Raw genomic sequence first — 115,343 nt, 5'->3', positions numbered from 1 at the left:
CTGGCCCGCCGCCGCCACGACCTCGACCTGGACGCCCTGCGCACCGCGCTGGGCGCCCGCTCGGCCACGCAGGCCGAGGTGACCCGGCTGCGCACCGAGCTGAACCGCACCGCCAAGGCCCGCCGCTCCGGCCCGCCCACCGAGGCGGAGAAAGAGGCCGCCCGGGCGCTGCGCGCCGAGGTGCAGCGGGCGGAGGGCGCCGCCCGCACGGCCGCCGGTGCGCTGACGGAGCTGCTGCTCGGCATCCCCAACCTCCCGCTGGACACGGTCCCGGACGGCGACTCGGAGAAGGAGGCGGTGGAGATGCGGCGGGGTGGTCCGGCCCCGCGCCCCTCGGCCGGCGCCCGGCACCACGCGGAGATCGGCGAGGCCCTCGGCATCCTCGACTCCCCCGCGGCGGCCCGGCTGTCCGGCGCCCGGTTCAGCGTCTCGCACGGCGCCGGGGCCCGGCTGGAACGGGCCCTCGGTGACTTTCTCCTCGATCTGCACACCCGCGAGCACGGCTACACCGAGCAGTCGGTGCCGTTCCTGGTCGGCCGGGACACGATGACGGGAACCGGGCAACTGCCCAAGTTCGAGGAGGATCTGTTCCGCACCCAGGTCGGTGACCGGGAGCTGTTCCTGATCCCGACCGCCGAGGTGCCGCTGACCAACCTGGTGGCCGGACAGCTCCTGGACGCGCGGAGCCTGCCGTACGCGTTCACCGCCCGCACCCCCTGCTTCCGGGCGGAGGCGGGGGCGTACGGCCGGGACACCCGGGGTGTGCTGCGGCTGCACCAGTTCGAGAAGGTGGAGCTGGTGCGGATCTGCGCGCCGGAGGAGGCCCAGGCGCAGCTGGAGCTGATGGTCGCGCACGCCGAGGAGTGCCTGCGCCGACTCGAACTGTCCTTCCGTACCGTGCTGTTGCCCGCCGGGGACATGGGCTTCTCGGCCCGGATGACGTACGACATCGAAGTCTGGCTCCCCGGCGGCGGCTCCTACCGCGAAATCTCCTCGGTCTCCGACTGCGGCACCTTCCAGGCCCGCCGCGCCGACATCCGGGTCAGGGGGGCCGACGGCCGCAAGACGCCGGCGGCCACCCTGAACGGCTCGGCGCTCCCGATCGGCCGCACGGTGGCCGCGCTGCTGGAGCAGGGCGTCCAGGAGGACGGATCGGTGGCCCTGCCCGAGGCGCTGGTGCCGTACACCGGCTTCCGGCGGATCCTCCCGGGCGGGGCGACCGAGTAACTCACGGACTCGGGACGTGAGTTCAGGTTGTCGGACCGCGGCGCGTCACAGCGCCGCGGTCGTCCCCTCCCCGGACGCGCTGCCCGCGAGCCACTCGTCCCAGCCCAGGTTGAAGGCGGCGTAGCCGTTGTCGGCCGGGGCCTTGGCGCGGGACGAGCCGGTGATGGTGACGGGGTCGCCCTGCTTGACCTGGCCGTAGAACCACTTGGCGTCCGACATGGACAGGTGGACACAGCCGTGCGAGCCGCGGGCGCTGCCGCTGCCCGGATTGGGGTCGCCGGTCGAGTAGTGCACGTACGTGCCGGACTGGGTCAGGTGGACGTCCCAGGGCAGGGTCAGGTCGTAGTAGTTGGGGCTGCCCTTGTCGCAGCTGATGCCGACGCTGCAGGAGGTCATGTGGACCTTCTCCTGCTTGTCGATGACGGCCATCGTGCCGTTCCAGGTCGGGTACTGGGGGCTGCCCGCGTTGATCGACAGGGTGCGCACCAACTGGCTGTTCCGGGTCACCTTCATGGTGTGGCCGGTCACCGAGACGTCCGCGCGCACGTCGTCGCCGATCTTGAAGGTGTGCGTGTAGCTGTGCACGCCGTAGCGTCCGTTGCCGTTGCTGACGCCCGTCATGTCGGCGTCGATCTTCACCGTCGTGCCGGAGGGCCAGTACGTCTTCGGCCGCCAGTCGGCGCGCCTGTCGCCGAACCAGTGCCAGGCGCCGACCACCGGCTGGGAGGCGCTCACCTTCATGTGCTTCTCGACCGTGGCCCGGGCCTTCGCCGCGACCGGGTTCGTGAAGACCACCGAGATCGGCATGGCCACGCCGACCGTGGACCCCGTCTGCGGGGTGATCGTGTCCAGCAGCATCGGCGGGCCCGCGGGCTTCTTCTTCGTCGGTGACGGAGAGGCGCTCGCACCCGGCTTGCCCGGCGCCTTCGCGTCGTCCCCGCCCGCCTTGTCGCTGCCGCCCCCGCCGCAGGCACTCACGCTCACCAGCATCGCACCCGTGACGAGTACGACCCCTATGCCGCCCTTGCGCCGTCCCACGCCCCGCCCCGTTCTCTCGCTCCTCGGCCCTGACGGGCCCGACTCCCTGTCAGACAGTGAAGATGTGGGTCGCGGTTGCATGCATCGTGTAAAGCGTGCTCCAAAACACGGTGCACATCCCCGGTACCGGCCGACTGATCACGGGGACGGCGCGTCGGGCCAGCGCCTTCGGACTTCGGAGCGGACGGCGTCGAGGAACTCGGCAGGCGGTCCGTAAAGGTGATCGACGATGTAGTGGATGATCAGGTTCGGGGCGACGTAGAGCACTCCGTCGTCCGAAACAGCCCTGATCTCGGCATGGCCGCCCGGCCCGTACCCGGGCACGCTCAAGAACCCGCAGTCCGGCCGCTGTCTCGCCGACCTCAAGAGCGACCGCGACCCGCGCACCCGGGTCGTCATCTGGGACTGCATGAACATCGCCGACCAGAAGTGGGCCGCGACCAGCGGCAATGTGCTGCCCGCTCCCCAGCCGGTGCTCCCGGTCGGCGTCGGTGAGCAGGACTACCCGACCGCCGCCTCCCCGGGCGACGTGCAGGGCACCGGATTCCCCGCGCTGTACGCGGCCTCCCGGTCGGGCCGGATGATCGAGTACCCGGGCGCCGCGGCCGACGGCGGGCTGGCGCAGTTCACCGCCCCGGTGAACATCGGCCATGTCCACCGGCCTGCCGACTGGTGGAAGCTGGACGGCACCGCGGACAGCGTCCGCCCGGACAACGGCCTCACCCTGAACGGCGGCGCCACCGTGACGGCCGACGCCTCACGGGGCGGTGCGCTGGCTCTCAACGGCAGCACCGGCTACGCGGCCACCTCGGGTCCCGTGCTCGACACCAGCCGCAGCTACACCGTCTCGGCCTGGGCCGACCTGAGCAGCCTGACCGCGAATTCCAGCTTCGTCTCGCAGTCCGGCAGCAACGCCAACGGCCTCCAGCTGTACTACTCCAGCGGTAAGCACGCCTTCGCCTTCGGCCACGCGCACGCGGACGACACCGAGGGCGCCTTCACCAGCGCTTACGGGCCCACCACCGGGGCGCAGAGCCCGAAGACCAACACGTGGTTCCACCTGGTGGGTGTCTTCGACGCCGACACGCAGCAGTTGCGTCTCTACGTCAACGACGACCTGGCCGCCACCGCCTCCTACGAGGGCACGGTCTGGAAGGCGACCGGGCCGCTGCAGATCGGACGCCGGATCGCCGAGGGCCGCTACGGGGAGTACACCGCAGGCAAGATCGCCGACGTGCAGCTCTTCACCGAGGCCCTCACCCCGGGCGGGGTCGTCTCGCTCGGCAGGAACCGCCCCGTTCCCACCCAGCTCTCCTGAGTCCTGGGGTTGACCGCACGGCGGCCCGCCGTCCCCGGCGAGGGGGCGGCGGGCCGTCCGCGCTCATGCTCGACTCCCGCCCACTGCGGTCGGTCGCTCACGCGCCCATCATGTGCACCCCGCCGTCCACGTGCACGATCTCGCCCGTGGTGCGCGGGAAGAAGTCCGACAGCAGGGCGACGACCCCGCGGGCGGCCGGATCCGGGTCGGTGAGGTCCCAGCCGGCCGGGGCCCGGTCGGTCGTCCAGACGTCGGCGAGCCGCGCGAAACCGGGGATGGACTTGGCGGCCATGGAGCGCAGCGGTCCGGCCGCGACGAGGTTGCAGCGGATGCCGCGGCCGCCGAGGTCGCGGGCGAGGTAGCGGCTGGTGGACTCCAGGGCGGACTTGGCGACGCCCATCCAGTCGTAGTGCGGCCAGGCGACCGTCGCGTCGAAGGTGAGGCCGACGACCGAGCCGCCGCGCCGCTCCAGCAGGGGCAGGCAGGCCGTGGTGAGGGACTTCAGGGAGTACGCCGAGACGTGCACGGCCGTCGAGACGTCGTCCCAGGTGCCGTCCAGGAAGGAGAAGGCGCCCTGGGGGCCGTAGGCGATGGAGTGCACGACGCCGTCGAGGGAGTCGACGTGCGCGCCGATGCGCTCGGCGAGGGTGTCCAGGTGGCCCTGGTCGGTCACGTCCAGCTCGATGACGGGGGCGGGCTTGGGCAGGCGGGCCGCGACCCGCTCGATGAGGGTGAGCCGGCCGAAGCCGGTCAGCAGGACCTCGGCGCCCTCCTCCTGGGCGGTGCGGGCCACGTGGAAGGCGATGGAGGCGTCGGTGACCACCCCGGTCACCAGGATCCGCTTGCCGGCGAGGATGCCGCTCATGCCGCGGGCACCCCCTTGGGCAGTCCGCTGACCAGCGGCGAGTCGTGGTCCTGGGGGCCGAGGGCGCTGCCGCCGCCGGGCGCGCCGAGGGCGGCGAAGAAGTCGGCGTTGGAGGCCGCGTGGTCGTCGCCCCACTCCTCGGGCAGGTCGTCCTGGAAGTAGACGGCGTCGACCGGGCACACCGGTTCGCAGGCCCCGCAGTCCACGCATTCGTCCGGATGGATGTACAGGGCGCGGCGGCCCTCGTAGATGCAGTCCACGGGGCACTCGTCGACGCAGGAGCGGTCCTTGACGTCGACGCAGGGCAGTCCGATGACGTAGGCCATGCTCAACTCCTCGTGTTCACGGGTACGGTCACTCGACCGGGGTGCCGGTGGTGCGCTCGCCGAGGGTCAGCACGGTGCCGGCGAGGACGGCCATGGCGGCGGCGATGACGCCGAACAGGGCGCCCGGGCCGCGCGCCTCCAGGACGGGCAGCAGCACGAACGGCAGGGCGGCGGCGCTGAGTTTGGACAGCGAGTAGGCGGCGCCGGAGGCGGTGGCCCGGATCGGGGTGGGGTACTGCTCGGACAGGTAGACGTGCGAGACGCTGGAGAAGACGTTGCTGCAGAGGGTGTAGGCGAAGCCGCAGGCGACGATCAGTGCGGCCGAGCCGGCGTAGGCGAAGCCGAGTCCGGCCACGACCATCGCGCCGGCCGAGAGGGCGACCAGGGTGCGGCGCTCGACGCGGTCGACGACGGGCAGGGCGAGGGCGGAGCCGACCGGGTAGCCGAGGAAGGACAGGGCGGTGAAGCCGAGGCCGGCGACGATGCCGTAGCCCTTGGCGGCGACGATCTGCGGGGCGAGGGTGCCGAAGCCGTAGTAGCCGACGACCGACAGGACGCAGAACAGCCAGAGCACGAGGGTGCGGCGGAGCATGCCGGGCCGCAGGACGTCCCGCAGCCGCGCGTTCTCGGCGGCCGGGCGGGGTCCGGCGGGTGCGGGGCCGGCGGGTGCGGGGCCGGCGGGTGCGGGCGGTTCCAGGGGCAGTCCGCGGCCGGCCGCCTCCGTCTCCATCCGGGACACCAGGTCCTCGGCCTCCGCCGTCCGGCCGGTGGCCGCGAGCCAGCGCGGGGACTCGATCAGCTGCCGGCGCAGCACCCAGACGACGGCCGAGCCGAGCGCGCCGAGCACGAACAGCCAGCGCCAGCCGGCCACGCCCAGCGGGGTCAGCGGCACCAGCCACAGGGCGGCGAAGCCCACCGCGGGCACGCCGCAGAAGGCGAGGGTGTACGCCCAGGCGATGAACCGGCCGCGCTTCTTGGCGGGCAGCACGTCGGCCAGGTAGCAGTCGGACAGGGCCTGTTCGGCGCCGATGCCGATCCCGGCGAGGAACCGGGTGGCGATCAGCCAGGTGGCGTTCGGGGAGAAGGCGCCGAGCAGGGAGAAGACGGAGTAGATGGCGAGGTTGACCAGGAAGGCCCGGCGCCGGCCGAACCGGTCGGCGATCCGGCCGAGCGTCAGGGATCCGATGAACTGGCCGACGAACACGGAGGCCAGGACGAGCTTGAGCGAGGTCGTGCCGAAGCCGAAGTCGCTCTGGAGCACCTTGCCGATGGTGCCCGACAGGTTGTTCTCGAAGGTGTCGAAGAACAGGCCGACGCCGATGACCGCGGTGAGTCTGCGGTGCAGGGGAGTGATCGGCATGCGGTCCAGGCGGACACCGATCGGGGCGGGAGCGGTGACACCGCCCGCCGCCGCGGTGGTCTGGGACATGGGGCTGGCTCCTTGGGGCGGGCGGACGTCGGTGTGACTCAGGCGGCCCGGGCGGCCCGGCGCCGGATCTGCTCCTCCACGTCACCGCGCCGCACGGGCGCGCTGACCTCGTGCAGATAGGAGGCGACCTCGCGGTACGAGGCCCAGAACCCGACCTCGTGGTAGGGCACCCCGCGTTCGGCGCAGTACTCCATGGTCAGCTGCCGGGCGCGGGGCAGGCTCTTCTGCGGCATGGCCGGGAACAGATGGTGCTCGACCTGGTAGTTGAGGCCGCCGTAGAGGAAGTCGACGAGCCGGCTGGGCCGGATGTTGCGGGAGGTGAGGACCTGGCGCTCCAGCCAGTCCAGGGTCTCCTCCTCGCCGTCGCGGACCTGCATGCCCTTGTGGTTGGGGGCGAAGATCATCCCGAAGTAGACGCCGAGGGACGCCTCCTGGACCAGGATGAAGGCGACCGCGAGCACCGGGTTCAGGACGGTGAAGACGAGGCCGGCGTAGACGGCGGTGCGCAGCAGGATCAGGAAGGTCTCCAGCACGGGCCGCTTGGTCTTGCCCTGGGCGATCGACAGGAGGGCGGTCTTCAGCATCTTGAAGCCCTCGAGGACCAGCAGCGCGAAGAACAGCACGCTCTGGTAGCGCACCACGAACTTCTGGGTGCCCTTGCGGCTCGGGTACTGCTTGATGTCGAAGATGGCGGTGCGCCGGCCGATGTCCGGGTCCATGTCCAGGTGGTTGGGGTTGCTGTGGTGCCGGTTGTGGTGGTTGACCCACCAGCCGTAGCTGACCCCGTTGACCAGGTTGGCGTGGATGTAGCCCACCGCGGAGGCGGCCTTCTTGCTGCGGAACATCGCCTTGTGGCCGGCGTCGTGCCACATGAACGCCGACTGGCCGCCGCACAGCCCCATCCACAGGGCGGTGAGCAGCTGCCACCAGGAGTCGCCCAGCTCGAAGAAGGCGGCGAACCCGATCAGCAGCAGAGTGGTGTTGAGGGCCAGCTTGCCCACGTAGTACCGGGGGTCGAGGTCGAGGAGACCTTCGGCCTTGACGCGTTTGAGCAGTTCGGCGAAGGTCGCCGAGGCGCCGGTGCGCTGCCCCGCGCCGGCCCCTCCACCGGTGACGAGTGCCCCGGCTTCTTGTATGTGCGGACGCTGCATGCGTTGCTCTCCTTGGGAGAAGTGCCCGGATCGGGCGGCGGCGCCGCTGCCCCGCGGAGCTGCGGGCGCCGCGAGTCGACAAGGCTCCCGCGTGCGGTCACCGTCGCGGGCGGGGAGGGCTCACCCGGCGGGCCCGGGCGGCGGAAGCACAGTGCGGTACTCCCGGGCCCGGACCGCCGGGCGAACGTGCGTCCAGCGTTCCGTGGAGCGCTGATGTGGCACTGATGTCCCTCTGATCGGACGTGCCGTGCCGGACTCAGCCGGCCGCCCCGGTGCTCAGCCGCTCGTCGAGGGCGCGGACGACCGCGTCGGCGGCCTCGGCGACCGCCTCGTCGTCCGGCGCGCCGATGACGGCCATCAGCTGCTCGACCATGGCGTGCTGGAGTTCCTCGGTGGACTGGCTCATGTCGGTCTCCCGTGTTCTCGATGTGATGTCAGAAGGCGTTGCAGGCGCGGAAGATGTGCGCGAAGCCGGGCAGCGAGGCCTGGGGGCCGTCGAAGGCGACGTACTCGGGGATCAGCACGTCGGGGGCCCACTTCTGCTTGTACGACAGCTGCGTCTGCGCCGGGTACAGGGCGGCGCCCTCCGCCCACAGCGCGTGCATCAGCCACTGGAACGCGGGGCTGTGGCCGTCGAGTTCGTGGCTCGCGTCCAGGCCGGTGAACGGCGTGAACCCGAAGTGCAGCCACTCGACGCCCTCGGCCCGGAACACCTCGACGGCGTGCGCGTTGATGGCCTCCATCAGGCCCGGGGAGCCCTCGGGGATGCGCCGGCTGAGGTCGTGCATCCAGCCGGCCCGGCTGCCGTAGACCGGGGAGTACGAGATGTACGCGACCGGGGCGCCGTCGATGGTGCCGACGAACAGCCGGCGGTGGGCCTGGGCCGGGCCGCCGATCTGGCCGACGAGGAACTCCAGTTGCTGGGCGCCGCCCTTGGAGCCGAGCCAGGCCTGGTCGATGGTGATGATGGCGTCCCGCACGTCGGCCGCGTCGGCCTCCTGGATGACGAGGCCGTTGCGGTGGGCGCGGGAGATCTTGTTGCGCAGCTGCATGAACCTGGTGCCGCGCAGGGTGAACTCGGCGAGGCCGACGGCCCAGGAGGCGCCGACCTGGTTGACGGTGAAGCCGAGTTCGGCGTAGCGCTCGGCGTCGGCGCGCTGGAGCTGGACGCCGACCAGGCGCAGACCCTCGTCGCGGACGTACCGGCGGAAGGCGTCGAGGAGGGTGCCGTAGTCCCGCTCGGCGGCGAAGGGGCCGCCGAACTGGACGGCGTGCCGGCCGGTGCGGCGATAGACGACGACACCGTCCGCGCCCGGGACGGTGAACGTACTGTTTCCGCTGTTGAGCGCCAGGAACGAACTCGGGTTCTCGCTCGCGGTGTGCGTGCGTATCGCGTCGAGAACCAGGCCCTCTGTGGCGGTTTCGGTGGTGGTCGCGGTCATTCCCGTACCCCTTTCGGGAGCGTTTTCCGACGAAGGGAGTACAGCACCGCTAAGGCGCCCCGGAAAAGGGCGGATAGGAATTCATTGCCTGTGTCAGAACGGTGTCAGCATTCCGTCAGCGGGCACTGCCAGTGTGGTTCCCGTGAACGGCGCGGGAAACCGGAGCCGGGAGCGAGGAGAGGTGCCCGGAGTGGCTGATCGGGGACCGCGAGCACGCCTCTTGGTCGGGCCGGGAACGGCCCACGCAGGTTCAAATCCTGCCCTCTCCGCCACACCCGGGGCCACCGTCGGACCGGAATTCCGTACGCGGGTGATCTCGAATTCACCGCTCCGGCGCCCGGAACGCATTTTCCCCTCTCCGGTGCCGTGCCGATGACGATTCGGCACCGGACGCCCCAGGAACCGCCGGCCGCCCCCCGTCCCGGCGGAGCAACCGCCCCGGCGGGCCGTTTCATGAGCCCAGGCCCGCCGGGGCGTGGCGCGTTGCCGGCCACCCGGTGTGCCGGCACAGAACGACCCCGGAAAGAAAAGGCGTCACCAAGGAATTTCCAGCAGGGATTGTCATACAGGGGGAAGACATGCTGAGGTTCTCCGTTCTCGGTGCACTGCAGATACGGACCGCCGCCGGGCCGGCGGAGATCTCCGGCGATCTGCAGCGCACCCTGGTCCAGACGCTGCTGGTCAGCGAGGGACAGCCGGTCTCCGGGGAGAGCCTGGCCGAGGCGATGTGGGGCGAGGCCGCCCCCGACAACCAGGCCAACGCCCTGCAGGCGCACATCAGCAGGCTGCGCCGCAGGCTCCGCGACCTGGAGCCGGACCGGCCGGCCTCCCGGGTCACCATCCACCCCTCGGGCTACCGACTCGGCGTCGGGGAGGGCGAGTTGGACGCGGCCGAGTTCATCAGGACGGTGCGGCAGGCCGAGTCGGCGGCGCCGGGGGACGCGGCACGCACCGCGCGGCTGCTGGGGGACGCGCTGGCGATGTGGCGCGGGCCGGTGTTCGGCGGGTTCGCGGGCGGGACGCTGTGCCAGCTGGCCGGGGCCCGGTACGAGGAGTACCGGATGCGGGCGATGGAGCTGCGCTTCGACGCCGAGCTGCGGCTCGGCCGGCACGCGGCCGTGCTCGCGGAACTCACCGAGGCGCACACCAACCACCCCTTGCGGGAACGCTTCTGCGAGCTGCTGATGATCGCCCTGTACGGCGCGGGACGGCAGGCCGACGCCCTCGACGTGTTCCGCCGGATGCGCCGCCACCTCGACGAGGAACTCGGCATCCAGCCCTCCCCCGCCCTGCGTCAGGTGGAGCACGCGATCCTCTCCCACGACCCCGCGCTGACCGGCGACACCCGCATGCCCGTCCGGCTCCAGCCTGCCTGACTCACCGGGAAATCGATGTGCGTAAGCCGCCCGTCAGCACCCGGTCAGCCCGCCTTGCCACGCTCGGCAACCGACGTTCCGTCAGCTCACGGAAGCAGGGGGAGACATGAGGTCCCACGTCGTGGAACTGGCCGCACTGCGCGAACGCGTGCTCGCGGGCCCCGGGGAGAAGGCGACCGCCGCCCAGAAGGCCAAGGGCAAGCTCACCGTGCGGGAACGGATCGACCTGCTCCTCGACGAGGGCTCGTTCCACGAGGTCGAGCCGCTGCGCCGGCACCGGGCCACCGGCTTCGGGCTGGAGGCGAAGAAGCCGCACACCGACGGCGTCGTCACCGGCTGGGGCACGGTGGAGGGGCGTACCGTCTTCGTCTACGCCCATGACTTCCGGATCTTCGGCGGGGCGCTGGGCGAGGCCCACGCCGCCAAGATCCACAAGATCATGGACATGGCTCTCGCGGCCGGCGCGCCGCTGGTCTCCCTGAACGACGGCGCGGGCGCCCGGATCCAGGAGGGCGTCACCGCCCTCGCCGGCTACGGCGGCATCTTCCGGCGCAACACGGCCGCGTCGGGGGTCATCCCGCAGATCAGCGTGATGCTCGGCCCGTGCGCCGGCGGTGCCGCCTACTCCCCCGCCCTGACCGACTTCGTGTTCATGGTCCGCGAGACGTCCCAGATGTTCATCACCGGCCCGGACGTCGTCAAGGCGGTCACCGGCGAGGAGATCACCCAGAACGGGCTCGGCGGCGCCGACGTCCACGCCGAGACCAGCGGGGTCTGCCACTTCGCCTACGACGACGAGGAGACCTGCCTGGAGGAGGTCCGGTACCTGCTCTCCCTGCTGCCCGGCAACAACCGCGAGACCCCGCCCGCCGTGCCCTGCGACGACCCGGCCGACCGCCGCTGCGAGACGCTCGCCGACCTGGTGCCGGTCGACGGCAACCGGCCGTACGACATGGCGAAGGTGATCGAGGAGATCGTCGACGACGGCGAGTACCTGGAGGTGCACCAGCGCTGGGCCCGCAACATCATCTGCGCGCTGGCCCGGCTGGACGGGCAGGTCGTCGGGATCGTCGCCAACCAGCCGCAGTCGCTGGCCGGGGTGCTGGACATCGAGGCGTCCGAGAAGGCGGCCCGCTTCGTGCAGATGTGCGACGCGTTCAGCATCCCGCTGGTCACCCTGCTCGACGTGCCCGGCTTCCTCCCTGGCGTCGGCCAGGAGCACGGCGGCATCATCCGCCACGGCGCCAAGCTGCTGTACGCCTACTGCGACGCGAGCGTCCCGCGCATCTCCCTCATCCTGCGCAAGGCCTACGGCGGCGCCTACATCGTCATGGACTCCCAGTCCATCGGCGCCGACCTGACCTACGCCTGGCCCACCAACGAGATCGCCGTGATGGGCGCGGAGGGCGCCGCGAACGTCATCTTCCGCCGTCAGATCGCCGAGGCCGACGACCCCGAGGCCAGGCGGGCCGAGCTGGTGAAGGAGTACAAGGCCGAGTTGATGCACCCGTACTACGCGGCCGAGCGCGGCCTGGTGGACGACGTGATCGACCCGGCCGACACCCGCCGCGTCCTCGTCGGCGCGCTGGCGATGCTGCGCTCCAAGCACGCCGAACGCCCCGCCCGCAAACACGGCAACCCCCCTCAGTGACGGAGGTCCCCATGACCGCATCCCCGACTCCCCCCATCCGCGTCGAGAAGGGCGAGGCCACCGAGGAGGAGCTGGCCGCCCTCGCGGTGCTGCTGCTCAGCCGCACCGCCCTGGCGGGCGCCGGCACCGAACCGGCCTCCCCCGGCACCACGTCCTGGCGCCCGCACGCCTTCCACGCACCCCACAGCTGGCAGCGGTCCTGACCGGCGCCGGACACGCCGAGCGGCCCGGCACGCCTCACGGTGCCGGGCCGCTCGGCGCGGGTGTCGGCCGTCGGGGTCGGCCTTGGGGTTGGCTTTCAGGGTCGGCCTTCGGGGTCAGCCTGGGAGTCAGCCGAGGACCAGGGCGATGTCCTGCTCCTGGACCGCGTGGAAGGCCGGCAGCGGGAGGATGCCCACGGGGCGCAGCTCCATGACGGTGGCCTCGACGTGGGCCGCGCCGGCCTTGAGGGGCTCGGCCGTGACCTGGCCCGAGTTCTGCCAGCGGTGCTCGGCGCCGTCGCACACGGCGAGCGTGCCTCCGATGCCGTGCTGGACGCGGGCGTCGCTCTGGCTGACCGAGGAGCTGACGAACACGGGTCCGGTGCCGCCGGTGCAGCGGTAGGTGCCGGAGAGGGTGACGGTGCCGTCCGCCGCGATCCGGCCGGTCGGGTCGACGGTGACGCTCTCGGCGGGTCCTGCGACGCGGGCGGGAGCGGCGGCAGCGGTGGGTGCGGCGACGGCGCACAGCAGCGCGGCCGCGCCGAGCGCGGTGGCGACGGCGGAGCGTACGGACATGGGAGGACCTCCCGGTTCTCGGTGGTGTGGGGGCCTCCACTGGTACCGGGCGGCCGTGCCGTCGGCCGTGATCGTCACTCCATCGGTGGCGCGTCATGGAACCGTCCGTGAGTTGTCCGCGTGTTGTCACGCTTCACGGCCGGACGTTCCGATGAGTTCACGCCCGGGGCATGGTCTGCACAGGGCCGGACGGTGACCGATCCGCCGGCCCCCATCGCATCGATGTGGAGGTGCGCCATGTGCTCCCACCAGTTCTCCTGCCCCACAGCGGACACCGGCATCCCGCACCCCGTCGCCGCCCACCCCGAGCAGGGCTGGACCCTGCTGTGCGACGGGTCGATCGTCTTCGACGACACCGGTGAGCTGCACCCCGACGGCAGCGTGGTCCCGCCGCACCGGGCCCCGGCGGAACGCCTCGCCACGGCCGCGTAACTCCCGGCCCCGGCGCGGGGGCCTCCGTCACGGCAGTACGGCGAACCCGTCCAGCTCCACCAGCGCCCGCTCGTCCCACAGCCGTACGACCTCCACGACCGCCATCGCCGGGTAGTCCCGGCCGGCCAGCTCCTGCCAGATCCGGCCGAGCCGGCGGGCATGGTCGCGGTAGGCGGCGACGTCGGTGGCGTAGACGGTGACGCGGGCGAGGTCGGCGGGGGTGCCGCCGGCCGCGCGGAGGGCGTTGAGCAGGTTGCCGAGGGCCTGCTCGAACTGCTCCGGGAGCGTGTCGCCGGTGATCTTGCCGTCCGTGTCGAGGGCGGTCTGCCCGGCGAGGAACACCACGCGGGAGCCGGTGGCGACGACGGCGTGGGAGAAGCCGGTGGGCGGGGACAGCTCGGGCGGATTGACGCGCTCGGTGCTCACCGGGCCTCCCGGTCGGGTGTCATGGCGTACAACTCCTTGGCGATGATGCCCCGTTGGACCTCGCTCGCCCCCTCGTAGATGCGTGGGGCGCGCACCTCGCGGTAGAGGTGTTCGAGGAGGTGGCCGCGGCGCAGGGCGCGGGCGCCGTGCAGTTGGACGGCGGTGTCGACGACGTACTGCGCGGTCTCGGTGGCGAGCAGCTTGGCCATCGCGGAGCGCCGGGGCACGTCGGCGGCGCCCCGGTCGTACGCCGTCGCCGCGGCGTAGACCATCAGGCGTGCCGCCTCCGTGCGCAGCGCCATCTCGGCGACCTGGTGGGAGACCGCCTGAAGGTCGCGGAGTTTGCCGCCGAAGGCGTCGCGGGCGCGGGTGTGGTCGAGGGTGGCGTCGAGGGCGGCCTGGGCCATGCCGACGGCGAAGGCGCCGACGCTGGGCCGGAAGAGGTTGAGGGTGCCCATGGCGACGGCGAAGCCCCGGTCCACCTCGCCGAGCACGTCGTCCCCGGTGACGGGCACGGCGTCGAAGTCGAGGGCGCCGATGGGGTGCGGGGAGATCATCTCCAGCGCGGTGCCGGTGAGTCCGGGCCGGTCGGCGGGGACCAGGAAGGCGGTCACGCCCCGGGCCCCGGCGCCGGGCGTGGTGCGGGCGAAGACGGTGTAGAAGTCGGCCTCGGGGGCGTTGGAGATCCAGCACTTGGCGCCGGTGAGCCGCCAGCCCTCGCCGCCGTCGGGCTCGGCGGCGAGGGCGAGGGCGGCGGCGTCCGATCCGGCGCCCGGCTCGCTCAGCGCGAACGCGGCCACCGCGCCGCCGTCGGCGACGCCGGGCAGCCAGCGCTCCCGCTGGGCCGGGGTGCCGTGGGCGTGCACCGGGTGGGCGCCCAGGCCCTGGAGCGCGAGGGCGGTCTCGGCCTCGGTGCAGGCCTGGGCGAGGGACTCCCGCATCAGACACAGGTCGAGGGCGCCCGAGGTGAACAGGCGGGCGAGCAGCCCGAGCCGGCCGAGTTCGGCGAGGAGCGGGCGGTTGACCAGGCCCGGCTCGCCCTTGTCGGCCAGCGGGCGCAGCCGTTCGGCGGCCAGCGAGCGCAACTCGGCACACCAGGCGGTCTGCTCCGGTTCGAGTGAGAATGCGAGCACTGCCGGTCCTCCCTCCGAGGCGGGCGCGTGCGCCGCCCTCCCGGCCATGACCGTGAGGACGCCCCTGCACCCCTCCGACGTTATCGCGCACAGTTGACTGCCGTCACCAACACGATACGCTCAGGTTCAGCCCAGCACGGCTCGTTGCGAGCCAGGACGCCCGTGCCCACCAGGACGCCCGTCTCCACGCTTGTCTACGGCAAGGGGGCGAACCGCCATGCACGACTCGGCCCACCTCGACACCTTCGCGCGCGACCACCTGCCCCCGCCGGACGAGTGGCCCGAGCTGCGGTTCGATCTGCCGGAGCTGCGTTACCCCGCACGGCTGAACTGCGCCGCCGAACTCCTCGCCCACGCCGATCCGGACCGCCCCGTCTTCCGTACCCCGGACGGCCCCGTGTGGACGTACGGCGAGCTGCGCGCCCGGGTCGACCGCATCGCCCATGTCCTCACGGGCGAGCTGGGCGTGGTGCCCGGCAACCGGGTGCTGCTGCGCGGCCCCACCACGCCCTGGCTGGCCGCCTGCTGGCTGGCGGTGCTGAAGGCGGGCGCGGTCGCGGTCACCGTGCTGGCCCAGCAGCGCCCGCACGAGCTGGCGACCATGTGCGAGATCGCCCGGGTCGGACACGCGCTGTGCGACATCCGCGCCGTGGACGACCTGGCGAAGGCCGACGTGCCGGGCCTGCGCATCACGACGTACGGCGGTGACGGCCCCGACGACCTGCTGCGCCGCCCCGCGCCGGACACGCCGTTCCCGGCCGTCGACACCGCCGCCGACGACGTCGCCCTGATCGCGTTCACCTCCGGCACCACGGGCCGCCCGAAAGGGTGCATGCACGTCCACCGGGACGTGCTGGCCGTCGCCGACACCTTCTCCCGCCATGTGCTGCGCCCCCACGGGGACGACGTGTTCACCGGCAGTCCGCCGCTGGGCTTCACCTTCGGCCTGGGCGGACTGGTGATCTTCCCGATGCGGGCGGGCGCCAGCACCCTGCTGCTGGAACAGGCCGGCCCCCGGCAGCTGCTGCCCGCGATCGCCGAGCACCGGGTCTCGGTCCTGTTCACCGCGCCGACCGCCTACCGCGCGATGCTCGACGAACTGGACGGGCACGACGTCTCGTCCCTGCGGCGCTGTGTGTCGGCCGGCGAGAACCTTCCCGCGGCCACCTGGCAGGCCTGGCACGAGCGCACCGGCCTGCGCATCATCAACGGCATCGGCGCCACCGAGCTGCTGCACATCTTCATCTCGGCGGCCGACGAGGCGATCAGACCGGGCACGACGGGCGTCCCCGTGCCGGGCTGGCAGGCGCGCGTGCAGGACGCGCACGGCATCCCCGTGCCCGACGGCGAGCCGGGGCTGCTGGCGGTGCGCGGCCCGGTCGGCTGCCGCTACCTCGCCGACCCCCGGCAGCGGGAGTACGTGCGCGGCGGCTGGAACGTCACCGGGGACACCTACATCCGCGACGGCGACGGCTACTTCCGCTATGTGGCCCGCGCCGACGACATGATCATCTCGGCCGGGTACAACATCGCCGGACCCGAGGTGGAGGACGCGCTGCTGCGTCACCCGGACGTGGTCGAGACGGCCGTCGTCGGCCGGCCCGACGAGGCCCGGGGCCAGGTCGTGGTGGCGTACACCGTGCTGCGCGCCGGGGCGCGGCGCGACCCCGATGCGCTGCGCACGTTCCTCACGTCCGAGCTGGCCCCCTACAAGTGCCCGCGCGAATTCATCTTCCTCGACGCCCTCCCGCGCACCGCCACCGGGAAGTTGCAGCGGTTCCGGCTGCGCACCGAGGGCGACCGGCAGTGATGCCGACGACCTAAAATGATCAACGTGTCCGAGCAGCACGCCCCCAGGTCCCTCATCGTCACGCTCTACGGCGCGTACGGCCGCTTCGTGCCGGGCCCGGTGCCCGTCGCCGAGCTGATCCGGCTGTTGGCCGCGGTCGGGGTGGACGCGCCCTCGGTGCGCTCCTCGGTGTCCCGACTCAAACGCCGCGGGCTGCTGCTGCCCGCCCGCACGGCCCAGGGCGCCGCCGGGTACGAACTCTCCCCCGAGGCACGGCAGTTGCTGGACGACGGCGACCGCCGCATCTACGCGACCACCCCGCCCGAGGACGAGGGCTGGGTGCTCGCGGTGTTCTCGGTGCCCGAGTCGGAGCGGCAGAAGCGGCACGTGCTGCGCTCCCGGCTGGCGGGCCTGGGCTTCGGCACGGCGGCCCCCGGGGTGTGGATCGCCCCGGCGCGGCTGTACGACGAGACCCGGCACACCCTGTCCCGGCTGGGCCTCGACCCGTACGTGGACTTCTTCCGGGGTGACCACCTCGGCTTCACCCCGACCGCCGAGGCCGTCACCCGTTGGTGGGATCTCGCGGCGATCGCCAAGGAGCACGAGCGCTTCCTGGACGTCCACGCCCCGGTCCTGCACACCTGGGAGCACCGCACGGGCACCCCGCCCGAGGACGCCTACCGCGACTACCTCCTCGCCCTGGACTCCTGGCGCCACCTGCCCTACACCGACCCGGGCCTGCCCGCCCACCTGCTGCCCGCGAACTGGCCGGGCGTGCGCTCGCGGGAGGTGTTCCGCGGGCTGCACGCACGGCTGCGGGACGCGGGAGCGGAGTTCGTCGGGGTGGACTGAGCGGGGGTGTTGGGCGTGCCTCAGAAGCGGCGCAGCCGCAGGGCGATGCCGTGTCCGACCGCGAGGTAGATCACCGCGGGCAGACCGTAGTTGAGCAGGACCCGGAGGTTCTCCGTGTCCATCGTGAAGATGTCCTGCGACCACCAGGCGAGCGCGTCGGCCATGTCTCCCACGAACCGCACGAAGACGTTCCCCTGGTTGGCCTCCAGCATGTACAGCAGGATCCACAGGCCCAGGAACGCCGCCGCGACGTCCGCGACGGTGTGGATGACCAGCGCGGCACGCCGGGTGCCCGAACCGTCGGGGCGGCGCTGCCGGACGGGCGCGGCGGGCTGCGCCGGGGGCCCGGGGTAGTGGGGGCCCGGGTCCGGAGTGTGGCCGTAGCCGTATCCGGGGTGGTCGGGCAGCGGCCTGGTGTCACTCATATCGGTCTCGATCCCTGTCGGTCTTCCGGGTCTTCCGGGTCTTCCACGTGGCTCGAAAGAACCTAGACAGGCGCGGATAACAGGCCGGTTCAGGAACCGTGCGAATCGCGTGGAAGGGGTGTGACCGAACCGAGGGACAGCCGCGGCTTGGGGGCGTCCGTGCGCCCGGTCTGCGGGCGCCGGCTGCCCGCCCGGTAGGGCGCGGGCCAGACGACCCCGGGTCCCTCGTAGCCCTGCTCGGCGGCCGCGTGCAGGGTCCAGTGCGGGTCGTACAGGTGCGGCCGGGCCAGCGCGCACAGGTCCGTACGCCCGGCCAGGATCAGGGAGTTGACGTCGTCCCACGAGGAGATCGCGCCGACCGCGATCACCGGGACGCGGACCGAGTTCCGGATGCGGTCGGCGAACGGCGTCTGGTACGACCGCCCGAACTCCGGCCGCTCCTCGGCCACCACCTGCCCGGTGGAGACGTCGATCGCGTCGGCGCCGTGCGCGGCGAAGGCGCGGGCGATCTCCACGGCGTCCTCGGCGGTGGTGCCGCCCTCGGCCCAGTCCGTGGCCGAGATGCGTACGGTCATCGGCCGCTCGCCCGGCCACACCGCGCGTACGGCGTCGAAGACCTCCAGCGGGAACCTCAGCCGCTTCTCCAGCGAGCCGCCGTAGGCGTCGGTGCGCTGGTTGGTGAGCGGGGAGAGGAAGCCGGACAGCAGGTAGCCGTGGGCGCAGTGCAGTTCGAGCAGGTCGAAGCCGGCCCGGGCGGCCCGCCAGGCGGCGGCCGTGAACTGCTCGCGGATGTCGGTCAGTTGAGCCCGCGAGAGCTGGCGCGGGGTCTGACTGTCCGGCTTGTACGGCAGCGGGGAGGCGGCCACGAGCGGCCAGTTGCCGTCGGGCAGCGGCTCGTCCATGCCCTCCCACATCAGCCTGGTGGAGCCCTTGCGGCCGGAGTGCCCGAGCTGCACTCCGATCGCGGTGCCGGGGGTCTGGGTGTGCACGAAGTCGGTGATCCGCTTCCACGCCTCACCTTGCCGGCCGGTGTAGAGGCCCGCGCAGCCGGGGGTGATCCGGCCCTCCTCGCTCACGCACACCATCTCGGTCATCACCAGACCGGCCCCGCCGAGGGCGCGGGCGCCGAGGTGGACGAGGTGGAAGTCGCCGGGGACGCCGTCGGTGGCCGAGTACATGTCCATGGGCGAGACGACGACCCGGTTGCGTAGGGTCAGTCCGCGCAGCCGGAACGGCGTGAACATCGGGGGCGTCCCGGGCGGGCAGCCGAACTCGCGCTCCACGGCCTCGGTGAAGTGGGCGTCACGCAGCCGCAGGTTGTCGTGGGTGACGCGACGGCTGCGGGTGAGCAGGTTGAACGCGAACTGGCGGGGCGGCTGGTCGAGATACAGCCGCAGGTTCTCGAACCACTCCAGGCTGGCCCGGGCGGCGCGCTGCGTGGAGGCGACGACGGCCTTGCGTTCCTCCTCGTACGCCGCGAGCGCCTGGGGCACGTCGGGATGTTCCTCCAGGCAGGCCGCCAGCGCCAGCGCGTCCTCCACGGCGAGCTTGGTGCCGGAGCCGATGGAGAAGTGGGCGGTGTGGGCGGCGTCGCCGAGGAGGACGACGTTGCCGTGCGACCAGTGCTCGTTGACCACCGTGCGGAAGGTGGTCCAGGTGGAGTTGTTGGAGCGCAGGGGGCGGCCGCGGAGCGCTTCCGCGAAGATCTTGGCGCAGCGGTCGATGGACTCCTGCGGGTCGGCCTCGTCGAAGCCCGCCGCCCGCCAGACCTCCTCGCGCATCTCGACGATCACGGTGGAGGCGTCGGCCGCGTAGGGGTAGCCGTGCAGCTGCATCACGCCGTGCTCGGTCTCGGCGATCTCGAAACGGAAGGCGTCGAAGGCGAAGTCGGCGGCCAGCCAGATGTAGCGGCAGTGGTGGGTGGCCACATGGGGCCGGAACACATGGGCGTAGGTCTCGCGGGTGGTGCTCTTGACTCCGTCGGCGGCGATGACGAGGTCGTGGGTCGCCGAAAGGTGGTTGGGGTCGGGTGCCGCGGTGCGGAAGCGGAGGTCCACGCCGAGGGTGCGGCAGCGGTCGTGCAGGATCTCCAGGAGACGGCGCCTGCCCAGTGCGGCGAAGCCGTGTCCTCCGGAGGTGTGCCGGGTGCCTCGGTGGGCGATGTCGATGTCGTCCCAGCGGGTGAAGTCTTGTTGGAGGGCTGCGTAGACGACGGGGTCGGCGTGTTCGATGCCGCCCAGGGTTTCGTCGGAGAGGACGACTCCGAAGCCGAAGGTCTCGTCGGGGGCGTTGCGTTCCCAGACGGTGATGTCGCGGGTCGGGTCGAGGCGCTTCAGGAGCGCGGCGGCGTAGAGTCCGCCGGGGCCGCCGCCGAGGATGGCGATGCGCTGCATCGACTACCTCCCCCTCCACTTCGGGGGGCGCTTCTCGGTGAACGCCGCGTGGAACTCCGCGTAGTCCTCGCCGTTCATCAGGAGGGCCTGGGTGGAGGCGTCCAGTTCCACCGATGCCGCCAGGGGCATGTCCAGTTCGGCGGTCAGGAGGGCCTTCGTCTGGGCGTATGCCAGTGCCGGGCCGTCGGCCAGGCGGCGGGCGAGGGTGAGGGCCGCCTCGTCGGCTCGGCCCTCTTCGGTCAGCTCGCTGATCAGGCCGATGCGTTCCGCCTCGGGGGCGCGGACCGGGTCGCCGAGCATGAGGAGGCGGGTGGCGTGGCCGAGGCCGACGACGCGGGGCAGGAGGTAGGCCGCGCCCATGTCGCCGCCGGACAGGCCGACGCGGGTGAAGAGGAAGGCGAAGCGGGCCGAGGGGTCCGCGACGCGGAAGTCGGCCGCGAGGGCGAGGACGGCACCGGCGCCGGCCGCCACGCCGTGGACGGCGGCGATCACCGGGAAGGGGCACTCCCGGATCGCCCGTACCACCTGGCCGGTCATGCGGTTGAAGTCGAGCAGCTGGGCGGTGTCCATGGACAGTGTGGCGCCGATGATCTCGTCCACGTCGCCGCCGGAGCAGAAGCCGCGCCCCTCGCCGGTCAGCACCAGGGCCCGCACGGAGCGTTCCCGGGACAGCTCGGCGAGCAGGTCGCGCAGGTCGGCGTAGGCGCCGAAGGTGAGCGCGTTGAGCTTGTCGGGGCGGGCGAGGGTGACGGTGGCGATGCCGTCGGCGCGCTGGACCCGCAGGTGCTCCCAGTCGGGGGTGCGGGCGGCGGAGCCGGTGAAGGGACTCATGACGTGCGGCCTCCTAGGGGGCGTGCCTCACGTTGCGCTACCCCTCGAAGTTATCACCTCTTTGTGACTGTCGTCATGAGCGCGCAACACGGCGCCTGGGTGCGTGTCACCCGACCGGCCGGGTCACCTCGCCCAGGTCACCGGTCGGCGACAGCGCCGTAACAGTGGGCGCGGCCGTGCGAGGCGGGGCGTTCGGCCGGGTAGAGCGCCCGGTACCGGGGCGAAAGTCCCGGGCGGTGCCCGCCGAAGATCGCTATGGCCGGACCCGTACCATTCCTACAGTCGAAAGCAGGACAGCCTGCTCCATGAACGGACTCGCCTTGCACGAACGCCCCACCGAATCGGCCTCCTGGCGTATCGCGCTGCCGCACACCGCCGCGGCGGTGCCGGCCGCGCGCGCTCTGGTGCGCGAGGCCCTCGCCGAGGTGGAGCACACGACCGACTGCGACACGGCGGAGCTGCTCACGGCGGAACTGGTGGCCAACGCGGTGGAGCACACCGCCGGGCGCGGCCCGATCGAGCTGGTGGTGGAGCTGCTGCCGACCGGCTGCCAGGTCGAGGTGCACGACCCGGACCCGGCGCCGCCCGGCCATCTCACCCGGCCGGTGATCGAGGAGCCCGACCCCTGGCAGGAAGGAGGGCGCGGTCTCCTGTTGATCCGCGCCCTCAGCTCGTCCTGCGGTCACCGCCCCACCTCGTCGGGCAAGGCGGTGTGGTTCAGACTGCCTGTGATTCCCGCTCAGCGGCGTCCGAGGTGACCTCGGCCGGGGCCGCCGGCCGGGCCAGCGTGGAGTGCCGGCGCCCGTAGGCGACGTAGACGAGCAGGCCCACCGCGAGGAACACGGCGAACTGGATCCAGGTCTGCCAGCCGGTCTCGTACATCAGGTACAGGCAGAAGCCCACGCCGAGCAGCGGGCCCACCGGGTACAGCGGCACCCGGAAGCTGCGGGTGAGGCCCGGCTCGCGGCGGCGCAGGGCGATCACCACGATGTTGACCACGGCCATGATCGCGAGCGTGCCGATGGTGCACAGGTTCATCACGGCGTCGAGCGAGGCGAAGGCCGCCGGGACCGCGAAGACGACGGCGACGATGAGCGTGCCGGCCACCGGGGTGGAGGTGCGCGGGGAGACCTTCTCGAAGACGCGCGGGATCAGGCCGTCCCGGGACATCGACATCAGGATGCGGGTCTGGCCGTACATCACGGCGAGGACGACGGACGCGATGGCGACGACCGCCCCGAAGGCGACGACACCACCGCCGACGGTGGAGCCGGTGACCTCGTTGACCACGTACGACAGCGCGGCGGGGCGGCCGGCGACCTGGTCGCCGCCGATGGCGCCGATCGCGGCGACCGCGACCGCGCAGTAGAGCAGGGTGACCAGGCCCATGCAGACCATGATCGCGACCGGGATGTCCCGGCGCGGGTTCTTGGCCTCCTCGCCGGCCGTGGTGATCGCGTCGAAGCCGATGTAGGAGAAGAACGCGGCCGTGGTGCCCGCGCCGATGCCGCCGAGGCCGGCCGGGGAGAACGGGGTGAGGTTGCCGTCCTTGAAGGCGCTGTAGCCGATGGCGCAGAAGGCCAGCAGGATGACGAGCTTCACGGCGGCCATGGCGGCCGTCGCCCGGGCGCTCTCGCGCACTCCGCGCACCAGCAGCACGGAGGCCATGGCGATGACGATCACGGCGGGCAGGTTCGCGATGCCGCCGTCGCCGGGGCCGGCGGACAGCGCGGCCGGGAGCTGCCAGCCGGTGAGGCTGTGCAGGAGTTCGTTGACGTACTGGCTCCAGCCGACGGCGACCGCCGAGATGGAGATGCCGTACTCCAGCAGCAGGCACCAGCCGACCAGGAAGGCGGTGGACTCGCCGAGGCCGGCGTAGGCGAAGGAGTACGAGGAGCCGGAGACCGGGATCGCGCCGCCCAGCTCGGCGAAGGAGAAGGCGGTGAAGACGCAGGTGATCGCCGCGAGGACGAAGGAGACGACCACGGCGGGTCCGGCCTGGGCGACGGAGTCGGAGAGGCCGACGAAGATGCCGGTGCCGACGATGGCACCGACGCCGAAGCAGATGAGTTGGAAGAGGCCCATGGTGCGCTTCAGGCCGTGTCCCTCGCGGTCGGCGCCGGATTCGGCGACGAGCAGGTGCGGGGACTTGATGCGGGGAGCGGGCATGCGGGTGGTGCTCGTTTCTGGTGGTGCGTGGTGCGGGCGCGATCATTGGTCGATCGCCGCGGCGGCCGTGGCAGGGGTGGGCCGGGGCCGCCGGTCAGGATAAGGCCTGGTGAGGTGGGTCAGGAAACGCTGTGTGACGCACCCGCCAGGGTGGCCACGAGGATCGCCTTGATGGTGTGCATCCGGTTCTCGGCCTCGTCGAAGACGACGGAGTGCTCGGACTCGAAGACCTCGTCGGTGACTTCCAGCTCGGTGAGTCCGTGGCGTTCGTGGATCTCGCGGCCGACGGCGGTGCCGAGGTCGTGGAAGGCCGGCAGGCAGTGCAGGAACTTCACGTCGGGCTTGCCGGTGGCGCGCAGCACGTCCATGGTCACGGCGTACGGGCCGAGCAGCGCGATGCGCTCGTCCCAGACCTCCTTGGGCTCGCCCATCGACACCCAGACGTCGGTGGCGATGAAGTCGGCGCCGCGCACGCCCTCCTTCACGTCGTCGGTGAGCGTGATCCGGGCGCCGGACGCGGCGGCGAGCTGCTGGGCGACCTCGACGATCGTCGCGTCCGGCCACAGCACCCGGGGCGCGACGATCCGGACGTCCATGCCGAGCAGGGCGCCCGTGACGAGGTAGGAGTTGCCCATGTTGTAGCGGGCGTCGCCGAGGTAGGCGTAGGCGATCTCGTCGAGGGGCAGGTCGCTGTGCTCGGTCATGGTGAGCACGTCGGCGAGCATCTGGGTGGGGTGCCACTCGTCGGTGAGGCCGTTGTAGACGGGCACCCCGGCGTACCGGGCCAGCTCCTCGACCACGCCCTGGCCGTGTCCCCGGTACTCGATGGCGTCGAACATCCGGCCGAGGACGCGGGCCGTGTCCTTCACGGACTCCTTGTGCCCGATCTGCGAGCCGGACGGGTCGAGGTAGGTCGTGTGGGCGCCCTGGTCGGCGGCGGCGACCTCGAACGCGCAGCGGGTGCGCGTCGAGGTCTTCTCGAAGACCAGCGCGATGTTCCTGCCGCGAAGGTACTGCGGCTCGGTCCCGGCCTTCTTCGCCGCCTTCAGCTCCGCGGCCAGCTCGACCAGACCGCGGAACTCGTCCCCGGTGAAGTCCAGCTCCTTGAGGAAGTGGCGGCCGGCGAGGGCGGTCGGGACTGTCGCCATGGGGGCGCTCCAGAGGTACGGGTGCACGAGACCGTGGAATTCTATACGAACTTCAGCATGTCTATTCAGGCGTCTTATCCAGTGGACCCCCCTCACACCCCCTTCGTGCCCCCGCTCACGCCGGGTCACGCGCCCCGGGCTCACACAAGGTCACGCTTTCACGGGATTACGCCGGGTCACGCCTTCACGGGCTCACACGGGGTCACGCTCCACGGGACAGCTCATGCAGCGCGGCCCGCCCCGCCCCCGCCCCAGCTCGCTGCCCGGGATCTCGATCACCTCGATGCCCTGCTTGCGCAGATGCGTGTTGGTGGTGGAGTTCCGCTCGTAGGCGACGACGACCCCGGGTTCGACGGCGAGCACGTTGCAGCCGTCGTCCCACTGCTCGCGCTCGGCCGCGTGCACGTCCTGGGTGGCGGTCAGCACCCGGATCTCGCCGAGACCCAGGGCCGCGGCGATCGCCCGGTGCATGTGCTCCGGCGGATGGTCGGTGACCTTCAGCTCCCGCTCGCCGACCCCGGGCTCGATGGTGTACGAGCGCAGCATGCCGAGTCCGGCGTACTGGGTGAAGGTGTCTCCGTCAACCATGGTCATCACGGTGTCCAAGTGCATGAAGGCGCGCCGCTTGGGCATGTCCAGCGCCACGATGGTCTGCGCGGAGCCGGCCGCGAACAGCTTGTACGCGAGCATCTCCACGGCCTGCGGGGTGGTGCGCTCGCTCATGCCGATGAGGACGGCGCCGTTGCCGATCACCAGGACGTCGCCGCCCTCGATGGTGGAGGGGTAGTCGGCCTGGCCGCGCGACCAGACGTGGAACGTTTCCTCACGGAACAGCGGATGGTGCCGGTAGATCGCCTCGAAGTGCACGGTCTCCCGCTGCCGGGCGGGCCAGCGCATGGCGTTGATGGAGACGCCGTCGTAGATCCACGCCGAGGTGTCGCGGGTGAAGAGGTGGTTGGGCAGCGGGCGGAGCAGGAAGTCGTCCAGTTCCATGGCGTGGAAGCGGACGGAGGTCGGCTCCTCGTGGGCGCCCAGGAACTCCCGCTTGGTCATGCCGCCGACCAGCGCCTCGGCCAGGTCGCCCGGGGGCATCCCGTCGAAGGCGGCGCGCAGATGGTCGGTGGCGAGGGGGCCGTACTCCTTCTCGTCGAAGACCCGGTCCAGGACCAGGGTGCGGGCCTCGGGGATCGCCAGGGTCTCGGTGAGCAGGTCGCCGAACAGGTGGACGGCGACCCCGCGGTCGCGCAGGACGTCCGCGAACCCGTCGTGCTCGGCGCGCGCTCGGCGCACCCACAGCACGTCGTCGAACAGAAGGGCGTCCTTGTTGCTGGGGGTGAGCCTTTTGAGCTCGAGGTCGGGCCGGTGCAGGATCACGCGGCGCAGCCGCCCGGCCTCGGAATCGACGTGGTATGCCATGCCTCCATCCTGGCCATCGCCGCCCGCCTTCACGCGCTTCTCGGCCGTTTCCGCCGCCTCCATTTTTCGTCCTGTTGACGAGAATCGGGTGGGGCGATTATCGTCGTTGTGACGAAAATTGAGGGGTCTCAGCGAGGGGGTTTCATGGCCGACATCACCCGGCGCCTCGGCCTGCGCCATCTGCGCGGCGCGCCCACGGCGCACATCCGGCACCACCGTTCCGGCACGCTGGTGCACGACGGCCCCGGGCTCAGCTTCTGGTTCCGGCCGCTGACCGCCGCGCTGTCCGAGGTGCCGGTGGACGACCGGGAGCTGGCTATGACCTTCCACGCCCGCACCTCCGACTTCCAGGACGTGGCCGTGCAGGCGACGGTCACCTACCGGATCGCCGACCCGGCCGTCGCCGCCGCCCGCCTGGACTTCTCGATCGACCCGGACACCGGCGCCTGGCGCGGCACCCCGCTGGAACAATTGGGCACGCTGCTCACCGAGACCGCCCAGCAGCACGCGCTGGACGTCCTCGCCCGTACGCCGCTGTCGGCGGCCCTGGTCGACGGGGTGGCGGCGGTCCGCGAGCGGGTCGCGGCCGACCTCGGCGCCGAGCCCCGGCTGCCGGCCACCGGCATCGAGGTCGTCGCCGTCCGCGTGATGGCGCTGCGTCCGGAGCCGGAGGTGGAGCGGGCGCTGCGCACGCCGGCCCGGGAGCAGATCCAGCAGGAGGCCGACCGGGCGACCTACGAGCGGCGGGCCGTGGCGGTCGAGCGGGAACGCGCCATCGCGGAGAACGAGCTGGCCAGCCGGATCGAACTCGCCCGGCGCGAGGAGCAGTTGGTCGAGCAGCGGGGCACCAACGCCCGCCGCGAGGCCGAGGAGCAGGCGGCCGCGGACGCGGTGCGCGCCCAGGCGGAGGCGGCCCGGTCGGTGAAGCTGGCGGAGGCGGAGGCCGCACGGTCGGTCAAGCTCGCGGAGGCGGAAGCGGCGCGGTCGGTCCGGCTCGCGGAGGCCGAGGCGGCCCGGACCCTGAAGCTCACCGAGGCGGAGGCGGCGCGCACCATGAAGCTCGCCGAGGCCGAGGCCGCCCGGGCCGAGCGGGTCGCCCGGGCGGAGGCCGAGGGCGCCCGCGAGGTCGGCGAGGCGCGGGCACGGGCCCAGGCGGCCTGGCTGCGGGTGCACGCGGAGGCCGGGATCGACGGGACGACGACCCTGCGGGCGCTCACCGCGACCCGGCTGGCCGAGAACCTGCCGCGCATCGACAGCGTCACCGTCTCCCCGGACGTGCTGACCGGACTGCTCACCAGGCTGTCCCCGGGGAGCGCGGAGTGAGCCTCGCACCGCGGGCCGTCCTGGTCCATCGCACCACGGAGTACGAGGAGCTGGTGGCCCGGCACGGCACGCACGGCCAGGCCGCCTTCTTCCTCGCCTCCCGGGGCCGGGACATCGAGGAGGTCGCCGAGCGCCATCGCGGCGCCCGCCGCGCACTGGCGGAGGTGACCGCCGCCATCCCGCTGACCTGGCGTCAGTCGCTCGTCGAGCGGGCCGACCTGGACCGCTTCCTGTTCGCCTCGGAGGACGTGGTCGTGGTGGTCGGGCAGGACGGGCTGGTGGCGAACGTCGCCAAGTACCTGGCCGGGCAGCCTGTGATCGGCATCGACACCGACCCGGGCCGCAACCCCGGCGTCCTGGTACGGCACCGCCCCCAGGACGCCGCGAAGCTCCTGTCGGCGACGGGCGGCGCGATGGACGAACTCACCATGGTCGAGGCCGTCGCCGACGACACCCAGCGGCTGGTGGCGCTCAACGAGATCTACCTCGGCACACCGGGCCACCAGACCGCCCGCTACCGCCTGGGCCTCGACGACGGGGGTGCCGTCGAGGCCCAGGCCTCCTCCGGGGTGCTGGTCGGGACCGGCACCGGCGCGACCGGCTGGCTGCGCTCGGTGTGGCAGGAGCGGGGCAGCCGGCTCCCGCTGCCCTCGCCCACCGAGGAGCGGCTGGTGTGGTTCGTCCGCGAGGCCTGGCCGTCACCGGCCACCGGTACGAGTCTGGTGGCGGGCGACCTCGACGCCTCGGCCCGGCTGACGGTCACCGTGGAGTCCGACCGGCTGATCGCCTTCGGCGACGGCATCGAGGGCGACGCACTGCAGCTCACCTGGGGGCAGACGGTCCGGGTCGGGGTGTGCGGGCAGCGACTGCGGCTGGTCTGCTGACCCGGCGCACGGTGATCCGGTGCGGCACGGCGGACGGCAACCCGCTCACCCTGCCGCGAAGGGTGCGGCGGCCTACAGGCGCGGGTCCACCGGCTCGGACTCCAGCGCGAGGACGCCGAACACGGCCTCGTGCACCCGCCACAGCGGCTCCCCGTCCGCGAGCCGGTCCAGGGCCTCCAGGCCCAGGGCGTACTCGCGGATCGCCAGCGACCGCTTGTGGTTCAGGAACCGCTGCCGCAGCCGGGCGAGGTTGTCCGGCCGGGTGTACTCGGGACCGTAGATGATCCGCAGGTACTCGCGGCCCCGGCACTTGATGCCGGGCTGCACCAGCCGCCCCTGCTCGGTGCGCACCAGCGCGCCGAGCGGCTTGACGACCATGCCCTCACCGCCCCGGCCGGTCATCTCCAGCCACCAGTCCACGCCGGCCCGCACCGACTCGGGGTCGCCGGTGTCGACGTACAGCCGCCGGGTGGTCCCCAGCAGTCCGGTGCCGTCCTGCTCCACCAGCCGGTCGATCAGGGCCAGTTGCTCGTCGTGCGGCAGCGCGGCGAGGCTGCGTCCGCGCACGGCCAGGAGCTGGAAGGGGGCCAGGCGTACGCCGCCCAGTCCGTCGGTGGTCCAGCAGTAGCGGCGGTAGGCCTCGGTGAACGCGGCCGCGTCGGCGGCGCGTTCCCGCTGCCGGGACAGCAGTCCGTCCACGTCGGAACCGCGGGCCGCGGCGGCCTCCAGGGCGGCGAGCGCGCCCGGGAACACCGCCCCGGAGGCGGCGCCCACGGCCGCGTACTGGCTGCGCAGCAGTCCCGAGGCCTTCAGCGACCACGGCATCAGCTCGGCGTCCAGCAGGAGCCAGTCGGTGTCGAGTTCCTCCCAGAGGCCCGCTGCCCCGACGGCCGAGCGCAGGCGGCCGAGGATCTCCTCGGTCACCTTCTGGTCGTCGAAGAAGGGCCGGCCGGTGCGGGTGTAGAGCGAGCCGGTCGGACCCTCCACGCCGAACCGCTCACGCGCCGCCTCCGCGTCCCGGCATACGAGGGCCACGGCCCGCGAGCCCATGTGCTTCTCCTCGCACACGACCCGCGCGACGCCGTCCGCCGCGTACTGTGCGAAGGCCTCCTCGGGATGCTCCAGGTAGCCGTCGACCTGCGAGGTCGCCGTCGGTGCCATGGTCGGCGGCAGGTACGGCAGCAGGCGCGGGTCGACGGCGAAGCGGCTCATGACCTCCAGGGCGGCGGCCGCGTTCTCCTCGCGGACCGCGACCCGGCCCGCGTGCCGGGTCTCCACGACCCTGCGGCCGTGCACGTCCGCCAGGTCCAGCGGCCTCCCCTCGTGGCCGCCGGGGGCCTCGCTGTGCAGCGGCTTGGCCGGCTCGTACCAGACCTTCTCGGCCGGTACGTCGACCAGCTCGCGCTCCGGCCAGCGCAGCGCGGTCAGCTTGCCGCCGAAGACGGCGCCGGTGTCCAGACAGATCGTGTTGTTGAGCCAGGTGGCATGCGGGACCGGGGTGTGGCCGTAGACGACGGCCGCGCGGCCCCGGTACTCCTCGGCCCACGGGTAGCGCACGGGCAGCCCGAACTCGTCGGTCTCGCCGGTGGTGTCGCCGTACAGGGCGTGCGAGCGCACCCGGCCGGAGGTGCGGCCGTGGTACTTCTCGGGCAGGCCCGCGTGGCAGACGACGAGCTTGCCGCCGTCGAGGACGTAGTGGCTGACCAGCCCGTCCAGGAACCGCCGGACCTCGGCCTTGAACTCCTCGCTCTCGCCCTCCATCTGCGTGATGGTCTCGGCGAGCCCGTGGGTGTGCTGGACGTTGCGGCCCTTGAGGTACCGGCCGTACTTGTTCTCGTGGTTGCCCGGCACGCACAGCGCGTCGCCCGACCCGACCATGGACATCACGCGGCGCAGCACGCCCGGGGTGTCCGGGCCGCGGTCGACCAGGTCACCGACGAACACGGCGGTACGGCCGTCGGGGTGCGTGCCGTCGACGTACCCCAACTTGGTGAGCAGCGCCTCCAGTTCGGCCGAGCAGCCGTGGATGTCGCCGATGATGTCGAAGGGGCCGGTGAGGTGGGTCAGGTCGTTGAAGCGCTTCTCGGTGACGACGGTGGCGTTCTCGACCTCCTCCACGCCGCGCAGCACATGCACCTTGCGGAAGCCCTCGCGCTCCAGGTGCCTGAGGGAGCGGCGGAGTTCGCGGATGTGCCGCTGGATGACCCGGCGGGGCATGTCGGCGCGGTCGGTGCGGGCCGCGTTGCGCTGGGCGCACACCTCCTCGGGCACGTCGAGGACGATGGCGATGGGCAGCACGTCGTACTTCTTGGCAAGCTCGATGAGCTGCCGCCGGCTGTCCTGCTGCACGCTGGTCGCGTCGACGACGGTACGGCGGCCGGCGGCCAGCCGCTTGCCGGCGATGTAGTGCAGCACGTCGAAGGCGTCCCGGGTGGCGCTCTGGTCGTTCTCGTCGTCGGAGACGAGGCCGCGGCAGAAGTCGGAGGAGATCACCTCGGTGGGCTTGAAGTGGCGCCGGGCGAACGTGGACTTGCCGGAGCCGGAGGCGCCGACGAGGACGACGAGGGAGAGGTCGGTGACGGGGAGGACCCGTCCCTTGTCCTGTGTCTCGGTCATGCCGCCTTCGCCTCCTTCTCGGTGTCGTCGCGGTGGAACACGGCCATCTGGGTGGGCGGCCCGACCTCGGGGTCGTCCGGCCCGACGGGTACGAACTCCACGCCGTACCCGTGCCGTCCGGCCACGGCCTCCGCCCACGCACGGAACTCCTCGCGGGTCCACTCGAAGCGGTGGTCGCCGTGCCGGGCGTGTCCGGCGGGCAGGGTCTCCCAGCGGACGTTGTACTCGACGTTCGGGGTGGTCACGAGGACCGTGCGGGGGCGGGCCGAGCCGAACACGGCGTACTCCAGGGCGGGCAGCCGGGGCAGGTCGAGGTGCTCGATGACCTCGCTGAGCACGGCGGCGTCGTAGCCCTTGAGGCGGTGGTCGGTGTAGGCGAGCGAGCCCTGGAAGAGCTTGACCCGGGACGCCTGCCGCTCCCCCATGCGGTCCAGCCGGAGCCGGCGCGCGGCGATGGTGAGGGCCCGCACGGACACGTCGACACCGACGATTTCGGTGAACCGCACGTCCTTGAGCAGCGCCTGCACCAGCTGCCCCTGCCCGCAGCCGAGATCCAGGACCCGGGCGGCACCGGACGCACGCAGGGCGGCGAGGATCGCCTCCCGGCGCTGCACGGCGAGCGGCACGGACCGCTCCCCGGCCGCCGTCTCCTCCCCGGCCTCGGCCCCTGGCCCCTCCCCGGTCTCCGTCCCGTCCCCGGTCTCCGTGTCGGCCTCCGTCCCGGTCTCGTCCTCGACCGCGTTGTCGATGTCCTCGACCTCGCTGTCGTCGGCCTCGGCCAGCCGCACCAGCTCCAGGCGCTCCATCGCCTGCCGGGTCAGCGACCAGCGGCGGGAGAGGTAGCGGCTGGTGATCAGCTTCTGCTCCGGGTGGCCGGGCAGCCAGCCCTCGCCGGTCCGCAGCAGCTTGTCGACCTCGTCGGAGGCGACCCAGTAGTGCTTGGCGTCGTCCAGCACGGGCAGCAGGACGTACAGGTGGCGCAGCGCCTCGGCGAGGGTCAGCGTCTCGGACTCCAGCACGAGACGGACGTACCGCGAGTCGCCCCACTCCGGGAACGCGGTGTCGAGGGCGACGGGCTCGGCGGTCACCGCCCAGCCGAGCGGTTCGAAGAGCCGTCGTACGAGGTCGGGGCCGCCGCGGGCGGGCAGCGCCGGCACCTCGACGCGCAGCGGCAGCGGGGCGGCGGCCCGCTCCGGGCGGGCGTTGCACACGCCCCGCAGGGCGCTGGAGAACACGGCGCTCAGCGCGACCGCGAGCAGCGAGGACGCGGCGTACGGCCGGTCGTTCACGTACTGCGCAAGCGCCGCGTCCGGCGCTCCACCACGGCCCTTGCCCTTGCCCCGCCGCACCAGCGCGACCGCGTCGACCTCCAGCAGCAGCGCCGCCGTGCAGCGCTGGACGTCCGCCTCCGGATAGAAGACGTGCGCGGTGCCGTAGGAGGTCGAGAACTTCTGCGCCTTGTCGGGGTGCTTGTGCAGCAGGAACCCGAGGTCGGTGGCGGGGAGGGCGGCGGTGCCGCTCGTGGATATCGTCAGGAACACATGTCCGAGTCTTCCGGTATCGGGGCCGCGTGACCACCGGTTTTCACGCGGCGTCCTTGACGATCGTCCGGGCGTTCCTCACCGCCCGTGCATCGGCCGACCGCAGAGCGTTGAGCTTCTCCTTGTTCTTGCTGATGAGGGTCTTCTGTTCGCGCGCTTCGAGGGAGTACACGGCCGGGACGTAGTCGGTGTCGAGCTTGCACCGGGCGTCGGCGGCCGCGGTCTCCTTCTCCTTGCCCGACGGCTTCTCGTTCCGGTACCAGTCGAAGTCCGTGGACGCCTTGTCCGGATCGGGGTAGCGGAAACCCTTCTTCTTCATGCACGCCGACCAGGCGCGGTCGGCCTTCTTCCAGGCCGGGTCCTTCCGCGCCTCCTTCTGGGACTCGTACCAGAATTCGAGGGCCAGCGAGTAATAGCCGGACAGCTTCAGGCCGTTGACCTTCGTCGTCTCGGGCGGAGCGCCGTAGATCTTCCGGGTCGCCTGTCCCAGGCAGCCGCCCTCGGGGATGCGGTGCCCGTGCGTGACGTGGCTGTCGCCGGACTCGAAGGTGCCGGTGAGGGCGGTGTACTGGTCGGCGGCCCACTCCAGGGGCTGGGCGGAGGTGTCCGGTTGCTGGTTGTGGTAGCCGTGCTCGGCCGCCAGGTCGGGGTCGACGACACCGTACGGGGTGTCGTCACCGACCCTGCTCCGGTGCGCGAGCCTGCCCTGCCGGACCGGATAGGTCGACTCGAGGCCCTTGGTGTCGAGCGCCGCGAAGCCGGCGAAGCCGAGCCGGACCATGCACTGCTTCCCGAGGATCCACTGCGCCCGGCTGATGGCCTTTCCGCCGTCCGACGCGGGGTCCGGGATGTAGGCGTGCAGCGGGAACGCCGACATGGTGTTGAGGTCGCGGGCCTGGTCGGCGGGGTCGTCGTGACCGGCCGCCTGGCAGGCCGTCAGGGCGAACAGACCGGTGAGGGCGAGAGGGAGGACTTTGCGCACCGGGTCATCCGATCAGTCCTTGATCATGGGCGCCGTGATGGAGCCCACAGTTCCGGAACGCGGTGTAGACGGAGACCGAGCCCGTGGTGGCGGATCACGACAGCTGTGACTGGACCTGGGCCGAGATCAGCTCCAGGTGGTCGAGGTCGTCGAGGTCGAGGAGCTGGAGGTAGATCCGCCGGGAGCCGACCGCGGCGTACCGGCCGATCTTGTCCACCACCTCGGCCGGGGAGCCCGCCAGGCCGTTGGCCTTCAGTTCGTCGACCTCACGGCCGATCGCCGCGGCGCGCCGGGCGACCTCCCGGTCGTCCCAGCCCACGCACACCACGAGCGCGTTGGAGTAGGTCAGCGCGTCCGCGGCGCGGCCCGCCTGCTCGGCGGCGGCGCGCACCCGGCCGAACTGCCGCTCGCTGTCCTCGACCGAGGCGAACGGAATGTTGAACTCGTCGGCGTAGCGGGCCGCGAGGCGGGGCGTGCGGGTCGCGCCGTGGCCGCCGATGATGACCGGAACCTTGCCCTGGGCGGGCTTGGGCAGTGCGGGCGAGTCGGCGAGGTCGTAGTACGTGCCGTGGAAGTCGAAGGTCTTGCCGACCTCGGTCGCCCACAGGCCGGTGACGATCTCCAGCTGCTCCTCCAGGCGCCCGAACCTCTCCTTCGGGAAGGGGATGCCGTACGCCCTGTGCTCCTCCTCGAACCAGCCCGCGCCGAGGCCGAGTTCGACGCGGCCGCCGGACATCTGGTCGACCTGCGCCACCTGGACGGCGAGCACGCCGGGCAGCCGGAAGGTGCCGGCGGTCATCAGGGTGCCGAGGCGGATGCGCCTGGTCTCACGGGCCAGGCCGGCCAGTGTGATCCAGGCGTCGGTGGGGCCGGGCAGACCGCTCACGTTGCCCATGCGCAGATAGTGGTCCGACCGGAAGAAGGCGTCGAAGCCGAGATCCTCGGTGGCCTTCGCCACGGTGAGCAGGGTGTCGTACGTCGCCCCCTGCTGGGGCTCGGTGAAAATTCGAAGGTCCATACATCCATCGTGCACGCATTCGCCCCGCCGACCTCACCGGCACCGCCCGGCACGGCCGTCCACCGGCATCCGTCGGCCATCCAGCGGCCAACGACCGGTCATCCACCGGCGCGGGTGAAAATCGCGCACCGTGCGTGCGGGGGTCGTTCCGCGCAGTGACCAGCTCTTGATGGTGACCGTTGGGCCGTCGGAGCCGGTGCCCTGCCGGGCCACGCCGAGGAGGAAGTCGCCATGTCCGAGGAGTCCGTTCCCCCGAAGGGGCTGCTGGAACAGATGGAGGAGCTGATGGCCGCGCTGAACGCGGATCTGTCGGCGCTGGAGGATCTGCAGGCGGCCGGGGGGCCGGGGCGGACGTCGCCCAAGGAGGGCGAGCCAGGGTGAGCCGGGCCCGGTGACCGCGGCCCGCTGACGTTTCCGCCCCGGTCTCACACCCCCGACGGGCTGTCCTTCGCCCCCTCCGGCAGCATCTCCTCCCGCGCGGCCAGCTTGCGCAGCATCTCCAGGACGCGGTCCCGGGACTCGTCGGCCGCGTCGATGGCCTCCATGCACTGCCAGTACGTCGTCTCGTCGGCCGCGGCGCTGGCCAGGCCGACCAGGGCTATGCCCACCTCGCCGAGCAGGCCGCCGAGGCACAGGAGTGTCTGGCGGGCGTCGGCCAGTTCGGTGAGCTGGGCGGCGCGCAGGTCGCCGGAGTCGAGTTCGGGAGGGTCGAGGACGCCGCAGCCCCGGCCCGCCAGCTCGGTGAGGCCCAGCGCCTCGCCCCGCAGTTCGGGTGGCCCGGACACGGCGAGACGACTGCCGATCGCCTGCGCCAGGGCCTGGGCCTGCCACACCTCCGCCATGACCTCGGGCGCGTCGGCGCCTCCCGTCAGGGCCCGCCTGCTCGTGTCGATGAGCCGTACCGCGTCCATCCGTTGCCCCCGTCCGGTCCGCCGTGCTTCTCCGCACGCGTGCGTGAACTCCCTTGTCCACTACCCAGCGTGAGGGTCTATGGGGCGAAAAGCCAGAGGAAGACGGAAATCTGTGGACAACAATTCGGATTCGGCACGGAGATTGACTCCATAGAGTGATAACGGAGGGGACGAGTCCGGCAGTTCGGGCGGAGGGGGCGCCGGGATGAGCCAAACGACACCCCCTAGGGGGCGTCCTCGGCTCCCGGGGCCGGGAAGCGGTCCTCGTTGCGGTCGATCTTGGCGGAGAGGGCGGCCAGCGGATCGATGCCGAGGACCTCGCACAGCTGGAGGAGGTAGGCGAGGACGTCGGCGACCTCGTCGGTGACGCGGTGCGCGGTGTCGGGGTCGTCCATGACACGGGCCGACTGCTCCGGGGTCAGCCACTGGAAGATCTCGACCAGTTCGGAGGCCTCCACGCTGAGGGCGGCCACGAGGTTCTTCGGGGTGTGGTAGGGCTGCCAGTTGCGCGCGGCCGCGAATTCGGCCAGCCTGCGCTGGAGTCCGGCCAGGTCAGGGTGTTCCGTCACGGGTTCAGGTGTACCACTGTGACGCCCGGCGTCCCCGCGGCCCACGAGGCGTCGCTCACCGCGCCCACACAGCGGATGTGGCCGCGCTCGCCCATCCGGGCCGCCGTCCGCAGCAGTTCGCGGCGCTGGTGCGGGTCCAGAGAGCGGTCGAGGCCGTCGGCGAGGACGGTGAGCGTGCGCAGCGCGTCCGGCACCTCGCCGGGCGTGTCCACGTCCAGCACGCCCGGCCCGGTCAGCAGGACGAGGGCCAGCGCGATGTACCGCAACTCGCCGTCGCCGAGCCGCGCCAGATCCGTGCGGTGGCCGTCGCCCCGGTCGAGCAGCGCCCGTACGGTGCCGTCGGGCAGGACCTCGGCGACCAGGTCGGCCACCGGTCCGGCGCACCCCGCGCGCAGCACCTCGACCAGCAGCGCGTGCCGGCGCCCGCACTCCGACCGGGTGCGGCCGAGCACGTCGGCGAGGTTGTCGCAGCCGGGCAGGAGGTGCCCCGAGCCCGTGGGGACGGGGATGCGCATGTACTCGGGATGCGGATCGCACGCGAAGACGGAGCGCAGGGCGACGACCATCTGCTCGGCGGCGGCCAGCACCTGCCGCTGTCCGTCCGTCTTCCCGGCCACGCGCAACGGCAGCAGGGCGGTGCCGAGCCGGTCGTCGGGGAGCGGCGCGCGGGTCACCGGGGCGGAGCCCGCGGTGTGCCAGGCGGCCTGGACGGTCCGGCGGCCCGGGTCGCGCAGGGCGGTCTCCAGCAGGACGACCCCGCGCGCGGACAGCCGTTCGCCCACGATCCGCAGGTGCGGCTCGGCCTGTACGGCGAGGTCGAGCCGGACCGGCCCCTCGGCGCCGTCGGCCGTACAGCCGATCCGGAATCCGCGCCGCCCCTCGGCATCGGGCCGCGCCCGCTCCGGCACCCAGGCGGCCGGGTCCGGGAACACCTGCGCGAGCGGCAGCCCGCCCCCGAGCCGGGCGAGCGCCTCGAACGCCGCGAACGCGGTCGACTTGCCCGCTCCGCTGGGCCCGGCGAACAGGGTGACGGGCCCCAGGGGGAACGCGGCCCGCCGATGCCCGGCGAAGGCGGAGAGCCGTAACTCGGTGATGCGGGCTCGTACGTCGACTCGTACGTCGAGAGGGGCGACGGGGGCGTCCGGCGCGGGTGGGGCGTCCGGCGGCAGCGCAGCCCCGGACGAGGCTTCCGACGGCACGGGGGACCCGGGCGAAGCGGAAGCCCCGGACGGTACGGCGGGCGCGGCGGACCCGGAAGGCACGGCCATGTGTGGACCGTATGACCCCGCCCGAACGGTGAACCGTTTTACCCTCGGACCTTCCTACGATCGGGGGAAGGGCGGCGCGCACCGCACAACCCTCCGCGCCGCCCGGACCTTCCGATGATCCTATGAGCGCAGGTCGGCAGTGGGCGCCGGACAGCAGCGGCTGCCGGTCAGCCGCCGGAGGCCCCCGCCCCCTGCATCAGCCCGCTGACCTCCGTACCGGGCGGGGTGAGCAGGAAGACGTTCCGGTCGACGCGGTGCATCCCGCTGCCCAGGCCGAAGACGACGCCGGTGCTGAAGTCGAGGACGCGCTTGGCGACCTCGCCCTCCGCGCCGGACAGGTCCAGCAGGACCGGCACCCCGGCCATCAGCGTCTCGGCGACCTCGCGGGCGTCCGCGAAGACGTTGACCCGCAGGACGACGAACCGGCGCCGGGTCTCCGTCTCGTCGTCCGGCAGCGAGCGGTGGCTCACCGCGGACGGCCAGGCGTCCCGGCCCCGCAGCGGCACGACCTGGGCGAGCCCTTCCCACTGTTCATCGGTGACGTCGTAACGGCTCACCGGCTCCCCCTGACCTGACTCGCACTCGATGCCTGCACCAGCCAATTCTTACGCCAAGTCACCCGTTCGGCCCAACAACGACACGCTGCGCGACCGATCCGGCCCCTCTCCCTCCGCCTCGCCACGGGGGCACATGTGCGCATTCGCCCGCTTCTTACCGCCCTCACACCCGACTCTTCACCGCGCTCCGCGTGCCGCTCACCGGCCGCCGTTAGCGTCCGGGGCCGTGCACTTGGCAGAACACCAAGCAGAACAAGCCGCAGGACGACGTGCGGAACGACGTACGGGCGAACAGTGGGTGACACCCGGTCGGCGGACCCGGCCGGCGGTGCCCGCCGGCCCGGGCGTCCAGGCCGTGACCCCCGGCGCGCCCGCGCAGTGGCACCGCGTGCTGACCCTGCTCGCCGACGTGAGCCTGTTCATCGGCACCCGCTCGGTGTGGACGCAGGCCGCCTCGCACCGCCTCGTCCTCGCGGGGGTCATCTCCGTCTGCTACGCCTCGATCCTGGTGAGCGGTGTCCTCGCCCTGACGGTCCGCCGGGCCCGCTCCCTGGCCCGCCTGGACCTCGTGGTGCTGCTGACCGCGCTCACCCTCACCCTGTGCAACTGGGCGCTGAACCACGCGGGCGGCGACGAGGCGGCCCTGACCACCCAGGCCGCGCGGGAGTTCGTGAGCGGGCACGCGGTCTACGGCCGGCCGTGGCCCTGGCTGTTCCACGGCAAGGGCATCGCGCTGACGCCGACGACAAGCGGCGGGTACGACTTCACGTACGGGTATCCCCCGCTCACCCCGCTGCTGACCGCGCCCTTCCTGTGGCTGGGGCACGGCGGCGCCCCGGCGACCGCGGCGGCGACGGCCGCGCTCCTCGCCGGCGCCGTGGTGCTGTGGCGGATGCTGCCGGGGCCGTGGCGGTCGGCGGCGACGATGGTCTGTCTGGGGTTCGGTTTCCTGCCGACGTACGGCCGTCAGGGCTATCCGGCCATCGTCGCCATGGCCCTGCTGGTCCCGGTGGTGGTCCGCTGGCCGCGGATCGGCGCGGGCGGCCGGCTCGGCGCGGCCGGGATCGCGCGGGCCGCGTGCCTGGGCGCGGCGTGCGCGGCCCAGCAACTGCCGTGGTTCGTGACGCCGTTCCTGCTGGCCGGGGTCTACGCCGTGCGCCGGGGCGAACTGGGCGGCCGCGCGGCCGGACTGGTGGTGCTGCGGATCCTCGGCGTCGCCGCGGCGACGTGGCTGCTGGTCAACGCGTACTTCGTCGTGCGCGAACCGGGCTCCTGGCTCGGCGGGATCGCGCTGCCCCTGACCCAGGGCGCCGTGCTGCACGGGCAGGGTCTGGTCGGCATCTCGCTGTACTTCACGCACGGCAGCGACCGGCTCGACTGGTACGGCCACGCGAGCGCGCTGCTCGCCACGGCCCTGCTGGCGCTGTTCGCGCTGTTCGTACGGCGGCTGGGGCCGGCGGCGACCGTGCTGCCCTGGTGCGCCTTCTACCTGGCGACCCGGTCCCAGGACGGCTACTACCTGATGATGACCCCGCTGTGGCTCGCGGCGGCGATCACCGTGCCGCTGTCGGACTTCGCGCGCGCCTGGCAGCCGCGCCCCCGGTGGCTCACGGGGGCGCGCCGCCGCCCGGCACTGGTCGGCGCGGTGGTCCTGCTCGTCCTGCCCGCGCTGGTGAGCGCCGCTCTGGCGGTGACGGGCCGGCCCCCGCTGCGGATGGATGTCGCTGCGGTGCGCCGGGCCTCGGGGGACGCGGTGTCCGCGCTGACCCTGCGGGTGACCAACGCCGGGAGCGATCCGCTCACCCCGCACTACATGCTGACCGTCGGCCAGGGCATGAGCCGGTACTGGTCGCTGGCGCGCGGCCCTGCCACCATCCCGCCGCACGCCACGGCGACCGTCGAACTGTGGGCGCCCTCCGGCCGGTTCGTCCTGCCGGCCAAGAAGAGCGCCCACTTCCGGCTGCGCGCCTTCACGGCGGACCCGCAGACCCTCTCCACGCGCGATGTACAACGGGCCGAGCTGGGCGTACCGCCGGCCGGGCGGGACGTCAGGCCGCGGCGCGGGTGAACTTCAGGGCGGCGGTCACCGTGGTCAGGCCGCGCAGCATGCCCATCTGGTTCCAGCTCATGGCGAACTGGTCGCGGTCCACGCCGAACTCGGCCTCCAGGGTGAGCGCGTCGGCCTCCGCCGGAACGAGGCGCGCGGTGAAGGTCAGGGGCCTGCTCACACCCAGCACGGTCAGCTGACCGGTCACCCGCGCGGTGTCGCCCTCCAGACGCTCGGCGCCCTGCACCGCGAAGGTGATCTCCGGGTGGTTGTCGGTGTCGAAGAAGTCGGCCGAGCGCAGGTGCGTGTCCCGCTTGGCGTTCTTGGTGTCCAGGGAGGCCGCGTCCAGGGTCACCGTCCCGGTGGCCGAGCCGTCGGGGTGCACCTCGCCCGCGCCGGTGACGGCGGCGAACGTGCCCTTGACGGTGACCAGGCCCCAGAAGGTCTTGTGCCGCAGTCCCACGGTGGACGCGGCCGGGTCGAGCTGCCAGAGCCCCGTCTCCACGACGACAGCCATGATCGTTCCCCTTCCGATTTTCAATCGTTCAAATTTGGATGACCTACGGGACGCACACGCTAGCAGCACACCATCCAAATTTGAACAACGGATAGAATCGACCTCATGACCGCAACCGACGAGCCCTGCGCCGACCAGCCCGGATGCCCGTCCACGAGCGGCGGGCTCCTCCCGGGCGAGCTGCGCGCCTGGATGCTGCTGGTGGCCGCGACGGGCGCGATCGAGCAGCGGCTGCGGTCGGTCGTGAAGAAGACCCTCGACGTCTCCCACGACGAGTTCCTGATCCTGTGCCTGCTCGCCGAGCAGCCGCACGGCGGCCTGCGCATGACCCGCGTCGCCGAACTCCTGGGCCGCCCCAAGACCCGGCTCACCTATCAGATCGCCTGCCTCCAGCACGCCGGCCTGGTCACCCGCAGGTCCGTCTGCGGCGACAAGCGGGGCGTGGAGGTCTCCCTCACCGACAAGGCCCGAGAGCTTCTGCGGGAAGCCTCGGAACCGCTCGCCCGGAACGTCAAGGAAGCCCTCGCCGAGTTCGTCGGCCCCGCCCAGCGCGACGCCTTCTGCTCCCTGGCACCGGACCACCCGGAGTCCTGACCGGAGCACCCGGAATCCTGACCGGACCGCCTGCAGTTCTGACCGGACCACCCGGAGTCCTGGCCCGCCCCGAGGACTCCCGACACGCTGACTCCTGACGCCCCGCCACCCCCGGGAGAGCCAGGTCACAGCCGCAAAGAGGGCAAGGTCACAGCCCCCACCCCGTACTCAGTTGAGCGGGCTGGCCTAGCATCCGAGCCATGACGGTCCTGCCTGACGACGGGCTCTCACTGGCCGCCGAGTTCCCTGACGCGACACACGAGCAGTGGCAACGCCTGGTCGAGGGTGTGCTGCGCAAGTCGGGCAAGGAAGTCTCGGGCGCGGCAGCTGAGGACGCTCTGTCCACGACGCTGGAGGACGGGCTGCGCACCCGGCCCCTCTACACCGCGCGCGACGGCGCGCCCGACCCCGGTCTGCCCGGCTTCGCCCCGTTCGTGCGCGGCGGCCGCCCCGAGGGGAACACCGCGGGCGGCTGGGACGTACGGCAGCGGCACGCCGCGCTCGCGGACGGTGCCGTGCTGGCCGACCTGGAGAACGGCGTCACCTCGCTGTGGCTGGTGCTGGGCGAGGGCGGCATCCCGGTCGCTGAGCTGCACCGGGCGCTGGACGGCGTCTACCTCGACCTGGCGCCGGTCGTCCTGGACGCGGGCCGCGACACCGAGGCCGCCGCGGCCGCCCTGCTGCGGCTGTACGAGGAGAAGGGCGTCGACCCCAAGGCCGTACGCGGCAGTCTGGGCGCCGACCCGCTCGGGTACGAGGCACGCACCGGCACCGCGCTGGACTTCGCTCCCGTGGCCGCCCTGGCCGCGCGCTGCGCCGAGGGGTACCCGGGCCTGCGCGCGCTCACCGTGGACGCGCTGCCGTACCACGAGGCGGGCGGCTCGGCCGCGCAGGAGCTGGGCGCCTCCCTGGCCACCGGCGTGGCCTACCTGCGCGAGCTGACCGAGGCGGGGCTGTCCGTCGAGCAGGCGGCCGGGCAGCTGGAGTTCCGGTACGCGGCCACCGCCGACCAGTTCCTGACCGTCGCCAAGCTGCGCGCGGCGCGCCGGCTGTGGGCGCGGGTCGCCGAGGTGTGCGGGGCGCCCGGCGCGGGCGCGCAGGTGCAGCACGCGGTGACCTCGCCGGTGATGATGACCCGCCGCGACCCGTGGGTGAACATGCTGCGCACGACGGTCGCGACGCTGGCCGCCGGGGTGGGCGGCGCCGACTCCGTGACCGTGCTGCCGTTCGACCACGCGCTCGGCCTGCCGGACGCGTTCGCCCGCCGCATCGCGCGCAACACGTCGACCATCCTGGTGGAGGAGTCGCACCTGGCGCGGGTCATCGACCCGGCCGGTGGCTCCTGGTACGTCGAGCGGCTCACCGACGAACTCGCCCGCGCGGGCTGGGAATTCTTCCGGACGATCGAGCGGGACGGCGGCCAGGCGGCCGTCCTGCGCTCGGGCCGCATCCGCACCGACCTGGCGACGACGTGGGCGGAGCGCTCCAAGAAGCTCGCCAAGCGCCGCGAACCGGTCACCGGTGTCAGCGAGTTCCCGCTCCTCTCCGAGAAGCCCGTGGAGCGCGAGCCCGCGCCCGAGCCGCCGTCCGGCGGGCTGCCCCGGGTGCGCCGCGACGAGGCGTACGAGGCGCTGCGCGCCCGCTCCGACGCCCACCTCGCGGCGACCGGCGCCCGCCCCCGGATCTACCTCGCCACGCTCGGCTCGGCCGCCGAGTACACCGCGCGCTCGACCTTCGCCGCCAACCTCTTCCAGGCGGGCGGCATCGAGCCGGTCACCGAGGGCGCCTTCGAGGACAGCGGCGCCACCGAGGCCGTGCTGTGCTCCAGCGACGCCCTGTACGCCGAACAGGCCCAGCAGGCCGCCGAGTCGCTGCGCGCCGCCGGTGCCCGGCATGTGTTCCTCGCGGGCCGCGGGGACCACCCCGGTATCGACTCGTACGTCTTCGCGGGCTGTGACGCAGTGGACATCCTGTCCGCGACCCTCGACCGCATGGGAGTGTCCTGATGGGAATCCCCGACTTCTCCGGCATCGAGCTGGGGACCCCCGTCGCCGAGGGTGGTGACGCGGAATGGCGTACGGCCGTCAAGCACGCCACGGGCAGCGAGGCGCCGGTGTGGGAGACCCCGGAGGGCATCGGGGTCAAGCCGCTGTACACCGGCCGTGACCTGGAGGGCCTGGACTTCCTGGGCACCTACCCGGGCATGGCGCCGTACCTGCGCGGCCCCTACCCGACGATGTACGTCAACCAGCCCTGGACGATCCGGCAGTACGCGGGCTTCTCCACCGCCGAGGAGTCCAACGCGTTCTACCGGCGCAACCTGGCGGCCGGTCAGAAGGGCCTGTCGGTCGCCTTCGACCTGCCCACGCACCGGGGGTACGACAGCGACCACCCGCGTGTGACCGGCGACGTCGGCATGGCGGGCGTGGCGATCGACTCGATCTACGACATGCGGCAGCTGTTCGACGGCATCCCGCTGGACAAGATGACCGTGTCGATGACGATGAACGGCGCCGTGCTGCCGGTGCTGGCGCTGTACATCGTGGCGGCGGAGGAGCAGGGCGTACCGCCCGAGAAGCTGGCCGGAACCATTCAGAACGACATTCTGAAGGAGTTCATGGTCCGCAACACGTACATCTATCCGCCGAAGCCGTCGATGCGGATCATCTCCGACATCTTCGCGTACACCTCGCAGCGGATGCCCCGCTACAACTCCATCTCCATCTCCGGCTACCACATCCAGGAGGCGGGCGCGACGGCCGACCTGGAGCTGGCGTACACCCTCGCCGACGGCGTGGAGTACATCCGGGCGGGGCGGGAAGCGGGCCTGGACGTGGACGCGTTCGCGCCCCGGCTCTCCTTCTTCTGGGCGATCGGCATGAACTTCTTCATGGAGATCGCCAAGCTGCGGGCGGCCCGGCTGCTGTGGGCCAAGCTGGTCTCGCAGTTCGAGCCGAAGAACACCAAGTCGCTGTCCCTGCGCACGCATTCGCAGACCTCGGGCTGGTCGCTGACCGCGCAGGACGTGTTCAACAACGTCACGCGTACGTGCGTGGAGGCGATGGCGGCGACCCAGGGCCACACCCAGTCGCTGCACACCAACGCCCTGGACGAGGCCCTCGCCCTGCCGACCGACTTCTCGGCGCGCATCGCGCGCAACACCCAGCTGCTCATCCAGCAGGAGTCGGGCACGACCCGGGTCATCGACCCGTGGGGCGGCAGCGCGTACGTCGAGAAGCTGACGTACGACCTCGCCCGCAAGGCCTGGGCGCACATCCAGGAGGTCGAGCAGGCGGGCGGCATGGCGCAGGCCATCGACGCGGGCATCCCGAAGCTGCGCGTGGAGGAGGCCGCGGCCCGCACCCAGGCCCGTATCGACTCCGGGCGCCAGCCGGTGATCGGCGTCAACAAGTACCGCGTCGCGAACGACGAGGCGATCGAGGTCCTCAAGGTCGACAACTCCTCCGTGCGCGCCCAGCAGATCGAGAAGCTGCGGCGGCTGCGGGAGGAGCGGGACGAGACCGCGTGCCGGGACGCGCTGGACGCGCTCACCCGGGCGGCAGACGGCGACGGCAACCTGCTGGAGCTGGCCGTGCGCGCGGCCCGCGCCAAGGCGACCGTCGGCGAGATCTCGGACGCCCTGGAGAAGGTGTACGGCCGGCACGCGAGCCAGATCCGTACGATCTCCGGCGTGTACCGCAACGAAACCGGGGAGTCCCCGTCCGTGGACCGCACCCGTGCCCTGGTGGACGCCTTCGAGGAGGCCGAGGGGCGCCGACCGCGCATCCTGGTCGCCAAGATGGGCCAGGACGGCCACGACCGCGGCCAGAAGGTGATCGCCACCGGCTTCGCCGACCTCGGCTTCGACGTCGATGTCGGCCCGCTGTTCCAGACCCCGGAGGAGGTCGCCCGGCAGGCGGTCGAGGCGGACGTCCACGTGGTCGGCGTGTCCTCGCTGGCGGCCGGTCACCTCACCCTCGTACCGGCGCTGCGCGAGAAGCTCGCCGAGGAGGGCCGGGAGGACATCACGATCGTGGTCGGCGGCGTGATCCCGCCGCAGGATGTGCCGACCCTGCTGGAGATGGGCGCGGCGGAGGTGTTCCTGCCCGGGACGGTGATCCCGGACGCGGCGTACAACCTGGTGAAGCGGCTGGCGGCCGACCTCGGCCACGATCTGTAGCGCGCGATGGCACCGATCGATCTCGGTACGTATGTGAAGGGTGTGCTCGACGGGAAGCGGGCGATCGTGGCCCGCGCGATCACTCTCGTCGAGTCCACCCGGCCGCAACACCGGGCGCTGGCACAGGAGTTGCTCACCGAGCTGCTCCCGCACAGCGGCCGGGCGCGGCGGATCGGCATCAGCGGGGTGCCGGGTGTCGGCAAGTCGACGTTCATCGACGCGTTCGGCACGATGCTGACCTCGCTGGGACATCGCGTGGCCGTCCTCGCCGTGGACCCGTCGTCCACGCGCACCGGCGGCTCGATCCTGGGCGACAAGACCAGGATGGAGCGGCTGGCGGTGGACCCGGCGGCCTTCGTCCGCCCCTCCCCCAGCGCGGGCACGCTGGGCGGGGTCGCGAAGGCCACTCGGGAGTCCATGGTCGTGATGGAGGCCGCCGGCTACGACGTGATCCTGGTCGAGACCGTCGGCGTCGGCCAGTCGGAGACGACGGTCGCGGAGATGGTCGACTCCTTCCTCCTGCTGACCCTGGCCCGCACCGGCGACCAGTTGCAGGGCATCAAGAAGGGTGTCCTGGAACTGGCCGACGTGATCGCCGTCAACAAGGCGGACGGCCCGCACGAGCGGGACGCGAGGGCCGCCGCCCGTGAACTGGCGGGCGCGCTGCGGCTGATGCACGGCAAGGAGGCGTTCTGGACTCCGCCGGTGCTGCACTGCAGCGCCCGGGAGTCGACGGGGCTGGACACGGTCTGGGAACGGCTGGAGCAGCACCGCACCCTCCTCGACTCCACCGGCAGGCTCAGCGCCAAGCGGCGCGACCAGCAGGTCGGCTGGACCTGGGCGATGGTCCGCGACGAACTCCTCGGCCGCCTGCACGCCTCCCCCGCGGTCCGCGAAGCCGCCCCACTCCTCGAACAGCAGGTCAGGGCCGGCGAGTTGACGGCGACACTGGCGGCGGAGCGAATCCTGAGGGCCTTCGAGGGCCGACCTGTCCCGGACCCCGCCGAGTAACACAGCGGCCGGGCCGCTGCCGGCAGGGATCGCTGCCCACCGGCGTGGCTGTCGGCCGCAGGCCGCCGCCGACTGGAGGGGCCGCCCAACCCGGACCGCGGTCGGGCGAACGCCGCCGCCAGCTGGAATGGCCGCCGGCGGGCAGGGGCTACCCGACCGGAATCACCGCCGACCGGGCACGCCGCCCGCCGCAGGAGCCGCCCGACCAGGGCGCCCTCGCCCAAGGACGACGAGTCCCGGACCCCGCCGGACACACCCGGCGGGATCACTGCCGGCTGCGGTGACTGCCGGCGGGGGCTGCGGCGCCGGGGGCACGCCCGCCCCGGATCGCGGTCGGGCGAAGGTCGCCGCCTGCTGGGATGGCCGCCGGCGGGCAGGGGTTACCCGACCGGAATCACCGCCGACCGGGCACGCCGCCGTCCACAGGAGCCGCCCGACCAGGGGCGCCTTCGACCAAGGACGACCAGTCCCGGACCCCGCCGAATGACACACCCGGCGGGGTCACTGCCGGCGGGGGCTGCGGCGCCGGGGCACGCCCGACCGGAGGCGCGGTCGGACGAAGGCCGCCGCCAGCTGGAATGGCCGCCGGCGGGCAGGGGGCTACCCGACCGGGCACGCCGCCGTCCGCGGGAGCCGCCCGACCAGGGGGCCCTCGACCGGGGGTCACCGTCCAGCCGGATCGCCGCTGTCCGGGTCCGCCGTCGGCCGGAGGGGGCGGGTGGCTGTGACAGGGCTGTGACTGGAGGAGTGGCTTCCGTCACTGTCTGGGTGGTCGGGTCCTGATCGACTCGCTGGATGCGCAGATCCCAGACCGGCCGGACCGCGGCAGGCACCCTTGCCGCGGCGGCCGTCCTCGCCGTCGCCGGGTGCGGCTCCCCGCAGGCCGACCCGCGCGGCCCCGGCGTCGTGAGCCCCGGGACCCGGTGTCTCTCCGACATGCCGCGATACGGAGGCGAGCCGACCACACCGTCGACCGCCACCGCCGCTCCGCACCCGTCCGGAACACCGAGCCCGGTCCCGGCCACCGAGGGCACCGAGAAGGACGGGGTGAGGATCACCGGCATCTACGGCGGTTCGCCGGGCGCCGCCGGCACCGGCTGTGACCCGTCCGCCGCCCCGGCGGCGGAGTTCGAGGTCACCAACCACGGTGCGGCGACGATGACGTACACGATCACCTTCACGATGCAGGGGTACTCCAACATGGAGCGGGTCGTGGGCCCGGTCGGCGCCGGCCGGACCGTGCGGGGAACGGTCCCGCTGGACCGGACCCCCGGTGGCGTCGACGGCGGCACGCGCGTGAGCATCCTCAAGGTCCGCAGCGTCCCCACGGACGAGGCCCCCTCCCAGGGCGGCCCGTGCCCCGCCTCGGGCGTGCGCCTGTACATCGATCAGGGGGATGCCGCCATGGGGCTGCGCGTCGTGGGCCTGCATCTGGAGAACTGCGGCAAGACCGGTTACACGCTGAACAGCCGCCCCCGCCTGCAGATCCTCGACGCCGACCACCGCCCCGTCGACGAGGTGCGCATCGTCCCGCCGAGCGAGATCACCGTCTCCGACGGCCCGGACGGCACCGACCGCCCGCTCACCCTCGCCCCCGGCGAACGCGCCCAGGCCGGCCTGGTCTGGCGCAACACGGTGCAGGGCCCCGACGGCGGGGTCGACGCCCCCTACGTCCGCGTCTGGGCCGGGCCCGGCGCCCACCCCGTCATGGTGACCCCGGAACTCGACCTCGGCACCACCGGCAAGCTGGGCATCCACGCCTGGCAGAAGGAGCGGTGAGGGACCCCCGGAACGGCCCCGCGGCGGCCCCGCAGCGGCAGAAGCCGTGGCGAACGCCCGTGACAAAATCGGCGGGTGCAGATCGGGATGCTGGGTCCACTGGAGGTTCGCACGGACGACGGCGCCTTGGCCGACGTACCGGGCGCGCGGCTGCGCGGACTGCTGATCGCCCTCGCGCTCAGGCCTGGGCACGTGGTCCCGAAGGCGTCGCTCGTGGACTGGATCTGGGGTGAGCACCCGCCCGTCGACGCGACGAACGCCCTGCACCGCTTGGTCTCCCGGCTGCGGAAGACACTGCCGGACGGGGTGGTCGAGGGGCAGCCGGACGGCTACCGGTTGGCGGTGGAGCCCGACGACGTCGACGCGGTGCGCTTCGAACGCCTCGTCGTCGCGGGCCGGGGCCGCGCCGGGGACGATCCACGCCGGATACGGCTGCTGCGCGAGGCCGTCGGCCTGTGGCGCGGTGCGGCGCTGCAGGACGTCGGTCTGCGGGACAGTGCGACGTTCGACGCGGCGGTCGTCCGGCTGGAGGGGCTGCGCCTGACGGCCATGGAGGACCGGTTCGACGCGGAGACCGGTCTCGGCAACGGTGCGGAGCTGGTCACGGAGCTGTCCGACCTGGTGGCCGCGCACCCGGTGCGGGAGCGGCTCGTCGCCGCGCTGATGCGCGCCCTCGTCGCGGCCGGTCGCGACAGCGAGGGGCTGCTGGTGTACCAGCGGACGAGGGAGGCCCTGGCCGACACGCTGGGCGTCGACCCCTCGCCGGAGCTGTCCGCCGTGCATGTCGCGCTGCTGCGCGGCGAGTTGGGACGGCGCGAGGAGACCGCCCGCAGGACCAACCTGCGGGCCGAGCTGACCAGTTTCGTCGGCAGGGACGGCGATGTCGCCGCGGTCCGGGGGCTCATGACCGAGCACCGGCTCACCACCCTGATCGGGCCGGGCGGTTCGGGCAAGACCAGGCTGGCCACGGAGACCGCGCGCACCCTGCTCGGCGAACTGCCTGACGGGGCCTGGCTGGTGGAGCTCGCCGCCGTCGGCGCGGACGGCGACGTGACCGACGTGGCCCAGTCGACGCTCGCCGGGCTCGGCCTGCGGGACGCGCTGCTCGGCGAGGCCCCGAACGCGGAGCTGACGGACCGGCTCATCGCCGCGATCCGCGAGCGGGAGGCGCTGCTGATCCTGGACAACTGCGAGCACGTGATCGAGGCGGCGGCGGTGTTCGCGCACCGGGTGCTCGGGGAGTGCCGGCGGCTGCGGATCCTGGCCACGAGCCGGGAACCGCTCGGCATCACCGGTGAGGCGCTGTGGCTGGTCGAGCCGCTGGCTCTGCCGGAGGCGGACGCGGGCCCGGACGAGATCGAGTCCTCGCCCGCCGTCCGGCTGCTGCGGGACCGGGCCGGGGCGGTGCGCCGGGATCTCGCGGTCGACGTCCGTACGCCGGCGACGATGCTGCGCGTCTGCCGGGCGCTGGACGGGATGCCGCTGGCGATCGAACTGGCCGCGGCCCGGTTGCGCACGATGTCCGTCGACCAGCTCGCCCGCCGGCTCGACGACCGGTTCCGCCTGCTGAGCATCGGCAGCCGGACCGCGCTGCCCCGGCACAAGACGCTGCGCGCGGTGGTCGACTGGAGCTGGGAGCTGCTCACCGACGCCGAACGGACGGTGCTGCGCAGGCTCTCGGTGTTCTCCGGCGGGGCAAGCCTGGAAGCGGCCGAACGGGTCTGCGTGGGCGACGCGGTCGAGCGGGAGCAGGTGCTCGAACTGCTCACCGCGCTGACCGAGAAGTCGCTGCTGCTCGCCGAGGGCGACGGCACCCCGCGCTACCGCATGCTCGGCACGATCAAGGAGTACGCCGGGCACCGGCTCGCGGAGGCGGGGGAAGCCGAGTGGGCGCGCCACGCGCATCTGGCCCACTTCACCGAGCTCACCGAGACCGCGGAGCCGCACCTGCGCCGCGCCGAGCAACTGCACTGGCTGGCCACGCTCGACGCCGAGCACGACAACATCGGCGCGGCGATCCGCGGCGCGCTCGCGGCGGGTGAGGCACAGGCGGCGATGCGGCTGGCGGCGGCCGCGGGCTGGTACTGGTGGCTCGGCGGCCACCGGACCGAGGGCTTCGAACTGCTCACCGCCGCCGCCCGGACGCCCGGTGACGTGAGCGACGGGGTCCGGGCCACGGTGTACGCCCTCATATCGATGTTCGTGACCTCCGGTCCGGGCGACGAGCACCTGGCCGCGGAGTGGATCCACAAGGCGCACCGGTTCAGCCGGAGCAGTCGGCCCGGCCCGCACCGCCACCCGGCGCTGGGGTTCGTCGCCGCGCTGGAACGCATGCTGGAGGCGCCCGACGCGTTCCTGCCGGCGTTCGAATCACTGCTGGACGACGAGGACCCCTGGGTGCGCGCGCTGGCCCGGCTGCAGCTGGGCAAGATGCGGATCGTGCTCGGCCGGGGCGGGCGGGACGCGGACGCGTACCTGGAGACGGCGCTCGCCGAGTTCCGGGCGCTCGGCGAGCGGTTCGGGATCTCGTTCGCCCTGAGCGAGCTGGCCGAACAGAGCGCCGTGCGCGGCGAGTTCGCCGCCGCGTGCGAGCACTACGAGCAGGCGGTCGCGGTCGTCACCGAGGTCGGCACCACCGAGGACGTCATCCGGATACGGTCGCGGCAGGCGCAGCTGTACTGGCTGCTGGGCGACGAGGACGCCGGCGCGGCCGCCCTCGCCGAGGCGCAGCGGTGCGCAAAGCGGGTCACCTGGCCGGGCGCGCTGGCCGTGCTGGCCTTCTCGAAGGCGGAACTCGCCCGGTGGGGCGGCGACTTCGCGGAGGCGCGCAGGCAACTCGGCGTCGCGACGGCCGTACTGGGCGACGAGGCGGAACGGGCGAACATCCGCGCGGCGACGCACGACGTGCTCGGCTATCTCGCGGACGACCTCGGCGAGGCCCGGGCGCACCGCGCGGCGGCCTGCGAGGCGGCGTCCGAGGCCGGGCACGCGCCGCTGATCGCGCAGGTGCTCGTCGGGGTCGCGGACCTGGCACTGCGCCGTGACGAGCACGAGCAGGCCGTACGGCTGCTCGCGGCGAGCGCGGGCGTGCGCGGGCTGCAGGACCGCTCCCACCCGGACGTGACCCGGATCGAGCAGGCCGCGCGGAGCCGCCTCGGCGACGCGGGGTTCGCCGAGGCGGCTCGGGAGGGGACGCGGACCGACTGGTCCCGGCTGGCCGAGGTCACGCTCGCTTCTTGAACGTGGCGACCGCCCACCCGTACCCGACGACGGCGAGCCCGGCGCACCAGGCGACGGCCGCGATCGCGTCGCCCGTCGGCGGGTCGCCCGCCAGCAGCCCGCGCAGCGTCTCGATGACCGGGGTGAAGGGCTGGTACTCCGCGAACTGCCGCACGCCGGTCCCCATCGTGTCCGCGGGCACGAACGCGCTGCTCAGGAACGGCAGCATGATCAGCGGCACGGTGGCCAGGCCCGCGGACTCCGCGGTCTTCGCGGCGAGCCCCAGGGCGACGGTGAGCCAGCCGGCCGCGAAGCTGAGCAGCACGACCAGACCGAACACGCCGAGCCAGTCGAGGGCGCTCGCGTCCGGGGCGAACCCCATCGCGAAGGCCACGCCGACGATGGCCGCGTCGGCCACCAGACAGCGCACGGTCGTGACGACGACCTGCCCGGTCAGCACGGCACCGCGGGAGATGTCCATGACCTTGAACCGGTTGATGATGCCCTTCGTCATGTCGTCGTTCACGGACGTCGCGGTGGCCCCCAGCCCGTAGCTGACGGCCATCACGAGCATGCCGGGCGTCGCGTAGTCGACGTAGTCGTCGCCGACGCTGAACGCGCCGCCGAACACCTTGACGAACAGAAGCATGATCACGATCGGGAACAGGACCGCGTTGAACAGCACGAGCGGGTTCCGCAGGGTGTGCTTCAGATTGCGGCGCAACATGATCGCCGAGTCGGCCAGCGCCGTGGAGATGCCGCTCACTGTGCCATCGCCTCCTTGTTCGCCCGCCCGGTCAGGGCGAGGAAGACGTCATCCAGGTCGGGGGTGTGCACCGTCAGCGCCTCGGCGTGGATGCCGGAGCCTTCGAGCACGTCGAGCACGGCGCGGAGTGCGGGGATGCTGCCGTCGCTCGGGATCTGCAGGGCGAGCGCCTCGTCGTCACGCGTGACCGTGCTGAGCGCGAGGCGCTGCTCCGCGGCGTTCATCTGCTGGACGTCGTTGAACCGGAGGCGGATGTGGCCGCCGGGGACCCGGCGCTTGAGCTCCTCGGGGGTGCCCTGGGCGACCAGCCGGCCCTGGTCCAGCACCGCGATCCGGTCGGCGAGCTGATCGGCCTCCTCGAGGTACTGGGTGGTCAGGAAGATGGTGGTGCCGTCGGCCACGAGCTCGCGGACGATCTCCCACATCGTGCGCCGGCTGCGCGGGTCGAGGCCCGTCGTCGGCTCGTCCAGGAAGATGATCCGCGGGTCGCCGACCAGCGTCATCGCCAGGTCCAGCTTCCGGCGCATGCCGCCGGAGTAGGCCGACGCCGGCTTGTCCGCCGACTCCACCAGGTCGAACCGCTCCAGCAGCCCCGCGACCACCTGGTCGCCGGAGCGCACGCGCTTCAGGTCCGCCATCAGCCGCAGGTTCTCCCGGCCCGACAACAGCTCGTCCACCGCGGCGAACTGACCGGTCACGCCGATGACCGCGCGCACGTCCTTGGTCGCGGTCGCCACGTCGTGCCCGGCGACGCGCACCGTCCCCGCGTCGGCGTTCATCAACGTCGTCAGGATGTTCACCGTCGTCGTCTTGCCCGCCCCGTTGGGGCCGAGCAGGGAGAAAACCGATCCCTCGGCGACGTCGAAGTCGATGCCGTCGAGCACGACTTTGTCGCCGTATGCCTTGCGCAGCCCTGAAACTGCGATCGCCGAACTTCTCATGCCCTGACCGTCCCGGCCGGGCCTGTCACGCCCCTGTCACGCCCCTGTCATTACCACTGACACGGTCGCTGACGCGGCGCACGGCAGCGCGCGTTCAGGGCGCGGACCGGACGTCCTGGGTGCCCAGGACCATGAGCAGGGCGAGGCGTTCGGCGTCCTCGGTGCCGGGTTCGGCGGTGTAGACCATGATGCGGAGGTCGCTGCCGGCCACGGAGAGGACGTCGCAGTCGAGGGTCAGCGGGCCGACCAGTCGGTGCTCGACGGTCTTGCGGGCCGCGTCGTGCAGGCCCACCGCGCCGGTGTCCCAGAGTTCGGCGAAACGGGCGCTGTTTTCGCGGAGTTCGGCGATCAGGTCGCGCAGGCGGCGGTCGGCCGGGTAGCGCTCGGCGGCGGTACGCAGGTCGGCGACGAGTGCGGTCTCGAAGGCGGCGCGGGCCTCGGGCGTGTAGGTGACGCCGTAACCGGAGCCAAGGAAGTGCCGCCAGACGCCGTTTAGTTCGCGGCCGCGCCAGTGGGTGGAGTCGCCCATCAGGGCCGCGTACGGCGGGTTGGCGACCAGCAGGGTCCAGGTGGCGTCGTAGACCGCGACCGGGGTCCCGGCCAGCCGGTCCAGCAGCCGTTGCACGCTCGGCGGGATGAAGGCGGGCACGGTCTTCGGGCTCGGCGGGGCGAGGCCGGCCAGCCGGTAGAGGTGGTCCCGCTCGGCCGTCGAGAGGCGGAGCGCGCGCGTCAGCGCCTCCACGACCTGTGACGACGGGTTGGTGGCGCGGCCCTGCTCCAGCCGCATCACATAGTCGACCGAGATCCCGGCCAGCTGCGCCAGCTCCTCGCGGCGCAGCCCCGAGGCGCGTCTGCGGCCGCCGGAGGGCAGGCCGACGTCGCCGGGTGCGAGCCGGTCGCGCCAGCGGTGGATCGCCGCCCCGAGTTCCGCAGTCGCCGCCATGACGTCCAGTGTGCCGCGCCGCGCGCGGGCCTTCCTGGTACCGACAGTCCTAGGAAAACGCGTCTTCTGGCTGGTCACCCGGCTCCGGCCGACGCTGGGGGCATGACGAACACACTCATCACCGGAGCCAACAAGGGTCTCGGCCACGAGACCGCCCGCCGGCTGATCGCCGCGGGTCACACCGTCTACGTCGGCGCCCGCGACCCCGAGCGGGGCCGCCGCGCCGCCGAGGAGCTGGGCGCGCGCTTCGTCCGGCTGGACGTCACCGACGACGCCTCCGTCGCCGCCGCGGTCAGGACGATCGAGGCGGAGGGCGGACTGGACGTCCTGGTCAACAACGCCGGCATCGAGCCGCGCCGGCCGGACGGCGGGTTCGTCGACGCCGCCGCGACCACCGCCGACGACGTACGGACCGTGTTCGAGACGAACGTCCTCGGTGCCGTCCGGGTCCTGCACGCCTTCCTGCCGCTGCTCCGGCGCTCCGCCAACCCGGTCGTGGTCAACGTGAGCAGCGGCCTGGGATACACCCCGGCCCTGGCCGACCCGGCCGCGCCCGAGCACTTCTACCCCGGGCTCGCCTACCCGGCCTCCAAGGCCGCGCTGAACATGCTCACCGTGCAGTACGCCAAGGCGTTCGACGGGATCCGGATCAACGCCGCCGACCCCGGCTTCACCGCCACCGACCTGAACCACCACTCCGGCACCCAGACCGTCGAGGAGGGCGCCGAGGTCATCGTCCGCCTGGCCGGCATCGGCCCCGACGGGCCCACCGGCACCTTCCAGAACGCGGCCGGCGTACTGCCCTGGTGACCGCCCTGGTGACCTGGGGCCTGCCTTCCGGATCTTGCCGGGGTCGCGGGCCCTGGTGCCCGTGGGGCGCCCGTGATGCCGGTCGGCGGATGTGGCGCGAGACTGGGCAGGTGACCCGCACGCGCGGCCCACCGGCAACTCTGGAGATTCATCGTGAAGGATCTGCCCCCGCCGCCCGCTCCGACCCTGGAGCGCGCGGCCCAGGAACTCGTCGAGGCCACCGCTCCCCACCCCCGCATCTACGAGGTCCCGCCCGACCAGGGCCGTGACCTCCTCGCCGGCCTCCAGGCCGGGGAGGGCGTGGCCAAGCCGGAGATCGACGAGGAGTGGGTGACCGTCGACGCCGGCGAGTGGGGCACCGTACGGACCCGTGTCATCAGGCCCAAGGGCATCGAGGGCCCGCTGCCGGTGATCTTCTACATCCACGGCGCCGGCTGGGTCTTCGGGGACGAGAACACCCACGACCGCCTGGTGCGGGAACTGGCCGTCGGCGCGGACGCGGCCCTCGCGTTCCCGGTCTACGACCGCGCTCCCGAGGCCCGCTACCCCACCCAGATCGAGCAGAACTACGCCGTCGCCCGCTGGGTCGTGGCCGAGGGCGCCGGGCACGGGCTGGACCCCGCGCGCCTGGCCGCCTGCGGCGACTCGGTCGGCGGCAACATGGCGGCGGTGCTCGCCCAGATGGCCAAGGACCGCGGCGACGTCCGCCTCGCCGCGCAGGTGCTGCTCTACCCGGTCACCGACGCGGGCTTCGACACGCCGTCGTACCTGCAGTTCGCCGACGGCTACTACCTCACCCGGGACGGCATGCTCTGGTTCTGGGACCAGTACACGTCCGACGACTCCCAGCGCAAGGAGCGCTACGCGTCCCCCCTGCGCGCCTCCGTCGACGACCTGCGGGACCTGCCGCCCGCCCTGGTGATCACCGACGAGGCCGATGTGCTGCGCGACGAGGGCGAGGCCTACGCCGCCCGGCTGCGGGACGCCGGCGTCCCGGTCACCGCCGTCCGCGTCCTCGGCATCGTGCACGACTTCATGATGCTCGACAGCCTCCGCGACTGCCACGGCACCAACGTGGCCCGAAGCCTCGCCATCGACGCCCTCAAGGCCGCCCTGCACGGCTGACGGATCGCGTTCGGCACCGGCCGCGACCAGGCCAGGGCGTCGAACTCGGCGGGGCGGGACGCGAGTTCACTCCCGGCCCGCCCCGCCGAGGTTGCCCGGCACACGGCAGAGCGTGCCGTTCTCCGGCCTCACCGATCGGTGCGTCCCGTATCAGAGCTGGAGCGGCAGAGCGCAAATCCCAAGGCTGAGCACAAATTACACACATCCTCTCTTCATACCGGCCACGATGGTCTAGATTGACCTTGCTTCAGCTGTTCGGACATGAGGCGACCTTAATGATCTTTAGGTCCGGCGCTACGGAAAGCCAGGAGTCGCGTGCCCGGCGCCGGACGTGGGGGTGATCAATTCGTGGAGCCCGAAAGGGGCTTCGGGTGCGGGGAGCATCCGAGGTTTCGTCGACGGGTTCTCACGCACCTCGAGCGTCCCGCAGGACGTGCGAGCCGCTGCCGCCGGGGTGAGTTGTTCACGTTGCTCTGAAATCAGCCGGGAGGTCATGCGCGGGGGGCGGGGGCCTCCCGAGGGGAGGAACAGCACGGTGCGGGAGGCGGGGGCCTCCCGACGGGGGATCAGTGTTGGACGAACACGTCGTACCACTGGGGACCTGGGGGGTTCTGTGCGGCAAGGGGGACTTGTCAGCCCGTCCGCGTCTACGCGCGAACGGCTGGCGAACGAGGCGATCAGCCGGCCCGCGATCGAGTGGGAGCAGCGGTATCGCCGTACCGTGATCATCAGCGACACCGTGACCACCGCCTTCGTGGTCGCGGCGATCGGTAATTTCTTCGGGGCCCGGGACGCGGCCAACTGGCACGAGAAGTGGGGAATTCTCGCTTTCGGCACCGAGCTGCTGGTGCTGGGAGCGCTCGCGGTGAGCCGGTCGTGGGCACCGGCCGTTCTCGGCCAAGGAGCAGAGGAATTCCGCCGTCTTGGACGCTCACTGTTCATGGCGACCGTCGTACTCGCACTCGGCGGAATCGCTCTCACCTCGCGCAATATCAAACTCTGGATCTTCGTCGCGATCCCCGCGATCGCGCTGATCACCATGCCCGCGCGCTATCTGCTGCGCCTCTGGCTGCACAGACAGCGGAAGGAAGGGCGGTGCCTGAGACCGGTGCTCGCCGCCGGGAGCGTGGCCACCGTGCGCGACCTGATCACCCGGACCCGCAAGTTCCCGCACCTCGGCTGGCGGGTGGACGCGGTGTGCACGACGGGCGGTCTCGGGCTCGACGGTGACCACCTGGACGGAGTGCCGATCGTCGGCCCGCTGGCGGATGTCGCCCACCACGTCCGCCGCGACGGCTACCGCGTCGTCGCCGTCACACCGGACCCGCACTGGTCACCGGACCGGCTGCAGCGGCTGGCCTGGAACCTCGAAGGCAGCGACGCCGAGATGATCGTGGCGCCGGTGCTGATGGAGGTGGCCGGCCCACGGCTGCACGTCGACGCGGTGCTCGGGATCCCGCTGCTGCGGGTCAGCATGCCGACCTTCACCGGGGGCCGCCGGGCGGTCAAAGGGGTCGTCGACCGGCTGGGCGCAGCGATCCTGCTGCTGCTGTTCGCGCCGCTGATGGTGTTCGTCGCCCTGCTCGTCATGGCGGGGAGCCGGGGTGGGGCGTTCTACCGCCAGCGCCGGGTCGGCAAGGACGGCCGCGAGTTCACGATTCTCAAGTTCCGCACCATGGTCGCCGGGGCCGACCGGGCACGTGCCGCGCTGGCCGACCGCAACGAGGGCGCCGGGCCGCTGTTCAAGCTCCGCCGGGATCCGCGGGTGACCCGGGTGGGAGCGGTGCTGCGCCGGTACTCGATCGACGAACTCCCGCAGCTCTTCAACGTGCTGACCGGATCGATGTCGCTCGTCGGCCCGCGGCCTCCGCTGCCGGAGGAGTGCGCCGCGTACGGCCCGGACATCCGGCGGCGGCTGCTGGTCAAGCCCGGGCTCACCGGCCTGTGGCAGATCAGCGGACGCAGCGACCTGTCGTGGGAGGAGGCGGTCCGGCTGGACCTGCGGTACGTGGAGGACTGGTCGCTCGCCCTGGACACAGTGATCTTGTGGAAGACGCTGCGTGCGGTGCTCTACGGGCAGGGGGCCTACTGATGCGCGGGGGGCTGCAATCCAACGGTGCCGCCGGCACGCGGACCGCAGGCCGGGAGGGCCTGCCTGGGGGGAGGAACGGGTCATGAAGGTCAGCGTTTTCGGGCTCGGCTACGTGGGCTGTGTGTCGGCCGCGTGCCTGGCCGGCATGGGTCACGAGGTCATCGGCGTGGACGTGAACCAGGTGAAGGTCGACCTGGTCAACGACGGCAAGGCCCCGGTGGTCGAGGAGCGGATAGGCGAGCTCATCGCCGAGGTCGTGGGGACCAGGGCGCTGCGCGCCACCGGCGACGTCCGCGAGGCGATCATGGGCAGCGAGGTGTCGCTGGTCTGCGTGGGCACGCCGTCGGAGCCCAACGGCAGCCTGTGCACCACGTACTTGGAGCGGGTCACCGAGCAGATCGGCGCGGCGCTGGCCGAGCGGGGCGGGCGGCACACCGTCGTCTTCCGCAGCACCATGCTCCCGGGCACCTGCCTGAACCTGCTGGTGCCGATCCTGGAGAAGTACGTCGGCGGCACGGCCGGGGTGGACCTCGAGGTCGCGGTCAACCCGGAGTTCCTGCGCGAGGGCACGAGCGTGCGGGACTTCTTCGACCCGCCCAAGACCGTCATCGGCGAACTCGACCCGGCGAGCGGCGACACGGTGGCCGCGCTGTACGACGGCCTGCCCGGCGAGGTGTTCCGGGTGCCGATCCCGACCGCCGAGGCGATCAAGTACGCGGACAACGCGTTCCACGGCCTCAAGATCGGCTTCGCGAACGAGCTGGGCGCGGTGTGCCAGGCGCTCGGGGTGGACTCGCACCAGGTGATGGACGTGTTCCTGGCCGACCGCAAGCTGAACATCAGCCCCGCCTATCTGCGGCCCGGCTTCGCCTTCGGCGGCTCCTGCCTGCCCAAGGACCTGCGCAGCCTGGTCCACGCCGCGCAGCGGGCCGACGTGTCGGTGCCCATCCTCGCCCATGTGCTGCCCTCCAACGCCGACCACCTGCAGCGCGCGGTGGAGCTGGTCGAGCGCACCGGCAGGCGCCGGGTGGGCCTGTTCGGGCTGTCCTTCAAACCCGGCACCGACGACCTCCGCGAGAGCCCGCTGGTCGAGCTGGCGGAGCGGCTCTTCGGCAAGGGGTACGACCTCAAGATCTACGACGCCAACGTCAGCCTCTCCCGGCTGCTCGGCGCGAACCGCGAGTACATCGAGAACCGGCTGCCGCACCTCGCGCAGCTGCTCGCGAACTCCGTCGACGAGGTGCTCGAGCACGCCGAGGTGTGCCTGGTCGGGACCAGGGATCCGGACGTGCTGTCGGCGCTGCCGCACGGCGACAGCCCGGTGATCGTCGACCTCATCCGCCTTCCCGACGCCGAGGCGCGCCGGGCCGAACCGGGATACATGGGCCTTGCTTGGTGACACGACCAGCGGCGACGGGCACGGCCGGCGCGCGCTGATCCTGGTGGAGAACCTGTCGGTGCCGTTCGACCGGCGGGTGTGGCAGGAGTGCACGACGCTGCGCGACGCGGGCTGGACGGTGCACGTCATCTGTCCCCAGGGGAGCAAGCGGGACACGGAGCCGGAGGCGGAGATCGACGGGGTGCGGATCCACCGCTACCCGTTGCGCGCGGCCACCGGAGGGCCGGCCGGCTATCTCAAGGAGTACGGATCGGCGCTGTGGCACACGGCCCGGCTGGCCCGGAAGGTCGGTCCGGTCGACGTGGTCCACGCCTGCAACCCGCCCGACCTGCTGTTCCTGCCGGCTCTGTGGCTGAAGCGGCGCGGCGCGCGGTTCGTCTTCGACCAGCACGACCTGGTACCGGAGTTGTACCTCTCCCGGTTCGGCCGCGGCGAGGACCTGCTCTACCGCGCGGTGTGCGCGCTGGAGCGGCGGACCTACCGGGCCGCGGACGTCGTACTCGCCACGAACGAGAGCTACCGGGACGTCGCGGTGCGCCGAGGCGGCCGGCGGCCCGAGGACGTGTTCGTGGTGCGCAGCGCGCCCGACATCGACCGGTTCCGTCCCGTGCCGCCCGAGCCGGAGCTGAAGCGCGGCAAGCCCCATCTGCTGTGCTATCTCGGCGTCATGGGCCCGCAGGACGGGGTCGACTACGCGCTGCGGGCCCTCGCGAAGCTGCGCGAGGAGTTCGGGCGGACCGACTGGCACGCGGTGTTCGTCGGCGCCGGCGACACCTTCGACCAGATGGTGGAGCTGTCCCGGCGGCTCGGGCTCGCGGAGCAGGTGGAGTTCACCGGGCGCATCCCGGACGCCGACCTGGTGCGCTACCTGTCCACCGCGGACGTGTGCCTCTCCCCCGACCCGCACAATCCGCTCAACGACGTGTCGACCATGAACAAGGTCCTGGAGTACATGGTGATGGGCCGGCCGATCGTCTCGTTCGACCTGAAGGAGGCGCGCGTCTCCGCCGGTGACGCCGCCGTCTACGCGCCCGCCAACGACGAGGCCGAGTTCGCCAAGCTCGTCGCGCTGCTGCTGGACGATCCGGAGAAGCGGGCCCGGATGGGCGAGATCGGCCGGGAGCGGGTCAGCGGGCCGCTCTCCTGGCGGAACTCGCAGGCGTCACTGCTCGCCGCCTACGCCGCCGCCTGCCGTGACCACGCCCCGGTGTCGGCGGACGACCCGGTCCGTACAGGGAAGAGGCAGCGCAGTTGAGCGAGGACACGATACGCCTGGTCACCATCGGGCGGATATTCCGTCGGCGCTGGCGGCTTCTCGCCGTCCTCGCCGTCGTGGGCGCGCTGGTCGGCTTCGGCGCCTCGGTCGTGGTGTTCCCACCGCGTTACACGGCGTCGGCGCCGGTGCTGCTGCCGGGACTGTGGGAGGAGCGTGAGCTGCTCACCCAGGTGGACCTCGCGACCAGTTCGGCGGTGGTCGACCGCGCGGCCGACGCTCTGCACTGGTCCGGCGTCAGCAACACCGAACTGCGGGACCAGGTCAGCGCCAAGGCCGCGGACGGGAACATCATCACCATCGCCGGTACGGCCGACACCCCGAAGCGCGCACAGCAGTTGGCCGACCAGGTGGCCCGGCAATTCGTGCAGTACACCGCGCAGATCGCGGGCAGCGGCACGGACTCCGCAACCACCACGACGAACGACGCGCTGCGCAAGAAGGTCGAGGAGACCAACCGCCGCATCAGCGACCTGGCCAAGGCGGCCGACCCTGGTCAGACCGTGGAGAGCGTGCAGGCCCGCACCGCGCTCGAGAACCTGCGCACCTCGCTGGAGGGGGCCATGAAGAAGGTGGACGAGGCCAACCCGGCGACCAACAAGGCAGGCATGGTCGTCATGGGGCCCGCCGCCCCGCCGACCGGCGAAGCGGCGCCCACGAGGATCCAGCTGATCGTCGGGGGAGCGCTGCTGTTCTTCCTGCTCGCGGTCATCGGCCATCTCGTCGCCGCACGCATGAACCGCCGGCTGCGCACGGAGCCGGAGATCGCCGCGGCGCTGGGTTCGACGCTCCTGGGCACCGTCGACGTGGCCGGTGAACGGCGCGCGCACCGGCCGGAAGCCGGGGGCTCACGAGCCCGGGTCCGCCGGCTCCTCGGCGTCGACACCCCATGGAACGTACCGGCCCTGCAGAAGTCCGGCGACGAGGCCGGCAGACGGCTCCGCTACCGGCGGGTGTGTGCCCGCCTGAAGGAGCGACTGCCCTCTGCCCAGCGGCTGTTGATCGTCGTACCGGAGGGCGACGAGATCGCCCGCCGGGCCGCGGGACAGCTCGCCGCCGAGGCCAGGAGCGGTCCGGTGCTGCGGATGGTGGAGGTTTCGGTGGACCGACCGTTCGTGCCGGACCGCGAGAACGAGTCCGGCGCCCTGGTGGTCCTCAGCGCCGACAGCTGGACCGCGGAAGAGCTCACCGGCATCGCGGAGGCATGCGCGGACGGCAGGCACGAGGTCGTCGGCATCGTCGTCGCCGGCCTGGTCCAGGCCCGCCCCACGCGGTCCGCCGGCCCGCTTCCCGACGACGCCACGCTGGCGCTCGCGGTGCGCGGCCACGCAACGGGAGGTTCAGCGTGACGACAAGCACGACGTCTGAGTCGTCGGCCGCCACCCCGCTCATCGACCTGCAGGCGCTGGTGGTGGCGGTGCGCCGGCGCCGCCGCCTGTGGACGACCATGGCGCTCCTCGGCCTGCTGCTCGGCGCGGCGGTGGCCATCCTGATGCCGCCGCCGCCGACCGCGGTGACCAAGGTGCTGGTCGCGCACGCGGAGGACCAGCCGAACGACACCGGAACGCTGATACGTACCGACGTCCAGCTGCTGCAGACCACGCGGATCGCCGACAAGGCCCTGCAGTCCCTGAAGTCCCCGGAAAAACCGGAGGACTTCATGAAGGACTACCAGGGCGCCGGTCTGACCAACAATCTGCTGCAGATCACCGTGACAGGCGACAGCGACGCGCACGCGGTGGCCCGCGCCAAGGCTCTGGCCGACGCGTTCGTCGCCGACCATGTGCGGCGGATGCGGGACACCGCGCAGGCCGAGGCCAAGGCCCTGCTGGACCAGCGTGACCGCATGCGGCAGGAGCTCGCCCAGGTCAACAAGGAGATCGGAAACCGATCGCCGGACAGCGACCCGAAGGCCTCGGCGAGCATCGAGTCTCTCTTCGCCCGCCGCGCCGAACTCAACTCGCGCATCTCCGACTTCGACCAGCGCGCCGAGGACGCCCGCACCGGCACCCCCCAGGTCATCGCCGGCACGCAGATCGTGGACACGCCGCGCGCGGTGCGCCACTCCCTGCCCAAGGCCCTGGTCACCGACGCCGCGGTCGGGCTGATCCTCGGGCTCGTCCTCGGGCTTGCGCTGGCCGCGGTCGGCACGGTGGTGGCGGACCGCCCCGTGCTGCGCCGGGACATCGCCGCGAACCTGGGCGCCTCGGTCATCGCGGAGCTGCCGCGCCGCTCGGGCAAGCTGTGGCAGCGCCGACGGACCCGGGTGACCCGTGAACGGCTCACCGCGACCCTGGCCCGCACCGCGGGTGACTTGGCGGAACCGGTGTCGCTGCTGGAACTGGGCTGCGCGCGCAGCACCAGTGTGATCGCCCTGGACCTCGCCAGGGCCATGGCGGCACAGGGGCCGGTAACCGTCGTCGACGCTCTGCCCGGCACGCAGCTCGAAGGCCGCACAAAGCCGGGAGATCCGCCCGTGGTCAGCGGCGAGCGTGCCGCGACCCTGTCGCCTCAGGAGCGCCGCATTGGCGTCGGCTCGGTGGCGCCCGGCACGGCATGGACCGACCTGCGCCATCTCGGCACCCAGACCGTGCTCGTCGTGCGGGCCGGACACGGCAGCGCCGCCTGGCTGCACACCGTGGCGCGGCAGCTCGCGGACCAGCGCATCCCGGTGATCGGTGTGGTGCTGATCGACCCCGATCCGCGCGACCGCACCGACGGCACCCTGTGGGACGGGCTGCACACCGCGCTGCGCGGCCGCGCCGAACACCCGCCACGGCACAACGGCACCAACCAGCCGCGGACGGAGCGGCAGCCGATCTGGGCCGCACGCGCCCCGGGCAACGACCAGGACGGGCGGTAGCACATGTGTGGCATCGCAGGCACCTACCGCTGGCCGGACGGAAAGGTCGTGACCGACCGGCTCACCGACACCCTCGCCCACCGCGGTCCGGACGGGGCGGGCCGCTACGGCCACCCCGTCGGTGACGGCGAGGTGCACCTCGGGCACCGCCGCCTTTCCATCATCGACCTGACCGAGACCGGCGCCCAGCCGATGGTCTCCGACGGCCTCGCCCTGACGTACAACGGCGAGCTGTACAACGCGCCCGAGCTGCGCGCCGAGTTGGAGGCGGCCGGGGTGCGCTTCCGTGGCACCTCCGACACCGAGGTACTCCTTGAGGCCTGGCGGCGCTGGGGCACCGACTGTCTGCCCCGGCTGCGCGGCATGTTCGCGTTCGGCATCTTCGACGAGTGCACCGGTGAACTGGTCCTGGCCCGCGACCAGTTGGGCATCAAGCCGCTGTTCCTGCTGCGGCGCGGCGAGGGCCTGGTGTTCGCCTCCGAGCTGAAGGCGCTCGCCGCCGCGACCGGCGGCAGGCTGGAGGTGGACCACGCAGCGCTGGTGGCCTCCCTCCTCTATTACTGGGTGCCGGACTCGCGCTGCGCGTTCCGCGAGGCGGAGAAGCTGCCGCCCGGCAGCTGGCTGCGGTGCCGGCCCGACGGCCGGGTGGAGCGCGGCCGGTTCTGGGACCTGAAGGACGTCGCCGCCGAGGGCCGGGAGCGGGCCCGCGCCGGCGAGCAGCCGGACCTGGCCGCCGTCGTCGAGGAGTCGACACGAAAGCACCTGCTCTCCGACGTGCCCGTGGCGACCTTCCTGTCCGGCGGTCTCGACTCCAGCTACCTGACCGCGCTGGCGGCCCGCCACCAACCGGGCATCTCCGCCTACACGATCGGCTTCCGCGCCGAGGACGCCAAGTTCGAGGCGATGCCGGACGACCTGCGCTATGCCCGGCAGGTGGCCCAGCGGTTCGGCGTCGACCTGCACGAGATCGAGATCGCCCCGAACGTGCTCGACCTGCTTCCGGAGATGACGTACCACCTGGACGAGCCGATCGGCGACCCCGCCGCGATCAACACATTCCTGATCTGTACGGCCGCACGCGAGGCCGGGGTCAAGGTGATGCTCTCGGGAATGGGCGCCGACGAGCTGTTCGCCGGCTACCGCAAGCACCTGGCCAACCTGATCGCGCTGCGCTACCAGCGCGTCCCGCGGCCCCTGCGGCGCGGGGTGTCCGCGGCCGTGGACCGGCTGCCGGTCGCCACGTCCCGGCGGGGATACCGGTCGGTGCGCTTCGCGAAGCGGTTCCTGTCCTTCGCCGACCTGCCGGAGGAGACCGCGTTCCGGCGCAGCTACACCATGTACGACCAGGACGAGCTGCTCGCCCTGCTCGATCCGGACCTGGCCGGAACGGTCGACGACGTGCTGACCGAACACAGGGACGTCTACCAGGACAACGAGCTCGACGACTTCGTCAACCGCATGTGCCTGACCGACGCCCGGATGTTCCTGCCGGGCCTGAACCTCACGTACACCGACCGCTCCAGCATGGCCGCGTCGACCGAGGTACGGACGCCGTACGTGGACGTCGAGGTGGTCAAGGCGGCGTTCGCGATCCCCGGTGACCGCAAGATCGCCGGACGGCAGGGCAAGGCGGTCCTGAAGGCGGCGGCCACCTCGATTCTGCCCCGGGAGATCGTGTACCGGCCCAAGGGCTTGTTCAGCGCCCCGCTGCGGGCCTGGATGAGCCGGGATCTGGCACCGCTGGTGCGCGAGGTGGTCAACGACGGTGAGCTCGTCCGGTCCGGGATCCTGCGCCGCGACGCACTGAAGCGGATGGTCGCCGAGGACGCCGCCGGACAGCAGGACTTCTCCAAGCATCTGTGGCACGTACTGACGCTCGAGTACTGGTATCGCGACGCGACCTCTGGTCCGGCCAGAGCACTCGTTTGACGGCTTAGGAATTTCAGAGGAGTTCGGGTGAAACAGGTCGTACAGAACTACAAGAGCGGCGAGCTGGCGGTGCTCGACGTTCCGGTGCCGGGGTGCAAGCCGGGCGGTGTGCTGGTCCGCAGCACCTACTCGCTGATCTCCACCGGCACCGAGCTCATGAAGGTGTCCGAGGCCGGCATGTCGATGCTGGGCAAGGCCCGCTCCCGCCCGGACCAGGTCGCCAAGGTCATGCAGAGCGTGGCCACCAACGGGGTGCCCGCCACCTACCGCAAGGTGATGGGCAAGCTGGACTCCTACACCCCGCTGGGCTACTCGCTGTGCGGTGTGGTCGAGCAGGTCGGCGCCGGGATCGACGACGTGAAGGTCGGCGACCTCGTGGCCTGCGCAGGCAACGAGCACGCCCTGCACGCCGAGCTCAACTGGGTGCCCAAGAACCTCTACGTGCCGGTGCCGGACGGCCTCGCGCCGCAGCACGCGGCCTTCGGCACCGTCGGGTCGATCGCCATGCAGGGCGTCCGCCAGGGCGAGCCGCAGCTCGGCGAAGTGGCCCTGGTCATCGGCCTCGGGCTGATCGGGCAGCTGGTGGTACAGCTCCTGGCCGCCTCGGGAGTCCGCGTCGTCGGCGCCGACCCCGACCCGGCGCGCTGCGAGCTCGCCGAGCGCCTGGGCGCCGCGGCCTGCGGCGACCCCGCCTCCGCGGCCGTGGAGAACGCCGTCGCCGAACTCACCGACGGACACGGCGTGGACCAGGTGTACCTGGCCGCCGGCGGCGGCAGCAACCAGCCCGTCGAGCTGGCCGCCAAGTTGGCCCGGGACCGCGGCCGGGTCGTCGACATCGGCAAGTGCCGCCTCGACCTGCCGTGGAACGCGTACTACGAGAAGGAACTCGACGTCCGCTTCTCCCGCTCGTACGGCCCCGGGCGCTACGACCCGTCGTACGAACTGGAGGGCCGCGACTACCCGATCGGTTACGTCCGCTGGACCGAGCGCCGCAACCTGGCCTGCTTCCTCGACCTCGCCGCCCGCGGCCGCGTCGACGTGGAGCCCCTGATCTCCCACGTCGCCGACTTCGACGACGCCGTCGAGACCTACCAGCGCCTGAAGGACGGCGAGCTGAAGGCCATCACCGCGCTGTTCCGGTACCCGGAACAGGCGGGGGACGCGGAGGAAGCGAAGGCCCCGGTGGTCGCCGTGCCCGCGGTGACCGTGAAGCCGAGTCCGGCCCCCGCCGCCAGGACGCCGGTGAAGCTGGCGTTCGTCGGCGCCGGGAACTACGCGACGTCGATGCTGCTGCCGCACCTGGCGCAGCGCGAGGGCGTGGAGCTGTCGACCGTCGTCACCACGACGGCGCTGTCCGCGGCCAACGCGCAGCGGAAGTTCGGCTTCACCGAGGCGACCACCGACCTCGACGCCGTGCTCGGCGACAAGTCCATCGACGCGGTGTTCGTGGTCACCCGGCACAGCTCGCACGCCGACCTGACCCGCAAGGCACTGCTGGCCGGCAAGGCCGTCTTCGTGGAGAAGCCCCTGGCCCTCACCGAGGACGAACTGGCCGGGGTGCTCGCTGCGGTGGAGGAGTCCGGCAACGACCGGCTGCAGGTGGGCTTCAACCGCCGCTTCGCGCCGCTGCTGCAGGAGGCCAAGACGCGGTTCGGTGCCCGGACCGGCCCGGCGAGCCTGCGCTACCTGGTCAACGCGGGCCGGCTGCAGCACGGCAGCTGGTACCTCCAGCAAGGCACCGAGGGTTCACGGTTCGCGGGCGAGGGCGGGCACTTCATCGACACGGCGAGCTGGCTGCTCGACGCCGACCCGGTCTCCGTCTACGCGGTCGCCCCCTCCGGCAACGAGGACCTGCAGGTCGTCCTGCGCTACCCGGACGGGTCCACCGCCACCATCAGCTACGTCACCACCGGCGCGCCCGGCTTCCCCAAGGAGACGCTGGACCTGGTCGCCGACGGCAAGGTGCTGCGGCTCGACGACTTCGTCCGTGCCTCGGTCTACGGCCGCAAGAAGTGGGTCAGTTCGCGGCTGCCCAAGGCCCGCGACAAGGGCCAGAACGCCGAACTGGCCGCGTTCGTCAAGGCCGTTCGCACCGGCGGGCCGATGCCGGTGCCGCTTCAGTCGCTGGTCGCCACCACCGCGGCCACCCTCGCCGTGCAGGCCGGCCTGGTCGGCGGCGCGCCGGTGACGTTGGAGCAGGCGCGATGACCATGAGCGCGGGCTGGTACCTGCGGCGGCTGTCCCGGATGGGACCGCAGGAGGTCGCGGGCCGGGTGGGCGACACGCTGCGCAGACGGCGGTGGCGGTCCGCGCCGCCGACCTGCCCGAGCGTGACCGGCGCCCGGTTCACCGCGGTACTGCCCGCGGAGGCGATCGCCGCGGTGCCGTCGGACGCCGCGAAACGCCTCGTCGCCGAGGCGGACCGGCTGATGGACGGGCACGTCGAGTACTTCGGGGTGGCCCGCGACGACCTGGTCGACCCGGACTGGTGGTACGACCCGAAGACCGGGCGCCGGGCCCCGTCGGGCTACGCCTTCGACGTGCCGTACCGCAGCGAGGACGCGGTCGGGGACATCAAGCAGATCTGGGAGCTGTCCCGGCACCACCACCTCACCCAGCTCGCCGCCGCCTACGCGATCACCGGGGACGAGCGGTACGCCGAGCGCGTCGCCGCGCACCTGCGGTCGTGGTGGGAGGCCAACCCGCCGCTGCGAGGCGTCCATTGGATCAGCGGTATCGAGCTGGGCATCCGGCTGCTGTCGTGGGTGTGGGTGCGCCGGCTGCTGGAGGGCTGGCCGGGCGCGGCCGGGCTGTTCGAGGACAACCCGGTGGCGCTGAACCAGATCTGGCACCACCAGCGCTGGCTGGCCGCCTTCCCCAGCCGGGGGTCCTCGGCGAACAACCACGTCATCGCCGAGGCCGCCGGACAGTTCGCTGCGGCCTGCGCGTTCGGCTGGTTCCCCGACTCGCAGCGCTGGCGGGCCGACGCCCTGCGCTCGCTCGATCGGCATCTGCGCAGCAACACCTTCCTCTCCGGCCTCAACCGCGAGCTGGCCTCCGAGTACCACGGCCTGGTGCTGGAGCTCGGTCTGGCCGCGGTCGCCGAGGCCGACGCCGCAGGCCTGCCGGTTCCCGCGACCGTCCGCCTGGTGCTGCTGCGGATGACCGACGCGCTCGCGGCCGTCGTGGACAACCGGCTGCGGCCGCCGCGCCAGGGCGACGCGGACGACGGGCACGGTCTGATCCTGGACGGCGAGGGCACCGACCGCTGGGGCTCGCTGCTGTCCACCGGCGAGGCCGTGTTCGGCCGGCTCGACTGGTGGCCGGCCGTGACCGGCACCGATGTGCGCACCCCGCTGCTGGCCGCGCTGATCCGGCCGTACGCGAAAAACGGAACCGGACCGGCCGTGTCCCGCCCGGCAAGCAGGCCGGGGCACTTCGCCGACGCGGGCATGACGATCCTGCGCGGCCCGGAGGAGATCTGGTGCCGCTGCGACGGCGGTCCGCACGGCTTCCTGTCCATCGCCGCGCACGCCCACGCGGACGCGCTGTCCGTCGAGGTCCGGCACGACGGGGTCGACGTGCTCGCCGACCCCGGGACGTACTGCTACCACGGGCAGCCCGAATGGCGGCAGTACTTCCGCTCGACCCTCGGCCACAACACCCTCGAGCTGGACGGCGCCGACCAGTCCGTCTCCGGCGGCCCGTTCCTGTGGACCCGGCATGCCGACACCCGCGTACTGGTCGCGGACCCGTCCGGCCAGGGGGCGGCCCGCTGGAGCGCGGAGCACGACGGCTACCAGGGCTCGGTGCACCGCCGCCAGGTGGAACTCACGGCGGAGAGCCGGGAGCTGAGGGTGGTCGACGAGGTGCGCGGTCCGGGCGGGGCCGTGCGACTGGCCTTCCACCTCGGCCCGGCGATCACCGCGGACCTGGTGGACAACCGGGCCGAGCTCACCTGGGCCCGGGACGGCGAGGACCGCTCCGCGACGCTCGACCTGCCCGGGCAGCTGTCCTGGCAGGCGCATCGCGGCGCGACCGAGCCGCCGCTGGGCTGGTACTCCGCAGGATTCGGGCGCAAGGAACCCGCCACCACCCTGGTCGGCACCGGCTTCACCGACGGCACGGAGGGCTTCACCACTGTGCTCAGGTTCCGCGGCTAGGAGGGGCGCGTGGGGATCAAGAGGCGGCACTGGGCGTGGGCGGCGGCACCGCTGACGCTGGCCCTGCTGGCGTTGGCCGGCTGCGACGGCACACAGCCCGCCGACGCAAAGGCGACGATCGCTGCGCCCACCACGTCCGGGGCGCGGTCCACGGCCGTGGCCCGGGTGTGCGCGAAGCCCGAGGCCGGGCCGGCGAAGGCGCCGGCGGGCGCGGTGACGGTCGACCCCGCGAAGGTCGGTGACCTGGCGGCGAAGACCAAGAGCAACCCCCCGAACACCACGTTCTGGCTCCGGCCGGGCAAGCACCGGCTCGACCCCGACCGCTACGCCCAGGTCGTCCCCAAGAAGGGGGACCGCTACCTCGGCGGGCCCGGCGCGGTGCTCGACGGCCGGAAGATCAACCAGTACGCGTTCTCCGGCACCGCCCAGGGCGTCACCATCGGCTACCTGACCGTGCAGGGTTTCGTCCCGCCGCAGAACGAGGGCGTGGTCAACCACGACTCGGCCGACGGGTGGGTGATCGAGCACGCGACGATCCAGAACAACCTGGGTGCCGGGCTGATGGCCGGAGCCCGCCAGCAGGTCCGCGCCAACTGCCTGCGCGCCAACGGCCAGTACGGCATGAACGCCTACAAGGGCAGCGGCCGTATCAGCGGCCTGGTGGTCGAGGGCAACGAGATCGTCGGCAACAACACCGGCGACTGGGAGCGGCGGCAGCCGGGCTGCGGCTGCACAGGAGGCATCAAGTTCTGGGCCGTCGACGGCGCCGACATACGCGACAACTGGGTGCACGACAACCGCGGAACCGGGTTGTGGGCCGACACCAACAACAACGACTTCCGCATCGAGGACAACGTGCTCGAGGCCAACGACAGCGCCGCGCTGATCTACGAGACCAGCTACAACGCGGTCATCCGCAACAACACGATCCGGCGGAACAACTGGGTCGAGGGCCGCAAGGCAGCCGCCGACGGCGACACCTTCCCCTTCGCGACCGTCTACCTGTCCGAGTCCGGCGGCGAACCACGGGTCAAAGCCCGCACGAACAAGATCGAGATCTACGGCAACCTGCTGGAGAACAACTGGTCCGGGATCACCTTGTGGGAGAACGCCGACCGGTTCTGCAACAGCCCGGCCAACACCTCCTCCGGTGACTGCACACTGCTGGTGAAGAAGACCAGCCGGTGCACGAAGTCGACGATCACCAAGGCGCCGCTGTACGCCGACTGCCGGTGGAAGACCCAGCGGGTGAACATCCACGACAACCGCTTCGTGCTGGACAAGTCCGTCCTCAAATGCACGACGAAGTGCGACCGCATGGCGGTGCTCTCCAACTACGGCACCTACCCGGACTGGTCGCCCTACAAGGGCGAGAAAGTGGCCGAGGCGATCACCCTCAAGCAGCACAACCGCTGGCACGACAACGTCTACGTCGGGCCGTGGGCCTTCGTCGTCCACGACCCGAGCAAGGTCCTCGACTTCCAGGGCTGGCAGGGCGCGCCGTACCAGCAGGACGCGGGCAGCACCCTCCGCGGAGGGGCCGGTGGTTGAGATGAGCACATTGCCCGCCGCCGAACCGCGCCCCGCCGGCACACCGAGGATCACCGGGATCGTGTGGGGGCTGCTGGTCCTCAACACGCTCGGCTCCGCCGGAGCGAAGACCATCGTCCCGCTGCCCCGCTCCCTCATCCAGATGGTCACCATGGGCGCCCTGGTCGCCGCGTTCACCCTGGCGCTCACGGTCAACCTCCGGCTGCGCATCCGATCCAGTGCGTACGTCTTCACGCTCACCCTGCTGCTGGTGTCGAGCGTGATCTCCAGCGCGAATCTGGAGTCCGGGTTCGGCGCGCTGTTCCGCTGCTTCCGGCTGGCTCTGTTCGTCGGCACCCTGTGGCTGCTCACCCGCTGGTGGGACGGCGGCCTGACGTTCGTCAGGCACCACATCCGGATGTACTTCGCGGTGCTCGGATCGGTGGCCGCGGGCCTGGCCGTCTCACCGGGCGCGGCCCTGCCCGACCTCTACGGCGGACGCCTGGTCGGCGCGCTGTGGCCGCTCACCCCGCCGCAGATCGGACAGTACGCCGCGGTGATCATCGGGCTGACCGTGCTGCTCCTCCTGGGCCGCTGGACCGACAAGAAAAGCGCGGCGGTCATCATCGTGCCGTCCCTCGTCCTGCTCGCACTGACCCACACCCGCACGGCCACACTCGGCCTGCTCGTCGGGCTGGTGCTGGCGATCGGCTCGCTCCTGCTGACCAGCGCCGCCGCCCGCCGCTTCTTCACCTGGGCGGTGCTGTTGGCCACGGTGGCCGCGGTGGGGTTCGCCTCCATGCTCCAGACGTGGTTCCTGCGCGGACAAAGCAAGGAGAACTTCTCCAGCCTCACCGGCCGGGCCAAGGTCTGGGACGCCCTGCTGGCCGCGCCCCGCTCGACCTCCGAGCAGCTGTTCGGCGTGGGCCTGGGCGACAAGTCGTTCGGCGGGCTGCCGATCGACAACAGCTGGCTGGCCGTCTACAACGAGCAGGGCCTGATCGGCGTGACCCTTGTCGCCGTGATCATCGTCGTGCTGGGCGGCGTCGCGCTGCTGCGGCCGCCGTCGCTGCAGAGGGCCTGCGCGATCTTCCTGATCAGCTATTGCGCGATGGCCTCCTACACCGAGGCCGGTCTCGGCGACGCCTCGCCGTATCTGCTGCATCTGGCGCTGGCCGCCTCGCTGCTGGCGGCACCTGCCCAGGCCGCTGTCCTCTCGACGCCCGAACTGCCCCGGCTCTCGGCGCCGGAACTCCCTCGACAACGCATCCCGCGCTGGGCCCGCCGATCGGAGGTGACCTGAGCATGCACGTCCTCGTGGTGCACAACCACTACGCCTCGGCGCAGCCGAGCGGGGAGAACAAGGTCGTCGACCAGGAGGTGGCACTGCTGCGCGGGGCCGGCCACCGGGTCGAGGTGTTCGAGCGGCGCAGCGACTCCATCGCCGGCCGGTCCCTGCTGGGCAAGGTGGCGGTACCGCTGCTGGTGCCGTGGAACCCGGCGGTCCGCGCGGAACTCGGGGCCCGGCTCCGCGCCGAGCGGCCGGACGTGGTGCACATCCACAACGTCTTCCCGCTCCTGTCGCCCGCGGTGCTGGCCGCCTGCGCCGACGCCGGCGTGCCCGCCGTCGCCACGCTGCACAACTACACCCAGGTCTGCCCGCCCGGCACGCTGCAGCGGGACGGCCGGCCGTGCGCCGAGTGCGTCGGGTCCACGCCGCTGCCCGCCGTCCGGCACGGCTGCTACCGGAACTCCCGGCTGGCGACGGTGCCGCTCGCGGTCAGCCTGTCGGTCAACCGGCGGCGCTGGTGGTCCGGCGTGGAGCGGTTCCTGTGCATCTCCGCCGCGCAGCGCGACATCCTCGTGCGGGCCGGCATGCCCGCCGAGCGGCTGGCGGTGAAGCACAACTTCGTGCCCGACCCGGGCGCCTGCCGAGCGGGCACCGGCGAGCATCTGCTCTATCTCGGCCGGCTCGCGGAGGCCAAGGGCGTGCGGCTGCTCATGGCCGCCTGGGACGAGATCGCGGCGGGCGGCGGTGCGGGCGTACCGCTCGTGATCGCCGGCACGGGGCCGCTGGAGCCGGAGGTGACCGCCTGGGCGGCGGGCCGGGACGACGTGCGCTACGTCGGCCTGCTGGACGCGGCGGAGAGCCGGAAGGCCGTCGCACGGTCGGTCGCCGTGGTGGCTCCCTCGACGTGGCTGGAGGCGTTCGGGCTGGTGGTCGTGGAGGCGATGGCGGCGGGGGTCCCGGCCGTCGCCGCCGGTCACGGCGCCTTCGTCGAACTCGTCGAGGACGGCGTGACCGGGCTGCTGCACCGGCCGGGCGAGCCCGCCTCGCTCGCGTCCTGCATACGCCGGATCGCGGCCGAGCCGGACCTGGGCCGGGAGATGGGCCGGGCGGCCCGACAGCGTTACGAACAGGACTTCAGCCCGGCCGTCGGGCTGGAGCGCCTGGTCGACGAGTACCGCTCCGCGATCGCGGGCCGGTCGACATCAATGGGGGACGGAATCGATGGGGGGCAGTAGATGACACGATGCCGACTCTGCGGCTCGGCGGCGCTGGCGAGCGTCGTCGATCTCGGGGCGACACCGCCCTGCGAGAGCTTTCTCGCCGCGGACCAACTGGACCAGCCGGAACCGGCGTACCCGCTGCACCTGCGGGTCTGCACCGACTGCTGGCTGGCGCAGATCCCGCCGCTGATCAAGCCGGAGGAGACGTTCACGGAGTACGCGTACTTCTCCTCGTACTCGACCTCCTGGGTGGAGCACGCGCGCACGTTCGTCACCGACGCCGTGGCGCGGCTGGGGCTCGGTTCCGACGCCTTCGTGGTCGAGGTCGCGAGCAACGACGGGTACCTGCTGAGGCACGTGGTGGACCGCGGGATCCGCTGCCTCGGCATCGAGCCCTCGGTGAACGTCGGCGCCGCGGCGCGGGACGCGGGCGTGCCCACGGTCACGGAGTTCCTGAGCCCTGAGACCGGCGCCGCGGTCCGCGCCGAGCACGGCCCGGCGGACCTGGTCGTGGCCAACAACGTGTACGCGCACATCCCCGACGTGGTCGGTTTCACCAAGGGGCTGCGCGCCCTGGTCGCCGACGACGGCTGGGTCTCCATCGAGGTGCAGCACCTGCTGACCCTGATCGAGGAGAACCAGTACGACACGATCTACCACGAGCACTTCCAGTACTACACGGTCGCCGCCGCGATCCGGGCGCTGGCCAGCGGCGGACTCGCGCTCGTGGACGTCGAGCTGCTGCCCACGCACGGCGGCTCCATCCGGCTGTGGGCCCGGCCGGCCGAGGTGGCCGGCGAGCCGACGCAGCAGGTGGCCGACGTGCTGGACCGGGAGAAGGCCGCCGGGCTGCAGGAGCTGTCCGGGTACACCGAGTTCTCCGCCCGGGTGGCCAAGGTGCGCCGGGACCTGCTGCGGTTCCTCATCGAGGCGGCCGAGCGCGGCGAGACGGTCGTCGGCTACGGCGCCCCGGGCAAGGGCAACACCCTGCTCAACCACTGCGGCATCCGGCCCGACCTGCTCCCGTACACGGTCGACCGCAACCCCTACAAGCACGGCAGGTTCACCCCGGGCACCCGCATCCCGATCCTGCCGCCCGAGCGGATCGCCGCCGACCGGCCGGACTACGTCCTCGTCCTCCCGTGGAACCTGCGGGCCGAGCTGGTCGAGCAGCTGTCCTTCGTGCACGAGTGGGGCGGCCGGCTGGTCTTTCCCATCCCGGAACTGAGCATTGTCGAGGTCAAGCGATGAAGGTCGTTCTGTTCTGCGGCGGTTACGGGATGCGGATGCGGAGCGGCGCCGCGGACGACGTGCCCAAGCCGATGGCGATGGTCGGGCCGCGGCCGCTGATCTGGCACGTGATGCGCTACTACGCGCACTTCGGGCACACGGAGTTCATCCTGTGTCTCGGGTACGGGGCCCACCACATCAAGGACTTCTTCCTCAACTACGAGGAGACGACGTCCAACGACTTCGTGCTGCGGAACGGGCGGACCGAGCTGCTGTCCACCGACATCGCGGACTGGACGATCACGTTCGCACAGACCGGCATCGAGTCACCGATCGGGGAGCGGCTGCGCCGGGTGCGGCACCACCTGGACGGCGACGAGATGTTCCTCGCCAACTACGCCGACGTGCTCACCGACGCCCCGCTGCCGGAGATGATCGAGAACTTCGCCCGGCGCGACGCGGGTGCGTCGATGATGGTGGTGCCGCCGCAGTCCTCGTTCCACTGTGTGGACCTGGGCGAGGACGGCCTGGTCGGGGGCATCACCGCGGTGAGCGAACTGCCGCTGTGGGAGAACGGCGGTTACTTCGTGCTCCGCCAGGAGGTCTTCGACCACATCCCGGAGAACGGGGACCTGGTCGCCGACGGCTGCGCCCAACTGGCCAAGCGCGGGCGGCTGGTGGCGCACCAGCACCGCGGCTTCTGGAAGCCGACCGACACCGTGAAGGAGCGGGCCGCGCTCGACGAGGCCTACGCCCGGGGCGACCGCCCGTGGGCCGTGTGGGAACGGGGCGGCGCGGGGGCGAACGCCGGGGTGAGGACCGCGTGATCGGGCTCGGGGCCGGGCGCCTGGACCGGATCGTCGCGGTGGGCGCGCACTGCGACGACATCGCCATCGGCGCCGGCGGCACCCTGCTGACGCTGTGCCTCGCGCACCCGGGCATCCGCGTCGACGCGCTGGTGCTCTCCGGCGGTGGCAGCGAGCGGGAGCAGGAGGAGCAGGCCGCGCTCGCCGCCTTCTGTCCGGGCGCCGATCTGCGGCTGACCGTGGACAAGCTGCCGGACGGCCGCATGCCCGCGCACTGGGAGGAGGCCAAGGCCGCGGTCGAGGAGCTGCGCGGGCGGACCGACCCGGATCTGATCCTGGCCCCGCGCACCGACGACGCGCACCAGGACCACCGGGGCCTGGCGCGGCTGATGACCACCGCGTTCCGCGACCACCTCGTGCTCGGCTACGAGATCGTCAAGTGGGACGGCGATCTCGGCCGTCCGTCGGCGTACCAGCCGCTGTCGCCCGAGACCGCCGAACAGAAGGTGCGGCTGCTGCAGGAGCACTACCCCTCGCAGCGGCACCGCCCCTGGTACGACCGGGAGGCCTTCCTCGGGCTCGCGCGGATCCGCGGCATCGAGTGTCACGCCCGTTACGCCGAGGCGTTCGCCGTCACCAAACTCACTCTCAACCTGGGGGGTTGAACCTTGCGCGTACTGCTCACCGGACACCAGGGCTACCTGGGCACCGTGATGGCCCCGGTCCTCGCGGCCGCCGGGCACGAGGTCGTCGGTCTCGACGCCGGCCTGTTCGCCGACTGCGTCCTCGGCCCGACGCCCGCGGACCCGTCCGGGCACCGCGTGGACCTGCGCGACGTCACGGCCGAGCACGTGGCCGGGGTGGACGCCGTGATCCACCTGGCCGCGCTGTCCAACGACCCGCTGGGCTCGCTGGCGCCGGAGCTCACCTACGACATCAACCACCACGCCTCCGTACGGCTGGCCCGGCTGGCCCGCGACGCCGGGGTGCGGCGCTTCCTGTACGCGTCGACCTGCTCGGTCTACGGCGCCGCCGGCGGCGACGACCTGGTCGCCGAGGACGCCCCGCTGCGCCCGGTGACGCCGTACGCGGAGTCCAAGGTGCGGGTGGAGGACGACCTGCACGCGCTGGCCGACGACGACTTCAGCCCGGTGTTCATGCGCAACGCCACCGCCTTCGGCTACTCGCCCCGGCTGCGCGCCGACATCGTGCTGAACAACCTCGTGGGCCACGCGCTGCTGTCCGGCGAGGTGCTGGTGCTCTCCGACGGCACCCCCTGGCGCCCGCTGGTGCACGCCGCCGACATCGCACGGGCCTTCACGGCCGCGCTGACCGCGCCGCGGGAAGCGGTGCACGACCAGGCGTTCAACATCGGCAGCGAGACCAACAACGTCACGGTCGCCGAGATCGCCGGGCAGGTCGCCGAGGCGGTGTCCGGCGCGAAGGTGGTGATCACCGGGGAGACCGGGGCCGACCCGCGGTCGTACCGGGTGGACTTCTCCCGGTTCCGCGCCGCGATCCCCGGCTTCGACTGCGAGTGGACGGTGAAGCAGGGCGCGCTCGAACTCGCCGACGCCTACCGGAAACACGGGCTGACCCGGGAGGACTTCGAGCGCCGCTTCACCCGCCTCGCCGTGCTGCGCGCGGCGTCCGACGCCGGCACCGTCGACGACACCCTGCGGTGGCGCCGGTGACCGCGGTGAGCGACGAGATGTACGCGCTGGTGGAGCGGATGTACCCGCTCTGCCGGAGCATCACCGGCGATGGTGTGCGCGCCACCCTGGACATCGTCGGTGAGTACATCCCGCTGCGGGTGCACGAGGTGCCGACCGGGACACAGGTGCTCGACTGGACGGTGCCGCAGGAGTGGAACATCCGGGACGCGTACATCGCAGACGCCGCCGGGAACCGGATCGTCGACTTCGCCGCGTCCAGCCTGCACGTGCTCGGCTACAGCGTGCCGGTGTCGGCGACCATGCCGCTGTCCGAGCTGCGCCCGCACCTGCACACCCTGCCGGACCACCCGTCCTGGGTGCCGTACCGCACCAGCTACTACAAGCCCGAGTGGGGGTTCTGCCTGGCCCAGGACACCCTGGACGCGATGCCGGACGGCGCGTACGAGGTGCGCATCGACTCCACCCTCGCCGACGGCCACCTCACCTACGCCGAGCACGTGGTCCCGGGACAGGTCGCCGACGAGGTGATCGTCTCCTGCCACGTCTGCCACCCGTCGCTGGCCAACGACAACCTGGCCGGCATCGCGGTGGCGACGTTCCTGGCCCGGGCGCTGGCGGAGCAGACCCCGTACTACACCTACCGGTTCATCTTCGCGCCCGGCACCATCGGGGCGATCACCTGGCTCGCCCGCAACGCGGAGCGGGTGGAACGGGTCAAGCACGGCCTGGTGCTGGCCTGCGCCGGGGACCCGGGGCAGCTGACGTACAAGCGCAGCAGGCGCGGCGACGCGGAGATCGACCGGGTGATGCGGCACGTGCTGGCCGCCTCCGAACGCCCGCACCGCGTCGCCGAGTTCACTCCGTACGGCTACGACGAGCGGCAGTACTGCTCGCCCGGGTTCGATCTGGGCGTGGGCTCGCTCACCCGGACCCCGTACGCCGGCTACCCCGAGTACCACACCTCGGCGGACAACCTGGACTTCGTCTCCCCGGAGGCGATGGCGGACACGCTCGCCGTCTGCCGCGAGGCGTTCGCCGTCCTGGACCGCAACCGGCGGTACGTCAATCTCAGTCCCTACGGCGAACCGCAGTTGAGCCGGCGCGGGCTGTACGACGCGCTCGGCGGCCGCAGCGACACCAAGCAGGCCCAGATGGCCATGCTCTGGGTGCTCAACCTCTCCGACGGCGAGCACGGTCTGCTGGACGTCGCCGAGCGGTCCGGGCTGCCGTTCGACAACGTGGCCGGCGCGGCCGACGCCCTGCGGGGTGCCGGGCTGATCAAGGCATGACGCCGATGACCACCGAGAGCGGGAATCCGCAGACAACGGCGCCGCCGGCCCGGTCCGCCAAGCGGGCCCTCGTCGGCCGGCTGTCCTGGGGACTGGCCGACCAGGCGGCCTCCAGCATCAGCAACTTCGTCGTGGGCATCTACGTGGCCCGCTCGCTGGGGGTGACCGCGTTCGGCGTGTTCAGCCTGGCCTGGGTGACCTACGGCGTGGTGCTCAACGTCTCCCGCGGCCTGGCCACCGACCCGCTCGTGGTGCGCTTCAGCGGGGTGTCGGACGCGTCCTGGCGCGGGGCGGTGGCCAGGTCGACGGGCACCGCCCTCGGCGTCGGTGCCGCCCTCGGAGCGGCGTCCGTGGTGGCCGGCCTCGCTCTCGGCGGCCGGGTGGGGCCCGCGTTCGTCTGCCTCGGCGTCATGCTGCCGGGGCTGCTGCTGCAGGACGCCTGGCGGTTCTCGTTCTTCGCCGCCGGCGCCGGGCGGAAGGCGTTCGTCAACGACGTCGTGTGGGGCGTCGCGCTCGTCCCCGCCATGGTGGTGGCGGCCCGCGTGGACAGCGTGGCCGCGTTCGTGCTCGCCTGGGGCGCGTCCGCCACGGTGGCCGCCGGGTACGGCTACGTCCAGTCCGGCATCCGGCCCCGGCTGGGCGAGGCTCGCGGGTGGCTGCGCGAACAGCGCGATCTCGGCTACCGCTACCTGGTCGAGAACGTCAGCCTGAGCGGCGCGAGCCAGCTGCGGGCGTACGGGCTCGGCGCGATCGTCGGACTCGGCGCGGTCGGTGCGGTGCGGGGCGCCGAGCTCCTGATGGGCCCGTTCCTCGCCGTGCTGATGGGTCTTTCGCTGGTCACCGTCCCGGAGGCGGCACGCGTGCTGCGGCGGGCCCCGCACCGCCTCGGCAGGTTCTGCCTCCTGCTGGGCGGCGGGCAGGCCGCCGGCGCGCTGCTCTGGGGCGCGGCGCTGCTGCTGATGCCGGACCGGCTCGGCGAACTCGTCCTCGGCGACGTCTGGCACTCCTCCGCACGGCTCATCGTGCCGATCACCCTCGGCGTCGCGGGCGCCGGCCTCGGCACCGGCGCGGCGGCCGGGCTGCGCGCGCTCGGCGCGGCCCGGCGCAGCCTGCGCTGTCAGCTGTTCGCCTCCGCCGGTTACGTCGGCGGCGGGCTCGGCGGGGCGGCCGTCGCCGGCACGGTCGGCTCGGCCTGGGGCGTCGCCGCCGCGACCGTCAGCGGCTCGGCCGTGTGGTGGCTGCAGCTGCGGTCCGCCCTGCGCGAGCACCGCCAGAACCCCATCCCCGAAGTGAGGACTTCATGACCGCCCAACCGAGGCTGAGCATCGGCCTGCCCGTGTACAACGGCGAGGAGTACCTGGCCGAGTCGCTCGACGCCCTGCTCGGCCAGACGTACGAGGACTTCGAGCTGGTCATCTCCGACAACGCCTCGACCGACGGGACCCAGGACATCTGCCGCAAGTACGCGGCTCAGGACTCACGCATCCGGTACATCAGACTGCCCCGGAACGTCGGCGCCACGCCGAACCACAACTACGTGTTCACCGAGTGCCGCGGAGAGCTGTTCAAGTGGGCCTCGCACGACGACCTGTACGCCCGCGACCTGCTGCGGCGCTGCGTCGAGGCGCTGGACGAGCGGCCGGACGTGATCCTCGCGCACGCCGACCAGGCGGTCATCGACGGTGACGGCCAGGTGAAGGTCCCCTACGAGTACACGCTCGCCACCGGCTCGCCGCACGCGCCGGAGCGCTTCCGGAGTCTGCTGTTCGAGCCGGGCGGCGACGACTTCTACGGGGTGATGCGGGCCGACATGCTGCGCCGGGTGAGACCGATGGACAGCTACCACCACGCGGACCGCACGTTCGTCGCCGAGATCACCCTGCACGGGCGCTTCCACCAGGTGCCGGAACTGCTGTACTTCCGCCGCGACCACCCCACCCGCGCCGAGCGGGCGAACCCTTCCAAGCGCGCCCGGTGCGTCAACCTGGACCCGCGCCGGGCCGGCCTGCTGCACCCGACACCCCGGCTGCTCGCCGAGTACGTCTGGGGCTTCGCCTCGGCGGTCCGGCGGGCGCCGTTGTCCGCGGCCGACCGGCGTGCCTGCCACCGCCATCTGGCCGCGTGGATGACCAGCCGGGTCCGGCCGGGTGCCGGCGAGCGGGTCGAGGACCGCGCCCCGGTCGACCCGGCCAAGCTCACCGTCTCCGTCGACGCCCTCGTCGCGGGCCGTGAGGGGAGGCGGGCGTGAAAGCGACGACACGTGTGGGGGTGTTCGGCCTGCTCGGCTCGGGCAACCTCGGCAACGACGGCTCGCTGGAGGCCGTGCTCGGATACCTGCGCGCCGAGCACCCGGAGGCGGGCGTGGACGCCCTGTGCGGCGGACCCGAGGCCGTCACGGCCCGGTTCGGCATCCCCGCCACCCGGCTGCACTGGAACCGCGCCGAGTACCGGACCGCATCACGTGCGGGCGCGGTAGCGGCGAAGGGTCTGGGCAAACTCGTCGACGTCTTCCGCACCGCCGCCTGGGTGCGCCGGCACGACGTGGTGATCGTGCCCGGCATGGGCGTCCTGGAGGCCACGCTGCCGCTGCGGCCGTGGGGCTTCCCGTACTCGCTGTTCCTGCTCTGCGCGAGCGGCCGGCTGTTCGGCACCCGGGTCGCGCTGGTCAGCGTCGGCGCGGCCGAGATCCGCAACCGGCCCACCCGGGCCCTGGTGCGCTGGTCGGCGCGGCTGGCCGCGTACCGGTCGTACCGGGACGCCCAGTCCCGCGACGCGATGCGGGCGATGGGCGTGGACACCACGCGCGACGAGGTCTACCCGGACCTCGCGTTCTCCCTGCCGACGCCGCCGGCGAGCGCGCCCTCGGGCCCGCCGGGCACGGTCTGCGTCGGTGTCATGGACTTCCACGGCGGCAACGACGACCGCGCCCGGGCCGAGGAGATCCACCGGCGCTACCTCGACGGGACGATCCGGTTCGTCCGCGCCCTGGTCGAGGACGGCAGGCCGGTCCGGCTGCTCACCGGCGACCAGTGCGATGTGGCGGTGGTCGACGCGATCCTCGACGCGGTGGACTCACCACTGGTCACGGCGGCCGAACCGGCCTCACTGGCCGACCTGATGAAGGAGATGGCGGCCGCCGACACCGTGGTCGCGGTCCGCTACCACAACCTGATCTGCGCGCTGAAGACCGGTACGCCGGTGCTCGCCCTCAGCTATGCGGCGAAGAGCGACGCGCTCATGGACCGGATGGGGCTCGCCGCGTACTGCCATCCGGCGCGGGAGGTCGACGCCGACCGGCTGCTCGAACAGTTCCGGGCGCTGGAGAAGCGGTCGGCCGAGCTGCGGCGGATCCTCACCGAGCGGAACCTGGCCGCCGCCCGGCAACTCGAGCACCAGTTCAACGCGTTGACCGCGGCCCTGTTCCCCGCGGCCGACCACGCCCAGGCCCATGCGTACCGGGAGGCTCCATGAAAGCGACCGAAGTCCCGTCGATCTCCGGTGCATTCCTTTTCGAGCCGACGCCGTACGCGGACGAACGCGGCTTCTTCTGCCGCACCTTCGACGCCGACGTGGTCCGCTCGGTGGGCCTCGACCCGGACGCCTTCGTCCAGGACAGTCTGTCCCGCTCGGCCCGGGGCGTGCTGCGCGGCCTGCACCTGCGTTCCGGCGCCGGCGAGGCCAAGCTGGTGCGGTGCTCGTACGGGAGGATCTTCGACGTCGTCGTGGACCTGCGGACGGACTCGCCGACCTACCTGGGCTGGGCCTTCTTCGAGCTGTCCGACGAGACGCAGGCGACCCTGTACATCCCGGCGGGGTGCGCGCACGGCTTCCAGGCGCTGACCGAGACCGCCGACACCTCGTACCGGATCGACCGTCCGCACGATCCGGCCGAGGACGTGACGATCGCGCACGACGACCCGGAGCTCGCCATTCCCTGGCCGCTGCCGGTCACATCGATGTCCCAGCGGGACCGGGAGGCGCCGAGCCTCGCCGAGGTCCTGAAGCACAGAGAAAGTTGAGGTGGCCGCGTGCACACCGAAGGCACCGAAGACACCGGAGACACCGGCGAGCTCCTCCTGCCCCGGTCGCGGACGGCGAACGAGCGGCTGCACGCCCTGATCCCCGGGGGCGCGCACACCTACGCCAAGGGCGACGACCAGTACCCCGAGAACCTGGCCCCGGTCATCAGCCACGGCCACGGTGCCCATGTGTGGGACGTCGACGGCAACCGCTACATCGAGTACGGCTCCGGCCTGCGGTCGGTCAGCCTCGGCCACACCCACCCACGCGTGATCGAGGCGGTGCGGCGGGAACTCGACCGCGGCAGCAACTTCGTCCGGCCGTCCATCGTGGAGGTCGAGGCCGCCGAACGCTTCCTGGCCACGGTGCCGACCGCCGAGATGGTGAAGTTCGCGAAGAACGGCTCCGACGCCACCACCGCCGCGGTGCGCCTCGCCCGCGCCGCCACCGGGCGCCCGCGGGTGGCCATCTGCGCCGACCATCCGTTCTTCTCCGTCGACGACTGGTTCATCGGCACCACGCCGATGTCCGCGGGCATTCCGGCGGCGACCACCGACCTCACCGTGGCGTTCCCGTACGGGGACCTGGCCGCCACGGAGGAACTGCTCGACCGCCACCGGAACGAGATCGCCTGCCTGATCCTCGAACCCGCCACCCACACCGAGCCGCCGCCCGGGTACCTCGCCGGGCTGCGCGAGCTGGCCGACCGGCACGGCTGCGTCCTGATCTTCGACGAGATGATCACCGGCTTCCGCTGGTCCGAGGCGGGCGCCCAGGGCCTGTACGGCGTCGTCCCCGACCTCTCCACGTTCGGCAAGGCGCTGGGCAACGGGTTCGCCGTCTCCGCGCTGGCCGGGCGCCGCGAGCTGATGGAGCGGGGCGGGCTGCGCCACTCCGGCGACCGGGTGTTCCTGCTGTCCACCACGCACGGTGCGGAGACGCACTCCCTGGCAGCCGCGATGGCCGTGCTCACGACGTACGTCGAAGAGGGCGTCACGGCACGCCTGCACGCCCTCGGCGAGCGGCTGGCCGCCGGAGTCCGCGAGGCCGCGGCCGCCATGGGCGTCGGCGACCACATCGTCGTCCGGGGCCGGGCCAGCAACCTGGTCTTCGCCACCCTCGACGAGAACCGGCAGCCGTCGCAGCAATACCGCACCCTGTTCCTGCGCCGGCTCCTCGCGGGCGGGGTGCTGGCGCCGTCGTTCGTGGTGAGCAGCGCGCTCGACGACGCCGACATCGACCACACCGTCGACGTGGTGGCGCAGGCATGCGCGGTGTACCGCAAGGCGCTGGACGCCGGTGACCCCACCCCCTGGCTGGCCGGACGCCCGGTGAAACCCGTCTTCCGCCGCTTGGCGTGACGGGGAAGTGAAGTAACGCGGCGCACGTCACCTGACGTGAGGTGACGTGACGTCAGCGCCCTTCCGGCCGACCGGCGTCGGCCATCCGCTCGGCCGGCCGGTCATCCGTCCTGCCGACCCTCCGGTCGGCCATGCGGTCGACCAGCCACGCGGTCGCCGGTATCACCGCCAGCGCGGTGCACCAGCCGCCGAGGACGTCGGTCGGGTAGTGCGCGCCCAGGGCGACCTGCGCCCAGCCCATGGCGGCGCCCGCGAGCAGCGCGGCGGCGAGCACGAGTGACGTGCCGGCCGTCCTGCCGAGGCCGAGCCGGCCGGTCACGAGCAGCGCCGCCACGAGGGCGAGCGCGGTGAAGAAGGCGGTGTGCCCGCTCGGATACGACAGGTTGCCGTCGCCGTGGATGGTCCGTCCCACCAGGTGCTTGAGCAGCGTCGCCGTCCCCACGGCCGTGCCGGCGCCGGCCACGACGAGCACCGCCCCCCGAGGACTCCGAAGCACCAGGCAGCCCGTCACGACGGCCCCGACCAGCATCGCCGATCCGGCGGGCTCCCCCAGGAAGTCCAAGGCCAGAGCGACGTGCCGCCACGGCGGCCGCACACTGTCCGCCGTCGGCTGGATGATCCACCTGTCCACCCTGCCAGGCTCGCCGTGGCCGGCGTACAGAACCCCGAGCACGACGACCACCAGCGCGGCGAGAACCGCAATCACCCCGAGCCACCCGCGCAACGACGGAGGCAGCACCCCGGGCGCCGACCGCCCGGTCACACGCCCACCGCATCCGGTCGACATGCGGTGCCTTGCCGTGATCGGTGACGCAGCCTGCTCTCGGTGCCCAGTCCCTCGTGCGCGTGCGGAGCCATCAGCCTGTACAACCCCCAACGTGCAAGCCGATCCCTCGCGTTGGCCAAGAGCATCGGAATCAGTCCCCGCGTGCCACCCTAACCAACAATGCGATCGCGGCAAACCGCCGCCGGAAGGTCCCCGTGCTCAGGTCGAGGTCAGGGTGAGACGGTCCGGCGGGGACCATCGGATGATGGTCGACATGGCATTGATTCTGGTGACCGGAGCGTCCACCGGGCTCGGGCGCGACACCGCGCACGCCTTGGCCGGCGAGGGGCACGAGGTGGTCGTCCACGTCCGCAACAAGGCCCGTCTCACCGAGGTGGAGGGCTCCGGCCGGTGGAAGGGGGTGGTGGTCACCGGGGACCTCGCCGAGCCGAACGAGATCCGTGGCGTCGCCCGGCAGGCCGCCGCGTTCGGCCGCTTCGACACCGTCATCCACAACGCCGGCGTCCTGCACTCCCCGGAGGCGGCCGCCGTCAACACGGTCGCGACTACGGGTATGCCCTGCCCGCACTCCCACGGACCGCGCGGAAGGGAAGGCGCCACTGGACCGGCGATGTGCTGGGTCACTGTCAGGTGGTCAGTCCCGCGCCAAGGGCATGGGCGAGGGCCACGTCGAGGAGCTGACCCGTGGCGCGGTGTCCGCCCAGTACGGTGGACCCGTCCCGTGCGGGTGCCTGGGTGCCGTAGATCCTGTGTTCGGCGTACGTCGGCGTACGGGGACCTCCCGCGCCGCCCGCCCTGCACCGGACGGACGCGGTCGCCGGGGTGGCGCGCCGGGGGGCCGGCGTTGTGACGCGCACGGGTGAGGCCGGGCCGGGCGGTGTCCGGCGGCCCCGGTACCGCCGCCGGCGCACGGACCGGTCACGGCGGTGTCCGCCGGGACGGCTCTTCCGGGCGGGGGCGTGGGTACAGTGGCAGGCCCATCCGCTTCATTCTTTCCCGGGCCCCTCGGCCGGACCTTTCCGGCCTCTGCCGGAAGCGACGGATTCATGGCTCTGGTGGTGCAGGACCGCACGTTTCTCGATGTCCTCAGCGCCGGAGCACGGAAGGATCTGTTCCGGATCAGTGTCGAGCGGACGTTCCGGGCGGACGAGCATCTACTGCGGGAGCAGGACGACAGCAGCCATGTGCTGGTGCTGTTGGAGGGGTGGGCCGTGGTGTCCACGGCCACCGACCGGTCCTCGGCCCGGCTGATCCTGGCGCTGCGCCGGCGTGGTGAACTCGTGGGCGAAATGGCCGCGTTGGGCGGGATCGCGCGCAGCGCCTCCGTCACCGCGCTCGGTCCGGTACGTACCCTGGTGGTGCCCGGCGCCCGGTTCCGCGCGTTCGCCGGGCGCGACCCGGAGGTGTCGGCGCTGCTCATGGCCCAGCTCGTCTCCCGGCTGCGCACCGCCGACGAGGAGCGGCGCACGCTCGCCTCCCTGACCGTCATTCAGCGGGTGGCTGGGCGACTGCTGGAACTCGGGGAACTCCAGCGGGCGGCCTCCGGTCAGGCGGGCACGCGGGACACGGGCGGGCCCGGGGACGAGTTCCCGGTGCTTGCGCAGTTCGCCCAGCACGATCTCGCGGACGCCGTGGGCGCCACCCGCGAGGCGGTCGCCAAGTCGCTGCGGCTGCTGCGGGCCGCTGGTGTCGTCCGGACCCGGCCCCGCCGCATCGAGCTGATCGACCACGACGCGCTGCGCCTCTTGGCGGCCGGCGGGAACATCGGGTTCCCGGCTCCCTGAGCGGCTTGTACGACCGTCAGTCCCACTCCCCTCAGCGGATACCTCTGCCCAAGACCCTTTGAACACGCATCGGTCAAGGGCTGTGCGAGGTTGTGTTGAAGTGCGGGGCGCAGAACGGCGCAGCGTGCGAGGCGCGCGTTTTGGGCGCGCGATCCATGTGCCGCCACCGGATGTGTAAACGACCACATCGCGGGCCAGCCTGAGCCGCCATGCTGACGGTCAGTCACTGCACGACAGGGGGGTGGGCAGATGGCTGACGGAGCCGTCTACAAGACCTTGATGAGCGTGGACACCCGGGGATCGGGCAGCTACCTCGACGGCGCGAAGCGACGGATGCGCGCACGGATCTACGACCTGGCCCACGCGTCCTTCGTGGCGGCGGGCGTGGCGAAGTCCATGCTGCACCTGGAGGACCGAGGGGACGGGTTCATCGCCGCCGTGGACGCGCGCATCCCGCCGGTCCGGCTGCTCGGCACCTGGCTGGCAGAGATGCACCAGCGGCAGCGGGCGGGGAACGAAGACCTGGCACGCCGGCTCGGGCTGCGCGTCGGACTGCACGTGGGTCCGGTGGAACACGACGAGGAGGGGCTGTCGGGCCATGCGATGGACCTGGCCTGTCGGCTGGCGGACTCACCGGTGACGCGGACGGTGCTGGAGCGCTCGGGGCGCGATCTGGTCCTCGTGGTCTCCGACTCGCTGCACCACGAAGTGGTCCGACACGGTGGCCGGTTCGTGGAGCCCTCCGCGTACCGTCCGGCCCGGGTTGCGCTGAAAGAGGGCCCGGTCACCGCGTGGTTCCACGTGCCGGGCGAGGCCCGGCCCCGGGTGCCGGGTGACGAAGGATTCGACACGCCTCCCGTGGACGCGCCTTCGGGGGAGAACGGGGGTGGCGCGTCCACGGGAGCCGAGGCGGAGGGCCGCTCACCGGGGAGGGACCCGGGGCACGCCGCCCCGGCCCCGGCCGGCCGGCCCACCGCCGACGGGGATCTCCGGGCGCCCGGGACGGAGGCGTGGCCGGTGGACACCGGTTCCGGTGCCCACTGGGACATCAAGGTGGAGGGCGGCACCAGCGTCGTCCAGGACCGCGCGACCTTCCAGGGACCGGTCCACTTCGGAGGCAGCGCGGGCGCGGCCCAGGGGGACTGGCCGACCGGCGGCAACAGGGCGCTCGGAGGCCGGGGGGCGACGGACGGCACCACGCCCGACGGCGGCCGACGGGCCGGCGACCGCAACGCCCCGAACTGCGCCCGGCGCGCGGGGGACGGCAACGGCCTTACCGGAGGGTCACGTTGAGCGGCGACGGCGAGCACGGGGGCTCCGAGGGCTCCGGAGCCGGTGTTGCCGGGGGCGCGTCCCCCGGACCGGACCAGTGGCAGGCTGGGGACGAACCGGCGTGGCAGGACGGCGAACGGCGGCCCGGCCAGGGTTCCGGCAGGGACGCCGACGGGGAGGCGGGGCCGGACGGCGACCGGGACCGGGCGGACGAGGCGGAGCGGCGGGACCGTCAGGAGGAGCGTTTCCGGGAGGCGACCCGGGACCCGCTGGCCGACTCGGGGGTGCCCGGCGAGGCACGCGCGGCGGCCCGGGTCCAGCGGGCCGCGCAGGCCCGGTTCGACATCCGGGGCAACAGCAGCGTCTTCGACCGGACCAGCTTCGACCGCGCGCACTTCGGCGATGTGTACGTCGGCGCCCGGGACACGGCGGCGCCGGTCTTCGGGGACGTGCCCGAGGACGAGTTGGACCGGCTGCGCCAGGTCTACCGGGCCCCGACGGGCTACCCCACGCTGAAGCGGGTACTGCGCGGGCGCCGGGTGCTGGTGCTGGGCGGCCCGCCCGGCACGGGTCGCCTCACCACCGGGCTCTGCCTGTTGGACGAGGTCACCACCGCCGTACGCGACACGGCGTCCGGCGCTGGGAAGCCCGTCCCCGAGGCGGCGGAGCCCGACGGCCGGACGGGCACCGGAGTCCTCACCCGGGGCCGGGTCACCCGGCTCGCCCCGTCCGACCTGGGGCTGCTCTCCGCAGACCCGGACGCGGTGGCGGACGGTGTGCTGGACGGCGGCGGGCTACTGGTCCAACTCCCCGACAGTGCAGGGGACTTCATCGCACCGCAGGAGCTGCACCTGGACGCGCTCGCCGCGCGGTTCGCCGCGAAGGGGTCGTACGCGGTGCTGGTCGTCTCCCCCTCCTCGCCCGCCGGGCATCTGCTGGGAGGGCGCTACGGGCTCGCTTGCCCGCCGGCGCCCGCCGGGGAACTCCTGGAGTGGCAGCTCGTACGACACCTGGCGGACTGCCCGGACCCGGACGCGCTGGGCCGGGGCGAACAGATCCTCAAGCACCCGCTGTTCCTGGACGCGCTCGGCATCCTCCCGGAGGCGCTGCGGCCTTCCGAGACCGAGCTGGTCGCGGAACGGGTGGCCCGACATGTGCGGGGCGAGCTGGGCCGGGACGAACTCCTGGACGCCTGCGACCAGATCGCGCGCCGGCAGGCCCGCGAGTGGTTCACCGGGGCGGCCGACCCGCTGCCCCCGGCGCCCGAGCCCGATCGGGCCAGGGCGGCCGGGCCGGTGGACACCACCGCGTCACGGGTACGGGAGGCCTCGTTCCGGATCGCGCTCGCGGTGCTGGACGGGGAGGCGGTCAGCTCGGTGGCCGACGCCGCCGAACTTCTCGCCCAGCAGATCCTCGCCGTACGAATGCCGGGACGGGCGCACGGGCGGCCGGTGTTCGCGGAGGACCTGGAGGGGCTGCTCGCCGCCTGCCGAGCCGAGGTGCGCACCGGCGAGGAGGAGTCGGTGGGCGGGGTACCCGTGCCGGTCCGCACGGTCGCCTACCGGGGCACGGCGCTGGCGGGCTCGGTGCTGGCCGAGGTCTGGCACCGGCATCACGCGGCCCGCGGTCCGGTGGCACGCTGGCTGCGCGATCTGGCGGGCGACCCCCGACCGCAGGTGTGGGTGCGCGCCGCCGTGGTGGCGGGCGAACTCGCCACCGCCGACCTCGGGTACGGCTTCTCGGAGCTGATCCGGCCGCTGTCGGTGGCCAAGGACACCCGGCGCCGCTTCTTCGCCGCGACCGCGTTGGCCCAGGCCGCCGGCCGCGAGCCGTACCGGTCGGCGGTGCGGGGCGTGGTCGCGGACTGGGCGGACGCCCCGGTGCCGGCGCTGCGCTGGACGGCGGCGCTGGCCCTCGGCTCCGGCCGGATCGTGGACGACACCCGGCAGGCCATGGAGCTGCTGTGCGACATCGGCGGCCGGGACGAGGGCGCCCAGGCGCTCGTCGCCTCGTACGGCGCGACCCGGCTGGTGGCCGGCAGCCGGGCCGGGGAGGCGGCCACCGTGCTGCGCGAGTGGTCCGAGAACGGCTCCGCCGAGCAGCTGAACCTGGCGATGCTCTGTGCCGTACGGCTGTTCTGCGCGCGGACCGACGACATGTGGCAGGCGGAGGAGAGCGACGGCCCCGGCGCGCCTTCTGCGGACGCCGCCACGTCCGTCCCGGCATCCGTCAGCCGGGTGTGGGGGCCGGGCGGGGTGCGGCTCGGGGGCCGGGTGCCGGGGCAGCCGGGCGGTGCCGGGCCGCGCGCCCGGACCGGACAGGACGAACGACCGCCGGTGCCGCGCGCGTCCGTCGAGGTGACCGACGCGGAGCTGGCCCGGCGGGCGCACTGGCCGCTCGCGCTGGCGGTGGCCGTAGCGGTGGAGAGCGCGGCCGAGCCGCTGGCGGACCTGCTGTGGCGGTCGCTGGCGAACCGGCTGTCGCACGAGAGCGCGACGGAGGGCCTGGCGACCTGGCTGCGGGCCGCCGAGGCGGACGCCGTGGTGCCCGGACGGACCGGCCGCACCTATGTGTTCGAGCAGGCGGCCGGGGAGGAGCCGGCCGACGGCACGGCCGACCGGCGCGGGGAGATGCTCCAGGCGCTGCTGTGGCTACTGCCCCGGATGATCCGCGACCGTCGGGACGCCGAACGGCTGCGCTGGCTGCTGCGGTTGATGGCGGACGCGCCTGAGGAACCGATGACCGCCCCCTTCGCCCGCCATGTGGTGGCCGCGATGGCGGCGACGGGACGCGGCCAGGGCGGCCGGGGGGAGGAGCAGAGGTGACGGCGGGACGGGAAGAGGAACTGGTGATCCCGGAGAACCTCGCCGGGCCGTTCCTGCGCGAACGGATCGTGCAAGGACGGGGGTTCAAGCACTGGGGCGCCCAGGTGGCCTCCGTGCTCTACTACCAGGACGGTGGGCACAGCGTGATCACCGCGCGGGGCGCCGACCACCGCGACCGGCTCAGCCGGTGGTCCCGGCCGACCAGTGTCTGCGAGGTCGCCTGCGGGCGGCACACGACCTCGTTCGCGCTGAAGCTGCCCGCGCACGGCTCGGCGACCTTCTTCGAGACCCGGGTGAAACTGCGCTGGGAGGTCATTGACTACCGACTGGTCGTGGAGAAGCGCCTGTTCAGCGTCGAGGACGACCTCGGCCCCGAGATCGTGGACCGGCTCCAGGGCATCACCACCCGGTACTCCGTGGACCAGGCGCACGAGGCCAACCAGGCCGTACGGCTGGACATCGAGGCGGGCCGCTGGGCCGACCTCGGGCAGGAGGTGGGGCTGCGCACCAAGGTGTTCGTCGAGGTCGGCACCGACCGCACGCAGATCGGCTTCGTCAGCCAGACCCGCAAGGACGAGGCGGAGGCCCAGCGGGTGACCACCCGCTTCCGGGGGTTCGCGGCGATCGCGCACGGCACCGACGCGGAGAAGTACGCCTATCTGATGGCATCCGGCAGCACCGGCGAGGTCGACCGGCTGGTCAAAATGATGATGGAGAGCCAGGCCGAGGAGCAGCGCGCCAACCGCGAGTTCCTGGTCCGGATGGCGCACGAGGGGCGGGTCAACACCCCTGAACTGGACGCGTACATCCGCCGGATGGTGCTTCCCGGCCAGGCGGCGGGGCACTCGCTTCCGGCGCTCGAACCCCGTGCCGCGCTGCCGCCCGCGCCCGTCGCCCCGGCCGCCGCGACCGGAGCCGCCCGGCAGGACTGGCCGGACACCCCGGCGGCCGGGGACACGGACGCGTACGACGCCCCGGAGCGCGGGACGGCGCGGACCGCCGGGGCGCCGCGCCAGGAGGAGGACGACTGGTGGGGCGAGCCGCGGGAGGCCGTCGAGTACGAGACCGGTCCGTCGGCGGCGCGGGACGGCTACGGCACGTCCGCACACATCGACGGCCACGGCTATGAGCACACGTACGGCGGATCCTCCTCCACGGATGCCGGGCGCGCGGAGTCCGGGGCGGGGTCCGGGTCCGGGGCGGGGTCCCGTAACTGGGTCGACGAGGACGACGACATCTGGGGCGGCCCGTCGGACGGGGACCCGGGCGGCCGGGGCGGCGGACGGTGACGGCCGCACAGGGCGCGCCGGCGACCGCCGTCCCGGAGGCGCGGTACGTCGCCGAGCGGCTGCTCGCCACGGTCCGTGAGGACACCGGGCGTGCGGACGTCAAGGCGTCGGTGCTGCTGTCGGTGACCCTGGGTGTGCCGCCCCTGGTGGTCGGGGTGGGGCAGCGCCCGCCGGACCGGCCCTCCGTGCTGTGGCTGGTGCTGGTCGGGGCGGGGCTGCTGATGTGGCTGGCGGGGTCCGTTTCACTCGTTCGGGCGGTGCTGCCGCACGGCGGAACTGAGCGGGTGGGGCCCGGCATCACCTTCTTCGCCGACGTCGTCGCGGTGCACACGGCGGCCGGGGCGGGCGGCGTGGCCGAGGCGGTCGGCAGAGCGGGCGAGGACGTCACGGCCTGGCTGCTGACCCAGGCCGTGGACCACAGCCACATCCTCATGCGGAAGTACCGGTGCATCCGCTGGGGAGCGGTCTGGCTGGTAGCGGGGGCGCTGTCGGCGACGGCCGGGCTGCTGCTCGGCTGATCCCGGCGCGCGCAGGGGGGACGGCGGCACCGGCCGCCGACACCGGGGCGCACGCGGGCCCGCACCGGACTCGCACGCCCGACATCTACGTCTATCAAGTGACAGTTGAGGGGGACGACATGGACGCACACGACACCGCACCGGTGCGCGGCGGCCCGGGACGCGCGGCACGGGGGCGAGGGGGGCGTACGGCGTCCGACACCCGTACGACGTACGACGCCGGTACGACAACCGCTCCGCACCGTGAGGCAGTTGACGCCCGTACCGCGTCCGGCACCCGCGCGCCGGTCGGGGCGCGCCGTACGGCACCCGCCAGACGACGAAGGCTGCTCGGTGTCCGGCGGGCCGCCGCCGTGCTGGCGCTGCTGCTGCTCGGGCAGACCGCGCTCGGCCGGACGGCGCTGCCCGCGCCGCTCGCCCCGGCCGCGTCGGGCGCCACGGACGCCGTGGACCTGGCCGTGGCGGTGGACGAGTCGAGCAGTCTGAGCGCGGCCGACGTGGAGCGGGAGCGGGACGCCGCCGGGCGGATCGCGGTCGGGGAGATCTCCCCGGCGTCGCGGATGACCGTGCTGGGGTTCGCCAGCGCCGACAACGACGACCAGAGCCCGGTGGACGAGGTGTGCCCGGCCACCACGCTCGACGCGGTGGCCCGGGAGAACATGGACAGCTGCATCGGCCGGCTGGCCCGGCGCGGCGCGGGACAGGGCACCGGGACCGACTTCCCGAACGCGATCCGGCAGGCCGTGACCCGGCTGAGCGAACGCGGCGGCAGCCGCCCGCGCATCCTCTTCCTGCTCACCGACGGCAAGCTGGACGTGAGCGACAGCCCCTCCTACGGCACCGACGAGGACAGCCGCAAGGAGAACGGCCGCCGCGAGCTGACCAAGGCGCTGGCCGAGGCTCGCGCCGCCAAGGTGCAGATCTGGCCGCTCGGCTTCGGCGACGGCCTCGACATGGACGCGCTGCGGGACATGGCGAAAGGCGGCTACCGGGGCGGGTGCACCGACCTGGAGGCGGCCCGCCCCCGCGCGGACAGAGCGACGGATTCCCAGACCCTGGGCGACGCCGTGCAGCGTGCCTTCGCCGGGGCCCGCTGCCTGGTCACCGACCCGCCGCGCAAGGACACCCCGCCGGCGGACATCTCCGTACCGCTGTCCCCGCTGGCGACGCTCGCCACCATCGTCGTCTCCAAGGGCGACCGCGCGGTGCGGGCCACGTACTACGACCCGCGCGGCCGGAAGATCGAGCCCGGCAGCCGGTCCGACGGCTCGACGTTCACGCTGGCCGGGTCCGGCGGCGAGGTGGAGTCGCTGCGCATCACCGACCCCCGGCCGGGCCGCTGGCAGGTCCGGCTCGACGCTCCGAAGGGCCACCGGGACCGGCTGGCCAGTGTCTCCGTGCAGTGGCGGGGTGCCGTGCGCTCCTCCATCGTGATGACGCCGGCCGCGCCCCGGCCGGGCGAGAAAGCCCGCGTCGAACTGACCCTCCAGACCCGGGACGAGCAGGGCATCGGCGACCCGGCGGACCTGCGCCGGCTACAGGTCTCGGGGCGGCTGACCGGCGACGGTTTCGAACCCCTGGACCTGGCGCTCTCCGACGACGGGGAGAACGGCGACAAGAAGGCCGGCGACGGCCGCTTCACCGGCGCCGTGACGATCCCCCGGGGAGCGACGGGCGCGCTCAAGGCCGTCGGGGTGCTCGGTGCCGTCGGACTCACCGCCGACCACCGCCCGTTCCTGACCCGTACCGCCTCGGCCAACCCCGAGGTACGGGCCGGACTCCGCGTGGACGACGCCGAGGTGCACCCCGGCGGCAGCGTGCCGTTCAGGCTGCTGGCGTCCAACGACTCGCACCGGCCGCACACCCTGCGCCTGTCGCTGCGGGACACCGAGCCGGGCGCCGTCGCCCTCTCCTTCACCGAGGTCACGCTGGCCCCCGGCGACTCCGTGGACCGGGCCGGTCGGCTCACCGTCGGCGGACAGCTGAGTCCGCGCGAGCTGACCGCGCGGATGGAGGTGTCGGACGCGGACGACTCCGCCCGGCCGCTCGACGCGAAGCTGGTGAAGGTGGACATCACGCCGGTGCCCTCCTGGCCGCGGCGGATCTGGGACGCGTGGTGGTGGGCGCTGGTGACCGGTGCCGTGCTACTGGCCGCACTGCTCGGCTGGTTCGTGTGGCACCGCAGGCAGGCGCGCGAGGGCGTCTCACCGGGCGGACTGCTGCTCCGGCTCACCGTGTCCGACGACTCCGGGGAGCGGACGACCAGCGAGACGACGGTGCCCCACAAGCGCGACCCCTGGTACCGGTTCGACGTGTCCGGCCCGGACGGCCCCAGCCCCCGTCTGGACCCGTGCCCCACCGGCCGGTACGCCGTGCAGCGCGACCCGCGTACCGGGGTCCGGCTGCGCACCCCGGACGGGCGCGACCAGTCGTATCCGCTGGCCCGTGACATCCCGCTGGAGGGCCGGGTCCGGCTGCGGGCGGAACGCGGCGCGGGCCGCCGGCCCGCCGCCCGGCGGCCGGGACCGCCCCGGTGGCTCGCGGACCTGCTGCCCCGGCAGCGGAAGCCCGTCCCGGCGCCGTCCGACCGGAGGGACGCGGACGACCTTGGAGGGCGGGACACGTACGGGAGTTCCTCGTACGGCGGTTCCTCGTACGACGACGAATTCGACGAGGCCACCTGACACCGGACGGCGGACGACCGGTGGCCGGGCCGCCCGCGAGGCGGCCCGGCCACCGGAACCGCACCACCAACCCACGGCAGGTCCGCCCACGGGACCTGGGGGCCCATCGAGCGCCCGGTGCGCACGCACCGGACAGGGGGGAAACGAAGCGATGAAGATCTTCCAGCCGATGCTGTTCGTCGGCCTCGGCGGCACCGGCGGCCTGATCGGCGCCGAACTGGAGCGCCGGCTGCGCGCCGAACTCTGCGGACCGGACGGCACCGCCCTCACCGGCAACGGCCGGCTGCCCCACGAACTGCCCGGCTGCCTGCAGTTCGTGTACGCCGACTACAGCGAGGCGGAACTGGGCCGGCTGCCGCACCTGAGCGCGGACACCGCGCTGCGGCAGGCCTACAGCCGCACCTCGCGCGCCACGCACGACCTGCTGCCCGCCGACTACGACAGTTCGCCCGAGGTGACCCGGATGCTGCGCGCGCTGCTGCGCGACGAGGTGTCCGACTGGCTGCCGCCGCACGGCGGCGAACCCAAGATCAACCCGCTGCGCAACGGTGCCGGCCAGCTGCCCACGGTGGGCCGCGCTGCGCTGTTCGCCACCCTCGCCAACGGTCCCGCGCCGGTGCTGACCCCGCTGCACCGGGCCATCGACGCGATCGCCGGGTCCGGCGGGGAACTGCAGGAGGTGGGCGGCGACACCATCAACGGCTGCGACGTGTTCGTGGCGTTCTCGGTGGCCGGCGGGACCGGCGCGGGCATCTTCCTGGACTACCTGCATCTGATCGGGCAGGCGTTCAAGGACAAGAAGTTCCGGGGCGCGCGGATCTATCCGCTGGTCGTCATGCCGTCGGCGTTCCCCGAGGCCAAGGGCGGCGGCCGGGAGGCAGAACTCAACGCCGCCCGCGCTGTGGTGGACCTGTCCCGGCTGGTGGACGAGCAGAACGCGCCGGACGCGGAGGCGGAACTGGGTGACGTGGACCTCCAGGAGTCACTGCGCATCCGCTACCCGCAGACCCACCCGGTGTCGCTGCGGCCGGGCACCGTGCCCACCGCGTTCCTGTTCAGCCAGACGGCCGGCATCCGCCCCGACGACCTGCGCCGCTGCATCGTCTCCCTGGTGGTGTCCCTGGTCGGCACCGACCTGAACCTGGGCGAGGCCAAGGGCGGCGGACGCGACGACGACTACCAGACGTTCGCCAGCAACTTCGTCAACGGCGACATCAGCCGCCGTACCCGCTCCGCGACCGGTATCGGCCGCAAGGGCATCTCCACCAGCCTGGTCGCGTCGATGACGGCGCCGCTGGACGAGCTGGCCGAGCTGGTCGCGGCCAAGATGCTGGCCCACGCGGTGACCGGGCTGACCGACGCCTCCGCCGCCGTACCGCACGAGACGGCACCGCTGGTTCGGGAGATGTTCACCGCCGCCGGGCTGGGCGAGCTGTGGCGGCGCGAGCCGCTGGAGGTGACCGCGCCGGACCCGCTGCCGCGCGGCAGCGGCGAGATCGAGACCGCGCTGCGGGACCGGCTGGAGCAGATGCGGCGGCTGCTGGCCGACCTGGAACGGCAGGTCGCGCACCGCATGCCGGTGCTGGTGGAGGGCTTCTCACCGCGCGCGGCGGCCGAGCAACTGCTGTCGAAGACCGACTTGTTCACGCTGGGCCGGGTGGTGGCGGGCGTGCCGGGCGAGACCAAAGCGGTGGCCCGGCTCGGCTTCCTCGGCATGCTCGACAACCGCCGGCAGGACCCGGCGCGGCCCGCCGGAGTCGAGGTGCAGCCGCCGCAGGTGCAGAGGATCAAGGGCCGGATGGTGGGGCCCCGGCTGCGCTGGACGGACGACGAGGTGGCCGAAGTACTGGAGGCGCAGGACCGCTGGTACAGGTGGCGGGCCCGCACGGTCTGGCACCGCGCCTGGAGCGAGCACGAACCCCGCTGGCGGCAGGCCGCGAACCTGCTGCGCAACGAGGTGCACGCGGTCGTCGACGCGTTCCGCAAGCACGTGGACGACCAGCCGCGCGCGCACGCCGCGCAGGTCAAGGAGCTGTACGACGACCGCACCGGCGTCTCCTACCTGCTGCCCCCGCAGGGCAACCTGGGCCGCTTCTACCAGGCGCTGATGGAGCGTCTGGTGGAGAGCCACCAGCTCGGGCCCAACGGCGACGAGGCCGCGCTGCTGCACAAGCTGGTCGACGCCGAGCTGCGCCGCAGCGCATTCGCGGCCGGCCGGCACTCCCCCGACGCGGCCGTGTCGGAGGTGAAGGCCGCGTTCAAGCACCGGGTGCAGCGGCTGTTCTCCGAGCGTCCCGACGGACGGCAGGCCCGTGCGCTGCTGCCCAGGATGAGCACGCTGCTGGCCGCCGAGGCGGGCGACACCGAAGCGTCCCAGCAGGTCAGCGCGCGGGCGCTGGAGCAGTTCCGGTACAAGCTGGCCGGTCTGCTGCCGGCCGCGTTCACCCCCGAGGGCAACGGGCGGCTGAAGGTGCTCATCACCTATCCGGGCTCGCGCCGGGTGACGGTGGACAACTACCTTGAGAAGCATCTGCGACTGCCTCCGGACAGCCAGCGGACCATCGAGTACCGGGCTGTGGACACCGACTCGATCTCCGTGGTGCTGTTCCGCAGCGAGATGAGCCTCACCGAGGTGCCGGAGGCCCGCAAGGTGCTGCGCCAGTGGGCCAGGGCGCAGGAGACCCGCCGCGACGAGGACGTGCTGCGCTGGCGGCAGCGGCTCGGGTACCGCGACGACTGGCTGGCCAGCACGCCCGACGACCGGGCTCACATCCTGAACCGGCTGCTGTGCGCGCTGTGGAACGGCCAGATCGACTACCAGGGCGACCCGGTGTCCCCGCAACGGCTGCGCATCCGGCTGCACGACGACGCCGGCCAGGACGCGCTCGGCATCCAGCTGGCGCTCACCGACCTGCAGGATGGCATCTCCAGTTGGGCCGGGCTGCTGCGGGCGTACGAGCGTTGGGCGCTGCTGGCGGAGGAGAACATCGTGCAGAGCTACTGCAAGGTGGTGATGAACACGCTGCCGCGCGGGCTGGGCACCTCGGGAAGCGAGCCCTCGGAGCTGTATCTGAAGCTGGTCCACGAGGTGGCACCGCGTCAGCTGCGGCTGCTGGACGAGCGGGAGCGGCGCTACGGCGCACGGGTGACCGACTGGACGCGCCGACTGCGCGAGTTCTGGGCGGAGACCCTCCCCGACGCGCTCGACCTGCCCTTCCCGGAGGGCGAGAACCGCGCCCACCCGACCCTGCGCGAACTGGAGGAGTGGGTCCGCGAGAGCCGGAGCGCGGGCGAGGACCCACGGCACCCGGAGGAGGGGGAGCGGTGGGCCTCCGACCGGTCGTGGGAGCAGCGGCCCGCCGAGCGTCCGCAGCGCCCCGGCCCGGCGGACGGCGGGCAGTCCGCCGATCCGTACGGCGCGGCACGCGGCGCCGCGCCCCGGCGCGCCGACGGCTGGGACGTGCCCGCACACGGCAGGCCGGGCGCCGACGGCGCGCCGGGGGCCGGCAGCCGGCCGGGAGGTGTGCCGTCCGCCCGGCCCGGTCCCGCGCCCGGTGCCCCGCCCGCCGGGGAGGTGCCCGCCGCCCGGCACGGCGGCGACGGGGACGCGCGGTGGCCGTCGTCGGCCCCGCACGACGAGCGGACCCGGCACTGGCCGGACACCCCGCCCCCGGCCGCCGCGGTTCCGGCGGACCGCCCACGCCAGGACGTGGGCCCGACAGCGCCGGCGGACCCGGGCCGGGTCCGACCGCTGCCGCCCGCCGGCCGGCCCACGGTGCGGCAGGCGCCGGCCGGGTGGCCCGCGCCGGGACCGGCGCCCGCTCGGGCGCCGGAGTACCCGCCCTTCCCGCGCGCCGCCGAACCCGACCCGGGCTGGCCCGGCGCCGGTTCTGCCGCGCCGTGGGGCATCTCGGACGCGGACGGCGACGCCGACTGGCCCGACGAGGAGATCACGTCCGACGGCGACGGCGACGACGCCCGCGAGAGCTGGGAGAGGCACGCGTGAGCGCCATGGGGAGCCCGGTCGTCGTACTCGACTTCCGGGGCGGCCGGGACGTACCCGCGGACGGCGCCGAGCTGCGCCGCCGGGTGGGCGCGCGGCTGCCGGACAGCGGCCGGGACGATGCCGGAGACCTGCGGTTCCTGGTGGTGGACGAGCCGGACGGGCTGACGGCGCACGCGGAGGCGTACGAACTGATCGCGGCCGCACCGACGTTGGGCGCGGTGAGCCTGCTCTGCCTGGTCATCGGCGGCCTGGAGCGGCGGCGGTCCGCGAGCCCGCCGCCCTCGGACGCGCCGTACCGGACCGCGTCGTACCCGGACCCGGCACACCGGGACGCGTCGTACCCGGACGGCCGCCCGGTGGAGGGTGGGCGTCGGCTGCGGCTGGCGTCCGTGCTGCAGTCCTCCGGTACGGGGGTGCTGTGGGCACCCGATCCGCGGGCGGGGCACGATCCGCGCACCGCCGACCCGGCCGGGGAAACGGAGGCGGCGCTGGTCGCACTGACCGATCTGCTGCGGGTGCGGGAGATCTTCGACAAGGTGCTGTCCGAACTGCACGACGCCCCGGTGTCGGTGGCCACGCTGTCACTGCGGGTGCTGGAGCACGATCTGACACCGGACGCGCGGGACAGCGCGTGGACCGGCGCGCTGGCCCGGTTCGCCGGGGGCGAGGTGCCGGTCGCCGGGCCGCCCGCCGCGCAGGAACTCCCGCCGATGCTGGCCGAGTTGCTCGGTCCGGGTCCGGAACGCCCGGTGACGGCGCTGCTGCGTCCGGGCGGCCCCGCCGACGCCGCCCGCGCCGCCTGCGTACGGGCCGTGGACACCCTCGCCGGGGCCCGGGCCGAACTGGGCTCCGCACGGGCACTTCTGACGGGTCGACGGGTCGCCGACGGAGTGCCCTCGGCGATGGCACGGGCGGTGGATTCGCTGCACCGGTACCGGGACGTGGTGGCCCGTGTGCTGCGGGACAGCGGCTCGCCCGGTGTCCCGCACGGCGACGCGCTGGCCCGGCTCGCCGACGGGGGCGTGGCGCTGCCGGAGGAGATGTGGGAACGCCGGTCACGTGGCGGCGAGTCGGACGAGGGGCTGCAGCGCTGCACCGCGCGCTGGCTGACCTCGGGGCTGCCGCTGCGCGCGGTCGCGGCCCGACTGACGGCGCTCGCTGAGCGGGTCGCTCCGATGCCGTCCGCCGCCCGGCTGCGGGACCTGGAGCGGGCGTGCCCGGAGGAGTCGCTGGGGCGGATGTCGGCGGCGGTGCCGCTGTACTTCGCCCGCGCCCGCGCGGGGCAGCTGGTGCCGACGGCGCTGGCCGCCTTCGTCTCCGCGCTCGCGCCGTGGCCCGGCACGCTGCTCGCGCTGCTGCCCGCGGCGGTGTTCCTGCTCGGCGGCGCGCTGGCCGGCGCGGTCCGGCCGGGCCGGGCGGCGGGCGGCCGGGTGCACCGGGCGCACGCGGCCCGCGCCGTCGCGCTGGCGGCCGGCGCGGGTGCCGGGTTCGGTCTGACCCTGCTGGTGAGCGTCCCGCGCGAGCTGGTGCTCGCGGGTGTGCTGGCCGGTGCGCTCGGCGCGGCGCTGTGCGTCGGGGCTTGGTGGCGCCGGGGCGTGGCCGACTGGTGGGAGGCGACCGGCACCTCCGAACTCGGGTCGTGTCTGGCCCGGGTGGACGCCGTCCTGGCGGACGCGCTGCGCCGGCAGTGGTGGGCGGCCGAGGAGCGCACCCGGTGCGCGGACGGCGCCCGGACGCTCGCGGCGGTGCTGCGGGGCGCGGCCGTCGAGGCGGACGCGGGACACCCGGTGTCCGGCCTGCCCTACACCTCCGGTGTGGGACCGGCCGGTCCGGACGGCTGGTCCGACCCCGGCTGGGACGAGTCGTCCTGGCCTGACGACCGGCCGGAGGCCCCCGGCGCCTGGCAGGACCCGGCGCACCCGGACGCGACACAGGGGTACGCGGTAGAACCGTACGCGGCACCACCGAGCGCCTCACCGCCGTACGCGTCGGAGACGCACGCTTCACAGCCGACCGGATCGCAGCAGTACGCGTCGCACCCGGCCCCGGCACGGCAGTACTCGCCGGGGCAGAACCCACCGGGCCCGGACCCGTCGGAGCCGGACTCGTCGGAGCCGGACTCGTCCTGGCCGGACGCCGACTGGCCCGACGACCCGCCGGCCGGCGCGTCGGCCGGCGGCTGGGCCGAGCTCGCCGACGCGCCCGGCGGCCGCGCCCGGCACGTGCCCCGGGTGGACCCGCCCTGGCTGCACCGGGGCGCGGGCGAGGGCGGCCCCGACCTGGTGCCGACCCTTGTGGCGGACCTGGCCGACGCGACGGTGGCCGCGCTGCGCGGCCACACCGGCTCCGACGGCGGCGCGGGCGGTGCCGGGCCTGCGGGCGGGGCGCCGACCACGCTGGAGGCCGCCGTGTCCCGGGCCATCGCGGCGGCCGGGCTGGGCCTGCGCGACAACGGGGTGGTGCCCGCCCCGCCCTACGCCCGGCAGGACCGGGTGCGGGGAGACGCCTCGGCGCTGCTGGGCATCGGGGCGCAGCGGGTCCGGGACGTGCTCAACACCGGTTCGGAGCAGGGCAGGCCACTGCTGCTGTGCCCCCCGGCGCAGCTCTCGCTGCTCAGCCGGGACCCGGCCGAGGCACGGTCCATCGCGTTCGCCCCGCGGGCCGTACGGCCCGCGGTGGAGGTGCGTGCAGGCGGGCTCGGCCCCGACGGCGAACCGGCCGCGATGGTGTGGACGGCGTCCGGCCGCTTCGCCGGCACGCTACGGCTGGTCCCGCTGCGTGCCGGTGTGGTGGAGAACGTGCGCGTGCGCACCTGGGCCGACGACGGCCCCCTCCCCGGCCCGGACCGCGGCACGACCGGAACCGTCCCGGACCCCGGCGAGGAATGGGCGCAGCGGTGAACCGTACCCGTACGACGACGACCGACCGCGCCCCGGGCGCACGGACCAACACAGTGGGGAAGTCATGGTGAACGACCACCGACCCGCGCCGCGCCCAGACCGGTTCGGGCCGGCGCCGGAGCCGTACGCGGCGGCCGCCCCCCGGCCGACCGCCCGTCAGGAGTCCGTCCACGACGCGGAGGGTGACCGCGCGGAGCGGATGCGGCCCCGCGAGCACACCGGCCGGGAGACCGGCACCGGCCCCGCCGCGTCCCGGGAGGCAGCCGTGGAGTTCTCGTTCGTCTCGCCGCAAGGCGTCACGCACCGGGTGCGGGCCAGGTTCGGGCCGGACCGACCGCGTCTGGTCCGGCCGCCCGCGCTGGCCCGGCCGGTCCGCTTCGAGGACGGCTGGCAGGGCTTCCAGGTCCGGCTGCCGCAGGAGGCGGGCGCGGACCGGGAGGCGTACACCCTGCTCCAGGCGGAGATCACCGCGGCGCTGGCGCTGCACCGCGCGTACGCGGGCACCCGCTTCGGCGGCCTCTTCCCGACGCCGGTCGGTTATGACGTCAACACCTTGACGCCGTTCGTGCTGTACGCCGTACCACGCGGACGCCCGCTGTCCGGGCCGACCGAGCGGGTGTCGATCGGCGACCAGCGGGCCGTGGAGCGCGATCTGGTGCTGGCGGTACGGCTGATGGAGGCGGTCGGCCTGGTGCACCGGGGCATCGTGCCGGGCGCCGTCCGCTGGGACGCGCAGGGCGTGCAGGTGTGGGACCTGGGCTCGGTGGTCCGGGCCGGGCGTCCCCGGGTGCCGTACGGCATCCCGCCCTACGCCTCGCCCGAGCAGCGGGCCGGGGTGGGCACGACGGAGGCACGGGACGCGCTGTGGAGCGTGGCGCAGGTGATGTACCACCTGGTCACCGGCCGGCCGGGGAACGCCGACGGACCGCCCGCCGATCTTGCCGCGCAGCGGTCGGTGACGGAGACCCTGGGCCAGGTGTTCGCCCGGCACGCCCAGGACCGGCCGACGCCGGACGCGCTGTTGCGCACCTTGGTGCCTGAGGTCGCCGCCGAGGCGGCGGGCGTGCTGCTGCCGGACCCGCTGGAGCACCACCGGCGGGAGTTCGACGAGATCCGGCGCCGCAAGCACGCCTCTCTCGCCCCGCCGCCCCCGGCGCACACCTCGTACCTTCCGGAGCAGGAACACGCCGGGGACCCGGGCGGCTACGTCGCGGACGGGCCCCGGTACGGCGAGGCGCCGCCGGCGCAGTTCACCGGCTACGAGTATCCGGCCCGCGAGCGCGGCCGGCTGCGCGCCTGGATCAGCGGAGGCCGTACCTCCGGCACGAACGAGCCCGGCGGGAGCCGGTCCGAAGGAGACACCCGCCGATGACCGTTCCGATGCCGCCGGGCGCCACCGCCCAGGAGATCCTCTGCCCGTACTGCCTGGAGATCATCTCCTACGACGAGCAGCAGCTGTTCGCTCGCAACGACAAACAGCTGTTCGAGGAGCTGCACGTGGACCGGCGGATCAGTCCGCTGCGTCTCGCCGACACCCTCCGCTCCGCCTATCAGCGGTGCGGCAACTCCGAGGGCGAGCAGACCCATTACATCCCGGTGCCGTACCTGACCAACGGCAGTCCGCTGACCGTGGCGATGGTCGGGGACTCGGCCACCGGCAAGACGCATCTGCTCACCCAGATGATCGCCGAGATCGCCGACGGCGGTCTGAAGCGGTACGGGCTGCAGATGCAGTCGGTGAACCCGCAGGACCACCAGACGTTCATGACCGAGCGGGTGGAGCGGCTGCGGTCCGGGACGATGCTGGAGCACACCCGCAGCGCCGGTGAGTTCGCCGCGTTCGTGGACGCGCTGCTGCTGAGCCGCCCGGACGGGCTGGCCCGGCCGGTGGCGTTCTTCGACCTGGCCGGTGAGGACCTGCGCCGCACGGACGCGCTGACCCGGTTCATGGTGGGCGTGGACGCGCTGATCTTCGTGGTGGACCCGCTGCGGGCGCTGCCGATGCCGTATCTCGACCCGCTGCGCGGCGACCTCGGCTACACCCGGGGCGGCGATCCGGCGTTCCAGACCGTGCTGGACCGGCTGCCGCGCGCAAGCGGGCAGTATCTCGGGGTGGCGGCGGCGGTCGTGATCAACAAGAGCGATCTGGTGCGGTTCGAACCGCCTGTGGACCGCTGGCTGGGCGAACCCCCGCCGGAGCGGCGGATGGCCGAGCGGTTCGCGGAGGAGAGCCGGGACGCGTACTCGTTTCTGCGCCACCACACCGGGCAGGCGTGGGTCGGTCCCTTCGACAGCGTGCTGCGCTGTACCCTGCACTTCGCCTCGGCCACCGGCAGCCACGACCACGAGGGCAGATTCCCGCACGGTACCCGGCCGTTGCGGGTGCTGGAGCCGCTGATCTCGGTGCTCGCCATGTGCGGGCTGCTCGACGACGGCACCGAGGACGGACCGGCGGCGGTGGGCTTGTGACCCGGACGCAGCCCGGCCGACCCGACGACACGGCCGCACCCGACGACCGGGTGCACCAGGTCGTGTTCCGCTGGGCCGGCAACCTCGGCCATCGGGGCGCGGGGATCGCCGCGGTCGCCTACTCCTGCCCCGAGCCCGAGGCACGCGCACTCGCCGACCGGCTCGGCCCCGTCCTCCGCGTCATGGGCGACGAACAACGCCCCAGCCTGGTCCGGCACATCATCCCCGGCGGCCGAGTCCTCCTCGTCCGCCGCACCCCGGGCTCCGACGCCCAGGGGCGCGACAGCACGGTGTGCCATGCGCTGCTGGGGCCGGCGAAGCTCCTGGTGCCGCTGTACTGCGTCAGCCTGGGTGCGGTTCCCTGGGCGGAGCAGGGCTGGGCCGACCGGGTGACGGGGCGGATCGAGCCGATGCCGCGCGAACGGCTCAACGCCCTGGCCAACCACATGCGGGACCGCATGTGGGAGAACGTACGGCTGGTCCGGCGCCCGCTGCTCTGTCTGGTGGCCCAGTTCCTTCGCACTCCGGGGGCCCGGCTGTCGGCTCTCGTGGGCGAGCTGGACGAGTCCCTGGCCAAGGCGCACGCCGAAGTCCGGGAGCATCGACCGGTGCCTCCCGTACGGGAGTTGCCGGAGCCGGCTCTCTTGGTGCTGTGGGGTCTGTGGTGGATCTTCGGCTCCTCGCTGGACCGGGGCTCGGGAAGCTGGCAGTTCGCCACCTTCGACACGATGGACGACCAGGCGTACCGGGTGGTGTTCGTCCCGGCCTGGCGTGTCTCCCCCACCGAGGACAGCCGTCTGCGCCGGATCGACCTGCTGGACCCCGGCACGGACCTGGCCTCCGAACTCGCCGCCACGCTCGTGGACCACTACCTGCACTGGCCCGCCGTCAAGTACCAACGCCTGCTGGACACCGACCCGAACACGACCGACCCCGACCACCGGCGCTTCCACGCCCGGCTCCGCGAAGTGTGGCCCACCAGATACGAGGGCCCAGGAACCACGGACACGGGTTCCGTCCCCGTGATCTCCCCATCCCCGGCCACGGAACGGGGCGAGGAGCCCGCTCCGCCGCAACAGCTTCACATCCAGGACGAGTTTCCTGCTCATCCACCGGCCCGGCACACCCCCGCCTCCGACGCAAGCTGGACCTCCCCGCCGGAGTGGCGCCAACAGCCGCTCAGGACACCGGTGTTGCCCCCTCAACACTTCCGCCCGACGGCGGAGCCGGCGACAGCGCCACGGCAGGCGGGGAGCCTTACGGAGGAGGGGGAAGGCGCACTCGAAGCGACGGAAGCGCAGCGGTCCGGCACGCAGACCGTGTCGTCGGCATCGTCACCGGACGGATCAACGTCTGCGGCGGCACAGGGGACGTACGCGTCCGGGCAGGCCGTGGAACCGAGGCAGCCAGGGCAGCACACACACTCCGGACGGTCAGGACAGGAGGTCCACCACGGATACCCGGAGCCACCGAGCACCCCGCCCCAGTACCCGCCACTGCCGAACCCGCCCCCCGAGTTCTCCCCACGGGCGGACGCGCCCATCACCCGCCACGCGACGGGCCCCGCTACGGGGGCCGGCATGAGTTCCGCGACGGCCCCGGCGATGGGAGCGATCACCGACCGGCTGACGCCGGACCACCAACGCGCCCTGAGGGCAGAGGCGTTGCCGAAGTTCTTCGACCAGCCGGTCGCGGCACGATCGACGGTCTCGAAACTCTTGGGACACAGGGGCCGCCGGGCACGTATGGAGATGTCCCAGATCCGAGCCCTGGCCGAGGACCTGACCTGCGCGACGAGCCGTGCGGGACGCGCCGCCGACCTCCGGTACAAGGCCGAGGAACGCCTGGCCCAGACCCACCACGAGGACCTCCTGTCCCTCCTCCGGGAACCCCTGCCCTACGCCGCCCAGAACATCGTCCTCGAACACCTCCCGCCCGCCGTCCAGGCGGAGGAGTCGGCCCGCGACCTCCTCACCAGCCTCCTGGCGATCGACTTCCGGATCACAGCACCCCCCGACCTCCCGGACCCGTACGTGACCGACCTCCACACCCAACGCACCGCCCGCATGATCCGCTGGTTCTTCAGCTGGCTCATCGAACCCCGGACCACGAAGACCCAGAGCCCTCAGCTCACCAAGTACCTCAGCTCGATCGCCTCCTCCGACGCCCCGGCCGACCACCGGATCCTGCAGGAACTCCTGATCGACACGGAGGAGGACCGGATTCCGGCATTGCCGAAGGAGACTTGGCTGGCCATCACCCGGGCGTTGTACGAGAAGGCACACCCTTAGGCGGACACAGGTCTGCTCCCGAGTGATCGGAGGCAGACCTGCAGACGGCCACCACCGTCAGACAGAGTGCCCAGCACGCAGAACGCCACGACGATCAGTGAGGCGATCACCAACGACCGGATCAGCCCCGAAACGGGAAGCACCAGGACGATCAGAACGACCGGGAGGTGAACAGCTCCGAGTACAGTCAGGCCCTCGGAGCGTCGGAGGAGCGTCACGGGGGGTGGGTCCGACTGCGGACGTGGGCCCGGGTCCGGCGACGGCGCCGCTCCCACGTCGACGATTTGAGGCGGCAGCGCGAACCGGTCCGCCGACCGTGCAGATGCGCGTCATTGATCCCGGGCAGCCGCGCGCGTCGACCACCTGCGTCCGACGCACCGGGTCGACCGACACCGCATCGGGTGCAGGTGCGCCTGAGCCCACGCGGCTCCGTTCGGTGAGCGGCAGAACGGTCAGCCCCTGCCGCGACCAAGGCTCCTCCCTGCAATATCCGTCGACCCTCAAAACGCTGGGACTGAAGTCGAGCCGGTCCGGAGCCGGACCAGGTGCCGGGGCCCGGTGCGCAGGACCATGCCGTCCCTCAGGGACGGTTCGTCCTCCGGGCCGATTCGGACATCGTCCAGCCGGACGGCCCCTGTTCGAGCAAGCACCGCCCGGCCGAGGCGCTCGGCTCCGGTTGCGACAATGCCGGAGCTCCCGCGCCGTTGCCGGCACCGCCAACGGCACCACGAGTTCACCGATCCCGTCCGTCACGAGCCGGACGGAGAAACCCGCGAGGAACTCGCGGGGTTCCTCAGTGAGCCTCGGCGGTCTGGCTGGTCCAGGTGGCGTACATCTGCGTGTACTTGCCGTCTGCGGCGAGGAGTTGGTCGTGCGCACCGACCTCGACGATCCGACCCTCGTCGACGACGACGATGCGGTCGGCCTTCATGGCCGTGGAGAGCCGGTGTGCGATCAGGATTGCGGTGCGGCCCTCCAGCAGTACGTCCAGGGCCTCCTCGATCTTGGTCTCCGACCGGAGGTCCAGGTTGGACGTGGCCTCGTCCAGGATCAGCACCCGGGGCTGGGCCAGGAAGGCCCGTGCCAGGGCGACGAGTTGCCGTTCACCGGAGGAGAGGGACTGGCCCCGCTCCTGGACGACGGTGTCGAGGCCGTCGGGCAGCCGCTCGACCACGTCGACCAGGCCGACCACCCGCAGCGCCTCCCGGATCCGGTCTTCGGAGGTTTCCGGGGCGGCGAAACAGATGTTGTCCCGAAGCGGCCCGGCGAACAGGAAGGGCTCTTGCGGCACCACGCCGATCTGCCGGCGGAGGGACTCGATCCGCACGTCCCGGAGGTCGCGCCCGTCGATGAGGATCCGGCCGGAGGTCGGGTCGTAGAACCGGGTCACCAGTTTGGCGAGAGTGGACTTGCCTGCGCCGGTCGGTCCGACGAACGCCACGGTCTCACCGGCCCGGATGTCCAGCGACACATCGGAGATCACCGGCCGGTCGGGAACATAGCCGAACGTGACGTCCTCGAAGACGATCTCACCCTCGACCTTCGGCAGATCGACGGCACCGGGGGCCTCCTCGACCTCCGGCCGGGTGCTCAGGAGATCCCTCAGCTTCACGATCGACGACTGCCCCTGCTGGTACGTGTTGTACAGCTGCACCAGTTGCTGGATGGGCTGGAAGAAGGCGCCCAGGGAGAGCAGGAACGCCACCAGTTCGCCGATGGTCAGGTCCCCGTCGGCGACCATTCCGGCGCCGATGGCCAGCAGCGCGAGCTGCCCGGCGACACCGATGACCTGGGTGCTCGGCGTGTAGATGGAGTTGATCCGGCCGGTGCGGACATTGGCGTCGAAGTACTTGCCGGTGACCTGTCGGTGATGCTCGGTGTTGTGCCGCTGCCGGTTGTGCGCCGTGACGCTGCGAACACCCTGCAGGCTTTCGGAGAGGTCGGCGATCACGTCGGCGATGGTGTCCCGCACCCGCACGTAGCCCTTGCCGGACGCCCGGTGGAACCACACGGACAGCGCGGTCAGGACGGGCACGACCAGCACGATGGTGATGAGCGCCAGCCGCACGTCGAAGGTGAACAGCACCACCGTGACGACGACCATGGTCAGGCCCTGGACGGCGAACTGCGCCAGACCGTCCTGCAGCAACTGCTGGAGATTCTCGATGTCGCTGGTCATCCGGGTCATGATCACGCCGGCCTTCTCGCCGGTGTAGAAGTTCAGCGACAGCCGCTGCAACTGGGTGAAGACGCGTACTCGCAGGTCGTTCATCACCCACGCGGCGATCCGCCCGGTCACCTTGACCCGCGCGGCCTGCGCGACACCGGTGACCACCAGACTGACCAGGTACGCGACCGCGACCAGCACCAAGGTGCCGGAGTCCCGCGCCGTGATGCCGTCGTCGATCCCGATCTGGGTCAGCTTCGGACCGGCCTGCAGCGTCAGCGCCTCCAGGGCCACGAACACGCCGGCCAGCAGCACCATCGACCAGTACGGGCGGATCAGCCGCCGCAGACTCAGCCTGGCGCCGTCGGGATCGGGCCGGCCGTGCTCGAAGTCGACCTCGGGCTCGGGATGTTCCGGCTCGGTCTTGAGCAACTTGTCGACACTCGCCTGCATCTCCGGCGGCACGCCGGCGAAGGGCAGACCCGGTGCGGTGGCCCTGCCGCCGCCGTTGAACGCGGCGCCACCACCTGCGGGAGACGTCATCGGCCCACACTCCCCAGTTCCTCGATGCTCTCGTCCGCCTGCGCGAGCACTTCCGCGTACAGCGGCGTGCCGGCGAGCAGCTCCTTGTGCGTGCCGTCCGCGACGATCCGCCCGCCGTCCAGCAGCACCACGCGGTCGGCCAGGCCGATCGTGGACAGCCGGTGCGCGATGATCAACGTCGTCCGGCCGGCGAACAGGGTCCGCAGCCCGGCGTGGATCTCCTGCTCCACCTGGACGTCGATGGCGCTGGTGGCGTCGTCGAGTACCAGCACCGGCGGATTCACCAGCAGCGTCCGGGCGATCGCGATGCGCTGGCGCTGCCCGCCGGACAGCGTGTAGCCGCGTTCGCCGATGACGGTGTCGTACCCCTCGGACAGTTCGATGATGAACCCGTGCGCCCCGGCCAGCCGGGCCACCCGCTCGATGTCGGTGATGTCCGCGTCCGGCCGCCCGTAGGCGATGTTGTCGCGGACCGACGCCGAGAACAGGAACGGCTCGTCCAGTACGACGCCGACGGTGTCCCGCAGGCTGTGCAGGGTCAGCTCCCGCACATCGTGCCCGTCCACCGAGACGGAGCCGGCGCGCACGTCGTAGAAACGCGGCAGCAGCCTGGCCACGGTGGACTTTCCGCTGCCGGTCCGACCGACCAGCGCCACCGTCTCGCCGGGGCGGAGCCGCAGCGTGAACCCCTTCAGCACGTCGGGGCCGTCGCCGTAGCCGAAGGTGACGTCGTCGAACCGGACGTCGCCGCGCGCCTCGGTGATCTCCAGCGCGTCGGGGGCGTCCGCGATCTCCGGCTTCTCGTCCAGCACCTCGTACAGCCGCTTGGCCGCGGCCGACGACCGCTGCCCCAGCATGATCAGGTTGCCGATCACCTGGAACGGCACCTGGAGCATCAGGAGATAGGCGTTGAAGGCCAGGATCGCGCCGACGCCCAGCTCACCGTGGATGACCAGGTATCCGCCGTACAGCAGCACGATCGCCATGCCGACCCGGGGCAGGTTCTGCACCGCGGGCGTCCACCGAGCGCGCAGATCGGCGTCCTTCACATTCGCCCACCGGACGCCCGTCGCGGCCTTCTGCAGCAAGGCGAGCTGACTCCGTTCGGCCGCGAACGACTTGACCACGCGCACGCCGTTGACGTTCTCGTCCACCACCGTCGCGACATCGGCCAGCCGGGCCTGGATCAGCCAGGACACCGGGAACAGGGAACGCTGCATGCGCCGGCTGGCCACGAACAGCAGCGGCATCGGCAGCATGGCCAGGATGGCCAACGGCACGTCGATCGCCAGCATGTACACGAACGACACCAGCGAGATGCCGCACTGCACCAGCAGGTACGGCGCGAACGCCAGGTACATCTGTACCGCGCGGATGTCGGAGTTGGCGCGGGAGATGAGCTGCCCGCTCTGCATCCGGTCGTAGAACGGGAACGACAGGCTGGTCAGGTGCTCGTAGACGATGTTGCGCAGGTCGTACTCGATCTTGGCCGCGGCGCGGAACAGCAGCTGCTTGGACAGGTAGCCGACGACCAGCATGACCGCCGTCATCCCGACCAGCCACCACATGTAGTGCGACAGGGGCACCGTGTGCGACACGATCGAGTTGTCCACCGCGTCCTGAATCAGGGTCGGCACCTGTACGGCCACCAGCATGCTGGCCCCCGACATCACCAGAGCCGCGCCGAACATCCACCGGTGCGCCCGGACCAACGGCCACGCCCGCCTTAACCAGGAACGGCTCGGATCGGGGTCGATCGCCGCGCTGGGCGGCGGATACGTCTTGCTCACCTGGATTCCCCTCTGTGCGCGCCCTCGCGGGCGGCCCACTCGTCTTGCTCTCGGCAGCGTCGACTGCCCGTGGAACAAGGTGTGTTCGACGGTCTGGGTGGGCCCCACGGATTCAGGATAGCAAAAAGAAGGTACGGCGTACGCAGTTTGAGTTATGGTCGGTGCATGCACCACCCGCACCACCGACCACGAGGAGGTTCGACCCTTGGTTACCGTTGTCTTCGGCGCACGCGGCAACGTCGGCCGTAATGTCGCTGCCGGCCTGATGGCCGCCGGCGAAAAGGTCAGGGGGACCAGCAGAAACCCGGAGGCGGGCGGCTTCCCGTCCGGGCTGGAGGTCGTCCCGGCCGACCTGGAGCGCCCCGAGACCCTGCCCGAGGTGCTGGCCGGTGCCGACAAGGTGTTCCTGTACGCCAAACCGGAGGAGATCGAGGGCTTCGTGGCGGCGGCGCGATCCGCCGGCGTGCGGAAGGTGGTCCTGCTGTCGTCGGTGTCGGTCGTGATGGCCACCGCCGAACAGAACCCGATCGCCCGGATGCACCGGACGGTCGAGCTGGCCATCGAGCGGTCGGGTCTGGACTGGACGTTCATCAGGCCGGGCATGTTCGCCACCAACGCCCGGTGGTGGTGGGGGGAATCGATCCGCGCGGAGGGCGTCGTGCGCCTTCCGTACCCCGAGGCGCAGAACGCACCCGTCCATGAGAAGGACATGGCCGCGCTCGCCGTGACCGCTCTGACCGAGCCGGGCCACTCCCACCAGGCGTACACCGTCCACGGGCCCGAGTCGCTGACGCTGCGGCGCCAGGTGGAGCACATAGGTGAGGCCGTCGGGCGCCCGATCCGGGTGGAGAAGGTCTCTGTCGAGCAGGCGCGGGAGGAATTCGCCGAGAAGGCGCCTCAGAACGTGGCCGAAGCGCTTCTGGGCATGTGGGCCGCAGCCGACGGCGTTCCGGCCCCGGTCTCGGTCATCGTCTCCAGGATCACCGGCAGGCCCGCGCACACGTTCGCGCAGTGGGCCGCCGACCACGCCGACGACTTCCGCTGAGCGTCCTCCGCGGCTGACCGCCGTGCGGTGGTCAGCCGCGGAGAAGCGAGATGCCCATGAGAACGGGCACCGACACGAATGCCTTTACAAGTACCGGTGACTGCTGTCACCGGCCGGGTCCGGATCCCGCCGAATCTCTCGGCGGCGGGTTCACGGAGTCGACGAGTCCGGCCAGGGCAGGGCGGTCTCGACCGGAACGGTGTAGTCGACGCCGGGGACGTCGAAGCCGTACAGGGCGCGGTATTGGGCTCGGAACCACGCGGTGTCGGCCAGTTCGGTGACGGTCTCGGGGGTGATCGACCGCCACCGTGCGGCCACGGCTGCCTGGACCGGCTCGGACAGCTCCCAGCCGTCGAGACGGATGCGGCCCGAGCGGTCCACGTCGGGCCGGTGCGCGGTCAGCTGGTTCCACAGCTCGAGCGACTGCTCGACGGGGGACGGGAAGCGGTCGCCGAGGACGCCACGCAGCAGGCCGACGTAGAGCGGGATGCCCGGGATGGCGGTCAACGCCTGGCTGACCACGGCCCCGTTCACCGAGGTGAAGGCGCGGCCGTCCACCGCGGCCAGTCGTTCGGTCAGGGCGCACGCGGTGGACTCCAGGTCGGCCTTGGCGGCGCCGATCGTGCCCCCGCGGTAGATCGCCGAGGTCAGCGGCGAGCCGATGTAGCTGAGGGCGACCGTGCGGAAACCGCTGCGCAGCAGCCCGCGATCGGCCAGCGCGGTGACCCAGCGGGACCAGTCCTCGCCGCCCATGACCCTGACTGTCGCCGCGGTCTCGGCCTCGGTCGCCGGGGCGACGGTGACCTCCCGCACATACGCGGCTCCGTCGTCGCCGAACTCCAGGTTCCGGGTGGTGTGCGGCGCGCCGAGCGGTTTGAGCACCGACTGGTAGGTGGTGCCGCTCCGTGGGTCGGTGCGCCGGGGCGCGGCCACGCTGTAGATCAGGTAGTCCACGCCGCCGAACCGCTCGGCCAGCAGGTCCAGCGTCTCGGTCTTGGTGGTGTCGGCGAAGGCGTCGGCGTTGCGGAACGAGAAGTCGGCCCCGAGCTCGCGGGCGATCGCGTGGGTGGCGATGGTGCGGTACCACCCGGCGCTCGCGCTGCGGTGCCCGGCCGGCCGCTCGAGGCCGATGCCCACGCCGTCGATGCCGTACCGCACCAGCCCGGCGATCGTGCTCGCCAGGCCGTAGCCCGCGCTCGACCCGATGACCAGTGCCGTCGGCCGCCGCGCCGGTGGCTCCTGCGGGGCCGGCACCTCGGCCCGCATCAGCTCCACGCTGCGGAAGCATCCGGCCGGATGCGACTCGAGCAGCAGGTAACCACGTCCCGTCGGGTCAACGACGCGCTTCGACTGTGTGAGCGGTGGGTGCATCATCGTCTCCTCTGCCGGATCGGTCCTCGAGCAGTGCCTGCTTGAGGTGCTGGACAAGGTCGTCCGGTGTCGACTGGTGGAACATGGACGCGGTGTCCAGACGCACACCGGTCGCCGAGTGCAGGCGGTTCCGCAGGGTCAGGATGGACAGCGAGTCGAAGCCGAATTCCAGGAGGACCTGGTTCGACCGCACCACGTCGGCCGACTCCAGCCCGAGCACCGCCGAGATCTGTGTGGAGATCAGGTCGCCCAGTGTCCGGTCCCGTTCGGCTTCCGCCATCGACGCGAGCCGTTGCCGCAGCGAGGTCACCGAGACCGCGCCTTTGCCCGCCGTACGTTTGCCGGTGGTCCTGACCAGCGACCTGAACACCGGCGGCAGCGCGTTCCCGGCTTCGGCCTGCCTGGCCAGCTCGGCCAGATCCAGCCTGGCCGGGATCCACACGGGTTCGCTCGCGCGACAGGCGGTGTCGAACAGCGCGACGGCTTCCCGCGCCCCCAGCACGCCCACGCCCGCGATCCCGCCACGGGACGGTGCGTCGTCCGGCGCCCAGGGTCCCCAGGCCAGCGACACCGCGAGGGCGCCGCTCGCCCGGCGCCGTCGGGCCAGCGCGTCCAGTGCGGCTGCCGACGCGGCCGTGGCGGCGGTTCCGGCGCCACCGACGGTTCCGGCGAACGACGAGCACAGTACGAGGGTGGCGTCCCCGATCTCCTGGTCGAGGATCTCCGCGGCACCGACCGTCGCGCGCATCGCCTCGGCAAGCGCATCGGGGGTCGGGGACGGGGCCGCAGACGGTGCCGCAGACGGTGCCGGATCGGGCTCCTTGTCGTACGGCGGCGCCTGCGGGATGTGCACGGCCATGGTCAGCGGATGCTCCGCGGGCAGACGGTCGATCAGCTCCCGCAGCGCCGTGCGGTCGGCCGGATCACACGCCGCGGTGGTGACGGTGGCGCCCAGCGCGGTGAGTTCCGCGGTCGGCTCGGGGGCCAGGGCGCCGGTGAGCACCAGATGCCGCACTCCGTGCACGGCGACCAGGTGCCGCGCCAGTCGCTCACCCATGGGCGTGGTCCCGCCGGTGATCAGCGTGGTGCCGTCGTGGCCGGCGAACCGCTCCGTCGCACCCGCCGGTGCGCCCGGTGCGAGCCGTGGCACCCTGACCCGGCCCTCGCGCAGGGCCATCTGCGGCTCGCCGGACATGACGGCCCTCGGCAGCGCACGCCAGGAAGCCTCGTCGGCATCCACGTCGGCGAGTACGAACCGTCCGTGGTGCTCCGCCTGCGCGGACCGGATCAGCCCCCACGCCGCGGCGCCGGCGAGGTCGGCGTCGGCAGGGTCGAAGGCCGCCACCGCGGCGGTGGTCAGGAACACCACGGTCGACGTGGCGAGTTCCTCGGTCGCCAGCAGGGCGTTCAGCCGGCGCAGTGTCTCCCGCGCGGTGTCGGCGACCTCCGCTCCCGTCGGCACGGTGAGCAGCACGTAGTCCGGCACCTCCCCGTCGGCTTCGACCAGGGCGTCCAGTCCCGGGTATGCCTGGGCGTTCACGCCCGCGGCCGTCAGTCCCACGGCGGCGCGGAGTGGATCCTCGCCCACGACCGCCCAGTTCGCCCTGCGCGGCGACGACTTCGCGAGGTGGTCGACCCACGTCTCCCGGTAGAGCGCGCCGAGTTGCACCACCCTGGCGGCCTGCAGCTCGGCGGGAACGACGGGCGTGGTACCGACCGTGAACTCGGCGACCGGATCGCCCACGGTGTCGGCCAGCATGATCGACACCGAGCCGGCGCGGTCCGGGCCGATCCGCACCCGCAGGGCGGACGCGCCGACCGCGTGCACGGCGACTCCGCGCCACGACGTCGCCAGCCGGGGGCCCTCGGTGCACGCGGCGTGGAGGGTGGCGTCGAGGAGGGCGGGGTGGATGGCGTAGGCGTCCGGCTCTGTGGGCAGAGCGACCTCGGCGTAGACGTGGTCGTTGTGACGCCACATCCGCTGCAGCCCCTGGAACACCGCACCGTAGTGGTACCCATGGCCGGCCAGGGTCTCGTAGGAGACGTCCACGGGCCGCGCCCCGGCAGGGGGCCAGGCGGTGAGATCCCAGTCCGCAGACGGCGCCTCGACATCCAGCACACCCGTCGCATGACACGTCCAGGACGCAGAAGTGGCCGTGTCCGGGCGCGCGTCGATCCGCACCGCACGCCCACCGTCACCGGCAGCCGGCTCGCTCACCTCCACCCGCAACCGAACGGCACCGTGC

General features: G+C 72.7%; 89 protein-coding genes, 1 tRNA gene and 1 pseudogene (1 of these 91 running past the window's edge). 56 read left to right on the top strand and 35 right to left on the bottom strand.

Going from position 1 to position 115,343, the window contains the following annotated elements:
- Window positions 1-1,227: the 3' portion of a serine--tRNA ligase gene (gene serS / locus ABZ865_RS00455; RefSeq protein WP_361221929.1), read on the top strand. It extends 51 nt beyond the left edge of the window; 1,227 of the gene's 1,278 nt are visible here — the last part of the coding sequence; its start codon lies off the left edge, out of view; it ends in the stop codon at window positions 1,225-1,227.
- A gap of 45 nt (window positions 1,228-1,272) precedes the next feature.
- Here the strand turns inward: serS and ABZ865_RS00450 are convergent, their stop codons facing one another.
- Window positions 1,273-2,217 carry a L,D-transpeptidase gene (locus ABZ865_RS00450; protein WP_361224260.1) on the bottom strand — a complete coding sequence of 315 codons (945 nt, stop codon included), beginning with the start codon at window positions 2,215-2,217 and terminating at the stop codon, window positions 1,273-1,275.
- A 186-nt stretch (window positions 2,218-2,403) separates the two neighbouring features.
- The gene (locus ABZ865_RS00445; RefSeq protein WP_361221927.1) at window positions 2,404-2,595 is read right to left on the bottom strand and encodes a hypothetical protein; all 192 of its coding nucleotides are present in this window, start codon (window positions 2,593-2,595) and stop codon (window positions 2,404-2,406) included.
- 79 nt (window positions 2,596-2,674) lie between these two features.
- On the opposite strand from ABZ865_RS00445, the gene ABZ865_RS00440 reads away from it, so the two are divergent.
- Entirely contained in the window at window positions 2,675-3,583 is a 909-nt protein-coding gene (locus ABZ865_RS00440; RefSeq protein WP_361221925.1) for a LamG domain-containing protein, read from the top strand.
- 97 nt (window positions 3,584-3,680) lie between these two features.
- On the opposite strand, the gene fabI is transcribed toward ABZ865_RS00440, so the two are convergent.
- The 6 genes from fabI to ABZ865_RS00410 all read right to left on the bottom strand — a co-directional run bounded on the left by fabI (window position 3,681) and on the right by ABZ865_RS00410 (window position 8,796).
- Window positions 3,681-4,448 (bottom strand): enoyl-ACP reductase FabI, encoded by a 768-nt coding sequence (fabI, locus tag ABZ865_RS00435; protein ID WP_361221923.1) that lies wholly within the window; start codon window positions 4,446-4,448, stop codon window positions 3,681-3,683.
- The gene (gene fdxA, locus ABZ865_RS00430; protein ID WP_361221921.1) at window positions 4,445-4,774 is read right to left on the bottom strand and encodes a ferredoxin; all 330 of its coding nucleotides are present in this window, start codon (window positions 4,772-4,774) and stop codon (window positions 4,445-4,447) included. The genes fabI and fdxA overlap by 4 nt, the downstream gene beginning before the upstream one ends.
- A 28-nt stretch (window positions 4,775-4,802) precedes the next feature.
- Complete coding sequence (locus ABZ865_RS00425; RefSeq protein WP_361221919.1) at window positions 4,803-6,203, bottom strand: MFS transporter; 1,401 nt, start codon at window positions 6,201-6,203, stop codon at window positions 4,803-4,805.
- Window positions 6,204-6,241: 38 nt separating this feature from the next.
- A complete protein-coding gene (locus ABZ865_RS00420) occupies window positions 6,242-7,354 on the bottom strand; it encodes an acyl-CoA desaturase (protein ID WP_361221917.1) in 1,113 nt (370 codons plus the stop codon).
- A gap of 256 nt (window positions 7,355-7,610) precedes the next feature.
- On the bottom strand, window positions 7,611-7,760 hold the full coding sequence (locus ABZ865_RS00415) for a hypothetical protein (RefSeq protein WP_361221915.1): 150 nt from the start codon (window positions 7,758-7,760) through the stop codon (window positions 7,611-7,613).
- Window positions 7,761-7,788: 28 nt separating this feature from the next.
- Window positions 7,789-8,796 (bottom strand): DUF2156 domain-containing protein, encoded by a 1,008-nt coding sequence (locus tag ABZ865_RS00410; protein ID WP_361221912.1) that lies wholly within the window; start codon window positions 8,794-8,796, stop codon window positions 7,789-7,791.
- Between the two features lie 175 nt (window positions 8,797-8,971).
- On the opposite strand from ABZ865_RS00410, the gene ABZ865_RS00405 reads away from it, so the two are divergent.
- From ABZ865_RS00405 to ABZ865_RS00390, 4 genes are all read left to right on the top strand, one after another.
- Window positions 8,972-9,068 (top strand) — tRNA-OTHER (locus ABZ865_RS00405).
- 306 nt (window positions 9,069-9,374) lie between these two features.
- Entirely contained in the window at window positions 9,375-10,172 is a 798-nt protein-coding gene (locus ABZ865_RS00400; protein WP_361221910.1) for an AfsR/SARP family transcriptional regulator, read from the top strand.
- 106 nt (window positions 10,173-10,278) lie between these two features.
- Window positions 10,279-11,823 (top strand): acyl-CoA carboxylase subunit beta, encoded by a 1,545-nt coding sequence (locus ABZ865_RS00395; protein ID WP_361221908.1) that lies wholly within the window; start codon window positions 10,279-10,281, stop codon window positions 11,821-11,823.
- An 11-nt stretch (window positions 11,824-11,834) separates the two neighbouring features.
- Window positions 11,835-12,026: an acyl-CoA carboxylase epsilon subunit gene (locus ABZ865_RS00390; protein WP_100828762.1), complete on the top strand. Its 192-nt coding sequence runs from the start codon at window positions 11,835-11,837 to the stop codon at window positions 12,024-12,026.
- 126 nt (window positions 12,027-12,152) lie between these two features.
- Here the strand turns inward: ABZ865_RS00390 and ABZ865_RS00385 are convergent, their stop codons facing one another.
- On the bottom strand, window positions 12,153-12,599 hold the full coding sequence (locus ABZ865_RS00385; RefSeq protein ID WP_361221906.1) for a DUF6299 family protein: 447 nt from the start codon (window positions 12,597-12,599) through the stop codon (window positions 12,153-12,155).
- Between the two features lie 237 nt (window positions 12,600-12,836).
- Here ABZ865_RS00385 and ABZ865_RS00380 point away from each other — a divergent pair, with 237 nt between their 5' ends.
- Complete coding sequence (locus ABZ865_RS00380) at window positions 12,837-13,031, top strand: DUF5999 family protein (protein WP_361221904.1); 195 nt, start codon at window positions 12,837-12,839, stop codon at window positions 13,029-13,031.
- 27 nt (window positions 13,032-13,058) lie between these two features.
- On the opposite strand, the gene ABZ865_RS00375 is transcribed toward ABZ865_RS00380, so the two are convergent.
- Entirely contained in the window at window positions 13,059-13,457 is a 399-nt protein-coding gene (locus ABZ865_RS00375; protein ID WP_361221902.1) for a RidA family protein, read from the bottom strand.
- Window positions 13,454-14,590 (bottom strand): acyl-CoA dehydrogenase, encoded by a 1,137-nt coding sequence (locus ABZ865_RS00370; RefSeq protein ID WP_361221900.1) that lies wholly within the window; start codon window positions 14,588-14,590, stop codon window positions 13,454-13,456. The genes ABZ865_RS00375 and ABZ865_RS00370 overlap by 4 nt, the downstream gene beginning before the upstream one ends.
- Before the next feature lie 217 nt (window positions 14,591-14,807).
- Here ABZ865_RS00370 and ABZ865_RS00365 point away from each other — a divergent pair, with 217 nt between their 5' ends.
- Both ABZ865_RS00365 and ABZ865_RS00360 read left to right on the top strand, forming a co-directional pair.
- Complete coding sequence (locus tag ABZ865_RS00365; protein WP_361221898.1) at window positions 14,808-16,400, top strand: AMP-binding protein; 1,593 nt, start codon at window positions 14,808-14,810, stop codon at window positions 16,398-16,400.
- A 15-nt stretch (window positions 16,401-16,415) separates the two neighbouring features.
- Window positions 16,416-17,231, top strand: coding sequence for a PaaX family transcriptional regulator C-terminal domain-containing protein (locus tag ABZ865_RS00360; protein WP_361221896.1), 816 nt, complete (start codon window positions 16,416-16,418; stop codon window positions 17,229-17,231).
- A 20-nt stretch (window positions 17,232-17,251) separates the two neighbouring features.
- Here the strand turns inward: ABZ865_RS00360 and ABZ865_RS00355 are convergent, their stop codons facing one another.
- From ABZ865_RS00355 to ABZ865_RS00345, 3 genes are all read right to left on the bottom strand, one after another.
- Window positions 17,252-17,656, bottom strand: coding sequence for a hypothetical protein (locus ABZ865_RS00355; protein ID WP_361221894.1), 405 nt, complete (start codon window positions 17,654-17,656; stop codon window positions 17,252-17,254).
- Window positions 17,657-17,745: 89 nt separating this feature from the next.
- On the bottom strand, window positions 17,746-20,049 hold the full coding sequence (locus ABZ865_RS00350; RefSeq protein ID WP_361221892.1) for a bifunctional salicylyl-CoA 5-hydroxylase/oxidoreductase: 2,304 nt from the start codon (window positions 20,047-20,049) through the stop codon (window positions 17,746-17,748).
- Window positions 20,050-20,052: 3 nt separating this feature from the next.
- A complete protein-coding gene (locus tag ABZ865_RS00345; protein WP_361221890.1) occupies window positions 20,053-20,880 on the bottom strand; it encodes an enoyl-CoA hydratase family protein in 828 nt (275 codons plus the stop codon).
- A gap of 305 nt (window positions 20,881-21,185) precedes the next feature.
- Between ABZ865_RS00345 and ABZ865_RS00340 the strand changes: the two genes are divergently transcribed.
- Window positions 21,186-21,638 carry an ATP-binding protein gene (locus ABZ865_RS00340; RefSeq protein ID WP_361221888.1) on the top strand — a complete coding sequence of 151 codons (453 nt, stop codon included), beginning with the start codon at window positions 21,186-21,188 and terminating at the stop codon, window positions 21,636-21,638.
- Here ABZ865_RS00340 and ABZ865_RS00335 read toward each other — a convergent pair.
- From ABZ865_RS00335 to ABZ865_RS00325, 3 genes are all read right to left on the bottom strand, one after another.
- Window positions 21,598-23,049 carry an amino acid permease gene (locus ABZ865_RS00335; protein WP_361221886.1) on the bottom strand — a complete coding sequence of 484 codons (1,452 nt, stop codon included), beginning with the start codon at window positions 23,047-23,049 and terminating at the stop codon, window positions 21,598-21,600. The two genes, ABZ865_RS00340 and ABZ865_RS00335, sit on opposite strands and share 41 nt — an antisense overlap.
- Before the next feature lie 119 nt (window positions 23,050-23,168).
- Window positions 23,169-24,197, bottom strand: a complete 1,029-nt coding sequence (gene argF, locus ABZ865_RS00330) for an ornithine carbamoyltransferase (protein WP_361221884.1) — start codon at window positions 24,195-24,197, stop codon at window positions 23,169-23,171.
- Between the two features lie 192 nt (window positions 24,198-24,389).
- Complete coding sequence (locus tag ABZ865_RS00325; protein WP_361221882.1) at window positions 24,390-25,613, bottom strand: arginine deiminase; 1,224 nt, start codon at window positions 25,611-25,613, stop codon at window positions 24,390-24,392.
- Window positions 25,614-25,757: 144 nt separating this feature from the next.
- Here ABZ865_RS00325 and ABZ865_RS00320 point away from each other — a divergent pair, with 144 nt between their 5' ends.
- Complete coding sequence (locus ABZ865_RS00320) at window positions 25,758-26,936, top strand: SPFH domain-containing protein (RefSeq protein ID WP_361221880.1); 1,179 nt, start codon at window positions 25,758-25,760, stop codon at window positions 26,934-26,936.
- A complete protein-coding gene (locus tag ABZ865_RS00315) occupies window positions 26,933-27,820 on the top strand; it encodes a hypothetical protein (RefSeq protein WP_361221878.1) in 888 nt (295 codons plus the stop codon). The genes ABZ865_RS00320 and ABZ865_RS00315 overlap by 4 nt, the downstream gene beginning before the upstream one ends.
- A 72-nt stretch (window positions 27,821-27,892) precedes the next feature.
- Here ABZ865_RS00315 and ABZ865_RS00310 read toward each other — a convergent pair whose 3' ends face one another.
- The 4 genes from ABZ865_RS00310 to ABZ865_RS00295 all read right to left on the bottom strand — a co-directional run bounded on the left by ABZ865_RS00310 (window position 27,893) and on the right by ABZ865_RS00295 (window position 33,977).
- Entirely contained in the window at window positions 27,893-30,436 is a 2,544-nt protein-coding gene (locus ABZ865_RS00310; RefSeq protein ID WP_361221876.1) for a polynucleotide kinase-phosphatase, read from the bottom strand.
- A complete protein-coding gene (locus tag ABZ865_RS00305) occupies window positions 30,433-31,977 on the bottom strand; it encodes a 3' terminal RNA ribose 2'-O-methyltransferase Hen1 (protein WP_361221874.1) in 1,545 nt (514 codons plus the stop codon). The genes ABZ865_RS00310 and ABZ865_RS00305 overlap by 4 nt, the downstream gene beginning before the upstream one ends.
- A gap of 43 nt (window positions 31,978-32,020) precedes the next feature.
- Window positions 32,021-32,959 (bottom strand): hypothetical protein, encoded by a 939-nt coding sequence (locus ABZ865_RS00300; RefSeq protein WP_361221872.1) that lies wholly within the window; start codon window positions 32,957-32,959, stop codon window positions 32,021-32,023.
- A gap of 94 nt (window positions 32,960-33,053) precedes the next feature.
- Window positions 33,054-33,977, bottom strand: coding sequence for an LLM class F420-dependent oxidoreductase (locus ABZ865_RS00295; RefSeq protein WP_361221870.1), 924 nt, complete (start codon window positions 33,975-33,977; stop codon window positions 33,054-33,056).
- 231 nt (window positions 33,978-34,208) lie between these two features.
- On the opposite strand from ABZ865_RS00295, the gene ABZ865_RS00290 reads away from it, so the two are divergent.
- On the top strand, window positions 34,209-34,358 hold the full coding sequence (locus ABZ865_RS00290; protein WP_361221868.1) for a hypothetical protein: 150 nt from the start codon (window positions 34,209-34,211) through the stop codon (window positions 34,356-34,358).
- A 44-nt stretch (window positions 34,359-34,402) separates the two neighbouring features.
- On the opposite strand, the gene ABZ865_RS00285 is transcribed toward ABZ865_RS00290, so the two are convergent.
- The 4 genes from ABZ865_RS00285 to ABZ865_RS00270 all read right to left on the bottom strand — a co-directional run bounded on the left by ABZ865_RS00285 (window position 34,403) and on the right by ABZ865_RS00270 (window position 37,282).
- Complete coding sequence (locus ABZ865_RS00285) at window positions 34,403-34,888, bottom strand: DUF6099 family protein (RefSeq protein WP_361221866.1); 486 nt, start codon at window positions 34,886-34,888, stop codon at window positions 34,403-34,405.
- 224 nt (window positions 34,889-35,112) lie between these two features.
- Complete coding sequence (locus tag ABZ865_RS00280; protein ID WP_361221864.1) at window positions 35,113-35,457, bottom strand: nucleotide pyrophosphohydrolase; 345 nt, start codon at window positions 35,455-35,457, stop codon at window positions 35,113-35,115.
- On the bottom strand, window positions 35,454-36,725 hold the full coding sequence (locus tag ABZ865_RS00275) for an ATP-binding protein (RefSeq protein ID WP_361221862.1): 1,272 nt from the start codon (window positions 36,723-36,725) through the stop codon (window positions 35,454-35,456). The genes ABZ865_RS00280 and ABZ865_RS00275 overlap by 4 nt, the downstream gene beginning before the upstream one ends.
- A gap of 167 nt (window positions 36,726-36,892) precedes the next feature.
- Entirely contained in the window at window positions 36,893-37,282 is a 390-nt protein-coding gene (locus tag ABZ865_RS00270; protein WP_361221860.1) for a cell division protein SepF, read from the bottom strand.
- Between the two features lie 328 nt (window positions 37,283-37,610).
- Here ABZ865_RS00270 and ABZ865_RS00265 point away from each other — a divergent pair, with 328 nt between their 5' ends.
- On the top strand, window positions 37,611-39,350 hold the full coding sequence (locus tag ABZ865_RS00265) for a hypothetical protein (RefSeq protein WP_361221858.1): 1,740 nt from the start codon (window positions 37,611-37,613) through the stop codon (window positions 39,348-39,350).
- On the opposite strand, the gene ABZ865_RS00260 is transcribed toward ABZ865_RS00265, so the two are convergent.
- Window positions 39,331-39,846 carry a YceI family protein gene (locus tag ABZ865_RS00260; protein WP_361221856.1) on the bottom strand — a complete coding sequence of 172 codons (516 nt, stop codon included), beginning with the start codon at window positions 39,844-39,846 and terminating at the stop codon, window positions 39,331-39,333. The two genes, ABZ865_RS00265 and ABZ865_RS00260, sit on opposite strands and share 20 nt — an antisense overlap.
- Window positions 39,847-39,951: 105 nt before the next feature.
- Here ABZ865_RS00260 and ABZ865_RS00255 point away from each other — a divergent pair, with 105 nt between their 5' ends.
- From ABZ865_RS00255 to ABZ865_RS00230, 6 genes are all read left to right on the top strand, one after another.
- Window positions 39,952-40,440, top strand: coding sequence for a MarR family transcriptional regulator (locus ABZ865_RS00255; RefSeq protein WP_361221854.1), 489 nt, complete (start codon window positions 39,952-39,954; stop codon window positions 40,438-40,440).
- Window positions 40,441-40,640: 200 nt separating this feature from the next.
- Complete coding sequence (locus ABZ865_RS00250; RefSeq protein ID WP_361221852.1) at window positions 40,641-42,446, top strand: methylmalonyl-CoA mutase family protein; 1,806 nt, start codon at window positions 40,641-40,643, stop codon at window positions 42,444-42,446.
- A complete protein-coding gene (scpA, locus tag ABZ865_RS00245; protein WP_361221850.1) occupies window positions 42,446-44,620 on the top strand; it encodes a methylmalonyl-CoA mutase in 2,175 nt (724 codons plus the stop codon). The genes ABZ865_RS00250 and scpA overlap by 1 nt, the downstream gene beginning before the upstream one ends.
- 6 nt (window positions 44,621-44,626) lie before the next feature.
- Window positions 44,627-45,631: a methylmalonyl Co-A mutase-associated GTPase MeaB gene (gene meaB / locus ABZ865_RS00240; RefSeq protein ID WP_361221848.1), complete on the top strand. Its 1,005-nt coding sequence runs from the start codon at window positions 44,627-44,629 to the stop codon at window positions 45,629-45,631.
- A 795-nt stretch (window positions 45,632-46,426) separates the two neighbouring features.
- Window positions 46,427-47,410 (top strand): DUF4232 domain-containing protein, encoded by a 984-nt coding sequence (locus ABZ865_RS00235; protein ID WP_361221846.1) that lies wholly within the window; start codon window positions 46,427-46,429, stop codon window positions 47,408-47,410.
- Between the two features lie 75 nt (window positions 47,411-47,485).
- Entirely contained in the window at window positions 47,486-50,650 is a 3,165-nt protein-coding gene (locus ABZ865_RS00230; protein ID WP_361221844.1) for a BTAD domain-containing putative transcriptional regulator, read from the top strand.
- Here the strand turns inward: ABZ865_RS00230 and ABZ865_RS00225 are convergent.
- From ABZ865_RS00225 to ABZ865_RS00215, 3 genes are all read right to left on the bottom strand, one after another.
- A complete protein-coding gene (locus ABZ865_RS00225) occupies window positions 50,634-51,395 on the bottom strand; it encodes an ABC transporter permease (RefSeq protein WP_361221842.1) in 762 nt (253 codons plus the stop codon). The two genes, ABZ865_RS00230 and ABZ865_RS00225, sit on opposite strands and share 17 nt — an antisense overlap.
- Window positions 51,392-52,336: an ATP-binding cassette domain-containing protein gene (locus ABZ865_RS00220; protein ID WP_361221840.1), complete on the bottom strand. Its 945-nt coding sequence runs from the start codon at window positions 52,334-52,336 to the stop codon at window positions 51,392-51,394. The genes ABZ865_RS00225 and ABZ865_RS00220 overlap by 4 nt, the downstream gene beginning before the upstream one ends.
- Before the next feature lie 94 nt (window positions 52,337-52,430).
- Window positions 52,431-53,279: a helix-turn-helix transcriptional regulator gene (locus ABZ865_RS00215; protein ID WP_361221838.1), complete on the bottom strand. Its 849-nt coding sequence runs from the start codon at window positions 53,277-53,279 to the stop codon at window positions 52,431-52,433.
- A 102-nt stretch (window positions 53,280-53,381) separates the two neighbouring features.
- On the opposite strand from ABZ865_RS00215, the gene ABZ865_RS00210 reads away from it, so the two are divergent.
- From ABZ865_RS00210 to ABZ865_RS00100, 23 genes are all read left to right on the top strand, one after another.
- Window positions 53,382-54,089: an SDR family NAD(P)-dependent oxidoreductase gene (locus ABZ865_RS00210; protein ID WP_361221836.1), complete on the top strand. Its 708-nt coding sequence runs from the start codon at window positions 53,382-53,384 to the stop codon at window positions 54,087-54,089.
- A gap of 150 nt (window positions 54,090-54,239) precedes the next feature.
- Window positions 54,240-55,214: an alpha/beta hydrolase gene (locus tag ABZ865_RS00205; RefSeq protein ID WP_361224257.1), complete on the top strand. Its 975-nt coding sequence runs from the start codon at window positions 54,240-54,242 to the stop codon at window positions 55,212-55,214.
- Window positions 55,215-55,827: 613 nt separating this feature from the next.
- Complete coding sequence (locus ABZ865_RS00200; protein WP_361221834.1) at window positions 55,828-57,306, top strand: sugar transferase; 1,479 nt, start codon at window positions 55,828-55,830, stop codon at window positions 57,304-57,306.
- Between the two features lie 82 nt (window positions 57,307-57,388).
- Window positions 57,389-58,705, top strand: a complete 1,317-nt coding sequence (locus tag ABZ865_RS00195; protein WP_361221832.1) for a nucleotide sugar dehydrogenase — start codon at window positions 57,389-57,391, stop codon at window positions 58,703-58,705.
- The gene (locus tag ABZ865_RS00190; RefSeq protein WP_361221830.1) at window positions 58,695-59,960 is read left to right on the top strand and encodes a glycosyltransferase family 4 protein; all 1,266 of its coding nucleotides are present in this window, start codon (window positions 58,695-58,697) and stop codon (window positions 59,958-59,960) included. The genes ABZ865_RS00195 and ABZ865_RS00190 overlap by 11 nt, the downstream gene beginning before the upstream one ends.
- On the top strand, window positions 59,957-61,327 hold the full coding sequence (locus ABZ865_RS00185; RefSeq protein ID WP_361221828.1) for a Wzz/FepE/Etk N-terminal domain-containing protein: 1,371 nt from the start codon (window positions 59,957-59,959) through the stop codon (window positions 61,325-61,327). The genes ABZ865_RS00190 and ABZ865_RS00185 overlap by 4 nt, the downstream gene beginning before the upstream one ends.
- Window positions 61,324-62,841 (top strand): Wzz/FepE/Etk N-terminal domain-containing protein, encoded by a 1,518-nt coding sequence (locus tag ABZ865_RS00180; RefSeq protein ID WP_361221826.1) that lies wholly within the window; start codon window positions 61,324-61,326, stop codon window positions 62,839-62,841. Before ABZ865_RS00185 ends, ABZ865_RS00180 begins: the two co-directional genes overlap by 4 nt.
- Before the next feature lie 3 nt (window positions 62,842-62,844).
- The gene (gene asnB / locus ABZ865_RS00175; protein ID WP_361221824.1) at window positions 62,845-64,770 is read left to right on the top strand and encodes an asparagine synthase (glutamine-hydrolyzing); all 1,926 of its coding nucleotides are present in this window, start codon (window positions 62,845-62,847) and stop codon (window positions 64,768-64,770) included.
- A gap of 27 nt (window positions 64,771-64,797) precedes the next feature.
- Window positions 64,798-66,978 (top strand): bi-domain-containing oxidoreductase, encoded by a 2,181-nt coding sequence (locus tag ABZ865_RS00170; RefSeq protein WP_361221822.1) that lies wholly within the window; start codon window positions 64,798-64,800, stop codon window positions 66,976-66,978.
- Window positions 66,975-68,933, top strand: coding sequence for an alginate lyase family protein (locus ABZ865_RS00165; RefSeq protein ID WP_361221820.1), 1,959 nt, complete (start codon window positions 66,975-66,977; stop codon window positions 68,931-68,933). The genes ABZ865_RS00170 and ABZ865_RS00165 overlap by 4 nt, the downstream gene beginning before the upstream one ends.
- Window positions 68,934-68,942: 9 nt before the next feature.
- Entirely contained in the window at window positions 68,943-70,484 is a 1,542-nt protein-coding gene (locus ABZ865_RS00160; protein ID WP_361221818.1) for a right-handed parallel beta-helix repeat-containing protein, read from the top strand.
- A gap of 1 nt (window position 70,485) precedes the next feature.
- On the top strand, window positions 70,486-71,766 hold the full coding sequence (locus tag ABZ865_RS00155) for an O-antigen ligase domain-containing protein (protein ID WP_361221816.1): 1,281 nt from the start codon (window positions 70,486-70,488) through the stop codon (window positions 71,764-71,766).
- A 2-nt stretch (window positions 71,767-71,768) separates the two neighbouring features.
- On the top strand, window positions 71,769-72,989 hold the full coding sequence (locus ABZ865_RS00150; protein WP_361221814.1) for a glycosyltransferase: 1,221 nt from the start codon (window positions 71,769-71,771) through the stop codon (window positions 72,987-72,989).
- On the top strand, window positions 72,990-74,225 hold the full coding sequence (locus ABZ865_RS00145; protein ID WP_361221812.1) for a class I SAM-dependent methyltransferase: 1,236 nt from the start codon (window positions 72,990-72,992) through the stop codon (window positions 74,223-74,225).
- Complete coding sequence (locus ABZ865_RS00140; protein WP_361221810.1) at window positions 74,222-75,031, top strand: glucose-1-phosphate cytidylyltransferase; 810 nt, start codon at window positions 74,222-74,224, stop codon at window positions 75,029-75,031. Before ABZ865_RS00145 ends, ABZ865_RS00140 begins: the two co-directional genes overlap by 4 nt.
- Entirely contained in the window at window positions 75,028-75,675 is a 648-nt protein-coding gene (locus tag ABZ865_RS00135; protein WP_361221808.1) for a PIG-L deacetylase family protein, read from the top strand. The genes ABZ865_RS00140 and ABZ865_RS00135 overlap by 4 nt, the downstream gene beginning before the upstream one ends.
- Window positions 75,676-75,678: 3 nt before the next feature.
- Complete coding sequence (locus tag ABZ865_RS00130) at window positions 75,679-76,704, top strand: SDR family oxidoreductase (protein WP_361221806.1); 1,026 nt, start codon at window positions 75,679-75,681, stop codon at window positions 76,702-76,704.
- Window positions 76,692-77,975, top strand: coding sequence for a DUF4910 domain-containing protein (locus tag ABZ865_RS00125; protein WP_361221804.1), 1,284 nt, complete (start codon window positions 76,692-76,694; stop codon window positions 77,973-77,975). The genes ABZ865_RS00130 and ABZ865_RS00125 overlap by 13 nt, the downstream gene beginning before the upstream one ends.
- 5 nt (window positions 77,976-77,980) lie before the next feature.
- The gene (locus ABZ865_RS00120; protein ID WP_361221802.1) at window positions 77,981-79,279 is read left to right on the top strand and encodes a hypothetical protein; all 1,299 of its coding nucleotides are present in this window, start codon (window positions 77,981-77,983) and stop codon (window positions 79,277-79,279) included.
- Window positions 79,276-80,223 (top strand): glycosyltransferase family 2 protein, encoded by a 948-nt coding sequence (locus ABZ865_RS00115; RefSeq protein WP_361221800.1) that lies wholly within the window; start codon window positions 79,276-79,278, stop codon window positions 80,221-80,223. Before ABZ865_RS00120 ends, ABZ865_RS00115 begins: the two co-directional genes overlap by 4 nt.
- Window positions 80,220-81,446 carry a polysaccharide pyruvyl transferase family protein gene (locus ABZ865_RS00110; protein ID WP_361221798.1) on the top strand — a complete coding sequence of 409 codons (1,227 nt, stop codon included), beginning with the start codon at window positions 80,220-80,222 and terminating at the stop codon, window positions 81,444-81,446. The genes ABZ865_RS00115 and ABZ865_RS00110 overlap by 4 nt, the downstream gene beginning before the upstream one ends.
- On the top strand, window positions 81,443-81,994 hold the full coding sequence (gene rfbC / locus ABZ865_RS00105; protein ID WP_361221796.1) for a dTDP-4-dehydrorhamnose 3,5-epimerase: 552 nt from the start codon (window positions 81,443-81,445) through the stop codon (window positions 81,992-81,994). The genes ABZ865_RS00110 and rfbC overlap by 4 nt, the downstream gene beginning before the upstream one ends.
- Window positions 81,995-82,003: 9 nt before the next feature.
- Window positions 82,004-83,356, top strand: coding sequence for a glutamate-1-semialdehyde 2,1-aminomutase (locus tag ABZ865_RS00100; RefSeq protein ID WP_361221794.1), 1,353 nt, complete (start codon window positions 82,004-82,006; stop codon window positions 83,354-83,356).
- Window positions 83,357-83,408: 52 nt separating this feature from the next.
- Here the strand turns inward: ABZ865_RS00100 and ABZ865_RS00095 are convergent, their stop codons facing one another.
- Window positions 83,409-84,119 (bottom strand): phosphatase PAP2 family protein, encoded by a 711-nt coding sequence (locus ABZ865_RS00095; RefSeq protein WP_361221792.1) that lies wholly within the window; start codon window positions 84,117-84,119, stop codon window positions 83,409-83,411.
- A 22-nt stretch (window positions 84,120-84,141) separates the two neighbouring features.
- Here ABZ865_RS00095 and ABZ865_RS00090 point away from each other — a divergent pair.
- Window positions 84,142-84,660 (top strand): annotated as a pseudogene (locus ABZ865_RS00090) (SDR family NAD(P)-dependent oxidoreductase); the annotation flags it as partial.
- Window positions 84,661-84,769: 109 nt separating this feature from the next.
- Here ABZ865_RS00090 and ABZ865_RS00085 read toward each other — a convergent pair.
- On the bottom strand, window positions 84,770-85,000 hold the full coding sequence (locus ABZ865_RS00085) for a hypothetical protein (RefSeq protein ID WP_361224415.1): 231 nt from the start codon (window positions 84,998-85,000) through the stop codon (window positions 84,770-84,772).
- Between the two features lie 189 nt (window positions 85,001-85,189).
- Here ABZ865_RS00085 and ABZ865_RS00080 point away from each other — a divergent pair, with 189 nt between their 5' ends.
- The 11 genes from ABZ865_RS00080 (at window position 85,190) to ABZ865_RS00030 (ending at window position 106,181) form a co-directional block, all read left to right on the top strand.
- Window positions 85,190-85,927 carry a Crp/Fnr family transcriptional regulator gene (locus ABZ865_RS00080; RefSeq protein WP_361221790.1) on the top strand — a complete coding sequence of 246 codons (738 nt, stop codon included), beginning with the start codon at window positions 85,190-85,192 and terminating at the stop codon, window positions 85,925-85,927.
- 249 nt (window positions 85,928-86,176) lie between these two features.
- Window positions 86,177-87,220, top strand: a complete 1,044-nt coding sequence (locus tag ABZ865_RS00075) for a hypothetical protein (RefSeq protein WP_361221788.1) — start codon at window positions 86,177-86,179, stop codon at window positions 87,218-87,220.
- Complete coding sequence (locus ABZ865_RS00070) at window positions 87,217-90,024, top strand: hypothetical protein (protein ID WP_361221786.1); 2,808 nt, start codon at window positions 87,217-87,219, stop codon at window positions 90,022-90,024. The genes ABZ865_RS00075 and ABZ865_RS00070 overlap by 4 nt, the downstream gene beginning before the upstream one ends.
- Window positions 90,021-91,313: a hypothetical protein gene (locus tag ABZ865_RS00065; protein WP_361221784.1), complete on the top strand. Its 1,293-nt coding sequence runs from the start codon at window positions 90,021-90,023 to the stop codon at window positions 91,311-91,313. The genes ABZ865_RS00070 and ABZ865_RS00065 overlap by 4 nt, the downstream gene beginning before the upstream one ends.
- Window positions 91,310-91,831 (top strand): Pycsar system effector family protein, encoded by a 522-nt coding sequence (locus ABZ865_RS00060; RefSeq protein WP_361221782.1) that lies wholly within the window; start codon window positions 91,310-91,312, stop codon window positions 91,829-91,831. The genes ABZ865_RS00065 and ABZ865_RS00060 overlap by 4 nt, the downstream gene beginning before the upstream one ends.
- A 119-nt stretch (window positions 91,832-91,950) precedes the next feature.
- Window positions 91,951-94,515 carry a VWA domain-containing protein gene (locus ABZ865_RS00055; RefSeq protein WP_361221780.1) on the top strand — a complete coding sequence of 855 codons (2,565 nt, stop codon included), beginning with the start codon at window positions 91,951-91,953 and terminating at the stop codon, window positions 94,513-94,515.
- Between the two features lie 151 nt (window positions 94,516-94,666).
- Window positions 94,667-98,521, top strand: a complete 3,855-nt coding sequence (locus ABZ865_RS00050) for a tubulin-like doman-containing protein (RefSeq protein WP_361221778.1) — start codon at window positions 94,667-94,669, stop codon at window positions 98,519-98,521.
- A complete protein-coding gene (locus ABZ865_RS00045; RefSeq protein WP_361221776.1) occupies window positions 98,518-101,421 on the top strand; it encodes a hypothetical protein in 2,904 nt (967 codons plus the stop codon). Before ABZ865_RS00050 ends, ABZ865_RS00045 begins: the two co-directional genes overlap by 4 nt.
- A gap of 64 nt (window positions 101,422-101,485) precedes the next feature.
- A complete protein-coding gene (locus ABZ865_RS00040) occupies window positions 101,486-102,793 on the top strand; it encodes a hypothetical protein (RefSeq protein WP_361221774.1) in 1,308 nt (435 codons plus the stop codon).
- Window positions 102,790-103,890, top strand: a complete 1,101-nt coding sequence (locus ABZ865_RS00035; RefSeq protein WP_361221773.1) for a hypothetical protein — start codon at window positions 102,790-102,792, stop codon at window positions 103,888-103,890. Before ABZ865_RS00040 ends, ABZ865_RS00035 begins: the two co-directional genes overlap by 4 nt.
- Window positions 103,887-106,181 (top strand): hypothetical protein, encoded by a 2,295-nt coding sequence (locus ABZ865_RS00030; protein WP_361221771.1) that lies wholly within the window; start codon window positions 103,887-103,889, stop codon window positions 106,179-106,181. The genes ABZ865_RS00035 and ABZ865_RS00030 overlap by 4 nt, the downstream gene beginning before the upstream one ends.
- Before the next feature lie 793 nt (window positions 106,182-106,974).
- On the opposite strand, the gene ABZ865_RS00025 is transcribed toward ABZ865_RS00030, so the two are convergent.
- Window positions 106,975-108,891, bottom strand: coding sequence for an ABC transporter ATP-binding protein (locus tag ABZ865_RS00025; RefSeq protein ID WP_361221769.1), 1,917 nt, complete (start codon window positions 108,889-108,891; stop codon window positions 106,975-106,977).
- Window positions 108,888-110,681, bottom strand: coding sequence for an ABC transporter ATP-binding protein (locus tag ABZ865_RS00020; RefSeq protein WP_361221767.1), 1,794 nt, complete (start codon window positions 110,679-110,681; stop codon window positions 108,888-108,890). The genes ABZ865_RS00025 and ABZ865_RS00020 overlap by 4 nt, the downstream gene beginning before the upstream one ends.
- Before the next feature lie 205 nt (window positions 110,682-110,886).
- On the opposite strand from ABZ865_RS00020, the gene ABZ865_RS00015 reads away from it, so the two are divergent.
- The gene (locus tag ABZ865_RS00015) at window positions 110,887-111,726 is read left to right on the top strand and encodes an NAD(P)H-binding protein (protein WP_361221765.1); all 840 of its coding nucleotides are present in this window, start codon (window positions 110,887-110,889) and stop codon (window positions 111,724-111,726) included.
- A gap of 150 nt (window positions 111,727-111,876) precedes the next feature.
- Here ABZ865_RS00015 and fabV read toward each other — a convergent pair whose 3' ends face one another.
- Window positions 111,877-113,097, bottom strand: a complete 1,221-nt coding sequence (gene fabV, locus ABZ865_RS00010) for an enoyl-[acyl-carrier-protein] reductase FabV (protein WP_361221763.1) — start codon at window positions 113,095-113,097, stop codon at window positions 111,877-111,879.
- Complete coding sequence (locus ABZ865_RS00005) at window positions 113,060-115,216, bottom strand: type I polyketide synthase (RefSeq protein WP_361221761.1); 2,157 nt, start codon at window positions 115,214-115,216, stop codon at window positions 113,060-113,062. The genes fabV and ABZ865_RS00005 overlap by 38 nt, the downstream gene beginning before the upstream one ends.
- Between the last annotated feature and the right edge of the window lie 127 nt (window positions 115,217-115,343).

This window comes from Streptomyces sp. NPDC047085, assembly GCF_040643735.1.
GTDB lineage: Bacteria > Actinomycetota > Actinomycetes > Streptomycetales > Streptomycetaceae > Streptomyces.
Note: the sequence above shows the minus strand (reverse complement) of the source record. Positions and strands in the feature narration are given on the sequence as shown.

What these genes read in the sequence shown, in the direction of transcription:
- ABZ865_RS00220 (WP_361221840.1), bottom strand. Translation starts at nt 52,336, where the DNA reads ATGAGAAGTTCGGCGATCGCAGTTTCAGGGCTGCGCAAGGCATACGGC.
- ABZ865_RS00275 (WP_361221862.1), bottom strand. Translation starts at nt 36,725, where the DNA reads ATGGCCGTGCCTTCCGGGTCCGCCGCGCCCGCCGTACCGTCCGGGGCT.
- ABZ865_RS00255 (WP_361221854.1), top strand. Translation starts at nt 39,952, where the DNA reads ATGACCGCAACCGACGAGCCCTGCGCCGACCAGCCCGGATGCCCGTCC.
- ABZ865_RS00410 (WP_361221912.1), bottom strand. Translation starts at nt 8,796, where the DNA reads ATGACCGCGACCACCACCGAAACCGCCACAGAGGGCCTGGTTCTCGAC.
- ABZ865_RS00250 (WP_361221852.1), top strand. Translation starts at nt 40,641, where the DNA reads ATGACGGTCCTGCCTGACGACGGGCTCTCACTGGCCGCCGAGTTCCCT.
- ABZ865_RS00210 (WP_361221836.1), top strand. Translation starts at nt 53,382, where the DNA reads ATGACGAACACACTCATCACCGGAGCCAACAAGGGTCTCGGCCACGAG.
- scpA (WP_361221850.1), top strand. Translation starts at nt 42,446, where the DNA reads ATGGGAATCCCCGACTTCTCCGGCATCGAGCTGGGGACCCCCGTCGCC.
- ABZ865_RS00385 (WP_361221906.1), bottom strand. Translation starts at nt 12,599, where the DNA reads ATGTCCGTACGCTCCGCCGTCGCCACCGCGCTCGGCGCGGCCGCGCTG.
- ABZ865_RS00320 (WP_361221880.1), top strand. Translation starts at nt 25,758, where the DNA reads ATGGCCGACATCACCCGGCGCCTCGGCCTGCGCCATCTGCGCGGCGCG.
- ABZ865_RS00165 (WP_361221820.1), top strand. Translation starts at nt 66,975, where the DNA reads ATGACCATGAGCGCGGGCTGGTACCTGCGGCGGCTGTCCCGGATGGGA.
- ABZ865_RS00325 (WP_361221882.1), bottom strand. Translation starts at nt 25,613, where the DNA reads ATGGCATACCACGTCGATTCCGAGGCCGGGCGGCTGCGCCGCGTGATC.
- ABZ865_RS00075 (WP_361221788.1), top strand. Translation starts at nt 86,177, where the DNA reads ATGGCTGACGGAGCCGTCTACAAGACCTTGATGAGCGTGGACACCCGG.
- ABZ865_RS00215 (WP_361221838.1), bottom strand. Translation starts at nt 53,279, where the DNA reads ATGGCGGCGACTGCGGAACTCGGGGCGGCGATCCACCGCTGGCGCGAC.
- argF (WP_361221884.1), bottom strand. Translation starts at nt 24,197, where the DNA reads ATGGCGACAGTCCCGACCGCCCTCGCCGGCCGCCACTTCCTCAAGGAG.
- ABZ865_RS00345 (WP_361221890.1), bottom strand. Translation starts at nt 20,880, where the DNA reads ATGAGTCCCTTCACCGGCTCCGCCGCCCGCACCCCCGACTGGGAGCAC.
- ABZ865_RS00450 (WP_361224260.1), bottom strand. Translation starts at nt 2,217, where the DNA reads ATGCTGGTGAGCGTGAGTGCCTGCGGCGGGGGCGGCAGCGACAAGGCG.
- ABZ865_RS00355 (WP_361221894.1), bottom strand. Translation starts at nt 17,656, where the DNA reads ATGAGTGACACCAGGCCGCTGCCCGACCACCCCGGATACGGCTACGGC.
- fdxA (WP_361221921.1), bottom strand. Translation starts at nt 4,774, where the DNA reads ATGGCCTACGTCATCGGACTGCCCTGCGTCGACGTCAAGGACCGCTCC.
- ABZ865_RS00115 (WP_361221800.1), top strand. Translation starts at nt 79,276, where the DNA reads ATGACCGCCCAACCGAGGCTGAGCATCGGCCTGCCCGTGTACAACGGC.
- ABZ865_RS00350 (WP_361221892.1), bottom strand. Translation starts at nt 20,049, where the DNA reads ATGCAGCGCATCGCCATCCTCGGCGGCGGCCCCGGCGGACTCTACGCC.
- ABZ865_RS00260 (WP_361221856.1), bottom strand. Translation starts at nt 39,846, where the DNA reads ATGGCTGTCGTCGTGGAGACGGGGCTCTGGCAGCTCGACCCGGCCGCG.
- ABZ865_RS00290 (WP_361221868.1), top strand. Translation starts at nt 34,209, where the DNA reads ATGTCCGAGGAGTCCGTTCCCCCGAAGGGGCTGCTGGAACAGATGGAG.
- asnB (WP_361221824.1), top strand. Translation starts at nt 62,845, where the DNA reads ATGTGTGGCATCGCAGGCACCTACCGCTGGCCGGACGGAAAGGTCGTG.
- ABZ865_RS00365 (WP_361221898.1), top strand. Translation starts at nt 14,808, where the DNA reads ATGCACGACTCGGCCCACCTCGACACCTTCGCGCGCGACCACCTGCCC.
- rfbC (WP_361221796.1), top strand. Translation starts at nt 81,443, where the DNA reads ATGAAAGCGACCGAAGTCCCGTCGATCTCCGGTGCATTCCTTTTCGAG.
- ABZ865_RS00195 (WP_361221832.1), top strand. Translation starts at nt 57,389, where the DNA reads ATGAAGGTCAGCGTTTTCGGGCTCGGCTACGTGGGCTGTGTGTCGGCC.
- ABZ865_RS00390 (WP_100828762.1), top strand. Translation starts at nt 11,835, where the DNA reads ATGACCGCATCCCCGACTCCCCCCATCCGCGTCGAGAAGGGCGAGGCC.
- ABZ865_RS00395 (WP_361221908.1), top strand. Translation starts at nt 10,279, where the DNA reads ATGAGGTCCCACGTCGTGGAACTGGCCGCACTGCGCGAACGCGTGCTC.
- ABZ865_RS00400 (WP_361221910.1), top strand. Translation starts at nt 9,375, where the DNA reads ATGCTGAGGTTCTCCGTTCTCGGTGCACTGCAGATACGGACCGCCGCC.
- meaB (WP_361221848.1), top strand. Translation starts at nt 44,627, where the DNA reads ATGGCACCGATCGATCTCGGTACGTATGTGAAGGGTGTGCTCGACGGG.
- ABZ865_RS00080 (WP_361221790.1), top strand. Translation starts at nt 85,190, where the DNA reads ATGGCTCTGGTGGTGCAGGACCGCACGTTTCTCGATGTCCTCAGCGCC.
- fabV (WP_361221763.1), bottom strand. Translation starts at nt 113,097, where the DNA reads ATGCACCCACCGCTCACACAGTCGAAGCGCGTCGTTGACCCGACGGGA.
- ABZ865_RS00285 (WP_361221866.1), bottom strand. Translation starts at nt 34,888, where the DNA reads ATGGACGCGGTACGGCTCATCGACACGAGCAGGCGGGCCCTGACGGGA.
- ABZ865_RS00140 (WP_361221810.1), top strand. Translation starts at nt 74,222, where the DNA reads ATGAAGGTCGTTCTGTTCTGCGGCGGTTACGGGATGCGGATGCGGAGC.
- ABZ865_RS00310 (WP_361221876.1), bottom strand. Translation starts at nt 30,436, where the DNA reads ATGACCGAGACACAGGACAAGGGACGGGTCCTCCCCGTCACCGACCTC.
- ABZ865_RS00340 (WP_361221888.1), top strand. Translation starts at nt 21,186, where the DNA reads ATGAACGGACTCGCCTTGCACGAACGCCCCACCGAATCGGCCTCCTGG.
- ABZ865_RS00055 (WP_361221780.1), top strand. Translation starts at nt 91,951, where the DNA reads ATGGACGCACACGACACCGCACCGGTGCGCGGCGGCCCGGGACGCGCG.
- ABZ865_RS00335 (WP_361221886.1), bottom strand. Translation starts at nt 23,049, where the DNA reads ATGCCCGCTCCCCGCATCAAGTCCCCGCACCTGCTCGTCGCCGAATCC.
- ABZ865_RS00150 (WP_361221814.1), top strand. Translation starts at nt 71,769, where the DNA reads ATGCACGTCCTCGTGGTGCACAACCACTACGCCTCGGCGCAGCCGAGC.
- ABZ865_RS00235 (WP_361221846.1), top strand. Translation starts at nt 46,427, where the DNA reads ATGCGCAGATCCCAGACCGGCCGGACCGCGGCAGGCACCCTTGCCGCG.
- ABZ865_RS00035 (WP_361221773.1), top strand. Translation starts at nt 102,790, where the DNA reads ATGACCGTTCCGATGCCGCCGGGCGCCACCGCCCAGGAGATCCTCTGC.
- ABZ865_RS00425 (WP_361221919.1), bottom strand. Translation starts at nt 6,203, where the DNA reads ATGTCCCAGACCACCGCGGCGGCGGGCGGTGTCACCGCTCCCGCCCCG.
- ABZ865_RS00145 (WP_361221812.1), top strand. Translation starts at nt 72,990, where the DNA reads ATGACACGATGCCGACTCTGCGGCTCGGCGGCGCTGGCGAGCGTCGTC.
- ABZ865_RS00050 (WP_361221778.1), top strand. Translation starts at nt 94,667, where the DNA reads ATGAAGATCTTCCAGCCGATGCTGTTCGTCGGCCTCGGCGGCACCGGC.
- ABZ865_RS00025 (WP_361221769.1), bottom strand. Translation starts at nt 108,891, where the DNA reads ATGACGTCTCCCGCAGGTGGTGGCGCCGCGTTCAACGGCGGCGGCAGG.
- ABZ865_RS00415 (WP_361221915.1), bottom strand. Translation starts at nt 7,760, where the DNA reads ATGAGCCAGTCCACCGAGGAACTCCAGCACGCCATGGTCGAGCAGCTG.
- ABZ865_RS00440 (WP_361221925.1), top strand. Translation starts at nt 2,675, where the DNA reads ATGAACATCGCCGACCAGAAGTGGGCCGCGACCAGCGGCAATGTGCTG.
- ABZ865_RS00120 (WP_361221802.1), top strand. Translation starts at nt 77,981, where the DNA reads ATGACCACCGAGAGCGGGAATCCGCAGACAACGGCGCCGCCGGCCCGG.
- ABZ865_RS00360 (WP_361221896.1), top strand. Translation starts at nt 16,416, where the DNA reads ATGATCAACGTGTCCGAGCAGCACGCCCCCAGGTCCCTCATCGTCACG.
- fabI (WP_361221923.1), bottom strand. Translation starts at nt 4,448, where the DNA reads ATGAGCGGCATCCTCGCCGGCAAGCGGATCCTGGTGACCGGGGTGGTC.
- ABZ865_RS00040 (WP_361221774.1), top strand. Translation starts at nt 101,486, where the DNA reads ATGGTGAACGACCACCGACCCGCGCCGCGCCCAGACCGGTTCGGGCCG.
- ABZ865_RS00420 (WP_361221917.1), bottom strand. Translation starts at nt 7,354, where the DNA reads ATGCAGCGTCCGCACATACAAGAAGCCGGGGCACTCGTCACCGGTGGA.
- ABZ865_RS00155 (WP_361221816.1), top strand. Translation starts at nt 70,486, where the DNA reads ATGAGCACATTGCCCGCCGCCGAACCGCGCCCCGCCGGCACACCGAGG.
- ABZ865_RS00295 (WP_361221870.1), bottom strand. Translation starts at nt 33,977, where the DNA reads ATGGACCTTCGAATTTTCACCGAGCCCCAGCAGGGGGCGACGTACGAC.
- ABZ865_RS00380 (WP_361221904.1), top strand. Translation starts at nt 12,837, where the DNA reads ATGTGCTCCCACCAGTTCTCCTGCCCCACAGCGGACACCGGCATCCCG.